The organism is Pseudomonas sp. B414 (assembly GCF_055408445.1).
This window is the reverse complement of record NZ_JBUZTQ010000003.1, coordinates 57,672-173,014: the sequence shown is the minus strand read 5'-3', so window position 1 is coordinate 173,014 and position 115,343 is coordinate 57,672. Positions and strand designations below refer to the sequence as shown.

Annotated in this window: 92 protein-coding genes, 2 tRNA genes, 1 pseudogene and 1 riboswitch (2 of these 96 cut by a window edge); of the genes and pseudogenes, 31 read left to right on the top strand and 64 right to left on the bottom strand. The window is 59.1% G+C overall.

What is annotated here, in order from left to right; translation table 11 throughout:
- The 8 genes from ACZRMH_RS04295 to amaB all read right to left on the bottom strand — a co-directional run.
- Positions 1-415: the 5' portion of an ABC transporter ATP-binding protein gene (locus tag ACZRMH_RS04295; RefSeq protein WP_464012315.1), read on the bottom strand. Its footprint begins 302 nt before the window's first position; only the first 415 of its 717 coding nucleotides appear in the window; the start codon lies at positions 413-415; its stop codon lies beyond the left edge, outside the window.
- The gene (locus ACZRMH_RS04290) at positions 412-1,302 is read right to left on the bottom strand and encodes an ABC transporter ATP-binding protein (protein WP_464012314.1); all 891 of its coding nucleotides are present in this window, start codon (positions 1,300-1,302) and stop codon (positions 412-414) included. The genes ACZRMH_RS04295 and ACZRMH_RS04290 overlap by 4 nt, the downstream gene beginning before the upstream one ends.
- Complete coding sequence (livM, locus tag ACZRMH_RS04285; RefSeq protein ID WP_464012313.1) at positions 1,299-2,582, bottom strand: high-affinity branched-chain amino acid ABC transporter permease LivM; 1,284 nt, start codon at positions 2,580-2,582, stop codon at positions 1,299-1,301. Before livM ends, ACZRMH_RS04290 begins: the two co-directional genes overlap by 4 nt.
- Positions 2,583-2,584: 2 nt before the next feature.
- Positions 2,585-3,499, bottom strand: coding sequence for an ABC transporter permease subunit (locus tag ACZRMH_RS04280; protein ID WP_300725304.1), 915 nt, complete (start codon positions 3,497-3,499; stop codon positions 2,585-2,587).
- Positions 3,500-3,508: 9 nt separating this feature from the next.
- Positions 3,509-3,664, bottom strand: a complete 156-nt coding sequence (locus tag ACZRMH_RS04275; RefSeq protein WP_464012312.1) for a hypothetical protein — start codon at positions 3,662-3,664, stop codon at positions 3,509-3,511.
- A gap of 1 nt (position 3,665) precedes the next feature.
- On the bottom strand, positions 3,666-4,802 hold the full coding sequence (locus tag ACZRMH_RS04270; protein ID WP_464012311.1) for a branched-chain amino acid ABC transporter substrate-binding protein: 1,137 nt from the start codon (positions 4,800-4,802) through the stop codon (positions 3,666-3,668).
- Between the two features lie 363 nt (positions 4,803-5,165).
- Positions 5,166-6,455 carry an L-pipecolate oxidase gene (amaA, locus tag ACZRMH_RS04265; protein WP_464012310.1) on the bottom strand — a complete coding sequence of 430 codons (1,290 nt, stop codon included), beginning with the start codon at positions 6,453-6,455 and terminating at the stop codon, positions 5,166-5,168.
- A 169-nt stretch (positions 6,456-6,624) separates the two neighbouring features.
- Positions 6,625-8,115, bottom strand: coding sequence for an L-piperidine-6-carboxylate dehydrogenase (gene amaB / locus ACZRMH_RS04260; protein ID WP_464012309.1), 1,491 nt, complete (start codon positions 8,113-8,115; stop codon positions 6,625-6,627).
- A gap of 153 nt (positions 8,116-8,268) precedes the next feature.
- Between amaB and ACZRMH_RS04255 the strand changes: the two genes are divergently transcribed.
- The 4 genes from ACZRMH_RS04255 to ACZRMH_RS04240 all read left to right on the top strand — a co-directional run bounded on the left by ACZRMH_RS04255 (position 8,269) and on the right by ACZRMH_RS04240 (position 12,595).
- The gene (locus ACZRMH_RS04255; RefSeq protein WP_464012308.1) at positions 8,269-9,165 is read left to right on the top strand and encodes a LysR family transcriptional regulator; all 897 of its coding nucleotides are present in this window, start codon (positions 8,269-8,271) and stop codon (positions 9,163-9,165) included.
- Positions 9,166-9,300: 135 nt separating this feature from the next.
- Positions 9,301-10,515, top strand: coding sequence for a nicotinate phosphoribosyltransferase (gene pncB / locus ACZRMH_RS04250; RefSeq protein WP_464012307.1), 1,215 nt, complete (start codon positions 9,301-9,303; stop codon positions 10,513-10,515).
- 3 nt (positions 10,516-10,518) lie between these two features.
- Positions 10,519-11,346, top strand: coding sequence for an ammonia-dependent NAD(+) synthetase (gene nadE / locus ACZRMH_RS04245; protein WP_464012306.1), 828 nt, complete (start codon positions 10,519-10,521; stop codon positions 11,344-11,346).
- A gap of 226 nt (positions 11,347-11,572) precedes the next feature.
- Entirely contained in the window at positions 11,573-12,595 is a 1,023-nt protein-coding gene (locus tag ACZRMH_RS04240; RefSeq protein ID WP_464012305.1) for a 2-oxoadipate dioxygenase/decarboxylase family protein, read from the top strand.
- 57 nt (positions 12,596-12,652) lie between these two features.
- On the opposite strand, the gene azu is transcribed toward ACZRMH_RS04240, so the two are convergent.
- Positions 12,653-13,099, bottom strand: coding sequence for an azurin (gene azu, locus ACZRMH_RS04235; RefSeq protein WP_464012304.1), 447 nt, complete (start codon positions 13,097-13,099; stop codon positions 12,653-12,655).
- 332 nt (positions 13,100-13,431) lie between these two features.
- Between azu and ACZRMH_RS04230 the strand changes: the two genes are divergently transcribed.
- Positions 13,432-13,638 carry a hypothetical protein gene (locus ACZRMH_RS04230; RefSeq protein ID WP_464012303.1) on the top strand — a complete coding sequence of 69 codons (207 nt, stop codon included), beginning with the start codon at positions 13,432-13,434 and terminating at the stop codon, positions 13,636-13,638.
- A 310-nt stretch (positions 13,639-13,948) separates the two neighbouring features.
- Here the strand turns inward: ACZRMH_RS04230 and ACZRMH_RS04225 are convergent, their stop codons facing one another.
- The 8 genes from ACZRMH_RS04225 to rnr form a co-directional block, all read right to left on the bottom strand.
- Entirely contained in the window at positions 13,949-16,255 is a 2,307-nt protein-coding gene (locus ACZRMH_RS04225; RefSeq protein ID WP_464012385.1) for a YgiQ family radical SAM protein, read from the bottom strand.
- Between the two features lie 247 nt (positions 16,256-16,502).
- Positions 16,503-17,897, bottom strand: a complete 1,395-nt coding sequence (gene dnaB, locus ACZRMH_RS04220) for a replicative DNA helicase (RefSeq protein WP_016783319.1) — start codon at positions 17,895-17,897, stop codon at positions 16,503-16,505.
- A gap of 134 nt (positions 17,898-18,031) precedes the next feature.
- Complete coding sequence (rplI, locus tag ACZRMH_RS04215) at positions 18,032-18,478, bottom strand: 50S ribosomal protein L9 (RefSeq protein WP_003439047.1); 447 nt, start codon at positions 18,476-18,478, stop codon at positions 18,032-18,034.
- A gap of 19 nt (positions 18,479-18,497) precedes the next feature.
- Positions 18,498-19,394, bottom strand: coding sequence for a hypothetical protein (locus ACZRMH_RS04210; RefSeq protein ID WP_464012302.1), 897 nt, complete (start codon positions 19,392-19,394; stop codon positions 18,498-18,500).
- A 36-nt stretch (positions 19,395-19,430) separates the two neighbouring features.
- Entirely contained in the window at positions 19,431-19,661 is a 231-nt protein-coding gene (rpsR, locus tag ACZRMH_RS04205; protein ID WP_003171373.1) for a 30S ribosomal protein S18, read from the bottom strand.
- Positions 19,662-19,689: 28 nt separating this feature from the next.
- Complete coding sequence (gene rpsF / locus ACZRMH_RS04200) at positions 19,690-20,115, bottom strand: 30S ribosomal protein S6 (RefSeq protein ID WP_003439045.1); 426 nt, start codon at positions 20,113-20,115, stop codon at positions 19,690-19,692.
- A 306-nt stretch (positions 20,116-20,421) separates the two neighbouring features.
- On the bottom strand, positions 20,422-21,189 hold the full coding sequence (gene rlmB, locus ACZRMH_RS04195) for a 23S rRNA (guanosine(2251)-2'-O)-methyltransferase RlmB (RefSeq protein WP_464012301.1): 768 nt from the start codon (positions 21,187-21,189) through the stop codon (positions 20,422-20,424).
- Entirely contained in the window at positions 21,186-23,849 is a 2,664-nt protein-coding gene (gene rnr, locus ACZRMH_RS04190; protein ID WP_464012300.1) for a ribonuclease R, read from the bottom strand. The genes rlmB and rnr overlap by 4 nt, the downstream gene beginning before the upstream one ends.
- Before the next feature lie 227 nt (positions 23,850-24,076).
- On the opposite strand from rnr, the gene ACZRMH_RS04185 reads away from it, so the two are divergent.
- From ACZRMH_RS04185 to ACZRMH_RS04150, 8 genes are all read left to right on the top strand, one after another.
- A tRNA-Leu gene (locus ACZRMH_RS04185) sits at positions 24,077-24,163 on the top strand.
- Positions 24,164-24,337: 174 nt separating this feature from the next.
- A tRNA-Leu gene (locus ACZRMH_RS04180) sits at positions 24,338-24,424 on the top strand.
- A gap of 191 nt (positions 24,425-24,615) precedes the next feature.
- Positions 24,616-25,122, top strand: a complete 507-nt coding sequence (locus tag ACZRMH_RS04175; RefSeq protein WP_464012299.1) for a sigma-70 family RNA polymerase sigma factor — start codon at positions 24,616-24,618, stop codon at positions 25,120-25,122.
- Complete coding sequence (locus tag ACZRMH_RS04170; RefSeq protein WP_464012298.1) at positions 25,115-26,077, top strand: FecR family protein; 963 nt, start codon at positions 25,115-25,117, stop codon at positions 26,075-26,077. The genes ACZRMH_RS04175 and ACZRMH_RS04170 overlap by 8 nt, the downstream gene beginning before the upstream one ends.
- Before the next feature lie 169 nt (positions 26,078-26,246).
- A complete protein-coding gene (locus ACZRMH_RS04165; RefSeq protein ID WP_464012297.1) occupies positions 26,247-29,018 on the top strand; it encodes a TonB-dependent receptor plug domain-containing protein in 2,772 nt (923 codons plus the stop codon).
- Positions 29,015-30,112, top strand: coding sequence for a cytochrome-c peroxidase (locus ACZRMH_RS04160; RefSeq protein WP_464012296.1), 1,098 nt, complete (start codon positions 29,015-29,017; stop codon positions 30,110-30,112). The genes ACZRMH_RS04165 and ACZRMH_RS04160 overlap by 4 nt, the downstream gene beginning before the upstream one ends.
- A 231-nt stretch (positions 30,113-30,343) precedes the next feature.
- Positions 30,344-31,366: an iron ABC transporter substrate-binding protein gene (locus ACZRMH_RS04155; protein ID WP_464012295.1), complete on the top strand. Its 1,023-nt coding sequence runs from the start codon at positions 30,344-30,346 to the stop codon at positions 31,364-31,366.
- On the top strand, positions 31,366-32,919 hold the full coding sequence (locus tag ACZRMH_RS04150; protein ID WP_464012294.1) for an ABC transporter permease: 1,554 nt from the start codon (positions 31,366-31,368) through the stop codon (positions 32,917-32,919). Before ACZRMH_RS04155 ends, ACZRMH_RS04150 begins: the two co-directional genes overlap by 1 nt.
- Before the next feature lie 365 nt (positions 32,920-33,284).
- Here ACZRMH_RS04150 and ACZRMH_RS04145 read toward each other — a convergent pair whose 3' ends face one another.
- The 3 genes and pseudogenes from ACZRMH_RS04145 to ACZRMH_RS04135 all read right to left on the bottom strand — a co-directional run.
- Positions 33,285-33,632 (bottom strand): DUF6124 family protein, encoded by a 348-nt coding sequence (locus ACZRMH_RS04145; RefSeq protein WP_464012293.1) that lies wholly within the window; start codon positions 33,630-33,632, stop codon positions 33,285-33,287.
- 962 nt (positions 33,633-34,594) lie between these two features.
- On the bottom strand, positions 34,595-35,299 hold the full coding sequence (locus tag ACZRMH_RS04140) for a methyl-accepting chemotaxis protein (protein ID WP_432653375.1): 705 nt from the start codon (positions 35,297-35,299) through the stop codon (positions 34,595-34,597).
- Between the two features lie 201 nt (positions 35,300-35,500).
- Positions 35,501-35,650, bottom strand: a pseudogene (locus tag ACZRMH_RS04135) (hypothetical protein); the annotation flags it as partial.
- Positions 35,651-36,780: 1,130 nt separating this feature from the next.
- On the opposite strand from ACZRMH_RS04135, the gene ACZRMH_RS04130 reads away from it, so the two are divergent.
- Together ACZRMH_RS04130 and ACZRMH_RS04125 are read left to right on the top strand one after the other, a co-directional pair.
- The gene (locus tag ACZRMH_RS04130; RefSeq protein WP_464012384.1) at positions 36,781-38,196 is read left to right on the top strand and encodes an S-type pyocin domain-containing protein; all 1,416 of its coding nucleotides are present in this window, start codon (positions 36,781-36,783) and stop codon (positions 38,194-38,196) included.
- Positions 38,193-38,450, top strand: a complete 258-nt coding sequence (locus ACZRMH_RS04125; protein WP_464012292.1) for a bacteriocin immunity protein — start codon at positions 38,193-38,195, stop codon at positions 38,448-38,450. Before ACZRMH_RS04130 ends, ACZRMH_RS04125 begins: the two co-directional genes overlap by 4 nt.
- 90 nt (positions 38,451-38,540) lie before the next feature.
- Here the strand turns inward: ACZRMH_RS04125 and ACZRMH_RS04120 are convergent, their stop codons facing one another.
- The 11 genes from ACZRMH_RS04120 to ACZRMH_RS04070 all read right to left on the bottom strand — a co-directional run bounded on the left by ACZRMH_RS04120 (position 38,541) and on the right by ACZRMH_RS04070 (position 50,926).
- Positions 38,541-39,830, bottom strand: a complete 1,290-nt coding sequence (locus ACZRMH_RS04120; protein ID WP_464012291.1) for an adenylosuccinate synthase — start codon at positions 39,828-39,830, stop codon at positions 38,541-38,543.
- A gap of 54 nt (positions 39,831-39,884) precedes the next feature.
- A complete protein-coding gene (locus ACZRMH_RS04115; protein WP_464012290.1) occupies positions 39,885-41,072 on the bottom strand; it encodes an ATP phosphoribosyltransferase regulatory subunit in 1,188 nt (395 codons plus the stop codon).
- Positions 41,073-41,470: 398 nt separating this feature from the next.
- Positions 41,471-42,349 (bottom strand): protease modulator HflC, encoded by an 879-nt coding sequence (hflC, locus tag ACZRMH_RS04110; RefSeq protein WP_095000955.1) that lies wholly within the window; start codon positions 42,347-42,349, stop codon positions 41,471-41,473.
- On the bottom strand, positions 42,349-43,527 hold the full coding sequence (hflK, locus tag ACZRMH_RS04105) for an FtsH protease activity modulator HflK (protein ID WP_464012289.1): 1,179 nt from the start codon (positions 43,525-43,527) through the stop codon (positions 42,349-42,351). Before hflK ends, hflC begins: the two co-directional genes overlap by 1 nt.
- Positions 43,528-43,623: 96 nt before the next feature.
- Complete coding sequence (gene hflX / locus ACZRMH_RS04100) at positions 43,624-44,925, bottom strand: ribosome rescue GTPase HflX (protein WP_095030444.1); 1,302 nt, start codon at positions 44,923-44,925, stop codon at positions 43,624-43,626.
- Positions 44,926-44,939: 14 nt separating this feature from the next.
- A complete protein-coding gene (hfq, locus tag ACZRMH_RS04095; protein WP_016783304.1) occupies positions 44,940-45,200 on the bottom strand; it encodes an RNA chaperone Hfq in 261 nt (86 codons plus the stop codon).
- Between the two features lie 90 nt (positions 45,201-45,290).
- Positions 45,291-46,271 (bottom strand): tRNA (adenosine(37)-N6)-dimethylallyltransferase MiaA, encoded by a 981-nt coding sequence (gene miaA / locus ACZRMH_RS04090; protein WP_464012288.1) that lies wholly within the window; start codon positions 46,269-46,271, stop codon positions 45,291-45,293.
- Positions 46,271-48,169, bottom strand: a complete 1,899-nt coding sequence (mutL, locus tag ACZRMH_RS04085; protein ID WP_464012383.1) for a DNA mismatch repair endonuclease MutL — start codon at positions 48,167-48,169, stop codon at positions 46,271-46,273. Before mutL ends, miaA begins: the two co-directional genes overlap by 1 nt.
- Positions 48,170-48,180: 11 nt before the next feature.
- Positions 48,181-49,605 carry an N-acetylmuramoyl-L-alanine amidase gene (locus ACZRMH_RS04080; protein WP_464012382.1) on the bottom strand — a complete coding sequence of 475 codons (1,425 nt, stop codon included), beginning with the start codon at positions 49,603-49,605 and terminating at the stop codon, positions 48,181-48,183.
- Between the two features lie 2 nt (positions 49,606-49,607).
- Entirely contained in the window at positions 49,608-50,078 is a 471-nt protein-coding gene (gene tsaE, locus ACZRMH_RS04075) for a tRNA (adenosine(37)-N6)-threonylcarbamoyltransferase complex ATPase subunit type 1 TsaE (protein ID WP_016783300.1), read from the bottom strand.
- Positions 50,066-50,926, bottom strand: coding sequence for an NAD(P)H-hydrate dehydratase (locus tag ACZRMH_RS04070; protein WP_464012287.1), 861 nt, complete (start codon positions 50,924-50,926; stop codon positions 50,066-50,068). Before ACZRMH_RS04070 ends, tsaE begins: the two co-directional genes overlap by 13 nt.
- A 62-nt stretch (positions 50,927-50,988) precedes the next feature.
- Here ACZRMH_RS04070 and queG point away from each other — a divergent pair, with 62 nt between their 5' ends.
- A complete protein-coding gene (gene queG / locus ACZRMH_RS04065) occupies positions 50,989-52,056 on the top strand; it encodes a tRNA epoxyqueuosine(34) reductase QueG (RefSeq protein WP_464012286.1) in 1,068 nt (355 codons plus the stop codon).
- 116 nt (positions 52,057-52,172) lie between these two features.
- Here the strand turns inward: queG and ACZRMH_RS04060 are convergent, their stop codons facing one another.
- Together ACZRMH_RS04060 and orn are read right to left on the bottom strand one after the other, a co-directional pair.
- The gene (locus tag ACZRMH_RS04060) at positions 52,173-52,784 is read right to left on the bottom strand and encodes a trimeric intracellular cation channel family protein (protein WP_016783297.1); all 612 of its coding nucleotides are present in this window, start codon (positions 52,782-52,784) and stop codon (positions 52,173-52,175) included.
- A gap of 91 nt (positions 52,785-52,875) precedes the next feature.
- On the bottom strand, positions 52,876-53,418 hold the full coding sequence (gene orn, locus ACZRMH_RS04055; protein ID WP_464012285.1) for an oligoribonuclease: 543 nt from the start codon (positions 53,416-53,418) through the stop codon (positions 52,876-52,878).
- Between the two features lie 106 nt (positions 53,419-53,524).
- Between orn and rsgA the strand changes: the two genes are divergently transcribed.
- Complete coding sequence (gene rsgA / locus ACZRMH_RS04050) at positions 53,525-54,556, top strand: small ribosomal subunit biogenesis GTPase RsgA (RefSeq protein ID WP_464012284.1); 1,032 nt, start codon at positions 53,525-53,527, stop codon at positions 54,554-54,556.
- Between the two features lie 143 nt (positions 54,557-54,699).
- On the opposite strand, the gene motB is transcribed toward rsgA, so the two are convergent.
- A complete protein-coding gene (gene motB / locus ACZRMH_RS04045) occupies positions 54,700-55,686 on the bottom strand; it encodes a flagellar motor protein MotB (RefSeq protein ID WP_464012283.1) in 987 nt (328 codons plus the stop codon).
- A gap of 3 nt (positions 55,687-55,689) precedes the next feature.
- Entirely contained in the window at positions 55,690-56,541 is an 852-nt protein-coding gene (gene motA, locus ACZRMH_RS04040) for a flagellar motor stator protein MotA (RefSeq protein ID WP_464012282.1), read from the bottom strand.
- 152 nt (positions 56,542-56,693) lie between these two features.
- On the opposite strand from motA, the gene ACZRMH_RS04035 reads away from it, so the two are divergent.
- From ACZRMH_RS04035 to asd, 3 genes are read left to right on the top strand one after another with little or no spacing between them, the layout of a single operon-like run.
- Positions 56,694-58,232, top strand: a complete 1,539-nt coding sequence (locus ACZRMH_RS04035; RefSeq protein WP_464012281.1) for an HDOD domain-containing protein — start codon at positions 56,694-56,696, stop codon at positions 58,230-58,232.
- A gap of 37 nt (positions 58,233-58,269) precedes the next feature.
- A complete protein-coding gene (locus ACZRMH_RS04030; RefSeq protein WP_464012280.1) occupies positions 58,270-59,097 on the top strand; it encodes a rhodanese-like domain-containing protein in 828 nt (275 codons plus the stop codon).
- 9 nt (positions 59,098-59,106) lie between these two features.
- A complete protein-coding gene (asd, locus tag ACZRMH_RS04025; RefSeq protein WP_464012279.1) occupies positions 59,107-59,973 on the top strand; it encodes an archaetidylserine decarboxylase in 867 nt (288 codons plus the stop codon).
- Between the two features lie 115 nt (positions 59,974-60,088).
- Here the strand turns inward: asd and serB are convergent, their stop codons facing one another.
- Positions 60,089-61,303, bottom strand: a complete 1,215-nt coding sequence (gene serB / locus ACZRMH_RS04020) for a phosphoserine phosphatase SerB (protein WP_464012278.1) — start codon at positions 61,301-61,303, stop codon at positions 60,089-60,091.
- Positions 61,304-61,435: 132 nt separating this feature from the next.
- Between serB and ACZRMH_RS04015 the strand changes: the two genes are divergently transcribed.
- Positions 61,436-62,989 (top strand): AhpA/YtjB family protein, encoded by a 1,554-nt coding sequence (locus tag ACZRMH_RS04015; protein WP_464012277.1) that lies wholly within the window; start codon positions 61,436-61,438, stop codon positions 62,987-62,989.
- Positions 62,990-63,054: 65 nt separating this feature from the next.
- Here the strand turns inward: ACZRMH_RS04015 and ACZRMH_RS04010 are convergent, their stop codons facing one another.
- The 9 genes from ACZRMH_RS04010 to ACZRMH_RS03970 form a co-directional block, all read right to left on the bottom strand.
- Positions 63,055-63,759: a PqiC family protein gene (locus tag ACZRMH_RS04010; protein ID WP_464012276.1), complete on the bottom strand. Its 705-nt coding sequence runs from the start codon at positions 63,757-63,759 to the stop codon at positions 63,055-63,057.
- 178 nt (positions 63,760-63,937) lie between these two features.
- Positions 63,938-66,202, bottom strand: coding sequence for a DNA topoisomerase IV subunit A (parC, locus tag ACZRMH_RS04005; protein WP_464012275.1), 2,265 nt, complete (start codon positions 66,200-66,202; stop codon positions 63,938-63,940).
- Positions 66,203-66,213: 11 nt separating this feature from the next.
- Positions 66,214-66,735, bottom strand: coding sequence for a retropepsin-like aspartic protease family protein (locus tag ACZRMH_RS04000; RefSeq protein ID WP_464012274.1), 522 nt, complete (start codon positions 66,733-66,735; stop codon positions 66,214-66,216).
- Positions 66,732-67,712 (bottom strand): esterase-like activity of phytase family protein, encoded by a 981-nt coding sequence (locus tag ACZRMH_RS03995; RefSeq protein WP_464012273.1) that lies wholly within the window; start codon positions 67,710-67,712, stop codon positions 66,732-66,734. Before ACZRMH_RS03995 ends, ACZRMH_RS04000 begins: the two co-directional genes overlap by 4 nt.
- Entirely contained in the window at positions 67,712-69,616 is a 1,905-nt protein-coding gene (gene parE / locus ACZRMH_RS03990; RefSeq protein ID WP_464012272.1) for a DNA topoisomerase IV subunit B, read from the bottom strand. Before parE ends, ACZRMH_RS03995 begins: the two co-directional genes overlap by 1 nt.
- 52 nt (positions 69,617-69,668) lie before the next feature.
- Positions 69,669-70,277 carry a YqiA/YcfP family alpha/beta fold hydrolase gene (locus ACZRMH_RS03985; RefSeq protein WP_464012271.1) on the bottom strand — a complete coding sequence of 203 codons (609 nt, stop codon included), beginning with the start codon at positions 70,275-70,277 and terminating at the stop codon, positions 69,669-69,671.
- A 95-nt stretch (positions 70,278-70,372) separates the two neighbouring features.
- Positions 70,373-71,188, bottom strand: coding sequence for a 3',5'-cyclic-AMP phosphodiesterase (gene cpdA / locus ACZRMH_RS03980; protein ID WP_464012270.1), 816 nt, complete (start codon positions 71,186-71,188; stop codon positions 70,373-70,375).
- 162 nt (positions 71,189-71,350) lie between these two features.
- The gene (locus ACZRMH_RS03975) at positions 71,351-71,803 is read right to left on the bottom strand and encodes a DUF1249 domain-containing protein (protein ID WP_095028073.1); all 453 of its coding nucleotides are present in this window, start codon (positions 71,801-71,803) and stop codon (positions 71,351-71,353) included.
- Positions 71,794-72,411 carry an NUDIX domain-containing protein gene (locus ACZRMH_RS03970; protein WP_464012269.1) on the bottom strand — a complete coding sequence of 206 codons (618 nt, stop codon included), beginning with the start codon at positions 72,409-72,411 and terminating at the stop codon, positions 71,794-71,796. The genes ACZRMH_RS03975 and ACZRMH_RS03970 overlap by 10 nt, the downstream gene beginning before the upstream one ends.
- Before the next feature lie 223 nt (positions 72,412-72,634).
- Here ACZRMH_RS03970 and ACZRMH_RS03965 point away from each other — a divergent pair, with 223 nt between their 5' ends.
- A complete protein-coding gene (locus tag ACZRMH_RS03965) occupies positions 72,635-73,381 on the top strand; it encodes an RsiV family protein (protein ID WP_464012268.1) in 747 nt (248 codons plus the stop codon).
- A gap of 103 nt (positions 73,382-73,484) precedes the next feature.
- On the opposite strand, the gene cytX is transcribed toward ACZRMH_RS03965, so the two are convergent.
- Complete coding sequence (gene cytX, locus ACZRMH_RS03960) at positions 73,485-74,756, bottom strand: putative hydroxymethylpyrimidine transporter CytX (protein WP_464012267.1); 1,272 nt, start codon at positions 74,754-74,756, stop codon at positions 73,485-73,487.
- Positions 74,757-74,914: 158 nt separating this feature from the next.
- Positions 74,915-76,804 carry a phosphomethylpyrimidine synthase ThiC gene (gene thiC / locus ACZRMH_RS03955; RefSeq protein WP_464012266.1) on the bottom strand — a complete coding sequence of 630 codons (1,890 nt, stop codon included), beginning with the start codon at positions 76,802-76,804 and terminating at the stop codon, positions 74,915-74,917.
- 154 nt (positions 76,805-76,958) lie between these two features.
- Positions 76,959-77,064, bottom strand: a riboswitch (TPP riboswitch).
- Between the two features lie 172 nt (positions 77,065-77,236).
- On the opposite strand from thiC, the gene ACZRMH_RS03950 reads away from it, so the two are divergent.
- Together ACZRMH_RS03950 and ACZRMH_RS03945 are read left to right on the top strand one after the other, a co-directional pair.
- Entirely contained in the window at positions 77,237-78,673 is a 1,437-nt protein-coding gene (locus ACZRMH_RS03950; protein WP_464012265.1) for a TolC family outer membrane protein, read from the top strand.
- Between the two features lie 98 nt (positions 78,674-78,771).
- A complete protein-coding gene (locus tag ACZRMH_RS03945; RefSeq protein ID WP_464012264.1) occupies positions 78,772-83,481 on the top strand; it encodes a dermonecrotic toxin domain-containing protein in 4,710 nt (1,569 codons plus the stop codon).
- Between the two features lie 17 nt (positions 83,482-83,498).
- Here ACZRMH_RS03945 and waaA read toward each other — a convergent pair whose 3' ends face one another.
- Positions 83,499-84,776 (bottom strand): lipid IV(A) 3-deoxy-D-manno-octulosonic acid transferase, encoded by a 1,278-nt coding sequence (gene waaA / locus ACZRMH_RS03940; protein ID WP_464012263.1) that lies wholly within the window; start codon positions 84,774-84,776, stop codon positions 83,499-83,501.
- Between the two features lie 145 nt (positions 84,777-84,921).
- Between waaA and ACZRMH_RS03935 the strand changes: the two genes are divergently transcribed.
- The 4 genes from ACZRMH_RS03935 (at position 84,922) to ACZRMH_RS03920 (ending at position 88,353) form a co-directional block, all read left to right on the top strand.
- On the top strand, positions 84,922-85,254 hold the full coding sequence (locus tag ACZRMH_RS03935) for a DMT family transporter (RefSeq protein ID WP_094991926.1): 333 nt from the start codon (positions 84,922-84,924) through the stop codon (positions 85,252-85,254).
- A 107-nt stretch (positions 85,255-85,361) separates the two neighbouring features.
- A complete protein-coding gene (locus ACZRMH_RS03930) occupies positions 85,362-86,537 on the top strand; it encodes an NAD(P)/FAD-dependent oxidoreductase (RefSeq protein WP_464012262.1) in 1,176 nt (391 codons plus the stop codon).
- Positions 86,534-87,346, top strand: a complete 813-nt coding sequence (locus ACZRMH_RS03925) for an aldo/keto reductase (RefSeq protein WP_464012261.1) — start codon at positions 86,534-86,536, stop codon at positions 87,344-87,346. The genes ACZRMH_RS03930 and ACZRMH_RS03925 overlap by 4 nt, the downstream gene beginning before the upstream one ends.
- Before the next feature lie 41 nt (positions 87,347-87,387).
- Positions 87,388-88,353, top strand: coding sequence for a metal ABC transporter ATPase (locus ACZRMH_RS03920; protein ID WP_464012260.1), 966 nt, complete (start codon positions 87,388-87,390; stop codon positions 88,351-88,353).
- Between the two features lie 79 nt (positions 88,354-88,432).
- Here ACZRMH_RS03920 and hldE read toward each other — a convergent pair whose 3' ends face one another.
- Together hldE and msbA are read right to left on the bottom strand one after the other, a co-directional pair.
- A complete protein-coding gene (gene hldE, locus ACZRMH_RS03915) occupies positions 88,433-89,854 on the bottom strand; it encodes a bifunctional D-glycero-beta-D-manno-heptose-7-phosphate kinase/D-glycero-beta-D-manno-heptose 1-phosphate adenylyltransferase HldE (RefSeq protein ID WP_464012259.1) in 1,422 nt (473 codons plus the stop codon).
- Between the two features lie 136 nt (positions 89,855-89,990).
- The gene (gene msbA / locus ACZRMH_RS03910; protein ID WP_464012258.1) at positions 89,991-91,799 is read right to left on the bottom strand and encodes a lipid A export permease/ATP-binding protein MsbA; all 1,809 of its coding nucleotides are present in this window, start codon (positions 91,797-91,799) and stop codon (positions 89,991-89,993) included.
- A 157-nt stretch (positions 91,800-91,956) separates the two neighbouring features.
- Here msbA and ACZRMH_RS03905 point away from each other — a divergent pair, with 157 nt between their 5' ends.
- Positions 91,957-93,819 (top strand): O-antigen ligase family protein, encoded by a 1,863-nt coding sequence (locus tag ACZRMH_RS03905; RefSeq protein WP_464012257.1) that lies wholly within the window; start codon positions 91,957-91,959, stop codon positions 93,817-93,819.
- A 46-nt stretch (positions 93,820-93,865) separates the two neighbouring features.
- On the opposite strand, the gene ACZRMH_RS03900 is transcribed toward ACZRMH_RS03905, so the two are convergent.
- The 8 genes from ACZRMH_RS03900 to ACZRMH_RS03865 form a co-directional block, all read right to left on the bottom strand.
- Positions 93,866-94,486 carry a CatB-related O-acetyltransferase gene (locus tag ACZRMH_RS03900; RefSeq protein WP_464012256.1) on the bottom strand — a complete coding sequence of 207 codons (621 nt, stop codon included), beginning with the start codon at positions 94,484-94,486 and terminating at the stop codon, positions 93,866-93,868.
- Positions 94,487-94,501: 15 nt separating this feature from the next.
- A complete protein-coding gene (locus ACZRMH_RS03895) occupies positions 94,502-95,386 on the bottom strand; it encodes a glycosyltransferase (protein ID WP_464012255.1) in 885 nt (294 codons plus the stop codon).
- The gene (locus ACZRMH_RS03890) at positions 95,383-96,534 is read right to left on the bottom strand and encodes a glycosyltransferase (protein WP_464012254.1); all 1,152 of its coding nucleotides are present in this window, start codon (positions 96,532-96,534) and stop codon (positions 95,383-95,385) included. The genes ACZRMH_RS03895 and ACZRMH_RS03890 overlap by 4 nt, the downstream gene beginning before the upstream one ends.
- Positions 96,531-97,415 (bottom strand): DUF6625 family protein, encoded by an 885-nt coding sequence (locus ACZRMH_RS03885; RefSeq protein ID WP_464012253.1) that lies wholly within the window; start codon positions 97,413-97,415, stop codon positions 96,531-96,533. The genes ACZRMH_RS03890 and ACZRMH_RS03885 overlap by 4 nt, the downstream gene beginning before the upstream one ends.
- A gap of 63 nt (positions 97,416-97,478) precedes the next feature.
- Positions 97,479-98,885 (bottom strand): PIG-L deacetylase family protein, encoded by a 1,407-nt coding sequence (locus ACZRMH_RS03880; protein ID WP_464012252.1) that lies wholly within the window; start codon positions 98,883-98,885, stop codon positions 97,479-97,481.
- A gap of 137 nt (positions 98,886-99,022) precedes the next feature.
- A complete protein-coding gene (locus ACZRMH_RS03875) occupies positions 99,023-99,919 on the bottom strand; it encodes an antimicrobial resistance protein Mig-14 (protein WP_464012251.1) in 897 nt (298 codons plus the stop codon).
- On the bottom strand, positions 99,919-101,049 hold the full coding sequence (locus ACZRMH_RS03870; protein ID WP_464012250.1) for a glycosyltransferase: 1,131 nt from the start codon (positions 101,047-101,049) through the stop codon (positions 99,919-99,921). Before ACZRMH_RS03870 ends, ACZRMH_RS03875 begins: the two co-directional genes overlap by 1 nt.
- Positions 101,033-102,790 carry a carbamoyltransferase family protein gene (locus ACZRMH_RS03865; protein WP_019825376.1) on the bottom strand — a complete coding sequence of 586 codons (1,758 nt, stop codon included), beginning with the start codon at positions 102,788-102,790 and terminating at the stop codon, positions 101,033-101,035. The genes ACZRMH_RS03870 and ACZRMH_RS03865 overlap by 17 nt, the downstream gene beginning before the upstream one ends.
- Positions 102,791-103,041: 251 nt before the next feature.
- On the opposite strand from ACZRMH_RS03865, the gene ACZRMH_RS03860 reads away from it, so the two are divergent.
- Both ACZRMH_RS03860 and ACZRMH_RS03855 read left to right on the top strand, forming a co-directional pair.
- On the top strand, positions 103,042-107,328 hold the full coding sequence (locus ACZRMH_RS03860) for a dermonecrotic toxin domain-containing protein (protein ID WP_464012249.1): 4,287 nt from the start codon (positions 103,042-103,044) through the stop codon (positions 107,326-107,328).
- Between the two features lie 160 nt (positions 107,329-107,488).
- On the top strand, positions 107,489-109,567 hold the full coding sequence (locus ACZRMH_RS03855) for a TonB-dependent receptor family protein (protein ID WP_464012248.1): 2,079 nt from the start codon (positions 107,489-107,491) through the stop codon (positions 109,565-109,567).
- A gap of 111 nt (positions 109,568-109,678) precedes the next feature.
- On the opposite strand, the gene ACZRMH_RS03850 is transcribed toward ACZRMH_RS03855, so the two are convergent.
- The 6 genes in view from ACZRMH_RS03850 to waaC are tightly spaced (each overlapping or abutting the next) and all read right to left on the bottom strand, a layout consistent with a single transcriptional unit that may run on beyond the window.
- Positions 109,679-111,127: a lipopolysaccharide kinase InaA family protein gene (locus ACZRMH_RS03850; protein ID WP_464012247.1), complete on the bottom strand. Its 1,449-nt coding sequence runs from the start codon at positions 111,125-111,127 to the stop codon at positions 109,679-109,681.
- Complete coding sequence (locus ACZRMH_RS03845) at positions 111,127-111,879, bottom strand: lipopolysaccharide kinase InaA family protein (RefSeq protein WP_464012246.1); 753 nt, start codon at positions 111,877-111,879, stop codon at positions 111,127-111,129. Before ACZRMH_RS03845 ends, ACZRMH_RS03850 begins: the two co-directional genes overlap by 1 nt.
- Complete coding sequence (locus ACZRMH_RS03840; RefSeq protein ID WP_464012245.1) at positions 111,876-112,610, bottom strand: lipopolysaccharide kinase InaA family protein; 735 nt, start codon at positions 112,608-112,610, stop codon at positions 111,876-111,878. The genes ACZRMH_RS03845 and ACZRMH_RS03840 overlap by 4 nt, the downstream gene beginning before the upstream one ends.
- Positions 112,610-113,416, bottom strand: a complete 807-nt coding sequence (gene rfaP, locus ACZRMH_RS03835; protein ID WP_464012244.1) for a lipopolysaccharide core heptose(I) kinase RfaP — start codon at positions 113,414-113,416, stop codon at positions 112,610-112,612. Before rfaP ends, ACZRMH_RS03840 begins: the two co-directional genes overlap by 1 nt.
- Entirely contained in the window at positions 113,416-114,537 is a 1,122-nt protein-coding gene (locus tag ACZRMH_RS03830; RefSeq protein ID WP_464012243.1) for a glycosyltransferase family 4 protein, read from the bottom strand. The genes rfaP and ACZRMH_RS03830 overlap by 1 nt, the downstream gene beginning before the upstream one ends.
- Positions 114,537-115,343, bottom strand: the 3' portion of a protein-coding gene (gene waaC, locus ACZRMH_RS03825; RefSeq protein WP_464012242.1) for a lipopolysaccharide heptosyltransferase I. It continues 255 nt past the right edge of the window; only the last 807 of its 1,062 coding nucleotides appear in the window; its start codon lies off the right edge, out of view; its stop codon occupies positions 114,537-114,539. Before waaC ends, ACZRMH_RS03830 begins: the two co-directional genes overlap by 1 nt.

The window sequence follows — 115,343 nt, the reverse complement described above, 5'->3', positions numbered from 1 at the left end:
ACATGGTCATGGCCCGCTGATTACGACGCTCCTTGAGCCTGGGGAAGAGCTCGAACATGCGCTGCATATCTTCGTCGGCATGCTTGTCGCCAATAGGGATGGTGCCCATCAGCAGGTTTTCTTCCACCGACATGTCCGGAAATACCCGACGACCTTCCGGCGACTGGGCAATGCCGTTGGAGGCAATGTAGTGCGAGGACTTGTGGGTAATATCCACGCCCTGATAAATGATTTGCCCGCCGCTGGCCCGGGGCTGGCCGAAGATCGACATCAGCAGCGTGGATTTGCCCGCGCCGTTGGAGCCGATCAGGCTCACGGTTTCGCCCTCTTCGATATGCATCGAGACTTTTTTCAGTGCCTGGATCGGCCCGTAGTGAACATCCAGTTCCTTGAGTTCGAGGATCGTGCCCGTCATATCAGCTCCTCTTCATCTGCGCCAAGGTAGGCAGCAATCACTTTCGGGTCGTTGCGGATAGCTTCAGGCCCACCCTCGGCAATCACGTTGCCGTGGTCGAGCACCACGATATGGTCGGAAATGCTCATGACCATGCCCATATCGTGCTCGATCAGCACTACGGTGAGGTCATGCTCGTCGCGCAACAGGCGGATCATCCCGCTCAGCGCTTCGGTTTCCTGTGGATTAAGGCCAGCGGCCGGTTCATCGAGGCAGATGATTTGCGGACGGGTACACATGGCCCGGGCGATTTCCAGACGCCGCTGCTGGCCGTAGGACAACTCACCAGCCAGGCGGTTGGCGCAATCCACCAGGTCCACCACCTCCAGCCAGTAGAACGCATGGTCCAGCGCATCGCTTTCGGCCTTGCGATAGCCCTTGGTATTGAGGATACCGGCGAGCATATTGCGGTTGACCCACATATGCTGAGCCACCAGCAAGTTCTCCAGCACCGACATTTCCTTGAACAGGCGAATGTTCTGGAAAGTTCGCGCCAGCCCCGAGCGGTTGACCAGGTGAGTACCACCAAACATTTTGTAGTACAGGCGACTGGCGAACGCCTTGGGCGAAACAAAGTCGCTTAGCCGGAACGGCTCGCCCAACAGCTTGATCACATTGGTGCGTGTGCCCCGGGCATTGAGTTCGATCCGGCCGCCGCTGGCCTTGTAGAACCCGGTCAGGCAGTTGAACACCGTGGTTTTACCGGCACCGTTGGGGCCGATCAGGGCAAAGATCGAGTTGCGTTTGACCTTGAGGCTGACATCGCTCAGGGCCTTGATCCCACCGAAGTGCATCATCAGCTTGTCGACCGAGAGCACTACATCGTCATTTATGATGGGCTCGTTCATGGCGCGACTCCCTTGCGTGGCGTAACACCGACACGGCTGATCCGGATCAGGCCTCGCGGTCGCCAGATCATCATCAACACCATTAAGACACCAAACAGCAGCACACGGTACTCGGCAAAGCTGCGCAGCAGTTCCGGGGCCACGGTCAGCACAAATGCGGCGATAACCACGCCCACCGTCGAGCCCATGCCGCCGAGCACCACAATGGCGAGGATCAGCGCCGACTCAAAGAAGGTAAACGACGACGGGTTTACAAAGCCCTGATAACTGGCAAAGAACACCCCGGCCAGACCTGCCGTGGAAGCACCGATAGTAAACGCCGAGAGCTTGACCAATACATGGTTAAGGCCCATGGAGCGGCAGGCAATTTCGTCTTCACGCAGCGCTTCCCAGGCGCGGCCGATCGGCATGCGGGTCAGGCGGTGCTTGATATACAGCACCAGCAACACCACCAGAAACAGCACGATATAAATAAACAGGAATTTGATATTGGGGTTGTAGTCCAGGCCAAAGAACTCATGGAACGGCACCCCGCCGTCTTTGGCCCTGCGGCCAAACTCCAGACCGAAGAAGGTCGGCGATGGCACCGGCATGCCGTTTGGCCCGCCGGTAAACGACAGCCAGTTGTTGAGGATCAGGCGGATGATTTCACCAAAGCCCAACGTCACGATGGCCAGGTAGTCACCGTGCATTCGCAACACCGGGAACCCGAGAATGCACCCCGCCATCGCCGCCGCAATGGCTGCCAGCGGCAGCACCGTCCAGAACCCCAGGCCCAGGTATTGATAGCCCAGCGCCAGGCCATAGGCACCGATGGCATAGAACGCCACATACCCCAGGTCGAGCAGCCCCGCCAGGCCGACCACGATATTCAGCCCCAGGCCCAGCAGCACGTAAATCAACCCAAGGATGACCACGGTCAGAATGTATTTGTTGGCAAAAAACGGAAACACGATGGCAATTACAATCAGCAGCGGCACGATCCAGCGCAACCGCGACTTGTAGTCCGGCGCCAGCACATGCACCCCGGAGCCGGTGGACTCAAAGCCCTGGAGGATCTTCACGCCCTTGGATGTTTGCAGAAACAGGCTCAGGGCAAAGCGCCCGATCATCACGATTGCCACCAGCCAGCCCACGCGGGCCGGTTGCAGGTTGAAGCTGTAACCGTCGAGCACCACCCCCACGATAGGCCCGAACACAATCAATGAAATCAACCCGGCCAGGATCGAATCGATGACGCTTTTTTTTATATCAATCGGTTTATTAATGGCTACAGACATACTTACACCTTCGCCACGAGAGGTCGACCCAGCAGGCCTTGAGGACGGAAAATCAGGATCAGCACCAACAGTGAGAAACTGAACACGTCCTTGTAATCCGAGTTAATCAACCCGGCAAAAAGCGACTCGGAAATACCCAGGATAATCCCGCCGAGCATGGCCCCGGGCAGTGATCCGATGCCGCCGAGTACCGCCGCGGTAAACGCCTTGATCCCGATGATAAAACCGGCATAAAAGTCGAACGTGCCGTAGTTCATGGTGATCAGCACACCGGCCAGCGCGGCCATGGCGGCGCCGATGACAAACACATAGGAAATCACCCGATCAGTATTGATCCCCAGGATCGACGCCATCTTGCGGTCCTGTTGGGTGGCTCGGCACATGCGGCCCAGCTTGGTGTACTTGATGATGTAGGTCAGCAGGCCCATGCCCACAAAGGCTGCCACCAGAATAAAGACTTTGGTGTAGGTCAGTTGCACAAAGCCGGTGCCAATATCGACGCGCCAAGCGCCGCTGAGCAAGGTAGGAACACCCTGCTGGCGCGAGCCCTGGGCGATCTGTACGTAGTTTTGCAGAATCAGGGATATACCGATGGCGCTGATCAGCGGCGCCAGCCGTGTGGAGTTGCGCAGAGGCTTGTAGGCCACGCGCTCGATCACCCAGCCATACACACCCGTGACCACCACCGTGAAAATCAGGGTGCCCAACATCAGCAGCGGGAAGGATTCAATACCGAAGTATGCCAACAGAGCCAGACTGATCGCCGCGAGGTAAGCAGAGATCATGTACACCTCGCCGTGGGCGAAGTTGATCATGCCGATGATGCCGTAGACCATTGTGTAGCCGATGGCGATCAGGCCGTAGACAGACCCGAGGGTCAGGCCGTTCAGCAGTTGCTGTAGGAAGATACCGTCCATAACGCATTCTCACGCACTTGAGCCATTGCGCAGACGCACGCCATCCACACCGTCAAAGGACAGTCTGGCTGGCAGGGTGCGCGCGACTCCTGGAAAAGAAGACAGGTGATGCTGATACATTCCCACCCGGCGCCAGCCAAAGCTGACGTCAGGCAGGTGATTCATCTCACTTCTGTTTTTCCAGCTGGTGATATTTGCCGTCTTTGTCCCACTGATAGACCACATAGTCAGAGACTTTGAGGTCACCCTTGCTGTCCCAGGCTTTCTCACCCATGACAGTTTTGACCGGGTTGGCCTTGAGCCATTTGGCAGCGTCTTCGCCTTTGTTGGATTTGGCGCCGTTAAAGGCGTCAGCCAGGGCCTGGACCGAGGCATAGGCGTACAGGGTGTAGCCTTCCGGCTCAGTGCCAGCCTTGCGGAACTCTTCAACCACGGACTTGCTGTCTGGCAGCAGGCGCGGGTCGGCACCGAAGGTCATATACACGCCGTCAACGTACTGTGGGCCGCCTGCGGTTGTAACCAGTTCGTCAGTGACCACACCATCATCGGACATAAATTTCACGTCTTTAAGGCCCTGCTCACGCAGTTGACGCACCAGAGGCCCGGCTTCCGGGTGCAGACCACCGAAATAGACAACATCGGCACCGTTCGAACGGATCTTGGTGACCACGGCGCTGAAATCTTTTTCGCCACGGGTCAGGCCTTCATACAGCACCGGTGTGACGCCGCGCTTGATCAGTTGTGCCTTGGTGGCATCCGCCAGGCCCTGGCCGTAGGTGTCCTTGTCGTGCAGCACAGCCACTTTTTTGCCTTTGAGCACGTCAACAATGTAGTCCGCCGCCACGATGCCCTGCTGGTCATCACGCCCGCACATACGGAACATTGCGCTCAGGCCGCGCTCGGTAACAGCCGGGTTGGTCGAACCCGGGGTGATCGCAATCACACCGGCGTCGGCGTACACCTCAGATGCCGGAATGGTCGATGAAGAACAGAAGTGCCCTACTACCCCGGCTACCTTGTCCTGATCGACCAGACGGTTGGCGACTGCAACGGCCTGTTTTGGTTCGCAAGCATCGTCCCCTGCAACCAGGACGATCTTCTCGCCGTTGACCCCGCCTGCGGCGTTGATCTTGTCCGCTGCCGCTTTTGCACCCTTCATGTACTGCTCGCCAAATGCCGCGTTGGCTCCGGTCATAGGGCCCGCTACACCAATTTTCAGATCAGCCTGAACAAACGACGAAACGCCCAACGCTGCTGCCACGGCGAGGGCCAGAAAACCTTTCTTGTAGAACGTCTGCGACATGAGGTGGTGCTCCTGAGGTTTTATTAGATGGCACTTCGACTTCACCTAAAAGGCTGAGCAAGCCGCGTGCCATTGGCTTTTTATTCTTAAAAAAGTCGCTCTGTTATTGTTTTATCGACTGTTTCGAGCCCATTTTTATTGGGCGTGCAACCGTCTAAACCGAAGCAGGTGAAACCGTTAAGTTTTCGCAAGCGCCACCCGGCATGTCAAAGGTAGCAACCGGGTTGCCCTGCATTGTGCAACCGGGCTGTAACCACCCACGTCACCGAACTGCACACTCTCGGTGCGTGACTGCTACAGGCCGCACCACTAAAGGCTAGCCGCTGCGCAGACAAACACTGCGCCGTCGGAGAAAAAACCTCGTCAGATCACAATTCTTAAACATTGACCGGCGTGATACAGGGAAAAACCGGCCTCGTATAAACAGCTGCGCAACCCCGCACCAGACAACGGGCGCATCGGCGCAAAAGGGATCGGCAGGGCCTTGGTATCGCCACTGCACAAGTAGTCGGCAAAGGCTTTGCCCACGACGCTGCCGGTGGTAACGCCGCGGCCGTTGTAACCGGTGACTGCCACCAAACCGGGCGCGGGCTCGAATAAACGCATCAGGTGATCGGGGGTAAACGCGATGCAGCCGGTCCAGGTGCATTCCCACTCCACCCCTTTCAAGTACGGGAAGTAGTGCTGCTGCACGCGGTCGGCCCAAGCCTTGAGAAACCACGCAGGCTTCTGATTGCCGTTACCCAGGCTACCGAGCAGTAAACGGCCATCGGCATCGCGACGAATACTGCTTAATACCTGGCGGGTGTCCCAAGAGCCCTGGCCGCCGGGCAAGATGCGCTCGGCAGTGGCATCAGTCAGCGGTTTGGAGGCGACCTGGTAGTAGTAACCGGGGAAAAAGTTACGCCGCAGGTCAGTCCATTCACCCTCGGTGTAGGCATTGGACGCCAGTACAACTTGCTCGGCATTCACTGCACCGTTGGCGGTTTGCACCGACCAGCGCTGGCCCTGGCGCTGGCGCTCAAGCCCGGTGACCGGGGAGTGATCAAACAAGTGCCCGCCCAGATCAGCAGCGGCCTTAGCCAGGCCTGAGGTGTAGGCCATCGGGTTGAGGGTGCCGGCGCGACGGTCGAGCAAGGCGGCGGCGATTTTTGAGGTGCCTGTCGCCGCTTCACAGGCCGCGCCGGTCAGCAACTCCACCGGTGCTCCACGGCGCTTCCATTGTTCTTCGCGGCTGCGCAGATCGGCTTCGCCCTTGGCGTTATGGGCCATATGCAGGGTGCCTTCACGGCGCAACTGGCAGTCGATGCGGTATTTGTCGATCAGGCTGAACACCAGCGCCGGTGCGGCGCCAAGCATGCGGTTGAGCTGGCTGCCCACGGCCTCGCCGAAACCGGCTTCGATCTCATCTGGCGGGATCCACATCCCGGCGTTGACCAGCCCCACGTTACGCCCCGAACCGCCGTGCCCGGTGCGATGGGCTTCGAGCACACACACGCTTTTACCCTGTTCGAGCAAATGAATGGCGGCCGACAGGCCGGTGATGCCGGCGCCGATCACACACACATCAACGCTCAGTTCGCCCTTGAAAGTGGGCGCTTGGGGACGTTGTGGCGTTAGGGTTTCCCATAGACATTGTTCTTGTAGAGGCATTGCCAAGCTCCAGAAATGAAACCCAACGGTGCAACATTTGGCTCACACCTGACCTGTGGGAGCGGGCTTGCTCGCGATGCAAGCGGCGCGGTGTGTCTGGCATACCGGGTTGATGCCATCGCGAGCAAGCCCGCTCCCACATTAGTCCCACAGTTGACTCAAGGCTGCCTCAATCGAAGGTAATGCCCTGTGCCAACGGCAATTCCAGCGAGTAGTTCACGGTGTTGGTCTGACGGCGCATATAACCGCGCCACGCATCAGAGCCCGACTCACGACCACCACCGGTTTCTTTCTCGCCACCAAAGGCGCCGCCGATTTCCGCGCCACTTGGCCCGATATTGACGTTGGCGATCCCGCAGTCACTGCCCGTAGCGGACATAAATTGCTCGGCCTCGCGCACATCAGTAGTAAAAATGCACGACGACAGCCCCTGAGGCACCGCATTGTTCAGGCGCAGCGCCTCGGCAAAATCGCTGTAACCAATCACATATAAAATCGGCGCAAAAGTTTCATCGCACACCACATCGCTCTGCTCAGGCATTTCCACAATCGCCGGGGCCACGTAATAGGCGCCGGGGAACTGGCCGGCCAACTGCCGCTCACCACCAAACACCCGCCCGCCTTCGCTCAGGGCTTGCTCCAACGCATCCTGCATATTCTCAAAGCTGTGCTTGTCGATCAGCGGCCCCACCAGATTGCCCTCCAGGGGGTGACCGATGCGCACTTTGGAATAGGCGGCCTTGAGCCGTGTGACGATTTCTTCCTTGACCGACTCATGGGCTATCAGGCGGCGCAGGCTGGTACAACGCTGCCCGGCAGTACCGACGGCGCTAAATAGAATGGCGCGCACGGCCATGTCCAGATCGGCACTCGGGGCCAGAATCATCGCGTTATTGCCACCCAGTTCCAGAATGCTGCGGGCAAAGCGCGCGGCGATCTTTGGCGCCACTTCACGGCCCATGCGGGTGCTGCCGGTGGCGCTGATCAGCGCGACACGCGGGTCTTCAACCAACGCTTCACCTGCGTCACGGCCACCGATAATCACTTGGGCCAGGTGCTTGGGTGCATCGGCAAACGAATTCAGTACCCGGTCAAACAACGCCTGGCAGGCCAGTGCGGTAAGCGGGGTTTTCTCGGACGGCTTCCAGATCACGGCATTGCCGCACACCAGCGCCAGGGTGGTGTTCCACGCCCACACCGCCACCGGAAAGTTGAAGGCACTGATCACGCCCACCACACCCAGCGGGTGCCAGGTTTCACGCATATGGTGGCCCGGGCGCTCAGAAGCGATGGTCAAGCCATAGAGCTGGCGCGACAGGCCGACGGCGAAGTCGCAAATGTCGATCATTTCCTGCACTTCGCCCAGACCTTCCTGAGTGATCTTGCCCGCTTCCCACGACACCAATTCGCCCAGATCAGCCTTGTACTCACGCAGCAGATCGCCGAACTGGCGCACCAGCTCGCCACGGCGCGGGGCCGGCACCTTGCGCCAGACTTCAAACGCATGCTCGGCGCGGGTCACATGCTGTTCGGTCTCGGCGGCACCTTCCCAATGCACAGCGCCGATCTGGCTGCCGTCAACCGGCGTATAGACAGGCTGATTGCCCTGCTGGTACAGCGCGGGGTTCACTCCAAGACGATCCAGTAATGCAGCAACCATTGAAGACACTCCTCAAGCTGAAATAATAAATCACAGGCCTTTAGTTGTAGCTCGCGCGCATTGCGGCAACAAACGACCTTTAAGCGAGATATCATTCCGAAAATTCATGCTGCGCTGGTAACGTTGCCTGACAACAAGAAACAGGGGCCTTTTATGCTCAACAAGCGCCATCTACCCTCGATCACGGCATTGCAGTGTTTCGAGGCAGTGACCCGTCACCTGAGCTTCACCCGCGCCGCGCAAGAGCTGAACCTGACCCAGAGTGCCGTCAGCAAGCAGGTCGCGCAGCTCGAAGAACTGCTGCAGCACTTGCTGTTTCGCCGGGTGCGCCGCCGCTTGCAGCTCACGCCCGCCGGCGACCTGTATCTGGTAGAAGTCCGAAAAATCCTGACCCAGGTCGAAATGTCGACCCACACCCTGCGCTCCTATGGCGGCGAAACAGAAGTGTTGCGGGTGTCGACCCCCTCCACCTTCGGTGCCCGCTGGCTGGTGCCGCGACTCAAGGGCTGGGGGATACGTCATCCGCATATCCATCTCGATCTATGTAACGAGCAACAAGGCGATGATCTGCTGCAAGGGCGCAGCGATCTGGCGTTTTACTTCGGCCAGGGCTCACGACCGGGCAGCGAATGCCTCAAGCTGTTTGGCGAAGAGCTGGTGGCCGTGTGCGCCCCATCGAGCCTGCCGCGCACGCCAATGACCGACCCGACCCAACTGACGGATCTGGTGCTGCTGCAAAACGCCTCGCGGCCGCAGGCCTGGCATGAGTGGTTTGAGCATCAGGGCTTTTGTACCGACCACAGCTATCACGGGCCGCGCTTCGACACCTTTTACATGTGCATACGCGCTGCGCAGGAAGGATGTGGCGTCGCCCTGCTGCCCAGGTTTCTGGTGGAAGAAGAATTGGCAGACGGCAAACTCGTCATTGCCTGGCAGCATCTGATGCCGAGTCACGATGCCTATTACCTGGCGTATCCTGAACATTCTGCAGGCGTACCCAAGGTAAAGGCCTTTGTCAGCTGGATGATGGAACAGTTGAGCGAGCAATAAACCTGTGGGAGCGGAAGTTGGCCTCACCACAAAAACCGCTGGCAAAACTGCCTGCAGATATGCGCCACTAGCGCCATTCATTGAAAAAGCTGAACGCCGTGGCAATCAGGCACGGGCAGCATGGAGATTGCCGCTATGAGCGAGAGTGTATTTGCCGATCGCATCGTGCAGAACCTGCTCGACACCGACTTCTACAAATTGACCATGATGCAGGCGGTGCTGCACAACTACCCCAACGTTGAAGTCGAGTGGGAGTTCCGCTGCCGCAACAGTGAGGATTTACGCCCGTACCTGAACGAAATCCGTCACCAGATCGAACGACTGGGCGAATTGAGCATGTCTCAGGATCAGTTGGGCTTTCTGGAACGGATCACGTTTATGAAGCCGGACTTCATACGCTTTCTGGGTCTGTTTCGCTTCAACATGCGCTATGTGCACACTGGCATCGAAAACGGCGAGCTGTTTATCCGCCTGCGCGGGCCGTGGCTGCATGTGATTTTGTTTGAAGTGCCAATGCTGGCAATCGTCAGCGAAGTGCGCAACCGCTCGCGCTATGCCGGCACAGTACTGTCCCAGGCCCGTGAGCAGTTGTATCGCAAGTTCGACTGGCTGCAGGCCAACGCCAGCGCCGATGAACTGTCCGAGCTGCAAGTGGCCGATTTCGGCACACGCCGACGCTTTTCGTACCGAGTGCAGGAAGAAGTGGTCAGCGTGCTCAAGCACGACTTCCCCGGGCGCTTTGTCGGCACCAGCAACGTCAACCTGTCCCGCGAGCTGGACATGAAGCCACTGGGCACCATGGCCCACGAATGGATCATGGCCCACCAGCAACTGGGCCCGAGGCTGATCGACAGCCAGAGTGCCGCACTCGACTGCTGGGTGCGCGAGTACCGCGGATTGCTGGGCATCGCGCTGACGGACTGCATTACCACCGATGCCTTCCTGAAAGATTTCGATCTGTACTTTGCCAAGCTGTTCGACGGTTTGCGCCACGACTCCGGCGACCCGGTGGTATGGGCCGAAAAATGCATAGCCCATTACCACAAGCTGGGCATTGACCCGATGAGCAAGACCCTGGTGTTCTCCGACAGCCTGACCCTGCCTCGGGCACTGGAGATCTTCAGGGCGCTGCGCGGCAGGATCAACGTCAGCTTCGGCATCGGCACCAACCTGACCTGCGACATTCCGGGGGTTGAGCCGATGAGCATCGTGCTTAAAATGACCGCCTGTAATGGCTCGCCGGTGGCCAAGATATCCGATGAGCCGGGCAAGACCCATTGCTCCGACCCGAACTTCGCCGCCTACTTGCGCCACGTTTTCCAAGTTCCTGAACAATCTTCCGAGGAGTGAATCATGCAGGCCGTACAGCGTCAGATTGCTGCAGACCTCAAGGTCCAGCCGCCATTCAAAGACCTCGCTGCCCTTGAGGCCGAAGTTGCCCGACGCATCACCTTTATCCAGTGCTGCCTGCACAACGCCAGGCTCAAGACCCTGGTGCTGGGCATCAGCGGCGGCGTCGACTCACTGACCGCAGGCCTGATGGCGCAACGCGCAGTGCAGCAATTGCGCGAGCAGACCGGCGACCAGGACTATCGTTTTATTGCCGTGCGCCTGCCTTACGGCGTGCAGCACGACGAAGCTGACGCCACGGCGGCGGTCGATTTTATCAACCCGGATGAACGCCAAACCGTCAATATCGGCCCAGCGGTCAAGGCCCTGGCAGCGGAAGTCAGCGCATTTGAAGGCAAGCCGCCAGCCACAGTTGATTTTGTACTGGGCAACACCAAGGCGCGGATGCGCATGGTGGCGCAGTACACCATCGCTGGCGCGACTGGCGGGCTGGTGATCGGTACTGACCACGCGGCCGAAGCGGTGATGGGCTTTTTCACCAAATTCGGTGATGGCTCCTGTGATCTGGCGCCGCTCAGCGGCCTGGTAAAGAATCAGGTACGGGCGATTGCGCGGCATTTTGGTGCGCCGGAATCGCTGGTGGAGAAAGTCCCGACAGCCGACCTCGAGGACCTGGAGCCGGGCAAGCCGGACGAAGCGTCCCACGGCGTGACCTATGCCGAGATCGATGCCTTCTTGCATGGCGAGCCAGTGAGCGAAGAAGCGTTCAATATCATCTGTCGCACGTACGAAAAGACCCACCACAAGCGTGAGATGCCGTTCGCGCCATAAAACCTGTGAGTGCGGGCTTGCTCGCGATGGCATCACTACGGTCTGTCAGGCAGACCGCGTCGCTCCCATCGCGAGCAAGCCCGCTCCCACAAGTACCGCACCTGTATCAAGGCAGTTATCAGAGCCAGCCAGAAAAAACGGAATGACCCCCGCATTTTTTTTCGCTTGTGGCCCCCGCATTCAAAGGCTTTGATAGGCATCTATTTCGTCGCCAGAGCCCTGCCCCATGTCTTCTTTCGATGGTTTGTTCTCCCTTGTCGATTCTTTGCTCGGCCAACCAGCCAGCACCTGGTTGCGTGAACATGTCGAGGTACCTGAAGGGCTGCTGCGTTTCAGCTGGCATGAGCAAGCGCTGCACCGGGTGTGGCTCGCCGAAGCCCTGAACCTGTGCCTGCTGCACAAGCTGGTGGAAGCCGTACCGGATGGCCGACGCTATGTCGAAGAGCAGGCACGCCAGGGCCGCAAGGTGGTGTTTGACCACGGCGCCATTCGCACGGTGGACTGGCCTACCAACGGAGAGCTGCCCCGCGGCCGTCAGGCATTCGCTCGACTGCTGGAGCCTCTGGGCTTTACCGATGTCCGAACCTATCCACTGACCAAGCTAAGCATGACTGGCTGGGGTTACAGGCAAATGGACCTGCCCGAGGATATCGCGCAGTTTTTTGTCTCGGAGCTGCATCCGGGCCGGTTTAGCGAGGCTTTTCAACAAGCCGTGACCCGCGTGGTCAGTTCCAGCCTCGACCCACTACAGGCCGAACACCACAGCATCCTCCAGCGCCTGAGCCTCACCCGCCATTGCAGCCTGGCCGAAGCACACACCCTGTTACCGGCGCTGTATCAGGCATTTGGCCGCCAGCATGGCGTGGTGCAGGAAGCGGACTACCAATGCCTGCTCAGCGAAAGCGCCGAAATGGCCTGGATTGCCACCGAGGGCAACAGTTTCAACCACCTCACCGACCGGGTTGCCGACCTCGAAGCCTGTGTCGCGCAACAACGCGACCTGCAACGCTCCATGAAAGACAGCATCGAAGTCTCGGCTTCCGGGCGAGTGATGCAGACCGCGTATCGCGCTTGCACCGTTAAGCGCGGCCTGGTCGATAGCACGGGGGTTTACCGCGAGCACGCAGTGCCCGGGTCGTTTGTCGAGTTTATCCAGCGTAAGGTCGACCCCGACACGGGCCGCATCGATCTGAACTTCGACAGCAGTAACGCCCAGGGCATTTTCAAGATGACCGACTCAAAAGCCTGACCCTGAACGCAAACAGCCCTGACACAAGGTCAGGGCTGTTGGTCGGCTTGCACGGTCTTATTTAAGAACCACAGCGCCTTTCATCATCGAGTTGTGGCCCGGGAAGGTGCAGAAGAATTCATACTCTTCGCCCGCTTTCAGCTTGGCCACGTCGAAGGTTACCGAGTCTTTCTCACCGGCGCCGATCACTTTGGTGTGAGCGATAACACGCTCGTCGCCGTCTTTCAGGTAGTTTTTATCCAGACCGGCAGCAATACCGTCGGTGGAAACTGCCTGCATGTCTGCCTTTTTGCTCAAGACCCAGTTATGACCCATGACATTTTTCGGCAAGCTGCCGGAGTGAGTCAGGTTAACGGTGAAGGTCTTGCAGGATTTGTCGATGACGATCTCTTTGGTGTTGTAAGACATCTGGTCGGTCGAATCGACGGTTACAGCGCACTCAGCCGCCAGCAAATGGCCGCTGGCCAGAGTCAAAAGGGATACCGCAACAACTTTGGCAAACATGGTGTATCTCCAAGGCAGGGTATGGGTAAGCAAAAATCTGTATACAGATTGCCTGAAAATTGTATCGATTCATATGATCTACGTCATGGTCTATCGCCGCGATCGACACAATCCATCCCAAAATGGATTTCAGGCTTATAACCATAGGTCATCATTTTGAATTTTGTAGGAATAAGTGAAGGGATTTAATCCACATCCAGCTTTTGGGTAGGTGTAGAGTCTTATTTTCAGCAGTAAGTGCTACCTTGCAAAAACCCAGCTAACGGCTAAGCACTAATACAGGGCAGAATACGCGCCGCTTAACCTCACCTTCGACCCCGAGAGGATCGCCCATGGCCAAACCAAACTATAACTTCGCTAAGCGTCAAAGAGACTTGGCTAAAGAGCAGAAGAAAGAGGAAAAGCTTGCCCGCAAGAAAGCGGCTGCTGAAAGCGGCATCCTAGATACCGAACTGGATCATGAAGTCGACGCTGAAGCGCAAGATGAAGTTGCCGCAGAAGATACCGGCACCCCGGAAGACAAAGCTCCAACTGCTTAAGCCCCCTCGGCCCGGTTATCCACAACCCGGCCCACAGGATCTGTGATCAGGATCAGCAGCCCGGCTGTTGATCCTCGCAGTTGCCTGAACGCCCTCAGACGCTTTAAACATCACACCCTTACTCTGCGACAGTAAACAGCCTACGTACGCCTGGCAGGCTTGTCGACGCCCAGAAAGCACAACGCCAGCCCTAAGGCTGGCGTTGGCTTTTGTGTGGGAGCGGGTTTGCTCGCGATGGGGTCACCGCGATTCGGCACAAACCGCGTCGTCTGCATCGCGAGCAAGCCCGCTCCCACAATCCGTCAGTTATTTAGCGCGGCACTACCGGCTTACGGGCCGGGCGCTGGCTTTTGCCGCCCTTGGCCGCTTCCTGACGCTCTTTGGCAGCCTGTTTGTTACGCGCAAACGCTGCGGCCTTGGCCTGTTCGCGCTTGTCCCACGGGTTGCCACCATCGCTGGCACGCGGCGGCAGGCCGGTGTGCTGGGTGAGGATCTTGGTGGTCTTCTCCCCGGCGACTTTGTGGCTGCCAGCAGGTGTCGAGTTTTTGCGACGCGCACTCTGGTAGCTGTCAGTTGCAGGCTGATGCAGCGGAATCAGTTGGTCCTTACCCGAACCGATCAGGTCGGCACGGCCCATGCGGGTCAGGGCTTCACGCAGCATCGGCCAGCCCTTCGGATCGTGGTAACGCAAGAACGCCTTGTGCAGACGGCGCTGCTCTTCGCTCTTGACGATAGTGACCGAATCGCTCTTGTACGTGACCTTGCGCAACGGATTCTTGCCCGAGTGGTACATCGCGGTAGCAGTCGCCATCGGCGACGGGTAGAACGCCTGCACCTGGTCGGCACGGAAACCGTTGGTCTTGAGCCAGATGGCCAGGTTCATCATGTCTTCGTCTTTGGTGCCCGGGTGGGCCGCAATGAAGTACGGGATCAGGTACTGCTCTTTACCTGCTTCCTTGGTGTACTTCTCGAACATGCGCTTGAACTTGTCATAGCTGCCAATACCCGGCTTCATCATCTGGTTGAGCGGACCTTCCTCGGTGTGTTCCGGGGCGATCTTCAGGTAACCACCGACGTGGTGGGTAACCAGTTCCTTCACGTATTCCGGCGACTCGACTGCAAGGTCGTAGCGCAAGCCAGAGGCGATCAGGATCTTTTTCACGCCCGGCAAGGCACGCGCACTGCGATACAACTGGATCAGCGACGAGTGGTCGGTGTTCAGGTTCGGGCAGATGCCAGGGAACACGCAGGACGGCTTGCGGCACGCGGATTCGATTTCCGGGGTTTTGCAGGCAATCCGGTACATATTCGCGGTCGGGCCGCCAAGGTCGGAAATAACGCCGGTAAAGCCTGGCACCTTGTCGCGGATCTCTTCGATCTCGCGAATGATCGACTCTTCGGAACGGTTCTGGATGATCCGGCCTTCGTGCTCAGTGATCGAGCAGAAGGTGCAGCCACCGAAGCAGCCACGCATGATATTTACCGAGAAGCGGATCATGTCGTAGGCAGGGATCTTTTCCTTGCCGTACGCAGGATGGGGAATACGTGCGTAAGGCATGCCAAACACGTAGTCCATCTCTTCGGTGGTCATCGGAATCGGTGGCGGGTTGAACCACACATCCACTTCGCCATGCTTTTGTACCAGCGCACGGGCGTTGCCCGGGTTGGTCTCAAGGTGCAGCACGCGGTTGGCGTGGGCGTACAGAACCGCATCGGCACGCACTTTCTCGACCGATGGCAAGCGGATTACCGTCTTGTCACGGGTCATGCGCGGGCTGGCCAAAATTTGTACAACCTTGGCTTCGTTCGGGTCTTCTACCGGGCCCTTTTCCTGCTCGATGGCGCAGGCCTGGGTGTCCTGGGTATTGACGTACGGGTTGATGATCTTGTCGACCTTGCCCGGACGGTCGATACGCGTGGAGTCCACTTCGTACCAGTCTTTTGGCGTATCACGGCGAATAAACGCGGTGCCGCGAACGTCAGTGATGTCTTCGATCTTGTGACCGTAGGACAGACGCTGGGCCACTTCAACAATGGCCCGCTCGGCGTTGCCGTACAGCAGAATATCGGCGCAGGCGTCGATCAGGATCGAGTTGCGTACACGGTCCTGCCAGTAGTCGTAGTGCGCGATGCGGCGCAGGGAGGCCTCGATGCCGCCGAGTACGATCGGCACATTCTTGTAGGCTTCCTTGCAGCGCTGGCTGTACACCAGGCTGGCGCGATCCGGACGTTTGCCAGCCATGCCACCAGGGGTGTAGGCGTCATCGGAGCGGATCTTTTTGTCAGCGGTGTAGCGGTTGATCATCGAGTCCATGTTGCCAGCCGCGACGCCGAAGAACAGGTTCGGCTCGCCCAGCTTCATGAAGTCGTCTTTGGACTGCCAGTTCGGCTGGGCAATGATGCCCACACGGAACCCCTGGGACTCCAGCAAGCGACCGATGATGGCCATGCCGAACGACGGGTGATCGACATAGGCATCACCGGTGACGATGATGATGTCGCATGAATCCCAGCCAAGCTGATCCATCTCCTCCCTGCTCATAGGCAGGAATGGCGCTGGACCGAAACATTCGGCCCAGTACTTCGGATAGTCAAATAGAGGCTTGGCTGCTTGCATGTCGATGACCGGTGTTGAGTACAGAAAATGGGGGCGCGTCATTTGCTAAGAAATTCGCGGGCGCGGAATATAGCACAAAAAGTGATCAATTCCGACGGCAATGGTCGGAATTGATTGGCACAGGCAGATTGTCTGTGGGAGCGGGCTTGCTCGCGATTCAGGCGGCGCGGCCCATCTGATTGACCGCGTCGATGCCATCGCGAGCAAGCCCGCTCCCACACTCCCCATTCAGAGGAGCTGTTGACGATTAATCGTCGTCGAAGTTGTAACTGCCCGGCGCCAGGTTTTCAAAGCGCGTGTATTTGCCGATAAACGCCAGGCGCGTAGTACCGATCGGGCCATTACGCTGCTTGCCGATAATGATCTCGGCAATGCCCTTGTGCTCGGTCTCGGGGTGATACACCTCGTCCCGGTACACAAACATGATGACGTCGGCATCCTGCTCGATGGCTCCGGATTCACGCAAGTCGGAGTTGATCGGGCGCTTGTTGGGCCGCTGCTCAAGGGAACGGTTGAGCTGTGACAGCGCCACTACCGGGCAGTTGAATTCCTTGGCCAGGGCCTTGAGGGATCGGGAAATCTCGGAGATTTCGTTGGTACGGTTGTCACCGCCCGAACCCGGAATCTGCATCAGTTGCAGGTAGTCGATCATGATCAGGCCGATATCGCCGTGCTCACGTACCAGGCGTCGGGTACGGGCGCGCATTTCCGACGGGCTGATACCGGCCGTGTCATCGATAAACAGCTTGCGGTCGTTGAGCAGGTTGACCGCCGAGGTCAGGCGCGGCCAATCGTCGTCTTCGAGGCGACCGGCACGAACCTTGGTCTGGTCGATACGACCCAGGGACGACAGCATACGCATGATCAGCGATTCACCTGGCATCTCGAGGGAGTAGACCAGTACCGCTTTTTCGCTGCGCAACACGGCGTTTTCAACCAGGTTCATCGCAAAGGTGGTTTTACCCATCGATGGACGACCCGCAACGATAATCAAGTCTGCAGGCTGCAGGCCGCTGGTCATGCCGTCCAGGTCGGTATAACCGGTGGACAGGCCAGTGATGGCGTTGTCGGTATTGAACAGTGTATCGATACGGTCGATGGCTTTGGTCAGCAGGTCATTGACGCTTACCGGGCCGCCGGTTTTTGGCCGGGCCTCGGCAATCGCGAAAATCTGCCGCTCGGCTTCATCGAGGATTTCTTCGGCGCTACGCCCTTCCGGGTTGAACGCGCTGTCGGCGATCTCGGTGCTGATACCGATCAGCTGACGCAAAGTCGCACGCTGGCGCACGATTTGGGCGTAAGCCTTGATGTTGGCGACAGACGGCGTGTTTTTGGCCAGCTCACCCAGGTAACCCAGGCCACCGACTTGCGAGGTCTGACCTTCCTTGTCCAATTGCTCGGCAAGGGTCACGACGTCGATCGGCGAGTTCTGGTCCGCCAGTTTGGCAATGGCGCGGAAGATCAGGCGGTGGTCATGTCGATAGAAATCACCGTCCGAGACCTGATCCAGCACGCGTTCCCAGGCGTTGTTATCCAGCATCAAACCACCGAGCACAGCCTGTTCGGCCTCGATGGAATGCGGAGGCACCTTCAGGGCTGCGGTTTGTAGATCATATTGCTCAGGAGCGGAGATATCGTTCATGGCCACTTGGTTGTTCAGAAAAGCAGGGGGTTTGAAAAACAGGAACTGCACAAATACAAAGGGCACGACCTGTAAACAGGATCGTGCCCGATGTTAACCGTCCGGCACGCAAGGTGCCAGTCAGTTAAGACTGCTTAAGCAGCTACCACAACAACGCGTACGGTTGCTTCAACTTCGGCGTGCAGGTGCACAGCCACGTCGAATTCGCCAACGTTGCGGATAGTGCCGTTCGGCAGACGAACTTCGCTTTTAGCAACTTCAACGCCGGAGGCGGTCAGTGCATCAGCGATGTCGTGAGTACCGATCGAACCGAACAGCTTGCCTTCGTCGCCAGCGGTGGCAGTGATAGTCACTTCCAGCTCAGCCAGTTGGGCAGCGCGTGTTTCAGCCGAAGCTTTCTTGTCTGCAGCAGCTTGTTCCAGCTCAGCACGACGCTCTTCAAACGCAGCCAGGTTGGCAGCGGTTGCAGCGGTAGCTTTGCCGTACGGCAGCAGGTAGTTACGACCGTAACCGGCCTTAACATTTACTTTGTCGCCCAGGTTGCCCAGGTTCGCGACTTTTTCCAGAAGGATCAGTTGCATGTGAAAATCCTCTTAACTTTTAACCTTCACCGTCCGCAGAGTCTTTATCGGTGCCTTTCGGCGCCAGACGTCCGCGAAAATAAATCAGGCTGTCGACAATGGCCAAAACCACGAGCAACGGATAGATCAGCTGCATAAACAGCAACAGCGTGACGTACAACCCCACCAGCCAAAACTTGGCCAGTCGCTTTTGCGCCACCAGCCCATGAATCAGGGCCAGCCCGGCGAAGAACAACGCTACGCTGCACAACGGCGTAAGCATGGCCATTTCGGGACCGAAGTTCGGCCCTACAAGCATGCACGCCAGCAATACGAGCGCTGGTCCCAGCGGTAGGCGGATGCTGCGAAATTCGCTGGCAAAACCGCCCGGGTTATACAACAACGCCTGCCAATAACGCCCAAGCATCAGGCTAAGCACGCTGACGACCTGCATCAAAGCTGCAATCAAACCGGTGAGGACGGGTGCAATCAATGCTCCAAGGCGCGCTCGCTCTACGTCAGATAACTTGTCGTAGAGACCATTGAGGACCTGCGGCAGAAGTTTTTCCAACTCCTGCGCCATCGCACCAATGGGTTCGCGGAAAACCGTACCCAGGATCACGCCATACACCACACCCAACGCTACGCTGACCAGCAGCACGCGATTCCAGGACTGGCCGGCGCGTAACATCAACGCCAACCCCAGAGTTCCCAGCAACACCATAAGGGTGCGAGGCTCTCCGATAAACCACCAGACCAAGGCCGGCAGTAAAGCCCATGAGAGGATGCTCAAGGCATCTCTCGGACCGCGCCGCAGAAGCACAAGGCAACCTGCAGCAGCACTCAACCAGAACAAGAACGGCAATGCCGCACATCCGGCCACGATTAACGTGGCCTGCACACGGCCTCGCATGATGAACTCAGCTAAGGCGCGCATGCTTTCAATCCTTTACTACTTGTCGACTGCCCGGTCTCAGCGGCCGTGGCTGTCGGTGTAGGCCAGCAGGGCCAGGAAGCGGGCGCGCTTGATAGCGGTGGCCAGCTGACGCTGATAACGAGCTTTAGTACCGGTGATACGGCTTGGAACAATTTTGCCGGTCTCGGATACGTAAGCTTTCAGAGTGTTGAGATCTTTGTAATCGATCTCTTTCACTTCTTCTGCGGTGAAGCGGCAGAATTTACGACGACGGAAGAAACGTGCCATGTAATTGGCTCCTCAAAAGGTCCGTGGATTACTCGTCAGCGTTATCGCTGGCGTCGCTGTTATCGCTGTCATCGCCATCGGCGCTGTCAGAATGCTCAGGACGGTCACGACGCTCACGGCGCTCACTGCGGTTCTCTTCAGCCTTGAGCATCTCGGACTGGCCAGTTACGGCTTCGTCGCGACGGATGACCAGGTTACGGATCACAGCATCGTTGTAACGGAAGTTGTCTTCCAGCTCAGCCAGGGCTTTGCCAGTGCATTCAACGTTCAGCATCACGTAGTGAGCCTTGTGAACATTGTTGATTGCGTAGGCCAGTTGACGACGGCCCCAATCTTCCAGACGGTGGATTTTGCCGCCGTCTTCTTCGATCAGCTTGGTGTAACGCTCTACCATGCCGCCGACTTGTTCGCTTTGATCCGGGTGGACCAAAAAGATGATTTCGTAATGACGCATGAATGCTCCTTACGGGTTGTAGCCTGCCGCTAACTAAAAAGCGGTCAGACAAGGAGTGAATGACACTTGTGTGTCTTGCCTAGAGAGGCACATATGCGCCCGCCATGACGGCAAGGGGCGCAATTGTAGAGAAGGGACAACAGAGGCGCAAGGCAATTGGTGATTATTTGAACAATCTTTGCCTATAGACACCACAAACCAATGTGGGAGCAGGCTTGCTCGCGATGGCATCAGCACGGTCATCCAGAGACCGCGCGTGACACCCATCGCGAGCAAGCCCGCTCCCACATTTCAAAGCTGCTTTGCTTACTTCTTTTTCGCAGGCGACTTGGCTTTGACGCTGCGCTGACGCAGGGCTTCGAACAGGCAAACGCCCGTTGCCACCGACACGTTCAGGCTGCTGACGCTACCAGCCATCGGCAGGCGCACCAGGTAATCGCAATGCTCACGCGTCAGACGACGCATGCCTTTGCCTTCGGCACCCATGATCAGGATGGTCGGGCCAGTCAGGTCTTGCTCGTACAGCTCCTGCTCGGCTTCGCCGGCAGTACCGACGATCCACAGGCCGCGCTGCTGGAGCTTTTTCAGGGTGGCTGCCAGGTTGGTAACTGCAACCAACGGAATCACTTCCGCTGCGCCGCAGGCTACTTTTCGTACAGTCGGAGTCAAGGTTGCAGACTTGTCCTTCGGCACGATAACCGCCAACGCACCGGCCGCATCGGCCGTACGCAGGCAAGCACCGAGGTTGTGCGGATCGGTCACGCCGTCCAGCACCAGAATCAGCGGAGCACCTTCGGTGCGATCCAGCAATTCGTTGAGCATGGCCTCGCCCCACACCTGGCTCGGGCTTACATCCGCCACAACACCCTGGTGCACGCCTTCGACCCAAACGTCCATTTCGCGACGTTCAGCGTTGCCCACCGGCACCCGGCTTTCATCCGCCAGAGTGATCAGGGTTTGCACGCGAGGGTCGCTACGACCCTCGGCCAACCACACTTGCTTGACGCGCTTGGGGTGATGACGAAGCAACGCTTCTACGGCGTGAATGCCGTAGATTTTTTCCAACTGACTCATGACTTGGCCTTAGGTTTGCGCGACCCGCCGCTTTTGGCAGCAGGAGCGGCGCCCGATTTTGGCGGGCCTTTACGATGTTTGCTCGGTTTTGAAGGTTTGCCTGCATCTTTTGCAGGCGCCCCTCTACCCGACTTTCCCGGCTCCGATGTCCGACCGCCGCTTTTCGATTCGGCCAACAGCGCCTGTTTCAATTCACGACTTTTGCGCAGCTCGGCGTTTTTTGCCGCCGCATCGCTTGGGCGATAGGCATCGTCGGTGGATTTTTTAGCCGGTTTGGCCGGCGCACTGCGACGTGCCGCCGGGGCTGGCTCAACCGGCTTTTCAGTCGGTTTGGTGCCTGCCTTGCCAGCATTCTTGGCTTTAGGCGCATCAGCAGTGCGATTTTTACGACCAATCGGCGCACTGAGGGTTTTTTCTGCCATTTCGAAGTCGATCTTGCGCTCATCGAGATCGACACGCATGACCCGCACTTCAACGGTATCGCCCAAGCGGAAGCTGCGACCGGTGCGCTCGCCCGCCAGGCGGTGATGCACAGGGTCGAAGTGGTAGTAGTCACCCGGCAAGGCGGTCACGTGGACCAGACCTTCGACATAAATGTCGGTCAACTCCACGAACAGGCCAAAACCGGTCACTGCCGTTACCACACCCGGGAACGACTCGCCGACACGATCCTTCATGAACTCGCACTTGAGCCAGTTGGTCACGTCACGGGTCGCTTCGTCGGCACGGCGCTCGCTCATCGAGCACTGCTCACCGAGCTGCTCCAGGATCGCTTCGTCGTACGGATAGATGCGCGCTTTCGGAATGGTCATCGCGCCAGCACGGCGAACGTGCGGGGTGTCCATTTTGGAATGGATCACGCTACGGATCGCACGGTGCGTCAACAGATCCGGGTAGCGGCGGATCGGCGAGGTGAAGTGGGTATAGGCTTCATAGTTCAGGCCGAAGTGGCCCTGATTATCAGCGCTGTACACCGCCTGGCTCAACGAGCGCAGCATCACGGTCTGGATCAGGTGGAAATCCGGACGATCCTTGATGCTGGCCAGCAATGCCTGGTAATCCTTCGGCGACGGGCCGTCCTTGCCTTTGTGCAGGCTCAGACCCAGCTCACCAAGGAACGCGCGGAGCTTTTCCAGACGCTCGGGCGGCGGACCATCGTGCACGCGATACAGCGCTGGAATTTCGTGCTTCTTGAGGAATTCCGCAGTGGCTACGTTGGCTGCCAGCATGCACTCTTCAATCAGCTTGTGCGCATCATTACGGGTGGTTGGGCGAATATCGGCGATTTTGCGATCGGAACCGAAGATGATCCGGGTTTCCTGGGTTTCAAAATCAATCGCGCCACGGGTATGACGAGCGGCCAGCAACACCTTGTACAGCGAGTACAGCTGCTTGAGGTGCGGCACTACATCAGCGTATTCGCTGCGCAGTTGCTTGGCTTCGCTGGTTTTCGGCTGCTCCAGGATGGTGCTGACCTTGTTGTAGGTCAGACGCGCCTGGGAGTGGATCACCGCTTCGTAGAACTGGTAGTCAGTCATTTCGCCGGTTTTGGAGATGGTCATCTCGCAAACCATGGCCAGACGGTCGACATGCGGGTTCAGGGAGCACAGACCGTTGGACAGCTGCTCAGGCAGCATCGGGATCACGCGCTCAGGGAAATACACCGAGTTGCCGCGAACCTGGGCTTCGGCATCCAGGGCCGAGCCGATTTTCACGTAGCTGGAAACGTCGGCAATCGCCACGTACAACTTCCAGCCGCCGGAGAACAGGCGCAGCTTGCCAGGCTTGGCTTCGCAGAATACGGCGTCATCGAAGTCACGAGCATCTTCGCCGTCAATGGTGACGAACGGCAGATGACGCAGGTCGATGCGCTTCTCTTTGTCTTTGTCTTCGACTTCCGGCTTCAACCGGCCCGCTTCCTTAAGGACAGCTTCAGGCCAGACGTGGGGAATGTCGTAAGTGCGCAGGGCAATATCGATTTCCATGCCCGGAGCCATGTAGTTGCCTACAACCTCGAGCACATCGCCTTGCGGCTGGAAACGCGGCGTCGGCCAGTGAGTGATCTTCACTTCGACGAACTGGCCGATTTTCGCGCCAGCATTGCGGCCCGGGGTCACCAGTACTTCCTGCTGGATCTTCGGGTTGTCGGCCACTACAAAGCCGATGCCGCCTTCTTCAAAGTAACGACCTACGATGGTTTCGTGAGCACGCGAGACCACTTCGACGATCACGCCTTCGCGGCGGCCACGGCGGTCCAGCCCCGAAACACGGGCCAGCGCACGGTCGCCATCGAACACCAGACGCATTTGCGCCGGGCTCATGAACAGGTCGTCGCTGCCATCATCCGGGATCAGGAAGCCGAAGCCATCGCGGTGACCACTGATGCGGCCGAGAATCAGGTCGAGCTTGTCCACCGGCGCATAAGTACCACGGCGGGTATAGATCAGCTGGGCATCGCGCTCCATCGCACGCAAGCGACGACGCAAGGCCTCGATTTGGTCTTCTGTAGTCAGACCGAACTCTTCCACCAACTGTTCACGAGCAGCAGGCGAGCCACGCTCGGCCAGGTGCTGAAGGATCAGTTCGCGGCTAGGGATAGGGTTTTCGTATTTTTCCGCTTCACGTGCGGCCTCGGGATCGAGGGTCTGCCAATCGGCCATTAGATAGTTTTCACCTTGTCTATATGCGGGTTAGTTTGGCATACGCGTATTGAAACGGGAAATTTCAGGCACTCACCGGGCCTTAATAGTCCTTTCTGACGCAGTTTGACGCTGCCGACCAACCGTTCGCGAAATATTTTCGATATTTTTAAACACAACGCTTTACAGGTCAAAGGTTCGTCCGTAAGATGCGCGCCATCAACAACGGCAACAGCGTTGAAGATACTGCCCAGATGGTGAAATTGGTAGACACGCCAGCTTCAGGTGCTGGTGATCGCAAGGTCGTGGAAGTTCGAGTCTTCTTCTGGGCACCAATTCGAGATTGCAGAGTAGTACACTCTTCAGCCTCACACAAAAACCCGCGAAAGCGGGTTTTTGCATTCTGGATCTTCTAAGCCACTGATTTAATAAAATTAAAACAGGGGTTTACAGATCCAAAAGCTCTCCGTATTATGCGCCACATCAACAGCGGCAACGTTGCTGATACTGCCCAGATGGTGAAATTGGTAGACACGCCAGCTTCAGGTGCTGGTGACCGCAAGGTCGTGGAAGTTCGAGTCTTCTTCTGGGCACCAATTCAGGTTTACAGGTTCACCCTGTAAAACCACTCAAAAAGCCCGCGAAAGCGGGCTTTTTAGTTTCCGGGATTCCTCTCCCCGCCTGCGATAACTTTTATCAGCGATCCCAAGGTCGTATTTGATAATCCATCTCATCCGCATTAATATCCAGCCAACTTCATACCTCTAGCGCGTCCTCCTGGATTCTCGTGCACGACACCAACGACCGGCTCCAGCTCTACCTCGCCCATCGACTTGCTCTGGTCGACTACGCCGCACCCATCGTGGGCTGCCGCGCCAAGGCAGAAGATGTAGTGCAAGATGCCTGGCTGCGTTTCAGCCAGGGCACGGACACCCTTATCCCGCTAACACAGCCGGTCGGCTATCTGTATCGCATCGTGCGCAACCTGGCCTTTGACCTCAACCGCCGGGCCAGCCTGGAAAACCGCCATACCACCCACGGTGAATCACTGGACGAGCATGTTTCCAGCAGCCCGTCGCCCGAACAGCAAGCCTTGCATCTGGACGAACTGCGCAAATTGCAACATGCTTTGGCCCGCTTGCCGGAACGCACGCGCCAGGCCTTTGTGCTGCATCGACTGCAAGGCCTGACATTTCAAAAAATCGGCACGCAACTGGGCATATCCGTGAGCCTGGCCCACCAATTGGTCCGCGACGCCCTGACCTACTGCGCGGAACAACTGAGTGATGAGTGACAACCCGAACCCGATCTGGGAAACCGCACTGGACTGGCTGCTGCTGATCCAGGAGAACCCCCACGACACCGAACTTGCCGAACGCCTGAACCAGTGGCGCGCCAGCGCGCCGGAACATGACGCGGCTTATCGCAAGGCGCTGAAGGTATGGAGCCTGAGCGGCGAGGCCTTGAGCCTGCCGGCAGCTGCTGCCCCCATCCCCTTGGCAGCCCGCCCGCCCCCGCGTCTTACCCGGCGCAAGCGCGCACTGGTCGGCGCTGCGGTAGCCGCCAGCGCCATGCTGATGTGGCTGCCCGACTGGCAAGCGATGCAGGCCGACCACAGCAGCCCTACTGCTGAACACCGCACCATCGCACTGAGCGATGGCAGCCAGATGCTGCTGGACAGCGACACCCTGGCCAACGTGCAGTTCGATCCAGAGCATCGGGAAGTCACCCTGCTGCGCGGCCAGGCATTTTTCTCGGTCAAGCCTGATGCCCTCCGGGCGTTCTATGTGAATGCCGGTGATGTAAGAGTTCGCGTGACTGGTACCGAGTTTGCCGTAAGCCTGGGTGATCAAGGCGTGGATGTGAGTGTCGAGAGCGGTTCGGTCGCGGTACAGACACCACAATCCTCAAGTTCTGCTACGCACCTGCTGGGCAATGGTGATCAGTTGCACTTCACCACCCGCGACCAGCACACCCGCATTGTGCAATTGCCCCAAGAGCAAATCGCCCCCTGGCGGCGCTGGCAGTTGGTGGCGATCGATCAGTCCATCGATGATGTGATCATGCAATTGCGACGGTATCAGCCCGGCCTGATTCTGTTGACCGACAAGGCACTGGGCCAGCGTCGCATTACTGCTGCGCTCAACCTGCGCGACCCCAAGCGCGCATTGCAAACCGCCATTGCCCCACTGGGCGGCCGCCTGCAAGACAGTGTGCCTTATACCCTGATTGTTTCGGCCAAGCCCTAACCCTCGGGCTGCAAATCCTGCCTGTGGGAGCCCCCACACAGCTGCCAGCCCCATAAAACTATTTTCATTTATTTCTGGAAATCCTCTTCGCCCAAGAGTCTTTACCTACGAACGTCACTGATAAAGATTCGCATTAGTGACTATGGCGTTTCATTTCGTAGGTCACCTCATGCCCTCTTCGCGTTTGCGTTGCGTCCGTCTCTACCGCCCTCTGGCCCTGGCCGTGCTGCTTGGCCTGCCAACACTGGCCAGTGCCGCCAGCCCTGTGCCCGATGTGCAACTCAACCGCCAGCAACTGCATTTCAAGATCCCGGCCCAGCCTCTGGCCAGCGCCCTGATTGCGTTTTCCCAGCAGTCGGGTTGGCAGGTCAGCGCGGAAAGCGCATTGCTCACCGGGCTCAGCAGCTCCTCAGTGGACGGCGACATGAGCCCCGAAAAAGCCCTCGCCCGCCTGCTGCGTGGCAGCGGCATGCAATGGGAGGTGACCTCCGCCGACAGCGCCTCGATCCTGCCGCCCGCGGAAAACAATGCGCTGCTGATCAAAAGCACACCGATCACCGCCATGGATTCGGTGTTTCAAGGCGAACAGGTGATAGACCGGCAAATGATCGAAAGCCTGCCCTCAGGCAACGGCGATATCACCAGCCTGCTGCGCACCAACCCCAATGTGCAGTTCGATAACAACCAGCTAAGCAGCAAGACACCGGGGGAAATCGCCCCCGCCGATATCAGCATCAACGGCGCAAGGCCCTGGCAGAACCTGTTTATCGTCGACGGCATGAGCATGAACAACGACCTCGACCCCGGCGGCACCAACGATGACTTTGATGAACTGCCAGGGCGCAGTCAGGGCCTGGCACTGGACACCGACCTGCTTGAGGACATCAAGGTCTACGACAGCAATGTGCCCGCCGAATATGGCGGCTTTAACGGCGGCGTGGTACAGGCCAATACCCGCGACCCCAAGGCAGGCTTTCACGGCAAGCTCTCGGCGCAAATGACCCGCTCCGAGTGGACCCGCTACCACCTGAATGAAGATGACCCGGACCTGGAAAGCTTTGAGGCCGGCTTTGGCAACAGCAACCAGCCCGAATTCAAAAAGCTCATCACCCGCCTCACCCTCGAAGGGCAACTGACCGACAACTTCGGCTTGCTGGGCAGCTTTTCACGCAAGGACTCGACCATCCCCACCCGGGTTTTCGCCGTGTCCAACCAGACCGATACGGCCAACGCGGCCGAAGTGCAAACCCGACGCATCGACAACTACTTTCTCAAGGCTGTCTGGCAGGTCAACGAGGACTGGAAGCTGGACCTGAGCCTGACTCATGCGCCGGAGACCGCCAAAACCTTTGGCCCCAATTCAATCCTCTCTGCCCGTGAGATGGAGGCTGGAGGCGATAGCCTCAGCGCACGCCTGGTATGGAATGCGCCATTGGCCCGGGTCGAGCAAAATCTGAGCTGGAGCGAGCTGAACACCTCGCGCTACTCCGACAGCGACTACATGATTTTCTGGCGCACCTCCACCAGCAAAAACTGGAGCAACTCAGGAGCCGCAACCGAGGGTGGCTTTGGTGATATTGAAGAAACCCAGAAAACCCTGGCCTACAAACTAAAAGCCGACTGGAACAGCTTCAGCTGGATGGGCGTCAACCATGCGCTGCAATCCGGCCTGGAGCTGTCGCAGAACTCGGCCAGCTATGAGCGCAACAAGCCTTACAACAGCTACACCGTCGCCAAGACCAGCACCTGCCTGAACAATGACCCCTACTGTTCAATGGGCCCCACCCTTGCCAATGGCTGGGACGGCCAGTACGCCAACAGAAAGACCGTGACCCAGGGCAATACCCGCTTCGACACCCGCACCTGGGCTTTGTACCTGCAGGACGAAATGCGCTACAAGCGCCTGACGGTAAGGCCCGGCGTGCGGATCGACGGTGATGACTACATGAGCCAGACCACCGTGGCACCGCGCCTGGCAATTGAGCTGGACGTGTTTGGTGACAGCAAGACCCGTATCACCGGCGGCGCCAACCGTTACTACGGCCGCAACCTGTATACCTACCGCCTGCGCGACGGCGTCGCGGCCATGAGCACCGAATACACCCGGGCCAGCCAGACCTCCGACTGGGTACTGAACAAGCAGGTGGCCAACGACAGCAAATTCAACCAACTCAAAGTGCCCTACGACGACGAACTGACTCTGGGTCTGAGCCATGTGCAATGGAACACCGAGTTCGCCGTAAAATATGTAAAACGCATGGGCCGCGATCAGGTCAGCCGCGCCTGGGGAGAACACATCGGCGAGCCCTCCGAGGACACCGGGACCCTGGCGGCCAACTACTACACCTACTACAACGGCGGCAAAAGCGACGCCGATATCTACACCCTGACCATTACCCCGCTGCAAGCCTTTACTCTGGGCAGCACCCGCACTTCGGGGCAGTTCGCCATGGACTGGAGCAAAATCAACAACACCGGCCTGTCCAGCTACACCGCGAATATCGGCGCCACTTATGTCGAAGACCCGATGGTCCAGTATGACGGCAAGTTCATGAAGTACTCGGACATGCCCGCGACCAACTACAACCGCCCCTGGACAGCGCGCCTCACCACCATCACCGAGATCGAACCGCTGCACGTCACCTGGAGCAACTTCCTGCGCTATCGCGACGGCTATCGCCGCATCGCTGCCACAAACAAGAAAGTCGAGCATGAAGGCAAGCAGGTTTATGTCTGGGAAGAAACCCCGTTTTCCGGGGCTTTGACCTGGGATACCCGGGTAGCCTGGGAAATGCCCACCGCCAAGGAGCAGGCCGTCTTCGTCAACCTCGACGTGACCAACCTGCTGGACAAAAAGATCGTCGGCGCTACCGAGACCAGCGGCCTGCCCACTTATGAAGTCGGCCGTCAGTTCATGCTGGAAGTGGGGTACAAGTTTTGAAGGCCGCCCTCCTCCTGCTCGGTCTGAGCCTGCCCGGCCTGGCCCTGAGCGCAACCGCCTGCGATGAAAAGGCTGGCGACTACACAGCCTGTATTGCCCAGCAATACCGTCAGCCAGTGGCCCAATGGCCTGCCCCCCAGGTGGATGCCGATGTGCAGTGGCAGGAAATGGCCGCCCTGCCCGCCCACGCCCCGGCGCCGCCCGACAACCCGTTCAGCGACGCCAAGGCCGCGCTGGGCAAAAAACTGTTCAATGACCCCAAACTGTCGCGCTCCGGGCAGATAGCCTGCGCCTCATGCCATGAAGCCGATATGGCCTTTGCCGATGGCCGCCGCGTGTCTTTTGGCCATGACCGCCAAAGCGGGCGACGCAATGCCCCCAGCCTGGTCATGAGCGGCTACAGCCCCGCACTGTTCTGGGATGGCCGTGGTGGTGGCCTTGAGCAGCAGGCCATGCACCCGATCATCGATCCGCTGGAAATGGCCTTCGATATCCCGCAGTTGCTGCAAAGGCTCAATGCCGATGCTGCCTACCGCGAGCAATTTGCGCAGATTTTCGGCGCAGGCCCGATTACCGCCGTGCAGACCGGGCAAGCGCTGGCCACCTTCCAGCGCACACTGGTGAGCGCCACGCGCAATACCGCCTTCGAGCAACTGCTGCGCGGGCGCCCGCAGCGCATGAGTGATGAACAGCTCTATGGCCTGCACCTGTTTCGCACCAAGGCACGCTGCATGAACTGCCACTTCGGTCCGGCGCTGAGCGACGAGCAGTTTCACAACGTCGGCCTGAGCTACTACGGGCGCAAATATGAGGACCTTGGGCGCTACGAAGTGACGCGCAAGCCTGAGGACGTGGGCGCATTCCGCACCCCGTCATTGCGCCTGGTGATGAAGACCGCACCGTGGATGCACAACGGCCTGTTCGTCAATATGGAAGGCACCCTGGCGTTCTACAACATGGGCATGCCGCGCCCGCAACCGAATGCGCAGCAGGTCAATGACCCGCTATTTCCGCGGACCAGCGACCGGCTCAAGGCGTTGAACATGGACAAGGACGAACTGCGGGCATTGCGCAGCTTTCTCGACACACTTTAGGCACCACCCGAGGTTTCTTTGTGGGAGCGGGCTTGCCCGCGACTGGATCACCGCGGTTTACCGTGACACCGCATTGCCTGCATCGCGAGCAAGCCCGCTCCCACAGAAAGCGGAACAGGGCACCACAGTTCGTCGCACTTGCACAATTGGACGCTGGGTCAAGCGCACTTGAGAAACAATATCGTTTATTATTGTTACAAGTTTTGTAGTACCCAGCGAGGAACCCAGCGAATGATGCTCCGAAATACCCGGCTTGCGACATCTCTACTGCGCGGTCTGACTCTTTCCATTCTCGGTCTTGCACTGACCGCTCCCGCCCACGCTGCCGACCCTGTGTCCCTGACCCTGTACAACGGCCAGCACAAAGAAGTCGGCGACAACCTCGCCAAAGCCTTCGAAGCCAAAACCGGCATTCACGTCAATGTGCGCAAGGGCAGCAGCAACCAGTTGGCCAGCCAGATTATGGAAGAAGGCGACCGCTCGCCTGCAGACGTGTTCTACGCCGAAGAATCACCGCCCCTGAACAACCTGGGTGAGCAGGGCTTCCTGGCCAAGGCCGATGACAGCACCCTTGACGCGCTGCCCAAAGAATACGTGGCCGCCAACGGCACCTGGATTGGCGTGACTGCGCGCACCCGCGTCGTAGCGTTCAACCCGAAGAAGATCAGTGAAGACCAGTTGCCCAAGTCGGTACTGGATTTCGCCAACCCGGAGTGGCAAGGCAAGATCGGCTTTGTGCCCACCAGCGGCGCCTTCCAGGAACAGGCCGTGGCCATTATCAAGCTGCACGGCCGTGAAGCTGCCGAGGAATGGCTGACTGGCCTGCGCGCCTTCGGCAAGACCTACACCAACAACATGGTGGCGCTCAAAGCGGTAGAAAACGGTGAAGTGGCCGCAGTACTGGTCAACAACTACTACTGGTTTGCCTTGCAGCGCGAGAAGGGCCAGTTGGACTCCAAGCTCTATTACTTCACCGATGGCGATGCGGGCGGCCTGGTGACTGTCTCCAGCGCTGGCGTGCTCAAAGCCAGCAAGCACCCTAAAGAAGCCCAGCAGTTGCTGGCTTATATGGCCAGTGAAGAAGGCCAACGGGTGATCACCAACACCACCGCTGAATACCCGATGCGCAAAGGCATGGTCTCGGAACGTGGCCTCAAGCCATTTGAAGAGTTGCAACCGCCGAAAGTGACGCCTGCCGATCTGGGCAACGCCGAAGAAGCCCTGGACCTTGAACGTGATGTAGGCCTGCTCTGATGTTGTCTGCCGCCCAACCTGCACGCTATACACCCACCCGCAAAAAGCCTTCGATCTGGCTGCTGTTGCCGGTTCTGATACTGGTGGGCCTGAGCCTGCTGCCGCTGCTGTATGTCGGCACCAAGGCCTGGCAAGCCGGGTGGTCTGAAGCGCTGCACCTGTTGTGGCGGCCTTATGTGTTTGGCCTGATGCGCAATACCCTGCTGCTGATGGTCGGCGTCACGCTCACCTGTGCACTGGTCGGCCTGTCCCTGGCCTGGCTGCTGGAGCGTAGCAACCTGCGGGGGCGGCGCCTGTGGGGGGTGATTTTGTGCCTGCCGTTTGCCGTACCGGCATTTGTCAGCAGCTTCACCTGGGTTTCGCTCAGTGCCAGCTTCGAGGGTTTGGGCGGCGCGATCCTGGTAATGAGTCTGTCCAAATACCCGCTGATTTTTCTGCCGGTGGCGGCCACCCTGCGCAACCTCGACCCGGCCCTTGAAGAGTCGGCCCGCACCCTGGGCCAGAACCGCTGGGGGGTGTTCTTCTCCATCACCCTGCCGCTGCTCTGGCCGTCGCTGCTGGCCGGCTCACTACTGATTGCCCTGCATATGCTGGTGGAGTTCGGCGCGCTGTCGATCATCGGCTTGCAGACATTCACCACAGCGATATACCAACAGTTCGAACTGGAATTCAGCAACGCCAATGCCGCGATGCTCTCGGCAGTGCTGCTGGTGATGTGCCTGAGCCTGTTGTGGCTGGAGCTGAAAGTACGCGGCAAGGGCCGCCATATTCGTATCGGCCAGGGCGCGGCACGACGTGCCGAGCAGGTACGACTGGGCAAATGGTCACTGGTGGGGCAGCTGTATTGCCTGGCACTGGCGGTGATTGGCAGTGGCATCCCGCTGGGCATGCTGGTGTACTGGCTGGTCAAGGGCAGTTCGGCAGCCTTCCCGCTGGCCGAGATTGGCGAGGCGCTGTTTTCTTCGCTGTCACTGGCGCTGGGCGGAGCCGCGTTGTGCCTGGTGCTGGCCGTGCCGGTGGGTCTGCTGGTGGTGCGCTATAAAGGCCCGCTGGCGATCTGGGCCGAACGCCTGCCTTACTTGCTGCATGCGCTGCCGGGGCTGGTGATTGCCCTGGCACTGGTGTACTTCGCCCTGCACTACGTACCGGCGCTGTACCAGACCTCGGCTTTGCTGCTGATTGCTTACGCGCTGCTGTTTTTACCGCTGGCACAGGCGCCGATCCGTACCGCGCTGAACAAGGCCGCACCGCAACTGGAAGAGGCCGCGCGGACCCTGGGCGCGACGTCGTTCTCGGCATTTTGCCGGGTGACCTTGCCGATCATCTTTCCGGCGCTGGGCGCAGCCTTTGCCCTGGTGTTTCTGGACGGGATGAAAGAACTGACGGCGACCTTGCTGCTCAGCCCCACCGGCCTTAACACCCTAGCGACACAGGTGTGGTCGCATACCTCGAATATCGAGTTTGCGGCAGCGGCGCCTTATGCGGCGTTGTTGATTCTGGTGTCGGGGCTACCGGTGTATCTATTGACCACGAAGATGTATTTGCGCCGCTAAGGCCTAAGCGACTAAACAATTTCGTAGCAGTTGCCGAGCCTGCGAGGCTACGTCCCTTGGCAGTTGCAGGAGATTATGCAGTACACACGCGCCAAACAGGCCGGCCGGTCGGCCGCCTCGGCGGGCAGTGTTGTTGATTTGCCCGCCCTCACGGCGGGCCCACGGAGCAGAACCGGAGCGAAGGCCGTACGATGGAGCGAGGACCTTTTGGTTCCTTTTGGGTCCGTACAGGTCCTTCTAAAAGGGACTCTCTGTAAGAGCGGAACCAATATTCCAGTTATAAGAAAATGCCGGATATGTACCCGGTGGATCAGTTATTTTGTAATACAAATGACGCGCCTGTCGCCAATCAGGCGCGTGCTGCCTTAGTGCGTTACCAGCGTATCCAGCGACTTGTCGACATAACCCTTGGCCAGCTCCACCAGGTGCATGACCGACAACACTAAATCGCGCGAAGGCCCGCTCAAGCCATTCCCCGCCTCATTCGCGCAGGCACCCGCACAGCGCAACAAGTCTGACGCCTGGGCCAAAGCCGCTTCTGAATTGACACTGTGCAGGATGGCATACATCGCCGCGCCCATTGGGCGAACGGGCTTATGGTCTTGCAGGTAGTAATTGAGGGCGCGTTCAGTGGCGGCACGATCAAGCAACGGGTCGTTACTGTCAGCAGCATCGAGGGGTAAAACAGGTGGATCGGGGGTGATCTTTTTCATGGTTAAAACTCCGTATTTACTAAAGGAGCAACCACTTATCGCGACTAAACGAATGGGTGGCAGCCGTGCGCAGGTTAGTCGACCGGAGTACACGGAAAACCCGGCGCACCACAAGGGCGCCCTGCGCACGGCCACCATAAACGCAGAGCGAAAAAAAGCGCCTCACGCAGGTGGTACCTTGCGCCGTGTACTAACCCGGGCGACTAAACCCGACCGCTGATTTTGCAGCGATGGGCCGAGACTATTCCCCGATTTTAAGCGGCGCAAGTGAACGGAATTTTCTAGGATGTTTCACGGGAATGAAAGCGAAACGTCGTACGAAATGCCTGAAATTAAAGGCCAAATGCCAGCTACGGTCCTGTAGCCGCTGCCGAGGAACGAAGGCTGCGTTCGAGCGCGAAGCGGTCGTAAAACCTGAGTCCGGGATGTACCTGATACACCGCAGCGTCAGGTTTTACGACTGCTGCGTCGCAGTGGCGCACCACACCGAACGCAGCCTTCGTTCCTCGGCAGCGGCTACAAAAACTGCGCAATACACGCGCACCAAACAGGCCGGCCGGTCGGCCGCCTCGGGGTGCAGTGCATTTGATCTGCCCGCCCTCCCGGAAGGCCGAGAGGAGGTTCTGTGGAGTGGGCCGACCGGCATGGATGCCGGGAGAGCCGTGATGGGCCATGGATGGCCCGTGACGGCGGGCCCACGGAACAGGACCGGAGCGAGGGAACCTGAGCGCAGCGAAGGCCGTACGAAGGGGCGAGGACCTTTTGGTTCCTTTTGGGTCCTTCCAAAAGGGACTCGCTGTAAGAGCGAAACCAATATTTCAGTTATATAAAAATGCCGGATATGTACTCATTGAGCCAGTTAAAAACAGAACCCCACGCAAAAAGGTTATAGCGAATTGCCCCTGGCGTAGCGCTTAAGCGATGAGGGTCAAGACGGTATCTACGGATTCGTGCGCACTACATTACGCCCGAAACTGCCCCAAACTCGCCTTCAACTGCGCCGCCAGACCATCCAGCACCTTGCCGCTGGCCGTAGTCTGGGTCACCGCCTCGGCGGCACGCTCGGCCTGGGCATGAATCACTTCAACCCGCCCACGCACCGCATATGCCCCTTGCGCCTGATGCTCCGCCGCCTTGGTCGCATCACCAATGGCGCTATGCACCTGTTCGACCGAAGCCTGCACAGTCTTCTGCAATTGCACGCTGCCACGCAGTACCGCCAAGCCTTCATCAGCCTGACGTCCGGCCAGGCCGATCGCCGCCACCGCTTCCTTCGCTCCCTGCTGCAGGGCAACGATATGCGCCTGTATATCGCCAGTGGAGCTTTGCGTCTTGCTCGCCAGTGCCCGCACCTCATCGGCCACCACGGCAAAACCGCGGCCCGTTTCCCCGGCCCGTGCCGCTTCAATCGCAGCATTGAGGGCCAGTAGATTGGTCTGCTCGGCAATCCCGTGAATCACCGTCAGCACCACTTCGATCTGCTCGCTTTGCTGCGCCAGGCGCTCGATCACCTTGGCACCCTCGCCCACTTGCCCCGCCAGCGCCTCGATCAGGCCGCCGACCTTGGCCGAGGTGCGGGTATTTTCATCAGTGGCCTGACGGATATCCACAACCTGCCTGAGCGCCGCCTGCATCGCCTGGCTTTCAGACTGCGCCGCATCCGCCATGGTCGACAGCGCGTGCAGGCTTTGAGCGACTTCATCACGCTGCAACTGCGCGGCGGCGTCCGCCCCGGCATTACGCAGGGTCATCACGCCGATCTCGACACCGGTACGCTGTGCCACATCCCCCGCCTCACGCACGATAGGCTGTAGCTTGTCGACAAAGCGGTTGACCGCCGCTGCCATATCGCCGATTTCATCCTTGCTGTTCAGACCCACACGCTTGGTCAAATCACCCTCGCCTGCCGCCAGATCATCCAGCGCAGCAATCAGCAGCAGTAGCTTGTTGACCACACGCCGCCCCAGTACCACCGCCAGCAACAGCAATACGCCCAGGCCAACAATCGCCAGCCCCATGCCTATGCGCCAGCGCAAAGTATCGGCCGCCTCGCGTACGGTCTGCGCGGTATTAGCCTGCATCTGCGCGGCCGCCGCCTGCGCCGACTCCAGACGCGCGCCCAATGCCGCCGAGCTGTCACTCGCAGCACCTTGCAGGCTTTCGCCTACCAGTTGCCCGCTATCAAGGATCAGCGTGGCAAAACGCTTGTCGAGGGCAGCCACATCCTGCTCCACCGAGGCAGTGGAAACCCCCATCAACACTTTACCGATCTCGACCCCATTGGGGTTGATGGACGCTTCGAGGTAATACACCGCCGGGTCACTGCGCGCCGCATCGAGCACCTTGTCCAGCGCCCGCTCGCCCTTGCCCTTGGCCAAAAGCGCCTGGTTGACCGGATTATCGCGGTTGAGATAGCGGGTCAGATGCTGCCCCGTTGCATCGTCATACACCACAAACAACACATTGGGATTGCGCTGAGCACGACGTGCGAAATCAGACAGCGTCGGCACATCGCTGTCCCAAATAGCACGCGGCGCCACGGCGGCCAGCAATTGCGCCATATCGTTGGCCGAATCCATCAAGTTCTTTTCAAGTGCTTCGCGCAACTGTACCTGTTCTTCCTTCAGGCGCGGCTCCAGACCTGCAGTCAGACGCTGGCGGGTGCTGGCAGACAGTGAGTCAAGGCTGCTTTTGACCTCGCGCCCTGCTTGCTCCAGCTCCGCGGTGAGCTTTTGGCTGTCAGCCCCCAGTCGCGCATCCAAGTCGGACTCAAGAGCCGTCACGGTGCTCCGTGTCAGTGCAACCGCCACCAGCACCTGCACCAAAAGAGCGATACCGAGGGTAACGAATACAGGCCGCAGCAGACGGCTTTGTAACAGTGAGAGAACGGCAGACACAGAAAACCCTCCACTTAGGTGCCATTATTTTGATAGCACACTTATTGACGGTTTTCACAGCAAGGGTCGTGCCGCTCAGCAGTCAACCGGCCCAAGGCACGAACATTAACGATCTGGCCGAGGCCATGATGACTCCAGGCCCGACTGACATAGTGTTCATTATGCGGAGTGCTTTTTTGAGTGGCTATCAGCCAGCATTTGATTGCGTTTTCACAGCCGTTATCTTTGTAGGCCGCAGCAAGGACAATCATATGGCCAGAAACAAGGACATCCCACAGGTTTGGCAACGTTATGGTGGAAGCGGTGGTAGCGGCATAGGTGGCCGTTATTTACGTGACATGACAGACGCTGAAATTGCCGCACGCGAAGAAATGCAAAAGCCTTATCAGGCCATGTTGGCCAGACAGCAGGCTTATGAAGACAGCTTGATCAAACAGCCAAAAAAGCAAGAACAACCAGCAGTCGGCTGCACGTTTACCAAGTCCTGCAAGCTGCCTGATGGCACGATTGATTACCTTAGTCCATACGGCGCGATCCCCACCGATGCGCTCAAAGAGTATGGCGAACTCGCCTTGCTGGGCGGTCGCGAAACGGACGCTAACGGTAACATTCCACTTAAAAAAATCAGCGGCAGTACCTTGCCTCCGGCACTCGGAACCCTCCTGCTCGGCGCAACGGCCATGGCTTCTGCCGGTGCTTCATGTGGCGGTCTTTGCACTGCTGGAACTGCAGTTGCTGCGGGCACGGCTGCAACTGGCACGGCGACAGGAGCAGGCGTTGTTACGACCGGTATTGGCGCAGGTGCTTTGGTCGGTGTGGTTGCACTGCTTTGGCCGTCGAGCCTTGGTGACAGCAGTCAGTACACTGACGACCAGCTTAAGTCGCTCAAGGTAGGTCGCACACGGTTACGGTTGCATGTAGAGCAACAAGCCGACGGCACGCTCAAAGGTTACGGTTACAACACTCAGAAGCGCCGCGACTGGGAAATGATTCCCGTCGTGCAGTTCGTTGCCCAGGGCGAACAGCAAGTGGCAGATTTTGGCGATGGCATTACATTAATCTGGACACCTGCTGCCAACCCTTCTGACACGCTGGGCATTCCAGCACTGGAAGCCGCTCCGCAAGCCCCACATATCTGGATTTATCCGCCGACAGCGCAAGCGGATAACATGATCGTCAACCCGATTCACCCGCCTGATTACAAGGATTTTATCCTCGTATTCCCGGCTAATTCGGGCATAAAACCGCTTTACATCGTAATAAGCCTGCGCCTCGACCCAGGCACAGTGACAGGACAGGGGCAGGACGTTTCAGGACTGTGGTTAGCCGATGCGGGTATTGGGCTGGGTGCGCCAATTCCGACCCGGATAGCAGATCAGCTGCGGGGTAAAAGCTTCAGTAGTTTTGATGCTTTTCGAAAGGCGTTTTGGACAGCGATAGGCAATGACCCTGAGCTGTTCAGCCAGTTTAAGCCTACCAACCATGGCAAGCTTTTAAACGGCAGAGCACCATTTGCCCGAAGACCTGAACACAACGGAGAAAACACACGCTACGAGATCCATCACATCGAAAATATTCAGCACGGCGGTGCAGTGTATGACCTGGACAACCTCGCTGTAGTTACGCCGAAACGGCACGTCGAGATTCACAGAGAAGATAGACAATGACTTTGAAAAATAGCGTTTCAGACTACACAGAAGACGAGTTCATCAGGCTGGTTCAACGAATCATTGGAAATGAGGCAAGTGAGGAGGAGGAGAACAAGCTTGTTCATTATTTCAACACTCTATGTGAGCATCCCGCAGGGTCTGATTTGATTTTTTACCCAGAAGACGGTGCTGATGATTCTGCAGTAGGCATAACCCAAACCGTCAAGTCATGGCGTGCGGCTCAGGGGCTGCCGGGGTTTAAAGACGCTTGAAGGGCAGTAGATACACAAGATTGCGCTGATGCTGGGCGCACGGAACGACAAAAGGCCCCGAAGGGCCTTTTGCTTTACAGCAGATGCGACTTAAGCGAACGGGTGACGCAGAACGATGGTCTCGTTGCGGTCCGGGCCAGTCGAAATGATGTCGATCGGCGCGCCGATCAGCTCTTCTACACGCTTGATGTAAGCGCGAGCGTTGGCTGGCAGCTCTTCCAGGGTTTTGGCGCCCACGGTCGATTCAGTCCAGCCCGGCACTTCTTCGTACACAGGCTGCAGGCCTACGTAGCTGTCAGCATCGGTCGGTGCGATTTCAACGCCATTTGCGTCGGTATAGCCTACGCAGATATTGATGGTTTCCAGACCGTCGAGTACGTCCAGCTTGGTCAGGCAGATGCCCGAGATGCTGTTCACATCGATAGCGCGACGCAGGATAACGGCGTCGAACCAGCCGCAACGACGGGCACGGCCAGTAGTTGCGCCGAACTCGTGACCTTGCTTGGCCAGGTGAGCACCGACGTCGTCGAACAGCTCAGTCGGGAACGGGCCCGAACCTACGCGAGTGGTGTAAGCCTTGGTGATGCCCAGGATGTAGTCCAGGAACATCGGGCCAACGCCCGATCCGGTAGCAACGCCACCAGCAGTGGTGTTGGAGCTGGTCACGTACGGGTAGGTACCGTGGTCGATGTCCAGCAGCGAACCCTGGGCGCCTTCGAACATGATGTCCTTGCCAGCGCGACGCAGGTCGTGCAGCTCGGCAGTCACGTCCAGCATCAACGGCTCAAGCAGTTCAGCGTATTCCTTGCACTCGGCCAGGGTCTTGTCGAAGTCGATGGCTGGCTCTTTGTAGTAACCGACCAGCATGAAGTTGTGGTAATCCACCAGTTCACGCAGCTTGGCTTCAAAGCGCGGCATGTTCAGCAGATCGCCAACACGCAGGCCACGACGGGCAACCTTGTCTTCGTAAGCCGGGCCGATGCCGCGACCGGTAGTACCGATCTTCAGCTCGCCACGGGCCTTTTCACGGGCCTGGTCCAGCGCCACGTGGAACGACAGGATCAGCGGGCAGGACGGGCTGATACGCAGGCGCTCGCGCACCGGTACGCCTTTCTCTTCCAGCTTGATGATTTCACGCAGCAGGGCGTCGGGAGCAACCACGACACCGTTGCCGATCAGGCATTGCACGCCTTCGCGCAACACGCCCGACGGAATCAGGTGCAATACGGTTTTTTCGCCGTCGATTACCAGCGTGTGGCCAGCGTTGTGGCCACCTTGGTAACGCACTACAGCGGCAGCATGTTCGGTCAGCAGATCAACGATCTTGCCTTTGCCCTCATCACCCCATTGGGTGCCCAGGACTACGACATTCTTACCCATAACACTTGTCCTCATTCGCGCAAACTTGGTGCCGGCAGCCGCCGGCAGGAAAACTCAAGAAACCAGTGGCACTACTTGCCACAAGCCGTTCTGCTGAATCAATTGGCGGTCGCAGTCTGCCTCAAGGGCACCAGCCTGCTGTTGCCCAGGCAACGCCTGAACCACACGCTGACCTTCACTGCGAAGCTGGCAAACCTGCTGCCAGAGTGCCGCATCGGTGCTGTCTGGCATCCAGATACCACCAGACGGCAACTCGACTTGCGCACGCCCCAGGGTCACCAGGGTTTTCAAATCGGTCGAAAAGCCGGTTGCCGGCCGGGCACGCCCGAAAACAGCACCAATGTCGTCATAACGACCGCCTTGGGCGATGGAGTCCCCAACGCCCGGTACAAATACCGCAAACACTACACCTGTGTGGTAGTGATACCCACGCAACTCGCCCAGGTCAAAGTACAACGGCAACTGCGGGAAACGCACAGACAACCCTTCGGCAATCGCCACCAGATCATCCAGAGCCGCCAGCACTTGAGCCGGAGCCTTGGCCAGACGCTCGCGCGCAGCAGCCAGAACTTCGTGACCGCCACACAAACCAACCAATGCCTGCAGCATGCCCGCCAAATCGGCCGGCAAGCCTTGGGTCAAGGCCGTTACTTCGTCGATCGCCTTGCGTTGCAGGGCGTCGAACAATTGTTGTTCCACTTCAACCGACAGGTTGGCCGCACGGGCCAGACCACGGTAAATACCAACATGCCCAAGGTCCATGTGCACATCCGCCACATCGGCCAGTTGCAACATGGCCAGCATCAGACTGATCACTTCAACGTCGCTGCTCGGGCTGGCATCGCCATACAACTCGGCGCCCAACTGGATCGGGCTGCGCGAGGATGACAAGGCGCGCGGCTGCGCATGCAGCACGCTACCGGCGTAACACAGACGGCTCGGGCCTTCGCGACGCAAGGTATGCGCATCGATGCGCGCCACTTGCGGCGTGATGTCGGCGCGAAAACCCATCTGGCGACCCGTCTGCGGGTCAATAACCTTGAAGGTACGCAAGTCGAGATCCTGGCCAGCCCCTGTCAGCAGGGACTCCAGGTATTCGATATGCGGGGTGACGACGAACTCATAGCCCCAGCTCTGGAACAGATCCAACACCTGACGGCGCGCCACTTCAATGCGGGCAGCTTCAGGTGGAAGTACTTCTTCGATGCCATCTGGCAAAAGCCAGCGGTCTACCGTTGCCATTACGCCATTCCCCTGTGATCCGGGCGGCCAGCCAGCAGGCGAGCCTTGAGTAAAGCAGAACGTGGCTGCGTCTTGAACGCGCACAGCAAAAAAGCCTGAACGACAGGCTCGCACATTCCTCGAAAATTCTGCCGATGCTGTAACAGCCATGCGGTCAATCAAACATGCAGACGCAAAAAAGCCGGGAATTTCCCGGCTGCCGCATCATACACCCGTTTTCTAAAAGGATCACCCCGCGAGGCAATTTGCCCGCCCGGCGGAGTGAATAAAGCCCCACACAGTGAGGCCCTTTCATGTGGGAGCGAGCCTGCTCGCGATGGCATCAACCCGGTCTGTCTGACAAATCGAGTTGGCTGTATCTCGAGCAGGCTTGCCCCACCCACAGGTGTTAAGCGCTTTTACTGCTGCGAAGGCTTGGATTTTTCCAGGTAACGGAAGAAATCGCTGCTTGGGTCCAGCACCAGTACATCGTTCTTGCTCGCAAAGCTTTCGCGGTAAGCGCGCAGGCTGCGATAGAACTTGTAGAATTCCTGGTCCTGGCCATAAGCCTTGGAGTAGATCGAAGCGGCCTGGGCATCGCCATCACCGCGTGCTTCTTCGGACTGACGATACGCTTCAGCCAGCAGAACACGACGTTGACGGTCGGCGTCAGCACGAATGCCTTCTGCCAGTTCGTTACCCTTGGCCCGATGCTCGCGTGCCTCACGCTCACGCTCGGTGCTCATACGTTCGAAAACGCTGCGGTTCACTTCTTTTGGCAGGTCGATGGCCTTGACGCGAACGTCGACCACTTCGATGCCCAGCTCTTTTTCAGCCATTTTGTTCAGCGATGCAGTGATGTCAGCCATCAACGCATCACGCTCGCCCGACACGACTTCGTGCAGGGTGCGCTTGCCGAACTGGTCACGCAGGCCAGATTCCAGACGACGTGACAGGCGTTCGTCAGCAATCTGCTTCATACCCGAAGTAGCGGTGTAGAAGCGCTCGGCATCTTTCACGCGCCACTTGGCGAAGGCATCAACCATTACCGCTTTCTTTTCCAGCGTCAGGAAACGCTGGGTCGGCGCATCCAGGGTCATCAGGCGGGCGTCGAACTTGCGCACCTGGTTGACGTAAGGAATCTTCACATGCAGGCCCGGCTGAACATCAGCCTGAACCACACGGCCGAAGCGCAGCAGTACTGCACGCTCGGTTTGCGAGACGATGTAGAAGCTGTTCCAGGCCACGATCCCCACGACAACAGCCACAATGAGGGCAACCAGCGATTTATTGCTCATCAGCGGCTCTCCCTGGTGCGCGGTTGTGGCGGCAGATCAGTGCTGACATGTGAGGCAGCATCGTTATTGCTCGCGGCGGCGGAACCCGTTGCCGGGGTGCTGCCATTACGGCCTTCGATCATTTTGTCCAACGGCAAGTAAAGCAGGTTGCTCTGGCCGTTCTTGTTACCGGTCACGAGTACTTTGCTGGTGTTGCTGAAGACTTCCTGCATGGTGTCCAGGTACAGACGGTCGCGGGTGACTTCAGGATTCTTGCGGTACTCGGCAACCAGTTTGGTAAAGCGGTCTGCCTCACCCTTGGCGCGAGAAACCACTTCATCGCGGTAGCCGTTGGCATCTTCGATGATGCGCTGGGCCTGACCACGTGCTTCCGGTACAACGCCGTTGGCATAGCTTTCGGCCTGGTTGCGGGCACGCTGCTCGTCTTCACGGGCACGGATCACGTCATCGAAGGCTTCCTGTACTTCACGCGGTGCCGCTGCGTTCTGTACGTTGACCTGGGTCACGGTGATACCGGTCTTGTAGGTATCGAGGAACCGCTGCAGGCGCTCCTTGATTTCCACGGCCATCTGCTCACGGCCTTCGGTCAGTACCTGGTCCATCGACGTGGAACCCACGACGTGGCGCAGGGCGCTGTCGGTAGCCTGCTGCAAGCTGACTTCAGGTTGATCAACGTTCAACACGAAGTCGCGCAGGTTGCTGATCTTGTACTGCACGGTCAGCGGCACTTCGACGATGTTTTCGTCTTCAGTCAGCATCTGGCCCTGCTTGGTGTACGCACGCTCACGCGTCACGTTCTCCATGTACTTTTTGTCGAACGGCGGGAAGTACATATTCAGACCCGGCCCAACGGTGTCGTAGTACTTGCCCAGGCGCAGCACCACGGCTTGCTCCTGCTCATCGACTACATACACGGCGCTGTATAGCCAGGCAGCCGCCAGCACGACCAGGCCGATGCCGAGCAAGCCGTAACCGGCGCCCTTGCCATTCGAACCGCCGTCACTGCCGCTACCGCCAGTACGTTTTTTTCCACCACCGAACAACCCATTCAGGCTTTCCTGCAGCTTTCGGAAGGCCTCGTCGAGATCTGGTGGCCCCTTGCGGTCGCCATTTTTAGGGCGTTTGCCACCCCAAGGATCTTGATTGTTCGAGTTGCCACCCGGCTCATTCCAAGCCATAGCGCTCTCCATCTGATAAAGCAAAGACGCGCCCACGGCGCGCCGACCAATGCTACAGAATGCCTATCACAGCGGCACGACCGCTTTGCGAGGCTTTTATTGCAAAGTGTGTTCTTCGATGAATTCCAGCGGCTGCATCCCTTCGCGGCTGACCAAGCGGTTGAGCTCGGCTCGCGGCAGGCGTACGTCCAGCAAACTGGAGCCCTCATCGTCATGCTCTTCCTTCTGCACCACTCCCAGTTCAAAGAACTGTGCACGCAGTCGAGCAAAACGTTGCGGCAAGCGCAAGGTGCCAACGAACAAATCATTGCCCAGCAACTCGGCGATGGCCTGCTCAAGCAACTCCAACCCTTGACCATCACGGGCCGACAACCAGACCCGCTGCGGCTTGCCATCGGCATCACGCTGGATCTGCGGCTCGACACCTTCAAGCAAATCGATTTTGTTGTAGACCTCGAGGATCGGCAAGTCCTGGGCACCAATTTCGCCCAGTACCACCATCACCTGCTCAATCTGCGCCATGCGCTCGGGTTCGTGCGCATCGATGACATGCAGCAGCAAATCGGAATTGCTCGACTCTTCGAGCGTAGACCGGAATGCTTCAACTAGCTTGTGCGGAAGATGACGAATAAAGCCCACGGTATCGGCCAGTACGATCGGCCCCAGGTCGCCCAGATCGAGGCGGCGCAAGGTCGGGTCGAGCGTGGCGAACAACTGGTCAGCGGCGAATACGTCAGACCCGGTGACTTTGTTGAACAGCGTGGATTTACCGGCGTTGGTATAGCCCACCAGCGACACTGTAGGAATATCGGCGCGTTGGCGCCCTCTACGGGACTGCTCGCGTTGACTGCGGACTTTTTTCAGGCGCGATTTGATCTGGCTGATGCGCACGCGCAACAGACGGCGGTCGGTTTCGAGCTGGGTTTCACCCGGCCCGCGCATACCAATGCCGCCACCCTGACGCTCAAGGTGAGTCCAGCCACGCACAAGACGCGTGCTCATGTGATCAAGCTGGGCCAGTTCGACCTGCAGCTTGCCCTCATGGGTACGGGCGCGTTGAGCGAAGATATCGAGAATCAGCCCGGTGCGGTCCAGCACGCGACACTCGAATACACGTTCGAGGTTACGTTCCTGACTGGGCGTGAGTACGTGATTGAAAATCACGATGTCGACCTTCTCGGCCTTGACCAGGTCGCGCAACTCCTCGACCTTGCCACTGCCAATCAGGTATTTGGCCGATGGCCGATGACGCGGCACGTTAAAAAACGCGACGGTATCGGCGCCAGCCGACACAGCTAACTCCTGGAACTCCTGCGGATCTTCGCGCGCCTCAGGGTCCTGTCCTTCCAAATGAACGAGGATCGCTCGCTCACCACCACCGTGGCGCTCAAAGAACAAAGGATGCTCCTATTTTAGGCGTTACCTGGTTCAGCGTCTGCCAGATCCGATTCAGTTGCGCTAGGCAGACGAATTGGACGTACTGGTACGACTGTCGAAATTGCGTGCTTGTAAACCATTTGGCTGACGGTGTTTTTCAGCAGGATTACGAACTGGTCGAAAGACTCGATGGTCCCCTGCAGCTTGATCCCGTTGACCAGGTAGATGGAAACGCCAACCTTCTCTTTACGCAAAGTATTCAAGTAAGGGTCTTGTAGCGAATGCCCTTTTGACATATGCCGCACTCCTGTAAGGATAAAAAATAGAATCAAAAATTAGATGACCGCTGTCGCCACATCCATAGGATAGACGGCATTTGCCAAGACTCAGCTCAATATGGAGACGGATTCCAGGCATTTCAAGGCTCGTGGCAGATTGTCGCAGTCCAGACTGTCCAGCCAATGCAAATCATTCCAGCTGCGTAACCAGGTGAACTGACGCTTGGCCAACTGGCGCGTGGCAATGATGCCGCGCTCCTGCATTTCGGCCGCTGTCAGCTTGCCGTCGAGGTAGTCCCAGACCTGGCGATAGCCTACAGCACGTATAGACGGCAAACCTGAATGCAGGTCACTTCTATTGCGCAGGCTTATGACCTCGTCAATGAACCCCTGTTCCAGCATCTGCCCGAATCTTAGTGCAATTCGTTCATGCAGCACCTGACGGTTCGCCGGAGCGATGGCCAGATGCGCGACAGTATAGGGCAATTGGCTGTGCCCAGAAGCCGCTGCTTTAGTCGTTTGTTCAGATTGTTTTTGCCGATGTGTCGTTACGCTCATGCCGCTGACCCGATAAACCTCCAGCGCCCGCGTCAGACGCTGCGGATCATTGGGGTGAATGCGCGCCGCAGACTCCGGGTCGATGGCCGCCAACTGGTCGTGCAAGGCTTGCCAGCCAAGGCGTTGAGCCTCTTCTTCAAGCTGTGCGCGCACCGCAGGATCTGCCGGGGGCATGTCGGCCAGGCCGTCAATCAAAGCCTTGTAATAGAGCATGGTGCCACCCACCAGCAGCGGGATATTGCCCCGCGCGGTGATTTCAGCCATGGCCTTGAGCGCATCGCGCCGAAAATCGGCCGCCGAATAGCTCTCGGCCGGATCGAGAATATCGATCAGCTTGTGCGGGTGTGCGGCCAGAATCTCTTTCGAGGGTTTGGCCGTACCGATGTCCATGCCGCGATAGACCAGTGCCGAATCGACGCTGATCAGCTCGCACGGCAACACCTTGCTCAGCTCGATGGCCAGGTCGGTTTTGCCTGCGGCAGTCGGCCCCATCAAAAAAATGGCCGGGGGTAAAGCGTTGGAACCTGTCATCAGCGACCGCGCAAAAAGAGTTTGTCCAAGTCGTCCAGGCCCATTTGGGTCCAGGTGGGACGACCATGATTGCACTGACCACTGCGCTCGGTGTTTTCCATGTCACGCAACAAGCCGTTCATTTCCGGGATCGCCAAACGGCGATTGGCGCGGATTGCACCGTGGCAGGCCATGGTGCCGAGCAGTTCGTTGAGATGGGCCTGAATCCGGTCACTGGTGCCATATTCCATCAGGTCGGCCAGTACATCGTGAACCAGACGTTGAGCCTCGGCCTGCTTGAGCAGGGCCGGGATCTGGCGGATAGCCAGGGTTTCCGGGCCAAGGCGCTGCAATTCAAAGCCCAGGCGCTGGAACCACTCGGCGTGTTCTTCGGCGCAATCGGCTTCACGCTGGCTGACCGCAATCGATTCCGGCACCAGCAGCGGCTGGCCGCTCAGGCCTTCACTGGCCATGGCGATTTTCAGGCGTTCATACATGATCCGCTCATGGGCCGCGTGCATATCTACCAGCACCAGCCCTTGAGCGTTTTCAGCAAGGATATAAATGCCCTTGAGTTGCGCCAGGGCAAAGCCCAACGGCGGAATATCACCCTGCCCATCCGGCAGCGGCGCGGCGTTGGCCTCGGGCAATGGCGCAAAGAATTCGCGATAGGCATTGCGCACCTCTTCGACCGGCACCGATGGCCCGGAAGATTGCGGGCGGTATTGATACTGATAGCCGGCGCCTGCGCCCGAGCCGGCTACATGCGGGGTGGGTGCCGATTGCGGCCGCTCCAGCACATTGGCCGCCAGACGCATTTCACCCTGCGGGCCGAATTCACCGGCATCCAGCCCCGTCGGGCGTTCGGCCCCGGGCACCGGCGCAGGTGCGGCCAGTTGATCTTCCGGGCGCACATCACCCAGGGCACGGTGCAAAGTGCCATAGAGGAAGTCATGCACCATGCGCCCGTCACGGAAGCGCACTTCGTGCTTGGTCGGGTGCACGTTGACGTCGACCACCGAAGGGTCGACTTCAAAGAACAGCACAAAGGTCGGATGCCGACCGTTGAACAGCACATCGCGATAGGCCTGGCGCACTGCGTGGGCGACCAGTTTGTCGCGCACCGCACGGCCATTCACATAGAAATACTGCAAGTCGGCCTGGCTGCGCGAAAAAGTCGGCAACCCAACCCAACCCCACAAATGCAGGCCATTGCGCTCGATCTCGATCGGCAGCGCCTGCTCCAGAAACGCCGAGCCGCACACCGCCGCCACACGCCGGGCACGGGCAGTATCGTCGTGGGCTTCGTGCAGATTGAGGATGGTTTTGCCGTTGTGACGCAGATTGAACGCCACATCAAACCGCGCCAGCGCCAGGCGCTTGATCACTTCTTGCAGGTGATCGAACTCGGTTTTTTCGGTCTTGAGAAACTTGCGCCGCGCCGGGGTATTGAAGAACAGGTCGCGCACTTCAACCGAGGTACCGACCGGATGCGCTGCGGGCTGAACCCGTGGCGCCATATCACGGCCTTCGGTCTCGACCTGCCAGGCCTGATCGGCACCACGGGTGCGCGACGTCAGGGTCAGGCGGGCCACGGAGCTGATGGAGGCCAGGGCCTCACCACGAAAGCCCAGGCTCATCACCCGCTCAAGGTCTTCGAGGTCGCGGATTTTGCTGGTGGCGTGACGCGCCAGCGCCAGCGGCAAGTCGTCGCTGGAAATGCCGCTGCCATCGTCACGCACCCGCAACAGCTTGATACCAGCCTGTTCAACATCGACGTCGATACGCTTGGCGCCAGAGTCGAGGCTGTTTTCCAGCAATTCCTTGATCACCGACGCCGGGCGTTCAACCACTTCGCCCGCAGCAATCTGGTTGGCCAGGCGCGGGCTGAGCAGTTCAATTCGTGCGCTGCTGCTCAATACTTCCTCACTCATTGCTGGGCCGCCAGGGCAGTAGCCGGAATATTCAGGTTCTGGCCGACTTTCAATTCATCGGTTTTCAGGCTGTTGCTCGAGCGTAGTGTCGCCACGCCCACCTGATAACGCACAGCGATCATCGCCAGGGTTTCGCCGGGGCGAACCGTGTGTTCGCGAGCGCCCTGGGCGATTTTGCCGGTGTCACGCAGCCAGGCAATGTAAGTGCCCGGTGGCGGGTTTTGCTGGAAGAACTGGCGCACGCCGCTGCTGATCGAACGGGCCAGCGCTTGCTGGTGACTGCTCGAGGCCAGCTTGGAGGCTTCGTTGGAGTTCGAGATAAACCCGGTCTCGACGAGAATCGACGGAATGTCCGGCGATTTGAGCACCATAAATCCAGCCTGCTCCACGCGCTGCTTGTGCAACGGCGTCACCCGACCGATGTTGCTCAGCACTTTCTGCCCGACGTTCAGGCTGGAGGTCAGCGAAGCGGTCATCGACAGGTCGAGCAACACACCCGCGAGCATGCGGTCCTTGTCATCCAGGCTTACGTTGCCAGCGCCGCCGATCAAGTCGGAACGGTTTTCGCTGTCAGCCAGCCAGCGGGCGGTCTCGGAAGTGGCACCGCGCTCGGACAGGGCAAACACCGAAGCACCAAAGGCAGCCTTGGACGGTGCGGCGTCAGCATGGATCGACACAAACAGGTCGGCGCCCTTCTTGCGGGCGATTTCGGTACGACCACGCAGCGGGATAAAGTAGTCGCCGGTACGGGTCAGTTCAGCGCGGAAGCCTTTCATGCCGTTGATCTGGCGCTGCAACTCTTTGGCAATTGCCAGCACCACGTCTTTTTCACGCTGGCCTGCAGAGCCTGAGGCACCCGGGTCTTCACCGCCGTGGCCGGCGTCAATCACCACCACCACACTGCGTTTGCCACTCGGGATCGGCGGTAGCTTCACATCAGGCTGGGCCGGGGTGACCGGCGCCACAGGCACCGTCGCCACATTGGTGGCAGGCAAGCTCGGCGTGAGGTCGGCACCCTGGTCATACAGGTCGACCACAAGGCGGTTGCCGTACTGGGCATTGGGCGCCAGCACGAAGCTTTTCGGGGTGACGGCCTTTTTCAGGTCGATCACCACGCGCAAGTCTGTGGGGGTGCGCTGCGCCGAGCGCATGCTGCTGATCGGCGTATTCGCCGTTTGCACGTTCAGTGGCCCGGCCAGGGTCGCGCCATTGATATCGATCACCAGGCGGTCAGGCGCGGTCAGGGTAAATACGCTGTGTTGCACCGGGCCGGTCAGGTCAAAAACCAGTCGTGTGTTGTCCGGTGCCCGCCACAAACGCACGCTTTTGACCTGCGATGCCGCCAGGGCATTCACCGCCATGACACTGAGCAACACACCCACCACACTTACTAACGCGCGAAAGCGCATACCAAACCCCATCATTATTTGTATTCCGGCGCCAGTGCGGCACACCAAGACTCGCCACGGGAACCTTGGGGCGTCAGCGTCAGCAAACGCCCGGTGTTATGCGGCCTAATGGTAATGGTCAGGTCAGGCTTTGGCAAAAAGCCCGCACCTTTATCTGGCCATTCAATCAAGCATAGGGCGTCTTCGTCGAAATAATCGCGAATCCCCATATATTCCAGCTCTTCAGGGTCGACCAGGCGGTACAGGTCAAAGTGAAAGGCGCGGATATCGCCAATTTCGTAAGGCTCAACCAGGGTAAAGGTCGGGCTTTTGACCGAGCCGGTGTGGCCAAGGCCGCGAATCAGGCCGCGTGACAGGGTGGTCTTGCCCATACCCAGGTCACCGTCCAGAAAGATCAAACCGTGACCTTGAGTGACAGTGGCCAGACGCGCGCCAAATGCGGTCATGGCCTCTTCATCGGCCAATTGCAGTGTTATTTCATGCACGGTGCGTGTTCCTCCAACAACTGACGAATGGCTGGAATCAAATCACTGGCCGCCAGCCCACGGCCCAATTGTCCTTGTTGTTCTCCGGCGCGGGCATGCAGCCACACCGCCAGGCATGCCGCCTCATAGGCGCCCATGCCCTGGGCCAGCAGTGCGCCGATCACGCCTGCCAGCACATCACCCAGACCGGCCGTGGCCATTGCCGGATGTCCCTGATTACAAATGGCCAACTCATCATCCAGTCCTGCGATCAAAGTGCCGGCTCCTTTAAGGACGCACACCACTGAGTATTTTTTAACCAGCGCCCGGACTGCTGCCGGCCGATCGGCCTGGACTTGCCCGGTGGTGATGCCCAATAACCGCGCAGCCTCCCCCGGATGCGGGGTGATCACCGAACCTTTCGCCAGCTCCATGGCTGAGTTGGACAACAGATTAAGCGCATCGGCATCCCACACCTGCGGCATTTTTGCCTGGGCCGCTGCCGACAACAGACTACGCCCCCAGGGCGCCTGCCCCAAACCCGGGCCGACCACAACCACCGAAGCCTGGGCCAAAACGCCCATCAGTTGATTGGCCGATGACACACCCAGGGCCATCACCTCGGGCACCCGCACCAGAGCGGCAGGTACGTGCTCAGGGCGTGTAGCCAGTGACACCAGCCCCGCGCCACAGCGCAATGCAGCCTGTGCACTGAGGGTAATGGAGCCGCCAAAGCCGCGGTCGCCGCCCACCAGCAGCACATGGCCGAACTGGCCTTTATGGGCGCTCGGGGCACGCCCGGGCAGTTGCGCCAGGTTATCTGCGCAAAGGGCTTTGGGGTCGACTAACAGGTGTTTGGTCTGCGGCATGCGTGTTTGGCTCCGATGTCTGGCAGAATTATACGCATCTCAGCCCCGGTTTCTCTTGTCCCATGCCTGCTATTACTGCCGACCTCCCCGCCCTCGCCCAATCCATCAAGGAATGGGGCCGCGAGCTGGGCTTTCAACAAGTCGCCATTACCGGCCTCGACCTGGGAGAACACGAACACCATCTGCAACGCTGGCTCGATGCCGGCTATCACGGCGACATGGACTACATGGCCGCCCACGGCAGTAAACGCTCGCACCCTGACGAACTGGTGCCCGGCACATTGCGCGTGGTGTCGCTGCGCATGGACTACCTGCCCGGCGACACCCATATGGCGCAATTGCTGGCCCAACCGGAAAAAGCCTACGTATCGCGCTACGCCCTGGGCCGCGATTACCACAAGCTGATCCGCAAGCGCGTGCAGCAACTGGCCGACCGCATTCAGGCAGATATTGGCCCGTTTGGCTTTCGCGCCTTTGTCGACAGCGCCCCGGTGCTGGAAAAAGCCATCGCGCAACAGGCCGGTCTGGGCTGGATTGGCAAAAACACTCTGGTGCTCAATCGCAAGGCGGGCAGCTATTTCTTCCTGAGCGAGCTGTTTGTCGACTTGCCGCTACCGGTGGACCCGCCCCACGAGAGTGAACACTGCGGGCGCTGCACCGCCTGCCTGGACATCTGCCCCACCAATGCCTTTGTCGGGCCCTATGTACTGGATGCACGCAAATGCATTTCGTACCTGACGATCGAACTGAAAACCGCGATACCTGTTGAGCTGCGCTCGATGATCGGCAATCGGGTGTTCGGCTGCGATGACTGCCAGATCGTCTGCCCGTGGAACCGTTTTGCCCGCACCACGGCCGAGGGCGACTTCAAGCCACGGCATAACCTGGACAACGCTGGCTTGGCCGAGTTGTTTATGTGGGATGAAGACAAGTTCTTGAGCAGCACCGAAGGCTCGCCGCTGCGCCGGGCCGGGTATGAGCGCTGGTTGCGCAATCTGGCGGTGGGGCTGGGTAATGCGCCATCAACGATTCCGGTACTGGAAGCGCTGAACGCACGGCGTGAATACCCGTCGGAGCTGGTGCAGGAGCATGTGCAGTGGGCGCTGGCACAACACGCAAATCGCGCCTGACACAAAGACCTCTGTGGGAGCTGGCTTGCCAGCGATACAAACAACTCGGCTTACCTGACAGACCGAGGTGATGCCATCGCGGGCAAGCCCGACTCCCACAAGTCTATGACTGCAGCTCAATGCTCGTCGTTATAAACGAACTTGGGCATTTCCCAGTTAAAGCGGATTGCCAGCAAGCGCAGCAATAGCCCGCCGAACAAGGTGACGAAAATCGCCTGTTCGTTGGGCATTTCCATATAAGTACACAACAAGAAACACCAGGCCGCAGCAAACGACACGCTGGCATACAGCTCGCGACGGAAGATCAGCGGGATGTCGTTGCAGAAGATATCCCGCAGGATGCCGCCAAATACCCCGGTAATCACTCCGCTCACCGAAGCCACCAGCATGCCCTGGCCCATTTCCAGCGCGGTCATGCAGCCGATCAGGGTAAACGCCACCAGCCCCAGGGCATCGAGCACCAGAAACAGTGAGCGCAAATGGCGCATCAAGGGCGCGATAAAGATCGTCACCAGCGCGGCAAAGGTGGTCAATACCAGGTATTCCGGGTGTTTGACCCATGTCAGTGGGTAATGCCCCAGCAGTACGTCACGCACCGAACCGCCGCCCAACGCGGTGACGCAGGCAATCAGCACCACGCCGAACCAGTCCATGCCCCGACGCCCGGCAGACAGCGCGCCGGTCATGGCTTCGGCAGTAATGGCAACTAAATAGAGCATCAGCAACATGGCGGCGATCCTTGCAAGAAGGCGCGCAGTCTACTCAGTTGGCGCGGGCACCAAAAGGGGGCAAGGAACACAGCTCTTTGTAGGAGCGCGCTTAAAACTTGATGAAATGCTTGCGGTAGTGCTGCAGCTCGGCGATCGACTCGCGGATATCGTCCAGCGCCAGGTGCGTGCCCTTTTTCACCAGGCTGTCGCGTACTTCCGGCGCCCAGCGCGCTACCAGCTCTTTAAGCGTCGAGACGTCCAGGTTGCGGTAGTGAAAGTAGCTTTCCAAGGCTTTCATATGGGTGTACAGGAAGCGGCGGTCCTGGCAGATGCTGTTGCCGCAGATCGGCGACTTGCCTTTAGGCACCCACTGTTCCAGAAACGCGATGGTCTGCGCTTCGGCTTCGGCCATGCTGGTGGTGCTGTCCTTGACCCGCTGGGTCAGGCCGCTGCCGCCGTGGGTGCGGGTGTTCCATTCGTCCATGCGCGCCAGCACTTCATCGCTATGGTGGATGGCGATGACCGGGCCTTCAGCCAGGGTGTTGAGGTTGCTGTCGGTGACGATGGTGGCCATTTCGATAATGACGTCGTTGTCAGGGTCCAGACCGGTCATTTCCAGGTCGATCCAGATCAGGTTCTGCGCGTTTTGCATAATGGCCTCCAGTGCTTAGTCGCGCAGTTTAGCTTAGCCGTGCTGCCCTCGTGCTAAACTCGCCAGCGTTTTACCCTCCTTATCGTTTTATCAACACGGAACACCCATGGCCAAACGCCAGCTCAACCGTCGTCAGAATTGGCGCATCGAAAAGATCCAGGGCGAGCGCGCTGCCCGCGCCGCCAAACGTGAATCCAGTGCCGTCGAAGCGCTTGAAGGCGGTGATTTAGGCGCTGAACAGCTCGGTCTGGTGATCGCGCACTTTGGTGTGCAGGTCGAAGTCGAAGCCCAGGAAGGTGAGCTTAAAGGCCAGATGTTCCGTTGCCACCTGCGCGCCAACCTGCCCGCTCTGGTAACTGGTGACACGGTGGTATGGCGCGCCGGCAACCAGGGTATCGGCGTTATCGTCGCCCAGCTGCCGCGTAAAACCGAGCTGTGCCGCCCTGACAGCCGTGGCCAGCTCAAGCCGGTTGCAGCCAACGTCGACATGATCGTGATTGTGTTCGCACCCATGCCCGAGCCGCACGCCAACCTGATCGACCGCTATCTGGTGGCCGCCGAGCACGCCGGGATTCGTCCGTTGTTGCTGCTCAACAAGGCTGACCTGATCGACGATCAAAACGCGCCAGCGCTCAATGCGTTGCTGGGGGTTTATCGTCAGTTGGGCTACCCGGTGCTGGAAGTGTCGGCCCATCACGGTGATGGCATGCAGCAGTTGCAAGCGCAACTGGACGGTCATATCAGCGTGTTTGTGGGTCAGTCGGGCGTGGGCAAATCGTCCCTGGTCAACAGCCTGCTGCCTGAGGTCAACCTGCGGGTCGGGCCTTTGTCGGAGATTTCCGGCCAGGGTACGCATACCACGACCACGGCGCGGTTGTTCCACTTCCCGGGCGGCGGCGAACTGATCGACTCCCCGGGTATTCGTGAATTCGGCTTGGGCCATGTAAGCCGCGCCGATGTTGAAGCGGGCTTTATCGAGTTCAACGACCTGATCGGCACCTGCCGCTTCCGCGACTGCAAGCACGACCGCGAGCCGGGCTGTGCATTGCTGATGGCTCTGGAAGATGGTCGTGTACAGCAGCAGCGCATGAACAGCTATCGCTCGATCATTGCCAGCTTGCCTGAGTCGAGTTACTGACTTAGGGTCAAAAGCCCCTAACCCTAACCCTCTCCCAAAGGGAGAGGGGACTGATTGGGGGATATTTGAGAATTTTGCCAATCTGATGGCCTGAGTTGAATCCGGCATCAACACGGTCAGTCCCCTCTCCCTCCGGGAGAGGGTTAGGGTGAGGGCGGCGGGTCGTCAAACAAATTCAGCTTCTGGCGCTCTTCATGCATCGGCAGTGGCTGTTTATCCGCTGGCAGTTTGATCGGATCGACCGGCTCCTTCGGCAGCTCCTGAGGCTTGACCGCTTCCGCACCCTGCTCCCCTTCAATCGCCTGCTGGGCCTTTTTGGTCAGTACCACGATATCGATCCGGCGATTGACCGGGTTATTAGGCTTGGCCTTGTCGAACAGTACTGACGAGGCATAACCCACCACCCGCGCCACCTGCGCATCCGGGTAGCTGCCCGCCACCAGGGCACGCCGCGCGGCATTGGCACGGTTGGCCGACAACTCCCAGTTGCCGTAATCGCCACCACCCGCGTAAGGCATGGCATCAGTATGGCCGCTTATACTGACCTTGTTCGGCACCGCTTTGATGGTGTCGGCCATGGCCAGCAGAATATCCTCGAAGTACGGCTTGAGCCGCGCACTGCCGACATCGAACATCGGCCGGTTTTCAGCATCCATGATCTGAATGCGCAGACCGTCCGGGGTAATTTCAAACAGCAACTGATCCTTGAATTTGCGCAGTTGCGGGTTTTCTTCGACCTTGTTCTGCAACTCTTGCAGCAGCAATTCAAGGCGCTCTTTCTCCACCTGCTCGGCCATGCTTTCAACCTGCTCGGCATCGACCTTGATCTTGTCGGGCTGAGGTTGCAGCTTTTCTTCGGGATTGAGGGTGTTTTCCGGCGCCAATGCCGGGGTGCCGCCCAGGTCTATGACGTAGGGCGTACCGCTTTCGCTGAAACCGATCGGATCTTTGAAATAACCGCCAATGGCGATCTTTTGCTCTGGCGTGGCAGCCGTCATCAGCCACATCACCAGAAAGAACGCCATCATCGCCGTGGCGAAGTCGGCAAAGGCAATTTTCCACGCGCCACCGTGATGGCCTGCGGCGTAGCGCTTGACGCGCTTGATGATGATGGGCTGGTTGTTTTCCATAAATCAGCGACCGCGAACCACTTGTTCCAGCTCGGAAAAACTCGGCCGATGCTTGGGGTACAGCACCTTGCGACCAAACTCGACCGCCAGCGATGGCGGCATGCCCGAGGCCGAAGCTACCAGCGAGGCCTTGATCGATTCGTACACGTTGAGCTCTTCCTTGGCATCGTGGGCCAAAGACGTCGCCAAAGGCCCGAAGAATCCATAGGCAGCCAAAATACCGAAGAAGGTACCCACCAGCGCGGCGCCGACGTGCATGCCGATGGCGGCCTGATCGCCTTCACCCAGCGAGGCCATGGTCACCACGATACCCAGTACCGCAGCCACGATACCGAAGCCCGGCATGCCGTCGGCGATACCGGTCACGGCGTGGGAAGGATGCTCCAGCTCTTCCTTGAGGTTGTACAACTCCATGTCGAACAACCCCTCTAGCTCGTGGGGAGCCATATTGCCCGAGGACATGATGCGCAGGTAATCGCAGATAAACGCGGTCATGCGCTCATCTTTAAGGACGGTGGGGTATTTGGCGAAGATCGGGCTGGCGGCCGCGTCTTCAATATCGCCCTCGATGGCCATCATGCCTTCGCGGCGACTCTTGTTAAGAATCTCGTAAACCAGGCCCAGCACTTCCAGATAAAAAGCGTGGGAGAAACGCGAGCCGAACATGCCCAGTGATTTTTTGATCACGTGCATGGTCATGTAGCCGGGGTTGGCTTGCAGGAACGCGCCAAAGGCCGCACCGCCGATGATCAACACCTCGAACGGCTGAATCAGCGCCCCGATCTTGCCATGGGAAAGCACGTATCCGCCGAGCACGCTCGCGAATACAACAATGATGCCGATAATTTTAGCCATAGATATAAAAGTACTTCTTGGGTCGGTTCAAGGTCATATTCCAGCGTAGCTAAAACTCTTCTTCTCCTTATCGGCGAATCTGCGCCAGACTATAGCCGGTAGAGCCGAAAAGCCATTCGACCCCCACATTGGATGATCATCGCGTCCCCATTATGGCCAACGAAACCAGCGCACCAACATCAACACCCACCACCCTGGATGCCTGGGTTGCCCACCTGGACGCTGTTGATCTGCCGATCCCGCAAACCAGCCATGCGCGGGTATTCAAGACAATCAACGACAGTCGCCGCTCCTTGCGCGAAATTGCCGAGGTCATGCAGGACAGCCCGGCACTCGCACTCAGACTGATTCGCGAAGCCAACCAACAGGCCCAGAGCAGCCTGAGCGAGCCTGCCGAAAGCCTTGAAGTGGCGATCAATCGCCTGGGCCTCAAGCGCACCCAGATGCTGCTCGAACATGTGCCCGCGCTGGCAATCGAAGATATCCCGCTGGCCTACCGGCAAATCCAGCTGATCAGCCAGCACGCCGCACAACAGGCCATTGGCCTGTTCGGCAACCGCCTGGCGCGGCTCTGGCAGGAAATCTACTGGAGCAGCTTGCTGTTTCTGTCACCGTTATGGGCCCTGGCACTCACTCACCCACTGCTGCTTGAAACCTGGGAGCGGCGCGTGGTCGAGCACAGCGAGTGCGCGAAAAAAGTCGAGCTGGAACTGTTTGGCGTGCCGCTGTTTGATATCTGCCGCGCCATGGCCGAACTGTGGCGCCTGCCGGGGTGGGTGATGCAGGGTTATACGGTGATCACCGAAGAGCGCCGCACCCTGGTCAGGGTGCTGCATATCGCCCGCGACACTCATCATCCGCTGCGCCAGCAACAATTGCTCGACGCCGACCCGGCGCTGCGGCGCTGGCTCAATCAGCCCGCCAACAGTGTATTGCTGGCCAACTGCCTGGCACTGTCGGCCCAACAGGCCTGGGACACACCGCACAACCTGCGCTGGCAGTACGTCACCAGCCTGTACCTGCAAATGCCGCTGGACGAAGTCCAGCAGCAGGCGCATCAACAGGCCGCGAGCAGCGCGCGCTATCACTCCAGCCCCGACCTTTGGCATCCGGCCCAGGCCTTGCTCTGGCCGTGGGATTCACGCCGCACGGGGCATAGTTCGCTGGCGGCGCCGCCGCCCTCGGCCGAATCACTGGCTGCCTGGCGCAAACATTGCGGGCAACTGCTGGAGCAACCCAGCGCATTCACCAATCCCATGCACCTGAGCACCTGCGCCCGTGAAGCCTTGCAGGCGTGCGGCATGCGCCGGGTGATGCTGCTCACTCCCGATAAAACCTCGACCATCCTCAGCGTCAACCAGATTGCCGGGCTGGGCAGGACCGCCTTCGACCTGAACATCAACATCAGCGACAGCACCGCGCTGCAACGCTTGATGACGCAACCGGCGCAAGTGCGCCTGACCCCCGAAAACAACGCCGTGATATCCGCGGTATTACCCTACAGCCTGCGCAGCCTGTTCCCCGGCGAGCATCTGCTGCTACGCTCGCTGAGCAATAACGGCCGCGTGGTCATGCTGATCCTGGCAGACCAGGGCGGCGGGCCATTTTCGGAAACCAGCGTGCAGGCATTTGGCAAAACCGCCCAATGCATCGAGAAAGCCCTGAATAGCTTTAGTACTCGCGGGCGCTAGCGCTACAATCCCCCCCTTTTTGCTCTGGAGGCTTCCTATGCCTGGCTTCTCTGGCTTGCCGTTAGTGATTGAACCCAGCGACCTGCTCGCCCGGCTCAACGCCCCCGAACTGATCCTGGTTGATTTGACCAGCGTTGCGCGCTACGAAGCCGGGCATATTCCGGGCGCCCGCTTTGTCGATCCTAAACGCACGCAACTGGGCCTGCCACCGGCACCCGGCCTGCTGCCTTCGCAAGCGTCGCTGGAAACGCTGTTTGGTGAACTGGGGCACAACCCGAATGCGGTCTACGTGGTCTATGACGACGAAGGCGGCGGCTGGGCCGGACGCTTTATCTGGCTGCTGGATGTGATCGGGCACAAGGCATATCACTATCTGGACGGCGGCATTCACGCCTGGATTGCTGAAGGCTATGGCGTCAGCCAGGACGTGCCTCCCGCTGCCAATGGCACCGTGACGCTAACCCTGCACGACGAGCCCACCGCCACCCGCGAGTACCTGCAAAGCCGCCTGGGCGCCGCCGACCTGGCGATCTGGGATGCGCGCAGTGCAGCCGAATACAGTGGTGAAAAAGTGCTGGCGGCCAAGGGCGGACATATTCCCGGGGCAAAGAATTTTGAATGGACCGCCGGCATGGATAAAACCCGCAGCCTGCGCATTCGCACTGACATGGCGCAGATCCTCAAGGATCTGGGCATCACGCCAGACAAAGAAGTGATTACCCACTGCCAGACCCACCACCGTTCTGGCTTTACTTATCTCGTCGCCAAAGCGCTCGGTTACCCGCGCGTCAAAGGCTACGCCGGCTCTTGGGGCGAATGGGGCAACCACCCCGACACCCCTGTCGAGCTGCCTGCAAAAAATTAAGGACCTTGAATGAAAAAGCGTTTGTTCCTCCTCAGTCAGTACCTGTTGCCGCATCACCTGCTGTCACGCCTGGCCGGCTGCATTGCCGAATGCCGCGTGCGCTGGTTCAAGAATGCGTTCACCACCTGGTTCGCCAAGCGCTATCAAGTGGACATGTCCCAGGCCCTGGTTGAGGACGTTACCGCCTACGAGCACTTCAACGCCTTCTTCACCCGCGCATTGAAAGACGGTGCGCGCCCGCTGGATCAAACCCCGGGCGCGGTGCTGAGCCCTGCCGATGGTGCCGTCAGCCAGCTAGGCCCGATCGAACACGGTCGCGTGTTCCAGGCCAAAGGCCACAGCTACAGCGTGCTGGAGCTGGTGGGGGGTGATGCTGAAGTGGCTGCACAGTTTATGGGCGGCCAATTTGCCACCATCTACCTGTCGCCCAAGGACTACCACCGCGTGCATATGCCACTGGCAGGTACTCTGCGCGAGATGATCTACGTGCCGGGCCGTCTGTTCTCGGTCAACCAGACCACCGCCGAAAACGTACCGGAGCTGTTTGCCCGCAACGAACGTGCGGTGTGCATTTTTGATACCGAGCGCGGCCCGATGGCCGTGGTATTAGTCGGTGCGATGATCGTGGCGTCGATTGAAACCGTGTTTGCCGGCCTGGTTACGCCGCCTAAACGCGAGCTGAAAACCTTCCGCTACGACGAAGCTGCGCGTGCACCGATCCATCTGGAGAAAGGTGCCGAACTGGGTCGCTTCAAGCTGGGCTCGACTGCAATCGTGCTGTTTGGCGCGGATCAGGTGAAATGGGCCGAAGGCCTGGCGGCGGGAACGCCGGTTATGATGGGTCAGAAAATGGGTACACCAGCGCACGCCGAATAACCCAAAACCCTGTGGGAGCGGGCTTGCTCGCGATGCTGGCAACCCGGTGCATCTGATTCACCGAGGTGATGCAATCGCGGGCAAGCCCGCTCCCACAGGTCATTTACAGGGATGTTTAGCCCTGGCTGTTACGGTCACGCTGGCCTAGCAGGTACAGCACACCATCCAACCCTAGTGTCGAAATGGCATGCTTGGCCGACTTCTTCACCAGCGGCTTGGCTCGGAATGCCACTCCCAGCCCGGCAATTGCCAGCATCGGCAAGTCATTGGCACCGTCACCGACCGCAATGGTCTGCTCCAGGCTCAAGCCTTCCTTTTGTGCCAGCTCACGCAACAAGTCCGCCTTGCGCTGGGCATCAACAATCGGCTCGACTGCAACGCCGGTCACCTTGCCGTCCACCACTTCCAGCTCGTTGGCAAACACATAGTCGATGCCCAGTTTCGCCTGCACTTGCTTGGCAAAATAGGTAAAGCCACCTGACAGGATGGCGGTCTTGTAGCCCAGGCGCTTGAGCTCGGCGAACAGCACTTCGGCGCCTTCGGTCAGGCGCAGCGACGCGCCAATGGCATCCAGTACACCGACATCCAGACCCTTGAGCAGCGCCATGCGCTCCTTGAAACTGGCCTTGAAGTCCAGCTCGCCGGCCATGGCGCGCTCGGTGATGGCTGCCACCTGATCACCCACACCCGCAGCCTTGGCCAACTCGTCGATCACTTCGGCTTCGATCAGCGTGGAGTCCATGTCGAACACCGCCAGACGACGATTGCGACGGAACAGGGTGTCTTCCTGCAGCGCGATATCCACGCCCAGTTCCTGGGCCAGGTTGAAGAAATCGGCACGCAGCGCATCAACATCCACGGGTTCGCCACACACACGCAGCTCGATGCAGCTCTTGCTCACTTCGGTCGGCGCATCCAGCGGTACACGGCCGGACAGGCGATCCGTCTGCTCGATGTTCAAGCCATGCTGGCTGATGATCGACGTCACGCGCTGCAATTCGTGAGCCGTCACTTGCCGGCTCATCAGCGTGACCACATGACGGGTCTGGCTTTGCTCGTGGACCCAGCGCTGGTAATGCTCTTCACTGATCGGATCAAAACGCAGTTGCAAGCCTTCCTGGGCGATCAAGGGCTGCAGGTCCTTGAGCACCGCCGAAACCAGCTCGGCCTGTGGAATTTCCACCAGAAAACCCAACGACAAAACGCCATGGATGGCGGCCTGACCGATGTCGAGAATATTCACACCATTGCTGGCCAGTACACCGGTAATGGCCGCAGTGAGACCTGGACGGTCCTCACCGGTGATGTTTATCAGGACGATTTCGCGCAAGGCACACCCCCATTCGCTAAAAAAAACGCATTCTACCCACTTTCAGTGACCATCGGGCACCGCCAAGGCTTTGCCGTCTCAGGGCTGCTCGCTATACTGCGCACCAACTTAACGGACTAAGAGCCGCGCTCAGTGAACCGGCCATTGCCTGTCAAAACCGATAATTTCTTCCTGCTGATCTTCCGGGCCCTGCGTGATCGCCGCGTTCCGCTTGCTCTGCGTATTGCCAGCCATAACGTGATCCTGGTCGCGTTGGCGCTGGTTATCTATGCCGTGGTGATGGGTCTGCAATTCAAGCAGGCCATGCACGAACAGGCCGATGCCCTGGGCCAGAGCCTGACCACGCAAACCGCCACCTCGGCGACCGAGCTGCTGGTGTCCAACGACATCCTCAGCCTCAACGTGCTGCTCAATAACCTGACGAAAAACCCGTTGGTGGCCCACGCGGCCATCTATAGCGTCGATAACCGCATCCTCGCCGAAGCCGGGCAACGTCCTAAAAACGGTCTGCTGGGCGAAACCCAAGGCCTGTACCAGACCAAGATCACCTTTCAGGATGTGACCGCCGGGCATTTGCGCATCAGCCTGGACATGAACCAGTTCGAGCAGCCGATGACCATCAGCCTGCAGAGCATGGGCATTCTGGCCGCCATCTTGCTGGCCTTGGCATTGGCCCTGAGCTTGCGTCTGGGCCGCCACATTACTACGCCGTTGCTGCAACTGCGCGTCTGGCTGCGCGAGCCGGACCCTTACACCCCGGCCATCCAGCGCCAGGATGAAATCGGTGATTTGGCCCGCCAGCTGCACAGCCGCCTTGCTCCGCCTGCACCGGAGCCGGAACCCGAGCCAGAACCGGAAGAAGACGACTACGACGACAGCGACTACGAAGAGGCCGAGGACAACGAGCCGACCTTTGAAGTACGCAACCTGAGTGACCCGACGTTCGATGAAACTCCGGCGGCACCTGCACCAAAAGCCGCACCTCGCCAGTTGGTGAGCACCGAAGAAGACGAGAACGACGAAGAAGACCCGTTTGCCGACCTGCGCGACACCAGCACGGCCAATGCCGCGCCGGTTGCCCTGGCCAAGCCAAAACCGGTGGCAACTGCGGCGCCGCAGCCAAGTGCCGTACTCGCGGTGCAATTGGGGGCACAGGAACAACTGCGCCGCCTGCCTCGCGCCCGCTTGATGGAGCTGCTGGAACGCTATCGCGACTGCCTGAATCAGGCGGCCTCGCTGTATCAAAGCGAGCTGCATACGCTGAACGATGGCAGCACGCTGATGCTGTTCCATAGCGAAGACAGCGGTGATGACTACCTGACCAACGCCATTTGCTGCGGCGAACTGCTGCGGGCCCTGGGCCACGCCCTGCAGATCGAAGTGGCGGACAGCGGCATCACCCTGCAATTGCAACTGGGTCTGGTGCTGGGCGAAGGTTTGAGCGGTATCAGCCAGATTGATCTGCTGCTGACTGAAACCGCACAGGATGCCCTGGCCCTGTCGCAACACAGCCGCAACCTGCTGCTGGTGGAGCGCAAGATCAGCGACGACCCGCTGATCCGTCAGCGCGCACGCATTCGCCCGATTGCCAGCCCTGAAGGCGCCTGCTGTGTAGAGCGCCTGATGGAGCCTTATCCGTCCATGCTTGAGCGCCAGCTGGCGCGGATGCATGAGAGTCGCGGGTAAGGGGCTTTTGACCTCCCATAAAAAATCCCGCACAAGTGCGGGATTTTTTGTTTCTGCCATTCAGCCTAGAAGCGAAACACTTCCATATCCGTACGAATCGGTGAAGCCATCGGGATCCGCGGCTTTTCCGCACCCTGCTTGGGTGCTGCCTTGGTCGGTGGCTTGGGTGCTTCCACCAGTGGCGGCTGGTTGGCCAGCGGCTTGAGCGCTACCGCCAATTGCTCACTCAACTGTTGCAACAACTGCCCCTGAGCCTTGACCTGATCCGCAGTGCTGCCTGCATGCGGCTGCTCAAGGTGGACAATGCGGTTATCGCGCACTTGCCCGCGACGGTCAATCAAACGCCATTGCGCGTCCAGCACCGCTGGCAGGTTCTTGCCCGAGTCCAGGCGGGTGATCGACAACAGCACCTGCACATCAGGACTGAAGCCCGCGGTGGCCGGGGCCAGTACAACGCGCTGACTGTCCAGGCGCCATGCCAGCTGGCGTACCAGCAACTGATTGATATCAGACGTCAGGCTGCCCGCCCAACGGCCATCAGTAGCGGCACTCAGGCTGCCATCGGACTGTCGTTGCAGCAGGGTTTCACGTTGCAGGTAGTCGGCCACGCTGATCGGGCCAAGTACCACGGCCATGCCGGCGCTTTGCGCGGGCTGGCCGGGTGCGCCGCTGTCCAGTTGGTACAGGGCCGCCGGCTGGTGCGTGCTGCACCCCGCCAGACCCAGCACACCGGTCAGCAACGCAATCAAAGGAAGGCGTAGAACGTTCATCATTCCATCCAGGGGCCGCCACAGGGCGAGCCGCAGTGTGATTCTCGAAAGGTTCGCAACGCACATTGCCATAAGCCGTGGCGCAAACGCGGCATATCATCCGCGAATATTGGGCCTGACTCCAGCGCTGTCGCGCCGATCTGCGCGTAAAAACGTAGATCGGGAACGCTAAACAGGCTTAATTGGGCGTTTCTACCAACAAAGCGTCCACACGCTGGAAGCCACGAGGCAGTTTGTTGCCGCGGCGGCCACGCTCACCTTTGTAGTGCTCGAGGTCGTCAGCCTTGAGCGACAGTGTGCGCTTGCCTGCCTGCAATACCAACGTGGCATTGTCTGGAAGTACAGCGATATCAGTCACATATTCTTCGCGACTGGCCACCCGATCACCAGGAATGCCGATGATTTTGTTGCCCTTGCCTTTACCCAATTGCGGCAAGTCGCTGACCTTGAAGATCAGCAGGCGGCCTTCGGTGGTCACCGCTGCCAGCCAGTTATGCTCGCGATCGGACACCGGCCGCGGCTGCATCACTTGCGCGCCTTTAGGCAAGCTGAGCAATGCTTTACCGGCCTTGTTCTTGGCCTGCAGGTCTTCACCCTTGACCACAAAACCATAACCGGCGTCGGAAGCGATCACGTACAGCGCATCGTCATCGGGCAACAGCACGCACTCAAAGGTCGCGCCCGGCGGTGGGGTCAGGCGACCGGTCAACGGTTCACCCTGGCCACGGGCCGAAGGCAAGGTATGCGCGGCCACCGAATAGCTGCGCCCCGTAGAATCAATAAACACCGCAAACTGGTTGGAGCGCCCGGCAGCGGCAGTTTTATAGCCATCCCCCGCTTTATAGGACAAACCGGTGGCGTCCAGGTCGTGACCTTTACCGCAACGTACCCAGCCTTTTTCAGACAGAACAACCGTGACTGCTTCAGTCGGCACCAGCTCGTTTTCCGACAGGGCTTTGGCCTCTGCACGGGCCACGATTGGTGAGCGACGGTCGTCGCCGTAGGTTTGGGCATCGGCCAGCAACTCGGTGCGCACCAGCTTTTTCAGCTTGGCTTCGCTGCCCAACAAGGTTTGCAGCTTGGCTTGTTCTTTACGCAGCGCATCCTGTTCGTCGCGCAGCTTCATCTCTTCCAGGCGGGCCAGCTGGCGCAACCGCGTATCGAGGATATAGTCGGCCTGGGTTTCCGTCAGCGCGAAACGTGCAATCAGCTCGGCCTTGGGGTGTTCCTCGGTACGAATGATGTGGATAACTTCATCGAGGTTCAGGTAAGCGGTGAGCAAACCGTCCAACAGGTGCAGGCGACGCTCGACTTTATCGAGGCGGAACTGCAAACGGCGGCGCACGGTGTTGACCCGGAACTCCAGCCATTCCACCAGCAGGGCGCGCAGGTTTTTCAGCTGCGGCTTGCCGTCCAGGCCAATGATATTGATATTGACCCGGAACGTGGACTCAAGCTCGGTCACGGCGAACAGATGCTGCATCAGCTCGTCGAGATCGACCTTGTTGTTGCGCGGGATGATCACGATACGGCACGGGTTTTCGTGGTCGGATTCGTCGCGCAGGTCGGTGACCATGGCCAGCTTGGTCGGTTTGGCCTGCATCAGCGCAGCGATCTGCTCCAGTACTTTGGCGCCCGAAACCTGATGGGGCAGCGCGGTGACCACGATGTCACCATCTTCGATGTGATAAACCGCACGCATGCGCACCGAGCCACGACCGGTCTGATAGATCTTCAGCAGATCGGCACGCGGGGTGATGATTTCGGCTTCAGTCGGGTAGTCCGGACCTTGAATATGCTCACACAGTTGCTCGACCGTGGCCTTGGGCTCGTCGAGCAGTCGTACGCAGGCCGCAGCCACTTCACGCAGGTTGTGCGGCGGTACGTCAGTGGCCATGCCCACGGCGATGCCGGTGGTGCCATTGAGCAGGATATTCGGCAAACGTGCCGGCAATACCGCAGGTTCGTCGAGGGTACCGTCAAAGTTCGGTACCCAGTCCGCCGTGCCCTGGCCCAGTTCGCTGAGCAGCACTTCGGAATAACGTGACAAGCGCGCTTCGGTGTAACGCATGGCCGCGAATGACTTGGGATCATCCGGTGCACCCCAGTTGCCCTGACCGTCGACCAGGGTGTAGCGGTAGCTGAACGGCTGGGCCATCAGCACCATGGCTTCGTAGCACGCCGAGTCGCCGTGGGGGTGGAACTTGCCGAGTACGTCACCGACGGTACGCGCCGATTTCTTGTGCTTGGAGTCAGCGTCCAGCCCCAACTCGCTCATGGCGTAGACAATACGCCGCTGTACGGGCTTGAGGCCGTCGCCGATATGCGGCAAAGCCCGGTCCATGATTACGTACATGGAGTAGTTGAGGTAGGCCTGTTCTGTGAAGTCGGCCAGTGACCGGCGTTCTACGCCGTCCAGGCTGAGATCAAGGGAGTCGCTCATGCGGACCTCATTCAGTTCGTTGTCTGGCGCAGCAGCATGGTGCCGCCGCGCTGGGTAAATTCAAGTTTGTTCAGCGCACTCATGCCCAGCAGCACCTGCTCGCCTTCAAGCCCCGGAGCCGCCACTGCACGCACGTCGCGCAGCACAATGGCGCCCAGTTGCAGGCGGTCGATACGGGTCTGATAGCCCTGGGTGCGACCGTTGGCGGTGTTCAGGGTCACGGGCATGCCCTTGGGCAATGCCAGTTGCCGGGCCAGATCCATCGGCACCGCCACATCAGTGGCGCCGGTATCCAGCAAAAACTCCACCGGCACGTTGTTGATCCGGCCGCTGGCAACGAAATGGCCCTGCGCGTTACCGAGCAGTTTGACTTCGATAAAACCCTCGCCTTGCTGCGAGGTGACTTCAGTATTAGGGTTGGCCTGACGCTCTTCCCAACGCCCGAAAAATTGCGCAGCCAGATACAGCCCGGCGCACCAGGCCACGATCATAAAGATACGCCCCATGCCTTTTCCCGGTGCTTGCTGGCTCATGATTTGGCACTCCAGCCACCTTGCGGGGCAACAAAGCGCCAGACGATGGGGCGTTTCTCGTGATCAGCGCGTACATGGTTGCCGTTGTCGACACCGATCCAGGCGCCCTTGGCATCCAGGCTCAAGGCTTCAGCATTGCCATAACCGCTGTTATAACGCCGACCTTCGGTCAAGGCATCATTGGCAAACGACCAGCAGCGCTCGACTTCACCGGTGCTCGGGGTACGACGGCAAATGCGGTAGGCCATGCGCTCAAGGGTAAACAGCTTGCCCTCGAACAACGCCAGATCGGCGAAATCCTTTTGCTGAGCCTTGGCCTTGAGTTGCGGCGGCGGTTGTTCAAGGCCGCCTTCGCTCATCAATACACAACCGTTCTCGCAGTCCCACACGCTTTGTTTTTTGCGGATGGTCAGCAAACCGCGACGTTCACGCTCTGCCGCCAGCCAGATCTGGTTACCCTGCGGGTTGACGGCAATGCCTTCAAACAACGCATTGAAATGCAGCAACATGCCACTGGCCCGGGCCTGACGCACCAGCGCCGGGCCGATCTTGAGCCAGGCAGGGGCGCCTGTCAGCGGAACCTGCAGCACCGCGGCATGGGCTTCGCTGACCACATAACGGTTACCCGCGTCGTCGCAGCTAATGCCCTCGAAATCCAGATCACCGCCACGCAACGGGCTGATGGCTTTACCCATCATGCGTACGCCCCAAGGCAAACCACTTTTTGGCGCAGGCGGCACCTCGATGCTCAGGGCCTCGGCATGCCAAGGGATAGAGCTCTGATCGAGGCGGTAAATCTGATCATCATCACGATCGGACACCGCCCACAGTTCACCCGAACACAACGCCAGGCCCGACAGATTGCCACCACGCATGCCTTCTACGGAATGCTCTGACTGCAACGCCAGTTCTGGCCAGGTATTGGCCATAACCGGCGCAGCACCCAGACAGAGCACGCCCAACAAGGCACTGCGCATCAGGCCAGCACCTGCGCCAGGTTGCCTTTGGATTCGAGCCATGCCTTGCGATCACCGGCACGTTTTTTCGCCAGCAGCATATCCATCATTTCCGAGGTGGCCGCGAAGTCTTCAAGCGTAAGCTGGACCAGACGACGGGTGTTTGGGTCCATCGTGGTTTCGCGCAACTGCGGCGGGTTCATCTCACCCAGACCTTTAAATCGCGTGACCTGTGGCTTGCCGCGTTTTTTCTCGGCCACCAGGCGATCGAGGATGCCGTCACGCTCGGCTTCGTCCAGGGCGTAGAAGATCTCCTTGCCCAGGTCGATACGGTACAGCGGAGGCATGGCGACATACACATGACCGGCATCCACCAGCGGGCGGAAGTGCTGCACAAACAAGGCACACAGCAAGGTAGCAATGTGCAGACCGTCGGAGTCGGCGTCGGCAAGGATGCAGATCTTGCCGTAACGCAACTGACTCATGTCCGCTGCCCCGGGGTCGACACCGATGGCCACGGCAATGTTGTGCACTTCCTGGCTGGCCAGGACTTCGCTGCCGTCCACTTCCCAGGTGTTGAGGATCTTGCCGCGCAGCGGCAGGATCGCCTGGAACTCCTTGTCCCGCGCCTGCTTGGCCGAACCACCGGCGGAATCACCTTCCACCAGAAACAGCTCGGAGCGCATCGGGTCCTGCCCGGCACAGTCCGCCAGTTTGCCCGGTAGTGCCGGGCCTTGGGTAATGCGCTTGCGCTCGACCTTTTTACTGGCCTTGAGCCTGCGCCCGGCGTTGTTGATCGCCAGTTCAGCCAGTTGCATGCCCAACTCTGGGTTGGCATTGAGCCACAGGCTGAAGGAGTCCTTGATCACACCCGATACAAAGGCTGCTGCTTCACGGGAAGACAGACGCTCTTTGGTCTGGCCGGAGAACTGCGGCTCCTGCATTTTCATCGACAGCACGAAGGCAATGCGTTCCCACACGTCTTCGGGGGCCAACTTCACGCCACGGGGCAGCAGGCTGCGGAACTCGCAGAACTCGCGCATGGCATCGAGCAGGCCCTGACGCAGACCGTTGACGTGAGTACCGCCCTGGGCCGTGGGGATCAGGTTGACGTAGCTTTCCTGAACGCTGTCACCGCCTTCTGGCAGCCACAGCAAAGCCCAGTCGATGGCTTCTTTGTTACCGGCCAGGCTGCCGCAGAACGGCTCATCCGGCAGGCGCTCGAATTCGCTGACCGCATCCACCAGATACGAGCGCAGGCCGTCTTCGTAATGCCACTCGACCTTTTCGCCGCTGTTCTTGTCTTCAAAGGTGACCAACAAGCCCGGGCACAGTACGGCCTTGGCCTTGAGCACGTGCTTGAGGCGGCTGACGGAAAACTTGGGCGAATCGAAATATTTGGGGTCCGGCGCGAAGTACACGCTGGTGCCGGTATTGCGCTTGCCCACGGTGCCGATGATTTCCAGGTCGGTGGCTTTATAGCCATCGGCAAAGGTCATCTGGTATTCGTTGCCGTCACGCTTGACCTTGACCCGTACCAGCGTCGACAGCGCGTTGACCACCGAAATCCCCACGCCGTGCAGGCCGCCGGAGAACTGGTAGTTCTTGTTGGAGAACTTGCCGCCCGCGTGGAGCTTGGTGAGGATCAGCTCGACGCCGGGCACGCCCTCTTCCGGGTGGATATCCACCGGCATGCCGCGCCCGTCATCGCTGACTTCCAGCGAGTGATCGGCGTGCAGGATGACATTGACCGACTTGGCGTGACCGGCCAGGGCTTCATCGACACTGTTGTCGATGACCTCCTGGGCCAGGTGGTTGGGCCGGCTGGTGTCGGTGTACATGCCGGGGCGTTTGCGCACCGGGTCGAGGCCCGAGAGGACTTCGATGGCGTCGGCGTTATAAGAGCTAGCGCTGGGAGTGGCCATAGGGTCTCGTCGTTAGTCGTAAGTGAAAAATAAGGGCCATTCGACGGGCGCCTTAAAGGGCCGCAAAGTCGATGGTTTGAAACTGTTCGGCGCCAATCCCTGCAAAACTCAACAGTTCGGGCAATTGTTGGGCGAAACCTTGATAACTGTGATCTCCGCCTGCCTGAACCCGCACGTCACACGCCGCGTAATACTGTTCAGCGTAGCGGTAGTCCAGGGTTTCATCGCCTGTCTGCAACCACACCTGATACCGCTGCGGGTCTTCGGGTGCTGGTACTTCCAGATCGGCCAGGGCATGAACATGATCGAGGGTCAGTTCCCAGGTCTGGCCGCTGTAGTGATTGGTTTGCGTACCCAGGTAGCCGTCGAACTTGCGATGCGGGCTGACGGCCGGGTTGACCAGCAAGGCCTTGAGGCCATGTTGCTCGGCCAACCAGGTCGCATAGTAGCCGCCGAGCGAGCTGCCGACCAGCAATGGGCGGCCCAGCTCGCTGATTGCGGCCTGCAACTGGGCGATGGCTTGACGCGGATGATGGTGCAAGGCCGGCACCCGCAGTTGCCCGCCAAGGCCGATGCGCTGCATCACCGAGGTCAACTGTGTGGCCTTCTTGGACTCTGGGGCACTGTTGAACCCGTGGATATACAAGATGGAACCCGACATGCGATGACCCCCGATGGCACATTAAGCTGAACACAGCATCAATAAAGACGCGCAGTTTAGCCTGACTCAGGGGTAATGACTCGCATCAAGATATTTCAGTAATTGTTGGCGCTGTAATCCGGCTCAAACACAAAATCCGCCAGGCGCGATACACCGGTTTGCAAGGTGCCATCGGGCTGCAGGCGCAACCAGCGATAGCCAGGCGCCTCATTGCTGACCTTGAAGTCGGGGCTGGCGACCGCGAACTGAATGCAGGTCGAGGGTGATGCCAGCAGCCGTACGCCATTGCGCTGCTGATCGAACGGCTGATGTATATGCCCCCACAGCACCGCCCGGGCCTGTGGATAACGATCCATCACCGACCAGAACTCCTTGGCATTGCGCAGACCAATCGGCTCCAGCCATTCACAGCCCACTGACACCGGATGGTGATGCAGGCAGATCAGGTGATGGCGATCAGGAGCCTCACTCAAGGATTGTGCCAGCAGCTGCAATTGGTCGTCTTGCAGATAACCGGGGGTGGAATGGGGAACCGCCGAGTTGAGCAGGGTGATGCGCCAATTGCCGATATCCATCACCGGCTCCAGCAGACGGCTCTGCACGGCGGCTTCACCCATCTGCGCAAGCTGATCGTGATTGCCGGGGATCCAGCGGGCGCAAGCTGCCAACGGCGCGGTCAGGCTGCGAAAACGCTGATAAGCCTCGACGCTGGCGTCCTGGGTCAAATCCCCAGTGGCCAGCAGGCCGTCTATATGCGGCTGCTCGGCGCGCACCAGATCGATCACCTGTTGCAGGCTTTGTGCAGTATTGAGCCCCAGTAGCGAGCCATCTGCATCAGCAAACAGATGGCTGTCAGAGAGCTGCACCAGCAGCACCGGATCTTCGCTGGTCAGCGTGGGCACATTCGGCAAGGGAGCTCTCCCGGCGAGGGTCAATGAATGGCGCAATTATGACAAGGAATGCACACCTGTGGGAGCTGGCTTGCCGGCGATTGCATCCGCGCGGCATCACAACTGACAAACCGCGCTGCCCGCATCGCTGGCAAGCCAGCTCTCACAGATATTATTTAAAGGCTAGCGTACTTCTGCGTATTCATGGCCACAGGCCAGACAATGGCTCAGCCATTCACCCAGAAATACATTGAGCTGGGCTTTTTCGTCAGGCTGGTGCATGGCGATATTGGGGTAAGGATAGATGCTGCGAAAACGCCGGGCATGCTCGGCTGCGACTACTTCTGCCATGCGCGCGTCGTGATACACCTGAACCTGCAACTGCGGCACCGGCAACCACGGCAAGCTGTGTTGCTGGCTGACCCGCAGGGTGCTGGTGTACGGGCAATCGAGGATCACCTCCAGCGTCAGCACGCCCAGCATCTGATCACCCTGGGTCACGGCGATCTGACGCGGGCCGGGTTGCTCGCGCATTTCGGGCAGCAAGCGCATCAGCCGGGCATAGTTGGCCTCGCAAGCGGCCTGCAGCCCGATCAGATCGACCCGATAACGATCGCGAACCCCATTTACGACCATAACCCCCTCACTTCAGCGCGATTAAGCGCCAGCCATTGCAGGGCAATAATGCTCGCTGCATTGGAAATACGCCCATCACGTACTGCTTGCAGCGCATCTTCGTACGCCCATACCGTTACACGAATATCTTCTGCCTCTTCCTCCAGACCATGCAAGCCCCCAATACCCACGGTGCTGCAACGCCCCAGGAACAAATGGACAAACTCGGTGCTGCCACCCGGCGACGGGAAATAGCGGGTGATGGGCCACAAGGACGAGAACGTCACTCCAGCCTCTTCTTCGCCTTCACGGTGGGCGACTTCTTCGGGCACTTCGGCCTTGTCGATCAGCCCGGCGACCAGTTCGATCAGCCAGGGGGTTTCGCTCTTGCCCAGGGCACCGACGCGAAACTGCTCGATCAGTACCACTTCATCGCGCTGCGGATCATAGGGCAGTACGCAGACTGCATCATGGCGCACAAATACTTCACGACTGATCTCACGGCTCATGCCACCGGCAAACAGCTCATGGCGCAGGTGCACGCGATCAAGTTTGTAAAAACCCTGATAACCGTTCTCGCGCTTTACGATCTCAACGGCGCTTGGCGTGGCCTTGGTGATGTCAGTCATTGCAAACCCCTAGCTGGCGAATTTCACCGTGGGCGGACCCTCGGCATCGCGCATCCTAACGCGCCTGCGACTGCGGATGCAGCCTCTTTTATAACGTGGGGATAGACGGATCGCCTGCAAAACAACTCTAATTGCTCCTATGTAAGCTTAGTGGCGAACCGATGCCCATGCTGGCAGTCGAACCACCATCCATTTCCCATTCTTTCGACGATGAAGGACGACCATGTCGCTTTTAAAGTTTGCCTCCATGACTTGCATCGCCCTGACCCTGGGCGCTTGCCAAAGCGTGTTCCAGCCTGCGGTGCAAAAGCCGCTGGTGTTTACCAATGACGCTTCCGAGCAGGTCAAGGCCGGTTGCACCGGGCAGGATTGCCCGCTGGTGAATATCGACACCCTGCACTTTGCCGACGCGCCCAAGCTCGACGCACTGATCGAAAACCGCCTGCTGAAAATGACCCTCAACTCTCCTGAGGACAAATTGGCGCCATCGCTCAACGCGTACCGCGAACAGTTCCTGCGTACCGCCGACAGCCGCAACAGTACTTATTTGCAAGCCAAGGTACGCGAGCAGCATGACGGCCTGGTGATTATCGAGCTGTCCAGCTACCTGGATACCGGTGGTGCCCATGGCATGCCGGGGCGTGGTTTTATCAACTACTCACGCAAGGACCAGAAAGAAGTGACCTTGCAGGACATGCTGTTGCCGGGTCAGGAGCAGGCCTTTTGGGGCGCTGCCAAAGTGGCGCACAACAACTGGTTGATCAGCAGCCATTACGCCAGCGATCCGGAGTTCGTCAAAAACTGGCCGTTCGAGAAGACCCCGAACGTAGCGCTGCTCAAGGACAACGTAGTCCTCAAGTACGACGTGTACAGCATTGCGCCGTACTCTGAAGGGCATGTTGAACTGAAGATTCCGTACTCGCGCTTGAACGGGATTCTGAAGCCTGAGTGGTTCCCGGGCCGCGGGTAATCACCCCATCTTCCGTGGGAGCGGGCTTGCTCGCGATGCAGGCAGCTCGGTGCATCTGGACAACCGAGTTGCAGCTATCGCGGGCAAGCCCGCTCCCACAAGATCATGCAACCGCTTTTGAGCGCCCTGCCACCCACTGCAATAACCCCGCCAGCAGCAACGCCGGCAACGTCGCGCCCATATCCGGCAGCAAGTTCGCCAGCAGGTGATAGGTCATCACTCCACCCAACCAGGCCAGCAAGGTCGGCCAGCGGAACAAACCCGGCGCCACCCGTGCACTGCGTTTGCGCAGGATAAAGTGATCCACCAGCACTACACCAAACAAGGGCGCAAACACCGAGCCGATCAGCAACAGAAAGTTCTGGTACTGCGCCAGCGGCGCAAAGCAGGCGATCAGGGTGCAGATCACACCAATGGCCAAAGCCAGATGTTCGACCTTCAAACGCAGCAAAATCCCGCCCGACACCGCCGCCGAGTGAATATCCGCGAATGCGTTCTCCGACTCGTCGAGCAAGATCAGCAGCAGCGGAATCCCCAGCCCTGCACCTGCCAGCGCCAACAGCAGCGCATTGACCTCACCGCTTGGCGCAAACGCCAGGGTGTAGGCTACGCCCAGACTCATCAGCCAGAAATTGCCAATAAAGAAGCCCAGCGCCGTACCGCCAAACACGCTTTTGGCGCGCTTGCCGAAGCGTGAGTAATCGGCGATCAGCGGCAACCACGACAACGGCATCGCAATGGCAATATCAAAACCCACCGCAAACGGCAGAGAACCATCGCCCTTTTGTGCCCACAGAGCAGGCAGGTCGGCCTTGGCGAACAGGTTCCAGGTCAGCCAGAGACAGGCCGCCAGCAGCAACCAGATGCCCCATTTGCGCAACACCTTGCGCACAAAGGTCAAGGGCCCGCTGACCGCCAGCAAAGTGGCCAGGGCACCGAAAAACAGGGTCCATAGCAAGGGATTGCTCAACGGGCTGCCTTCGCTGAAAGCACGGGCGCCGAGCAGGCTGGCGGCGTCACGCATCACGATGATTTCAAACGAACCCCAGCCGATCAGTTGTAACACGTTGAGCATGGCCGGGAGCATTGCACCGCGACTGCCAAGGCTGAGCTTGAGTGCGGCCATCGATGACAGGCCAGTATCGCTGCCTATCACGCCGACCGAAGCCAGCAGCGACACGCCCACCAGCGTGCCGAGAAAAATTGCCAGCAGAGAACCAGAAAGCCCCAGCCCCGGCGCAAGCAATGCGCCGGTCTGCAACACCATCAGGCCAATGCCGAGGGAGAACCACAAGGAAAACAGATCGCGACCGCCGAACGCACGCCGGTCCAGAGGGACAGCAAGGTCGGGGGAGTAAGTGCCGGGTGTGTTCAATTGGAGTGAGTCTCAAGGAAGATAAAGGCGCCCAAAAACCCTGTGGGAGCGGCGGTGCGACGATTCGACTTGCTCGCGATTGGGTCGATACGGCTTTATTGAAGGACCGCATCGTCTGCATCGCGAGCAAGCCCGCTCCCACAAGGGAACTGCTTACATCACACTTTCTTGTACAGCTGACTGCCTTCCTGCTTGAAGCGCTCGGCCTGCTCGGCAAGGCCCTTGGCTACATCCACGTCGATGGCATCGATGCGCTGGTTGGCGGCGTAGATGCGCACTTCCTGGGTGATTTTCATCGAGCAGAATTTCGGCCCGCACATGGAACAGAAATGCGCGACCTTGGCCGAGTCCTTGGGCAGGGTTTCGTCGTGGTACGAACGCGCAGTGTCAGGGTCCAGGCCGAGGTTGAACTGGTCTTCCCAACGGAACTCGAACCGCGCCTTGCTCAAGGCGTTATCGCGAATCTGTGCACCAGGATGGCCCTTGGCCAGGTCGGCAGCATGGGCCGCGATCTTATAGGTGATGATCCCGGTCTTGACGTCATCCTTGTTCGGCAAGCCCAGGTGCTCCTTGGGCGTTACATAGCAAAGCATGGCGCAACCGAACCAGCCGATCATCGCCGCGCCGATACCCGAAGTGATGTGGTCGTAACCCGGGGCAATGTCGGTAGTCAGCGGGCCGAGGGTATAGAACGGTGCTTCGTCGCAGCATTCCAGCTGCTTGTCCATGTTCTCTTTGATCAATTGCATCGGCACATGGCCGGGGCCTTCGATCATGCATTGCACGTCATGCTTCCAGGCGATCTTGGTCAGTTCGCCCAAGGTTTCCAGCTCACCGAACTGTGCGGCGTCGTTGGCGTCGGCAATCGAGCCCGGACGCAGGCCATCACCCAGCGAGAAGCTGACGTCGTAGGCCTTCATGATTTCGCAGATTTCGTCGAAATGGGTGTAGAGGAAGTTCTCTTTATGGTGCGCCAGGCACCACTTGGCCATGATCGAACCGCCACGGGAGACAATACCGGTCACGCGCTTGGCGGTCAGCGGTACATAGCGCAGCAACACACCGGCGTGGATGGTGAAGTAGTCGACGCCCTGCTCGGCCTGTTCGATCAGGGTGTCGCGGAACAGCTCCCAGGTCAGGTCTTCGGCCGCGCCGTTGACCTTCTCCAGCGCCTGATAAATCGGCACGGTACCGATCGGCACCGGCGAGTTGCGGATGATCCACTCGCGGGTTTCGTGGATATGCTTGCCGGTGGACAGGTCCATGACCGTGTCCGAACCCCAGCGGATACCCCAGGTCAGCTTGGCCACTTCTTCTTCAATCGAAGAACCCAGCGCACTGTTGCCGATATTGCCGTTGATCTTCACCAGGAAGTTGCGGCCGATGATCATCGGTTCCAGCTCAACGTGGTTGATGTTGGCCGGGATAATGGCGCGACCGCGGGCGATTTCTTCGCGCACGAATTCGGCGGTGATTTCTTTCGGGATACTGGCGCCGAAGCTATGGCCCGGGTGCTGCTGATCAAGCAGACCGGCAGCGCGGGCTTCCTGCAGCTTCATGTTTTCGCGGATGGCGACGTATTCCATCTCGGCGGTAATGATGCCCTGACGCGCATAGTGCATCTGGGTGACGTTGGCCCCGGCCTTGGCCCGGCGCGGGTTTTTCACATGGGCAAAACGCAGCTTGGTCAGCTCTGCATCGTCCAGGCGCATTTGCCCGAAGTTCGAACTCAGGCCCGGCAGGCGCTCGGTGTCAGCACGGTCGTCGATCCACGCCGAGCGCACATCGCCCAGACCTTTGCGCACGTCAATCTGGACAGACGGGTCGGTATACGGGCCCGAAGTGTCGTAGATCAATACCGGAGCGTTCACTTCGCCGCCAAAATCGGTCGGTGTGACATCCAGGCTGACTTCACGCATCGGCACCAGAATGTCCGGGCGCGAACCCTGTACGTAGACTTTTTGCGAGCGGGTAAACGGCTTGACCGACTGCTCATCGACCTTGGCCGAATCACTGAGATTGATCGCGTTTTTTGGTTTTGTACTCATCACGGCTCTCCAGACTGCATCCAGGCGGATTGTCGGAGGGAGAACCTGAAAAATGTACGGATGCACCCAAGGACTGGGTGCTGAGTGACGACCTCGAACGACTGATCATTTTTTGACCAATCGATCCCGGACGGCACTCAAGAGGACTCGCCGGGAGACGAGAAATCTTGTTCCCTACGCAGGCGTTAACCTGATCAGGTTCAACGGGATCCGAAATTATTCGATCTCAGCCTCATAGCAAGGCACCCCGACAAGAACGCGCCCAGTCTAGAGAAGAGTGAGGCAGAACGCCAACCCCACAATCGATGACGTGATAAAAGGCGCAAAAACGGCATTGTTGCAAGGTGCCACCACTACTACACTCGCTACTTCTTGAAACCGCGAGTCGGACTCGGGCTTTCATTTTTCGCATTCTTGAACTAGGGATCGCTCATGTTGCGCAAACTATCACTGGCAATAGCCGTGTCTTGGGCGACCAGCGCAATGGCTCTGGATACCACCGCTCCGCTGTCCAACCAGAACGGCCTGGTCAGCGTTTATCACGAAGCCGTCGACAACAACGCCGACCTGGCTGCTGCCCGCGCCGGTTACGAGGCGCAAAAGGAAGTGGTACCTCAGGCCCGTGCCGGTTTGCTGCCCAACCTGTCCGGCGGTGCCGAGTCGAGTAATGTGCGCACCGCCATCGACCAGCCGTCGCTGACCACCACCCGCAGCGCGATGGTGTATCAGGCCACCCTGGCGCAGCCGATTTTCCGGATTGATCGCTGGTTCCAGTTGAAAGCCGCCGAATCGGTCAACGAACAGGCCGCGCTGCAACTCTCGGCCACCGAGCAGAATCTGATCCTGCAAAGCGCCAATGCCTATTTCTCGGTACTGCGCGCCCAGGACACCCTGGCTGCCACCAAGGCCGAAGAAGCCGCCTTCAAGCGCCAGCTGGACCAGTCCCGCGAACGCTTTGACGTGGGTCTGTCGGACAAGACCGACGTACTGCAATCCCAGGCCAGCTATGACACCGCCCGGGCCAACCGGATGCTGGCCCAGCGTCAGGTCGAAGATGCCTTCGAGTCCCTGGTCACCCTGACCAACCGCCAGTACAACTCGATCGAAGGCATGCGCCATACCCTGCCGATCCTGCCGCCAATGCCCAATGACGCCAAGTCATGGGTCGACACCGCCGCGCAGCAGAACCTCAACCTGCTAGCCAGCAACTACGCGGTGAGCGCCGCCGAAGAAACCCTCAAGCAGCGCAAGGCTGGCCACGCTCCAACCCTTGATGCCGTGGCGCAGTACAAGACCGGGGACAACGATGCCTTTGGCCTGAGCAACCCCAACGCCCTCAACCAGCGTTATGGCGGCGACGTCTCGCAGCGCAGCATTGGCGTGCAGTTGAATATCCCGATCTACAGCGGCGGCCTGACCAGTTCGCAAGTGCGCGAATCCTACTCGCGCCTGGACCAGACCGAGCAGCAACGTGAAGCCCTGCGCCGCCAGGTGGTCGAGAACACCCGCAACCTGCACCGCGCAGTAAACACCGACGTAGAGCAGGTATCGGCACGCAAACAGTCGATCATCTCCAACCAGAGCGCATTGGAAGCCACGGAAATCGGCTATCAGGTCGGCACACGCAATATCGTTGACGTGCTCGACGCCCAGCGCCAGCTGTACAACTCGGTGCGCGACTACAACAACAGCCGCTACGACTACATCCTCGACAACCTGCGCCTCAAGCAGGCGGCAGGCACCCTGAACCCGGGCGACCTGGAAGCACTGTCGCGCTACCTCAAGGCCGACTACAACCCGGACAAGGACTTCCTGCCACCGGACCTGGCCAAAGCGGCCGAAGCCAATATGCGCTCGCCAGGCAATTGAAGCGTTAAGCAATATCCCGCTACCACCGTTCCTTGAGAGCACCAGAGGTTAATACGACATCGGTCGTTTGACCTCTGGTACTCACTACAGGAACGCCCATGCCTACAGTCACCTCAACAGCTTCACCGGCAATGCCCCTGATCCCTGCCGAAAATGCCGTCAGGGCGCAGTTCGCCAACCCTCCTTCCCTCGAATCCGTTGCCCGGCAAATGCTCGTCGAGGCCATCGCCCAGCAATATCCCTCGCTGACAATCGACCTCAACCGCACTCGGCTGGCCGTGCCTTACCCACAAGGCGGCTGGGCACTGCAGCCATTGATGACGCGTGTGACCGATTACCTGGGCACCGGTGCCGAACTGAACCTCAGCCCGGTCAACGGCCAGGCCTATTACCTCACCGAAAACGCACCTGACTGGCTCACCGTCCCTGAGGGTGAGCTGGATATGAAAATCATCGAGAAACTGGTCAAGGAGTTGACCTGGCGCTTGCCCATTGGCCTGGAGAATGCGCTGACCGCCTTTTGGGGCCAGGACTCGGGCAGCGGCGGCAATCGCTGGCAGTGGCTCAGTGATGTGCTCAAGGACACCCTGAGCATCAGCGCCCTTCAACAGCCCGACCTGACAGATGCCGCTCGCGCAGCGCTTTACCAGGTCATCAACTTCCCTGAACGCGAAGAGCGCATCCGCGAATACGGTGAGGGTGCCGTGCGCGCCTACTGGCTAAAATTCACCCTGATGAGCGCAGGCCAGCCTCATTCCAGGCTCAACTCAAGCATCGTATTTGCCAACGCCGAGCAACTGCTGGAGTACAAACCGGGCGGCGCCACGCGTCTGTTCAAGGACATGGATGCACTCAGCCAGAGCTTGACCGCTCAAGTGCACCAGCAATATAGCGTTGAGGAAATTCACCTTGAACGCTTCGAGCTGGAGGGCAATGCGTTTGACGCCTGTGCCGCGACCATCCTGAACCAGCAGTTGGCGGATCTGCGCTTGCTGAAACTGCCCGCCAGCATTGGCTGGCGAGCGCTGCAAGCGGTGTATCTGAAGATAACCGACCCGGCTGATTTTTTCGTCGAAGCGCCCAACGCCAACGTCGACACCCTGCAAGCCCTGAAAAATCACCTGCCCGACTGGCTGACAAACGCAAGCCCGACAGACCAGGCACTCTATCGCCAATACAGTCTTGCCTTGTCTGGGGTCAAAACCCTCAACAAGGGGAGAACCTGGCTTTGGGGCCTGTCCGATATCCATTCCTATGCTGGCGATGTATTGCAGCAAATCCTGCTGTTCGACCAGCAACGCTTCGCGCAGGACACCCTCGCTCACTCTGGCGATGAAATACTGCACCCCGATGATATTGAGCTGACATTTCTTGTCGTGACCGGCCTGCCGGATACCGTCGGTATTGTGGAGCCACTTACCATGAGCCTGACCGAGCTGGCCGTGAAAAACCTGCTCGGCATGCCCAAAGGCCCATTAACCCTGCGCCACCGCCTTGACCTGAACCTGCCCACCTGGCTGACCCCCGAATACATTACCCGGCGCGGCGGCTTGATCGAGCAGGCCAATATCGGCAAGGCTTACCCTGAGCGGGTCGAGAGCGTATTGCTGGGCAATACCGCTGACGCCCGAGCGAGGGAAAAACTGTTCGCCCAGCACACCCGCGTACAACTGCCTCTGCAAGCACTGGAGTCAGCGCTCAAGCAGGAGAACGGCGTGACAGCACTCGGTGCACGCTATGTAGCGGCGCTGGTGCAACCCGGCGAGACTGGCCGCCGGGTCAACGACACCGCCGTGATCATCAGGCACCTGGCGCTGGTGCGTCAGCCAGGGGCCGCGCCCGACATCGTCAGCAATATGTACCTCATTGAAGCCGACGATACAGAGGTCGGCCCGCACCTGTTGTACCGACCGCTCTACAGCCCGTCACTGCTTCAGTTCCCTACTCGCGCAGCACTGCTGGAGGCCATCGCCGAGCCCGGCGAGCTGCAAGACAGTCTGTTGATCTGGCTCGACGACATTGACCGCCCCATCTACGCCAACGGTGGCATCAAGGAGCCGCATTACCTGCGCTTTGGCCTGGGCAGTGAGTCCGCCCCCATTGAAACTCCACCGCCCGCGCAGCTTGCAACCGACGGCGCCAGCAGCGAGTTGCAGCAATACCTGAGCAACGGCCAGTTGATGCAGTTTCTCTACGGCAACCATGCCAGAGCCCTGGTGGCGCTGGCCGATGCTGAGTCTGTGTCGAACAGCGAAAGTCGCTGGGCGGTATTTCTTGAAGGGGCAAATCTGCTTTTCAACACCTTGCTGTTACTGCCCGGACTGCCCCGCCCGCTGATGCTGACAGGCGGGCTGCTGAGCCTGGTCCATGCCGCCAGCCAGGATATTGCAGCATTGGCCAGTGATGACTCGGCGACCCGGGAACTGGCTGCAGCCGATGTACTGCTCAACATTGGCATGCTGCTTTTTCATCAATCCATCAGCGCCTTGCCCCGCCCTCATCCATTGCCCGAGCACGTTCTGCCCCTGGCCCTCAAGCCGTTGGCGCCAGCGCGTATTGAGCAGCAATGGCCAGAACCGCCCGCCCCAAAAATACTCTCGGGTACCGTTGCTCTGGCCGGTGAATTCCCCAATGGCCAAAGTACCGCGCTGGACTTCAGCTTTTTCGGCGCCCGCAATCACCTGACTCCCAGCCAGAAACAGCGCCTGGCCACATTCAAAGTGGCACGACCGGAACCCCTGCCCCCCGCACAGCCCACCGGCCTGCACAAAGGGCAGTTGCGTTTTGAACAGCGCTGGCATGTCCTGATTGATCAGGACCTGTACCCCGTCGATATGGACCCCAGCGGCGCGGCCATGATCGTTTCAGCGTCCGACACCACCCGTCAGGGCCCTGCCTTGAAGTCGGACAGCGCAGGCAACTGGTCGCTGGACCTTCGCCTGCGCCTGCTGGGCGGCATGCCTCCCAGGCGTATTGCCGAATACCAGCAAAGGAGAACAGACCGGATAAACCAGCTGGAAGAGGAGCTTCAGGCTTTTTTCAAACAAGAGGAGCCACTGCACAAAGCCGTCGACATTACCCAGTCGGCCTTGATCCACGCCAAAAACGACCCGCGCTTTACCCCTGAGCAGGTCGCAGCACTGGGAGAGAAATTTGAAGGTGCCCTGCAAAAACAGTTAAGCGCTTACCAAAAACTGCTTGAGAGCAACAAAGAGCGGATTGAACTACAGGTTCCCTTCCATGAGCGGATTGTGATTTCGTTGCTGCAAAAGCTGTTCGACAACCTGATCCAGTTTTTGGCGCGCTCGGCAAACGAACAGGTTGCCCTGCTCCAAAAATGGCCACTGTTTTCCAGGCCCGGGCTAGAACTGGAAAGAGCGAGCGACGCAAACCCTGAAGGGTTTATGCAATTTATCAAAGAGCAGATAGCCCTCAACGAACGCACCATCCAGCGACTCGAACTCAGGAACACCTATATCGATCAGCTGTACAACCTCAGCCCCGCAGGTGCTACCGCCGCCGAGCGCATGACCTCGGTCCTGTCCAGAAATGAGCACACCAGCCTGACCCTGAAAGCCTTCCAGCTCGATTGCCTGAAGCTGGCCAGCTCCAAGACCTCAGCCGGAGTGCTGATCGAGAACAGCCTGGATCATGCGATTGACCCACTCAAAGAACATATCCATACCCACAACGAACTCAATACCCTGGAGTTCGACACCAGCAAACGCCTTGAGGTACTGGACAGCCTGGTCCAGCATTACGGCCAGGCCCTGGATGCCGTGCAAGGGCTTGCCATCATCAACGCTGCCGAACTGGACCCTGAATACTTCAACAAACTCCGCCAACTGCTTGAAGAGTTCTATCAGGACGCGACGATGCAATTGGCAGCAGAGATCAAGCCCCCGTCAAAACCGGGCAGACGTTCGCGCAAGCGAACCCCTTCAGGCGCAGGCAAGGCACCACGCAAAGTGATCAATGTACAGGGCAAGGGCAAATTGATCGGCGAGGTAAAAGCCCCTGGCACGGAATGGCCAATTGAGCTCATCGAGGTACGTTCCGATTACAACAACCAATTGCTCTCGACCTACTCGCAACACGGCGAGGAGTGGGTTGTGGTTCAGACAACGGCCCCGCAATCGCCCATCGAACGCCGAGCGTTGAATGTCATTAAAGGCGATGCACGCAGGCTGTTCGACCAGGTTGAAGAGCACTTGAACCGTGCCAGACAGTACAAGGCGCTGTGCCGGCACCCCGAGGAAATTGAAGAGATTTTGACAGTGCAGGCCACCAAGCTCGACAAACTGGCCACCGAGCTGCACTTCGCCCTGCTGGCTCAACCCCCAGCCGCCCGCCTGGCCAATGATCAAATCCTGATCGACAACTTGCGCAGCGCTTATCGACGCATGCGCACAGAAGGCCATGAACTGCGGACACAACTGAGCCTGGAATTGCCACCGACCCACGGCAACTTGCAGTTCCTGCTTGATCAGCGCCGTGTGCAAATTGCCAGGCTGGGGCCGCGAATCCAGCTACAGGGCGAGCGTCGTGACTTTATCCAGGAATACGCAGTCAACGATCGCCAGGGCGCTCCCCTGTGGTACGCCCATTTCCACTACCCTGCGGCTGACACCCCCGCCCGGGAGTACGTCGTCGCCCACCTGAAAACCCGGGCACAGCGCAGGCTCAGCTACTACTCGCAACTGGCCGATGCGCAAAACGGGCAAGCCATTGTCAATGTGCACCGCGGGCAGATCGGCAAAAAACTGGCGCAGCTGTGGTTTCTATCCTTGGGCGATGAGGCGAAGTAATCAGCCTGCGCAATGGCTCAGCGCGAGATCAAACGCGCCAGGCCATCGAGCAATCGCTGCAGGGCGCCCTGATTGGCCTGCATCACCTGCAGGCCAGCGTCGCTCATGCGCTGCGCGTCTTGCGGCAACTCGAACAGGCGCTGCACTGCTACCGCCAGGCCTTGCGCATCATCAACCTCTTCCAGCGCCCCGGCTTCGCGCAGCTTGGCGGCGATTTCGAGGAAGTTGAACAGATGCGGTCCGCTCAGCACCGGCTTGGCCAGCGCAGCGGGCTCCAGCAGGTTGTGCCCGCCGTTGGGCACCAGGCTGCCGCCAACAAAGGCGCTGTCTGCCAGGGCATACAAAAACAGCAGTTCGCCCATGGTGTCGCCCAGCAGCACTTGAGTCTGCGTGATGACCGGTTCGCCGCTGGAACGGCGCACAGTGGCAAAGCCTTCGCGCTGGCACAGCTCGAAGACCGAATTGAAACGCTCAGGGTGGCGCGGCACCAGAATCAGCAACGCATCGGGGTAATTGGCAAGGAATTGACGGTGGGCTGCCAGTACGATTTCGTCTTCGCCCTCATGGGTACTGGCAGCAATCCACACCGGCCGCGCCTGCGCCCGCCATTGATCGCGCAACTCCCGGGCATTGATCAGCAATTGCGGGTCAATGCTCAAGTCAAACTTGATCGAACCCGTGACCTCAACGCACTCCGGGCGTGCACCCAATTGACGAAAGCGCTCAGCTTCGGCCTCGGTCTGCACCGCGATCAGGCTCATTTCTTCCAGCATCGGCCGGGTCAGGCCGGCAAAACGGGCATAGCCTCTGGCCGAGCGGGCCGACAGCCGCGCATTGGCCAGTGCCACCGGGATACCGCGTTTGGCGCACTGGTGAATATGGTTGGGCCACAACTCGGTTTCCATGATCACGCCGAGTTTAGGCTTGACCCGCTCCAGAAACCGCGCCGCCGCCCACGGCAAATCGTAGGGCAAATAGCAATGCTGAACCCGCGGTTCATCGGCGAACAGGGCCTTGATCCGCTCTGAGCCGGTGGGCGTCATGCAGGTCACGGTAATCGGCAACTGTGGATAACGTTTGAGCAGCGCCCGAATCATCGGCGCCGCCGCAATACTCTCGCCCACCGACACGGCATGTACCCAGATCCCGCCCGGTTGCAGGGCGGGCAGATTTATGGCGAAACGCTCACCAATGCGCTTGGCATAGGCTGGCGCCTTGCGCGCCCGCAGCCACAAGCGAATCGCCACCAGCGGCAGCCCCAGATGAAACAGCAAGGTGTAGAGAGTTCTATTCATAGGTGCGGAGTTTACTTGAAAAAGTATTCACGATGATGGCACCGAATTCCCCCTGCCCTGTCGCAATCAGAACGCACTACACACTTTCACAACTACTAGAATACCTAGCTGTTAAATTGCCACGCTCCAAACTCAGGACTCCACCATGAACGCCTACTACTACTTGGCCATTGCCATTTGCGCCGAAGTGATTGCAACCGTCTCCATGAAAGCGATCAAGGGCTTCAGCACACCATTGCCCCTGATCCTGGTCATTGCCGGTTACGCCACCGCGTTCTGGATGCTGACCCTGGTGGTACGCACCATCCCGGTCGGTGTGGCCTACGCCGTTTGGGCGGGCATGGGGATTGTGATGGTGAGCATCGCGGCGCTGTTTATCTACGGGCAAAAGCTCGACGTACCGGCGATGCTCGGCATGGGCCTGATTGTATTGGGGGTAGTGGTGATCCAGCTGTTCTCGAAAACAGCAGGGCACTGAAATCCCTCACCCTCTGTGGGAGCGGGCCAAGACAGTGGCCGTGACAAGGCCAGTTTGATGATCAGCCTGTATACTCCCAGCCTTGTCTTTAAACGCTGAGGTCGCCCATGCCATCTGTTATTTCCACCGACGTGCTGATTGTCGGCGCTGGTGTTGCCGGCCTCTGGCTCAATGCCCGCCTGCGTCGCCAGGGTTTTTCCACGATCGTGGTCGAGCGCGAAAGCCTGGGTGGCGGTCAAAGTGTGAAATCTCAGGGGATCATTCACGGCGGCGCCAAATACGCACTGCACGGTGCGCTGACCGGTGCCTCGGAAGCCATTGCCGATATGCCCCGGCGCTGGCGCGAAGCCCTGGCCGGTGACGGCGAGCTGGATCTGAGCGGCGTACGCCTGCTCTCCGAAGCCCATTACCTGTGGTCGCCCGGCACACTGGCGGGCAACCTCACCAGCTTTTTTGCCAGCAAGGCCGTGCGCGGCCGGGTTGATCAGGTCAAGGGCGACCAGCTACCTCCTGCCCTGCAAGACCCGCGCTTCAAGGGCAAGGTCTATCGCCTGGCCGAACTGGTGGTCGATGTGCCGAGCCTGATCGAACGCCTGGCCGAGTTGGCGGGCGATGGCCTGCTGGCCGGGCAAACCATCGAACCCCTGCTGGAAAACAACGAATTGATCGGCCTGCGGGTCGACGGACGCGATATTCACGCCCAGCGCATCGTGTTCAGCGCCGGTGCCGGCAATGCCGAACTGCTGGCCAGCGCCGGTATCAGCGTCCCGGCCCAGCAACTGCGGCCGCTGCATATGGTGCTGGTCAAGGGCCCAAGCCTCAAGCCGCTGTACGCCCACTGCCTGGGCGGTGGCCCCAAGCCGCGCATTACCGTGACCACCCACCCGGCCGCCAATGGTGAGTGGGTATGGTACCTGGGCGGTGATATCGCCGAAGCCGATGGCGTTGCCCGCGAACCTGCCGAGCAAATCGCCGTCGCCAAAAAAGAATTGAGCAACTTGCTCCCGTGGGTCGATCTGAGCCAGGCGCAATGGGCCACCTTGCGGGTCAACCGTGCCGAGCCTGCGCAGTCGGGGCTGGTGCGCCCGGACAACGCCTTCCTTGCCGATCAGGGCCGCCTGCTGGTGGGCTGGCCAACCAAGCTGGCACTGGCGCCGGACTTCTCGGACCGCGTGCTGCAAGCGCTGGAGCACGACGGTATCAAGCCGGGCAATGTTCCGGCCCTGCCCGCGCTGCCGCGTCCGCCGCTGGGTAAAACCGCCTGGGAGCAACTGTTGCCATGAGCCAGCCAACCCTGCACGACCTGCATCGCCCGCTGGGCAGTACCGGCCTGCTGGTTTCACCACTGGGGCTGGGCACCGTCAAATTGGGCCGCGACCAGGGGGTCAAGTACCCCAGCGGCTTTCAGATCCCGGATGACGATGAAACGCGGATGCTGCTCAAGCTCAGCCGCGACTTGGGTATCAACCTGATCGATACCGCCCCCGCTTACGGACGCAGTGAAGAACGCCTTGGCCCGCTGCTACGCGGCCAGCGTCAGGACTGGGTAATCGTCAGCAAAGTGGGCGAAGAGTTCGTCAATGGCCAGTCAAGCCATGACTTCAGTGCCGCCCATACCCGGCTCTCGGTGGAACGCAGCCTGAAACGTCTGGAAACGGATTTTATCGATCTGGTGCTGGTGCATTCTGACGGCAATGACCTGGCGATTCTCAACGAGTGCGAGGTCTACGAGACGCTGGCCGAGCTGAAACGCGAAGGCAAGATCCGCGGTTTTGGCCTGTCGGGCAAAACCGTTGAGGGCGGGCTCAAAGCCCTGGAAACCGGCGATTGCGCCATGGTCACCTACAACCTCAATGAGCAGGCCGAGCGGCCGGTCATCGATTATGCCGCGGCACACGGCAAGGCCATTCTGGTTAAAAAGGCCCTGGCCAGCGGCCATGTTTGCCTGAGCCCGGGGGTTGATCCGGTGCGCGCCAGCTTCGAGCTGGTGTTTGGCCATCACGGGGTAGCCAGTGCTATTGTCGGTACCATCAATCCGCTGCACTTGGCCCATAACGTGGCGACTGTTGCGCAGGTTCTGCGTAAAACCTGAAGCCGCCGATGCGGCCGACCCCGACGCAAGGAGGAGCCGACATGCCGCGCATGCTGATCCGCAAGAACCCCAGCGACTTCAAGACCCTGCCGTTGTTTGTCGAGGCCACGCCTGAAGGCTTGAGCTATCAAAGCATCGGCATGCCGCTGAATTTCACCCAGACCCTGCAAAAACGCCGACCGGTCAAGGTTGCCGATAATGAGCGTTTTTCGCTGGAACTGGCCAACCTTGGCGTATCGGTGCGCCTGACCCTGCACTGGCAAGGTCGTGATTACTGGGTGCTGGTGCGCCAGCGCAGGCAGGACCGGGGCGATGTGGTGCTCAAGCTGATTTCCGGCTATGTACCGGCCCATGAGGTCAACCTGCCACTGCATACCGCCGTCCAGGAGATAGCCGAGGAGTGCTTGCTGGAAACCCCGGAAGGCTGGCTCAGCGGGCGGTTCAATGAAACGTGGTTACCAGCACCCTACGCTGGCGCGCTGCATTACCGCGAAGCCATGCCTTTTCGCCTGACGCCCCTGTCCGGTGCGACCAGGCCCGTAAGCTGCGGCAGCCAGCCCTTGCTGGAAAGGCCACGAACCTACGTGCACTTGCCCACGGCATCGCTGCAACTTATTTACGACCTGCGCCTGGAAGTGCCCAAGGAAGCCAGGTCCCTGAGCCTGTTTCACGTCGACGAACGGCTGGAGGGCGATCAACTGGTGGCCCGCCTTGATCGCAAGCGCCCGGACTTGTACCTGATTCCGCTGACCGACGGCCAGCCCTGTGCCGAGCTGTACACCCTGAACAAGGACCGTCTGCAGCCTGCCAGCACTCGTGGCGTGCGCCTGGCCGAGAGTTTTGCCCCGCAGGACGGCTGGGTGGTGCATGACGAGCGAATTCGCTGGAAGGATTGGCTCAGGCAGCAAGGTCTGGAGCCACACAAGCCAGAGTCAAGGCTCAAGCGCCTGACCGGCAAGGCGCGGCAGATCTTCAGGAAAGTGGTGACAGAACGGGCCACTAAATAACCTTGTGGGAGCTGGCTTGCCTGCGATGCAAGTAACATCATCGCAGGCAAGCCAGCTCCCACAGGTTTTGTACGATCTGTTACTGACCGCGGATTTTCTCGACAATTGCCGTGGTCGAGCTGTTTTCAACCAGCCCCAGCACTTTCACCGTACCACCATAGGCAGCGACGATATCGGCACCGACCACCTGATCGATCCCGTAATCGCCACCCTTGACCAGCACATCCGGCTTGACCTGAGCCAACAGGTTTTCCGGAGTGCCCTCAGGAAAGCTGATCACCCAGTCCACAGCGCCCAGGCCGGCCAATACTGCCATGCGCCGGTCAACACTGTTGATCGGGCGCCCAGGGCCTTTGAGACGGCTTACCGAAGCATCATCGTTGACCGCAACGATCAAACGATCACCCTGGGCCCGCGCCTGCTCCAGATAGGTCACATGCCCGGCATGCAGGATATCGAAGCAGCCATTGGTGAAGACGATTTTCTCGTTGTGTGCCCGCGCATCCTCGATAGCCAGCAACAGCTGATCGAGGCTCAGCACGCCACGCTCCGAACCTTCCGAACGCTGGATCGCCCGGCGCAGTTCCGGCGCACTGATGGCCGCAGTACCCAGCTTGCCGACCACAATACCGGCCGCCAGATTGGCCAGCGCCACGGCGTGAGGCAGCTCTTCACCGGCCGCAATGGCTGCGGCCAGGGTCGAAATAACGGTATCGCCAGCGCCGGTCACGTCAAACACTTCACGGGCACGGGCCGGCAGGTGCATGGCAGCGAAACCAGGGCGCAACAGGGTCATGCCATGCTCGCCACGGGTCACCAGCAAGGCACCCAGGTCCAGATCGGCCATCAGCTTGGCGCCTTTGGCCACTAGATCAGCCTCGTCCGTACACCCACCGACGATGGTTTCGAACTCGCTCAGATTAGGCGTGATCAAACTGGCGCCACGGTAGATCGAGAAATCCTTGCCCTTGGGATCAGCCAGCACCGGAATGCCTTTGGCACGGGCGGCCTGGATCAGCACCTGATGGTTTTTCAGGGCACCTTTACCGTAGTCGGACAGCACCAGCACCTTGATGCCTTCCAGCAGGTTTTCAACTTCAGCACCCAACGCCAGGGCGTCGGTGGCGAACGGTTCTTCAAAGTCGATACGCAGCAGTTGCTGGTGGCGGCTCATGACCCGCAGTTTGACGATAGTCGGCTGATGCGCAATGCGCTGGAACAAAGCACGAACACCCGCGCCTTCAAGCCGGTTGGCCAGGCTGTCGGCAGCTTCGTCGTCGCCGGTCACGCCCACCAATGAAGCAGGCGCGCCAAGCGCAGCAATGTTGAGCGCAACGTTGGCTGCGCCGCCCGGGCGGTCTTCGATTTGCTCGACCTTGACCACCGGCACCGGCGCCTCAGGGGAAATCCGTGAGGTCCCGCCATGCCAGTAACGGTCGAGCATGACATCGCCTACCACCAAGACAGGGGCTTGATCGAATCGCGGCATGGACAACTTCATGGAGAACCCACATACAAAATGAACAGGGGCGCGATATTAACACAGGGTGAACGCACGTCAGTTCACGGCATCAAACATCGCAAGGAAGGCCTGAGGGGACCGGATCAACAGCCCCCTGCAGGTTCAATCATAGTCCTCAGGCAATATCGCCGGAGGTCTCTGGAGCATCGAGCCCCATCGAGTGCAGACGTGCGTAGTAGCCGTTATGCGCCATCAGCTCGGCATGGGTGCCACGCTCGACAATCTGGCCCTGATCCATCACCAGGATCAGATCAGCCTTCTCGATGGTGGTCAGACGGTGCGCGATCACCAGCGTGGTGCGACCTTTCATGACGTGGTCGAGGGCTGCCTGAATATGGCGCTCGGACTCGGTATCCAGCGCCGAGGTGGCCTCATCGAGAATCAGCAACGGCGCGTTCTTGAGCAACGCCCGGGCAATTGCCAGACGCTGGCGCTGACCGCCGGAAAGCAACACGCCGTTCTCGCCAACCTGAGTGTCCAGGCCTTGGGGCAATTGCTCGATAAAGTCCATCGCGTAGGCATCACGTGCGGCTTTTTCGATATCGGCACGGGGAGCACCGGCCAGGTCGCCGTAGGCAATGTTATTGGCCACGGTGTCACTGAACAGAGTCACATGCTGGGTCACCTGAGCGATATGCCGACGCAGGTTAAGCAGGCGGTAATCCTCGATATCCACGCCATCGAGCAGGATCTCGCCCGAGCTATGGTGATAGAAGCGCGGAATCAGGTTCGCCAGTGTCGACTTGCCGCTACCGGAGCGCCCCACCAGTGCCACCATTTGCCCGGGCTCTGCCGTGAAGGTCACGTCCTTGAGCACCTGACGGTCTGTGTCCGGGTAAGTGAAGTTGAGATTGCGCACCTCAAGGCGACCGCTGACGTGGTCGCGCTCAACGGTACCTGTATCGACTTCAGGCTTCTCGTCCAGCTGTTCGAAGATGCTTTCAGCACCCGCCACACCTTTCTGGATCGTCGAGCTGACCTCCGACAGTTGGCGGATCGGTTTGGGCAGCAAGCCGGCCAGAGTAATGTAAGCAATCATGTCACCCGGCGACGCATCACCGCGCAGGTAGAGCACCAGGAACATCAGGACGCCCATGGCCACGTAGATGACCAGTTGCAGCATCGGGGTGTAGATCGCCCCGGTGCGGGTCATGCGCAGTTGTTTGTCGGTGTTGCTCTGGCTGGCCTGCAGGAAGCGCTTGCGCTCGTAAGCCTCACCGCCAAAACTGCGCACAACGCGATAGCCCTGGATGGTTTCCGAGGCTACGTGGGTCACGTCGCCCATTGCCACCTGGATTTTCTTGCTTTGCTTGCGGAATTTTTTGCTGGCCGTGCTCACCATTACCGCGATCAGCGGCAGGATCGCGACCATCACCAGGGTCAGGCGCCAGTTCATCCACAGCAACGAGCCAAACAGGAACACCACCGTCATGCCTTCACGGATCACCACCTTGATTGCATCGGTGGCAGCACCGGTGACCATGGTCACGTTGAAGGTGATACGGGAGATCAGATGGCCCGAGTTGTGCTTGTCAAAGTAGCGATTGGGCAACACCAGCAGGTTGTTGAACAACTGCACCCGCAGGTCGTGAACCAGGCCCAGGGACACCTTGGCCAGGAAGTAGTTGCCCAGGAAAGAGCCCAGGCCCTGCCAGGCCGCAATCAGGACAATCAGGATCGGTACAACCTGCAACAGGCGCAGATCACGCAAATAAGGTACAGAAGGAAACAGCACTGCGTCCGGATTGGACAGGCCATCGACGAAATACTTGAGGATGTAACCAAGCATTGGCTGGGTCGAAGCGAAAATAAGAAACCCGACGATGCTCAGCAGGAAAAGGCCGACATAAGGCCGGACATAGCTGAGCAGGCGCAGATATATCTTCAAGCTCGATTCGCTTGTGCTGGGGCTGGATTCGGTCATATCACGCGGCGGTTAGTAAAAAAGGAAGCTGACTTTATCACAGCTTCTCTGGTGTACTGACTGCCGCTTGTAGCACGGCCTCCCGGGGCAGTAAAAACGACACTACAGGGCCAGTACGCTAGTATGGCCGTCCAAAATCTGGAACGAACCTTTCAGCATGCAATTGAGCTACTTAAATTATTCAAAACAACGGGTATTTGATTTCATTTGCCTATGGCTGCTGCCTGTCGGCCTTTTATTACTTTTATCCGACCTTTATTTTCTGCCTGGACGAAGTCTGCATCACAAACTGTATTACGGGCTATTCAGCATTCCGACCCTGATCGCGATCATCTTGCGGCCCAAAGAGCTGAAGGACATGTTGCGCGAACCGCTCATCCTGGGCTTTATGTTGTTTGCCGCGTGGGCGATGGTCACCTTGATCTGGACCAACGGCGAAGAAGACGTCATGGGCTCGCTCAAACCGGCCCTGCACTTGCTGATGCTGTTTTGGGGCTGCACGCTGCTGACCAAATATCGCAGTGAAAGCCTGCAGCCGGTGTTCTTTGCTGCTGCAATCATTGCCCTGATCGCTACCCTTTATAACCTGTACATGTTCATCAGCCATTACGCCCCGGAAGACCGAATGATCGGCGCTGGTGCATTCGACAACCCACTGCTCAGCTCCCACGCGTTTGGCTTCTTTTGCATTTATTGGCTCACGCTGAGCATGACCTGCAAACGCCCGTACACCCTGCTTATCGCAGTACCTGCCTTTACCATCATGTTCGCTGCGCTACTGGCAACCGGCTCCAGAACCCCGCTAGTGGCCGTAGTCATGGCCATGATCTGGCTGAGCCTAGTCTGCTGGAACCGACGCTCACTCGCACTGATGAGCATGCTGGTCGCAGGCGGCATCCTGGTGATGGCACTGTTCTCCGAAATGATCATGAGCCGTGGCAGCTCGTTCCGTTTTGAGCTGTGGCAGTTGATGCTGGAGCAAATCAAGCTGATGCCCTGGATCGGGCATGGCTACGAATCGACCCTGAGCCTGGACCCAGGAGCGGGCTTCTTGCTGAGCGAGCCTCACAACTTCGCCCTGGGCGTGTTGTATTACACCGGCATTCTGGGCTTCACGCCTTGGCTGTTCATGCAGGTCTGGGCCTTGTACAGCAGCTGGCGCCATCGCGTGCAGCCGCTGTTCATCCTGGCTTCCGCCTGGCTGGTGTACGGCATTGGCGCCGGTTTGACCGAAGGTGGCGGCATACTGCCAAGGCCCAAGGAACACTGGTACCTGCTGTGGATTCCTCTGGCCCTGATTGCTGCACTGAGCATCAACCAGCGCCTCAAGAGACTGCGCAACAGACCTGTGCGCAATCTCTCCAAGGCGGCTTACGGCACCCTGTTGGCGAATGCGCAGATCATTGAAGAAGATGGTCTGGGGCCAAAAGTCCTGCGCCTGGATAACGGCAACTTCCTCAAGCTGTTTCGCGCGCGCCGCTGTTATACCTCCGGCAGTTTCAACCCTTACTCGGAACGCTTTGCGGTCAACAGTGAGCGTTTGCAGGCAATGGGTATTCCCGCACCCAAGATCCTCGACCTGTATCAACTGACTGACGGCAGCACCGCCGTGCTGTATCAGCCGCTGCCGGGCCAGACCCTGCGTCAGGTCATGCAGTCGATGGGTTCGCCCGCCATGCGCCAGGCATTGGTGGAGCGTTTCGGCAAGTTCTTGGCAGTGCTACATGACAAGGGCGTTTACTTCCGCTCCCTGCATCTGGGCAATGTTTTGCTGATGGACGACGGCGAATTCGCCCTGATCGATATCGCCGACATGCACCTTTACCCTTCATCGCTCAGGGTCGCCTTGCGTCAGCGCAATCTGCGCCATATGCAGCGTTACCCCGAAGATCGTCGCTGGCTGTTCGATGAGCAGCTACAAGCGTTGCTCGACGGCTACGCCACCTTGGCTGACCCACAGGCCGTCAGCAGCCTGAGCCAGCAGATCAGACAGTTGGGCACGGCACACGCTGCGACCTGACATGATTGCAGGGAGCACCAGTCGGTGCTCCCTGCAATACGCCGGATCAGGCTTTGCGCCTGGCGGCGTATGCCAGAAATCCTTCGATATTGTCACTGCACAACTGGGTGACCGCCTGTTCGATTTCAGCCTCCGGCCACTCCCACCAGGCCGCTTGCAACAGGGCCTGACGCTGCTCCTCAGGGAATCTCCAGCGCAGGAACTTCGCCGGATTGCCTCCCACCACCGCATAAGGTTCAACATCACGGGTCACCAGCGCACCCGCCGCGACAATTGCGCCGTGGCCGATGGTGACACCCGAAAGCACCGTGCTGTTGGAGCACAACCACACATCGCTGCCCACCACCACATCGCCACGAGTGCCGTTGTAATCGGTGATGTGCTGCGCAGCTTTGAGCATGGCCGGGAATGGATAAGTCGTCACCCAGTCAGCCCGATGGTGCCCGCCCAAAAAGATATTCACACCCTCGGCAATCGAGCAAAAAGCACCGATGCGAAGGGTTGAGCCTTCTTTCCAGTCATGCACCTTGGGCAGGCCATAACTGCCCCGCCCTATTTCATATTCGGGATAGCACTGTTTGAAACGGGCCACTCCCCGCTCGATTTTCGGCAACTTGCGGATCGCGCGCTTGGCGCGCTTCTCCCGAAAACGTTCAATCCAGCCCATGAGCAGCCCCTCGCCTCAGTCTTTTTCCAGCGGCGAAAAGTACAGACGCCCCAGGCCACGCCAGGTTTTGCCCGTCCACTGTTTGAAAGGAATCTGCGCCAACAGCTCACGGGCCAGGGCGCGATTGCGGTTGGAGGTTTTCAGAAACATGGAGTTGAGGAACTTGTAGCGCACCTCGTCATACAAGGGGTGATCGCTGAACTGCGCATAGATACGCAGAATGCTGTCGATCATGAAGCGATGATTCTTGTAGGAGTTGGTGGCGTGCTTGCGATAGCGCGCCATCACCACGTTCAGGCCGTCGATAAAGTACCCGGCGTGAGTAATCTTCAGCTCGATATACAAGTCTTCCAGGCGAATGCTCGGGTCAAAGCCGCCCACCTTGTCCAGCGCTTCGCGGCGGATCATCAGGGTTGGCGCAGGCGGATACGGCTTGCGCTCAAGGAACATGTCGTCGAAATCCAGACGCCGGAACGGCACGTCACGGCGCTGGCGCTTCTCCGGGAACAGATTGCCGTCAGCATCGATCAGCTCGATATTGCCCGCGCAAATGCCCACTTCCGGCTTGCCATCCATGTAAGCGACCTGAACCGCAATGCGGTCCGGCATCATGATGTCATCGGAGCCGAACGGCACAATCAGGCTGCCCTTGGCTCGGGCGATGGCGCCGTTCAGGGTGTTGGTCAGCCCCTGATTCTGCTGCACCCGAAAGTCGAAACCATGTACGGCCTGCAAACGCTGGATGCGCTCAACACTGTCATCGGGCGAGCCATCATCGATCACCAGCAATTCAATGTTGGGATAGGTCTGATCCAGAACACTCTGGATGCTCTGCTCGATGTAAGGGCCGTGGTTATACGAGGCAATGATCACCGTTACCAGGGGTTGTACGTCTGTCATGGGTGTTCCTTGCGTGCCTGGCTGAGGCCAGAGTCAATCAAATCCAGATACTGCTGACGGAACACCTCAATATCGTGGTGCTCCTGCAAATAGCGATAGGCCTGTTCGCCCTTGGCCTGCAGGGCTTCATCCGACAGGGCCAGGTATTCATCCAGCGCAGCGGTCAGGGTTGCCACATCGCTGGGTTTGACGGCCAGACCACCAGCCCCCTCGATCAGCGGCAGCATGGCCGGTACATTGGTGGCGATTACCGGCAAATGCCCGCTCATGCCTTCAAGCAATGCCAGCCCAAGGCCTTCGGCCAGTGAAGGCATGGTCCAGATATCGAATGCACGCACGTATTGCAGGGCGTTCTCCTGGAAACCCAGCAGGTGCGCACGGCCATTGAGGCCCAACTGTTCGATCTGCTCGCGCAAGCGCGACTCTTCACGCCCGGCACCAATGATTGCCAATTGTGCTGTCGGGTATTTGTCTTTCAGAGCCGCGAAGGCTTGCAGCAAAAAGCGATGGCCCTTGATTGGTACCAGACGCCCCAGGGCACCGATCATCCGCGCATCCTGATCCAGCCCGAGCTTTTGCCGCGCTTGCTGGCGCGGCAGCTGCAGGGCTTCGGCCTGCTCGATGTCGATGGCATTGGTGATCGCGTAGGTGTTTTGCTCGGTGAAACCGCACTTGCAGTCCAGCAGGTACTGCTTGACCGCAGGTGACACGCCGACAAAACGCCAGGCCTTGTCGATCAGACGCTTGGCCTGGCTGCGCCGATAAAAACGGTCGTACTCGCCAAAGCCATGGGAAATCCCCACACACAGAGGGATTTTCAACCAGCGGTTGAGTTGCAGCATCATGTTTACCGGCTTGAAGCGGTTGCAGATCACTACATCGAACTGCTCTTTACGGCAGAACTTGTACAGCGCCCACATGGCCCGCAGGCGCATGCCCTTGAGCGACTTGTCGCTGAACTCGAAATACACCGAATGATCGGCCTTGCTCACCGGCTCACCCGGGCCCGGGCGACCGCGCAGAAAAGCCGCGGTCACTTCGTAACGCTCACTGGGCAGCGCCCGCACGATCTGCTCGGCGAGATCGGCAAAGTCATGGGATTTAACGTTGTAATCGGGCTGTAATTGCAAAACCTTGGAACGCTTCATAACTCTCCCCGGTGAAACCCGGTGGCATCAATAACCCAGGCAGGCTCTGCGGCCAAACGCTGGATTGCAACTGGATCAGGAGTGGGTAATTTCGCCCACTCATTACGCTTCCAGCACACGAAATGAAAGTAAGGAAAGGTTTGCTCGCCGTCACGATCATTCTTCAATATGCCATTATTCCAGAACCACTTGCCGGGGAAGTTATCAGTGCCGTCATGCCACTTTATACAGCCGCCCGGCGTGCTGAATGCCTCAGTGAACTCGCTGGTACGGCGTAGCGGGTTGAGTTTGCCTACCAAATCGAACAGCGGTTTGGGCAAGTTCTTGCGCCAGAGGAAGATCCGGCTGAAAGCGCCTTCGTCCAGCGCATGATGCTGATCGTCGGTAAAACGCTGTTGCCAGTTCTCTATCTTCATAAACAGTTCGCGCTTGCAGCGCGTGTTGCGCATCAGACACAGATGCCCCGCAACTCGTCGCTCATGGGTCGAAAACAGGTCAAACCTGGCAAGACGTTCAGCTGTGAAATAACTACGCAAATCGCCGTATATCAGGTCGATATCGCCAAAGGCCCAGAAGTCATAACCTTGCAGACAGTCTTCATGGATATAACCCAGCGCCGGTTTGATATCGCACAGCTTGTAGGCATTTTTTGGAGCGAAATTGATCTGCAGGCGCTGCGAGACCTTGCTGCAATAATCAGCAAAGCTGATGGTCTGGACTGTCACGTTGGCGGGCAGGTTTTCAGGCACCCCACAGTCACTGAAAAACTGCCAGTCAATATCAGGGTTGTGCCGACAGCTTTCCAAAAAAAACGGCATCCAGAACGGCCATTGGCCGAAGTACGGGATAATAAATAAAATACTGGGTGATGGATTTATCACAGGGAACTCAATGTAAAGGTCGAGATTAGGGCCAATGCTATGGCCCTGCTTGCTGTCTTTTTATTATTTGAGTTGCCAGAGCAACTCATGACGCCTGACCGCTTTGCGGAAAAACTCGTTCTCACCATAAGGTGATGGCTTTCTGCCTGCAAGGAGCTGCTGTATCGAACGGCGCACCCGCCGCTTGAGTGCAGCCCGGGGTTGCAGGTCATGCATCATGCCCAGCGCCATGGCCTTGTCCCGCTGCTGCTCAAGGGTCAACGGCAGGCTGCAGGGGCGCAGGCTGAGCGAAGCATCGAACACTGGCGGCAAGGCAATGCCATCGCCGCTGTTGCCCATTGGCCAGCGGTCGTTGTCATGCAGGTGGTTGGCGTAGCCAAGCACTGTGGTCGGTTGCCACTCCAGACCTTCGAGGGCTTCAATCACGGCCGCATGGGCACAGATATGATCCGGGTGCGGGTCTATCGAAGGGTGCGGAAGTACGATCACTTCAGGGCGCGCGCGCAGAATCAGTGCACGCAGATCGGCCAGCAGATTATGCCAGGTCGGTGCGCCATCCAGATCACCGGGCAGCGTAAACGGATTGAATTGGCGAAACAGGCGGATATCGCTCAACTCGGCCTCGCGCGAAGCCATCGGTTGATCGGGCGCGGCTCGCATGGCAGGCAATTGCAGGCAGAAGTAGCCCAACTGTGCACAGTGGGTTTCAGGCACACCGGCCCAGCGCGGCACGGCCATGCTGTCCCAGGCGCGCAAACGGCCCTTGAGCCGGGCCGCTTCGGCGCGGTCAAGGCCCATCTGCCGATAATGCTCAGCTTCGATCTCGCCTGCGGTCAGGGTCACGATCCAGGCCTCTTTGGCCTGGCTGTAGAGCCCGAAAGCAGCCAGTTCGGCATCATCCGCGTGAGGGGCAATGACCATCACACGCTGCTGGCGATAGTCGGGCTGCTGGAAAACCCACAGCTGCGGCTGCCCCATGACACGGCAAAAACGCCCGCGCACACGCAGTGCACCCGCCACCAGAGCCGGGCCGCAGCCGCTCAGGTTCAGATAGCGCAGGCCGTTGACACCGCGCTCGAAGTTTTGCCGGTCGCTCGATTCGCCGCCCGTCAGTTGCACATAGGGGTCAACAAAACGCCCCAGCCAGCCACTTTTCACCTTGATCGCCAGAATCAGGGTTTCATCGCCAGCCAGGCTTGGCGGCTGATCCACAATCAGTTTTTCGCCCTCGAGGCGTGCCGCCGGACGCAGGCTGTCCGCCGGGAAGTTGTACTGATAATCGTCTTTGGGTGAATAGAACAGATGGTCGGCAAACCAGGCTTCATGGGCCACCCAGCCCAGTACCGCCAACACCGGTGGCAACCACCAGGCCAGCAGTACGCCACTGGCGATCAACACCAGCAGGCCGATCAGCAGGCTGATGCGTTTGTTGCGCCGATGACGCTTGAGGAGCTGTTGTTTGCGACTCATGGGCTGGCTCATGATTTGGCTCTTGTGCTTGATCACCCCTGTGGGAGCGGGCTTGCTCGCAATAACATCAACACGGTCCAAAAGGTAAACCGCGTCGCCTGCATCGCGAGCAAGCCCGCTCCCACAAGATTTGTGTTTCAGACCCGGAACACCGGCACCGGGTTGCACCAGCGCTCCTTGTACTCGCGGTCGGCGCGGCCGAACGAGAAGCGCAGAGGTTTGTTGACGCTGCGGGCCTGCTCCCACGCCGATTGCGTATTGAGAAAGCTCAACACACTGCCGGGGCTGAATTCACGGGTTTCAGGGTCGACGCCACCATTGACGTATTCGACGCTGATCCAACCAGGCGATTCAACTCGATACACCAGCTGAATGGCAATCGGTGCATTGTTAAGGAAGATTACCGAGCCAATCAGCAGCTCGCGCAACAGCTCGATCACTTCGGACATCCGTTCAGCACCGGTGGCGACAAAGCCCCAGCGGCGTAAAAACAGATCGCAATAGATGCTCGCAAGCTCGACGCTGCTGAACTCCGACACCGGGCGCACCACACCGCCCGCCTCTTCCAGCAAACGCAGCTCGCGGCGCTGGTTGTAGCGGAATTTTTTCGACAGCTCTTCCGGCGTACGAGCCATGGCCAACTGCTCGGCCTGGGGCTTGAGGGTGCTGAAGCGGCCTTCGTTGAGTTGCGACAGATAACGCCCGCGATGACGCAAAGGCACCGCCGCATCCGCCGCCGCAGGCAGGATCAGCTCGGCATTGCCCAGATCGAACAGGCCTTTTTTGCCATGACGCTTGAGCACGTCCTTGGACAGGGCCAAATCGCGCCCCCAGGTCGGAATCGCCGCTTTCAGCTCCCCGCCCTGCTCCCAGGCCAGATAACGCACCGGGATGCCCGCCAGCTGTGCCAGACGCTCGACCACCAGTGGATGGGTGGCAACACTGCCACCAAAACGCTGCCAGGCATCGGCATAAGTGTCGCAATCCACAACGCTCCAGCCGCGCTCGCGCCAGCCTTGAAATCGATTGAGCATCAGGACCCCGCAGTCAGGTCGGTGACTTGCGCCAGGTGCCAGAATGTATTGCGCACGGCCTGATCGCTGAATCGCTCATGCAAGCGCTCAAGCATCAGTTCGGCGCAAGCCATGCGCTGTTCATCATCGAGTTGCGCCAAGTGTTGCAGGCCCTGGGCCAGATGCTCGGCATCGCCCAGCGGAAACAGAATCCCCACGCCTTCAACCACTTCCTTGGCACCGCCACAGGCGGTGGCCAGCAACGGTACACCTGCGGCCATGGCCTCCAGCAGCACCATGCCGAACGGTTCGTGGTCGGAACTCAGGGCAAATACGTCAAAGGCCCGGAAGTAGCGGCGTGCATCGGGCACCTGGCCCAAAAACAGCACCTGCTCGCCAATCCCCAGCTCATTGGCCAGCTCTTTCAGGTCCTGCTCCAGACGGCCCTTGCCCATGATCACCAACTGACTGTCAGCCGGCAGATCGGGCAACGCCCTGGCAAAACCACGGATCAGTGTGGCCTGGTCCTTGTCCGGATGCAGACGCCCGACGTTGCCGACAATAAAGCCATCGACCGACAGCCCCAACGCCTCACGAGCCGGAGTGCCGGACAATTGCCCCGCTTGTACGGCATCGATATCGATACGGTTATAGAGCGTGCTGATACGACCTGTGGGCCACTTGGGCAGGCAATGGCGCATGTCATCACGCACGGCATCGGAAACCCCGAGCAGGCTCAAGCGCTTGCGAAACAGGTTGGCAAACAGCTTGCGGCTGCCCCGCTTGTAATCACCAAACGCGTGATGCACGCCGATCACCGGTAAACCGGTGGCCAACAAGGCGATATAAATCGGCTTGAAGCGATGGGCGATGCAAAAACTGAAATTGCGCGACGCGGCGATCTTGCGCAGTTTCGCGATGGCACCCAGCTTCAGGCCACGGATGGCCTTTGAGCTGAACTCCATAAACAGCACTTCATCAGACGCACAGCCTGCGGCGACTTCAGGGTCGGCCGCCCCGGTCAGAAAGACCGTGGTGACCTTGTACCCGGTACCGGCAAACAGGCTGGCGTACTGGCGCGCGCAGTCCAGAAACGGCCCGTCATAGCCGTGGCAGAACTGCAGCACATGACGCTCAGTCGAGCGATTCATAAGTCTCGGCGCCGTCTTTAACTACCAGAATATCTTCCATGATCAGGTACTGCAGATCGGAACCGAAGAACATGTTCAGCGCGTCAGTCGGCGAGCAAACCATCGGTTCGCCACGGCGGTTGAGCGAGGTGTTCAGCGACACGCCGTTACCGGTCAGCACTTCGAGCGCCTTCATCATGTCGTAGTAGCGCGGGTTGTATTCGCGCTTGAGCACCTGGGCACGGGAGGTGCCATCTTCATGCACAACCTCCGGCACGCGGGTTTTCCACTCGTCCGACACTTCAAAGGTGAAGGTCATGAAAGGGGCCGGGTGATCAACCTTGATCATCTGCGGGCCAACGGTGTCGAGCATCGACGGGCAGAAAGGCCTCCAGCGCTCGCGGAACTTGATCTGTTCGTTGATACGGTCAGCCACGCCTTCGCTGCTCGGGCAACCGATGATCGAACGACCGCCCAAAGCACGCGGACCGAACTCCATGCGACCCTGGAACCAGGCCACCGGGTTGCCATCGACCATGATTTTGGCGATTTTCTCCGGGGTGCCTTCGATCTTGCGATACGCAGGCTTGCCCGGGTGACGGGCACAGGCCGCGATCACGTCTTCGTTGCTGTACGCAGGGCCGAGGTAGACGTGCTCCATCTTCTCGACCGGCACGCCGCGGGCGTGGGACACATACGCTGCGGCACCCACCGCAGTACCGGCATCGCCGGACGCAGGCTGTACGAACAATTCTTTGACTTCAGGGCGGGCAATGATCTTCTGGTTCAGCTTCACGTTCAACGCGCAGCCACCGGCAAAGGCCATCTTGCCGGTTTCCTTGAGAATGTCGCCCAGGTAGTAGTCGATCATCTGCAGCGACAGTTTTTCAAACAGCGCCTGCATGCTGGCCGCGTAGTGGATATACGGCTCGTCGGCGATATCGCCTTCGCGCTTTGGCCCCAGCCACTCGATCAGTTTTGGCGAGAAGTAGAACCCCTTGCCCTTTTCCTTGTAGCGACGCAGGCCGATCACGTTGGCGTATTCGGTGTTGATCACCAGTTCGCCGTTTTCAAACGAGGCCAGACGCGAGAAATCGTATTTGCTGGCATCGCCGTACGGCGCCATGCCCATCACCTTGAATTCGCCGTCGAGCATCTCGAAACCGAGGAACTCGGTGATCGCGCCGTACAGGCCGCCCAGGGAGTCGGGGTCGAAGAATTCCTTGATCTTGGTGATCTTGCCGTTTTCGCCATAACCGAAGAAGGTCGTGGCGTACTCACCCTTGCCGTCGATCCCCAGGATCGCGGTTTTCTCTTTGAAACCCGAGCAGTGGTAAGCGCTGGAAGCGTGAGCCAAGTGGTGCTCGACCGGTTCGATCTTGATTTTTTTCGGGTCGAAGCCCAGTTGCTCAAGGCAGAACACGATCTTGTTGCGATAGCGCTTGTAGCGACGGTTGCCCATCAGGATCGCGTCAAGGGCGCGGTCCGGGGCGTACCAGTAGCGCTTGGCGTAGTGCCAGCGGGCCTTGCCGAACAAGCTGATCGGTGCGAAAGGGATCGCCACTACGTCAACGTCGGAAGGCTTGATACCCGCTTGCTCAAGGCAGAATTTTGCGGATTCGTAGGGCATGCGGTTCTTTGCATGCTTATCGCGTACGAAGCGCTCTTCTTCAGCCGCCGCTACCAGCTTGCCGTCGATATAGAGGGCTGCTGAGGGATCATGGCTAAGGGCGCCGGACAGGCCAAGAATCGTCAATGCCACAGGTTGGGCCTCTTTTTGAATGCAGGCAGGCGGCGGGCGCCTGAAAAAATGGTGTGCCCCTCGCAACGCAAGGAACAACTAAAGGGCGGGATTATAGCGTAAAGCACGCGGGAATGACCCAGCGCTATTTGCCACGCCTTACCCGGGTGCCAGACAAAGGCACCAGGCCGAGAAGCTACATATATATAAGCCCAATGCAGCGCAGCTTTGCGATTTCCTATGGACATGCGACCTACCACAGGAAATATGCAATGTCTGAACATCTCGAACACTTCAAGAGCTTGCCCCAGGAACTGTTGCCACTGACTCGGGCCTTCCCCCGCCTTGCCCAGTCACTCAACCACCGGCTACACCTGTTATTTCCCCGGCTTGCCATGGACGCGAGCATTGACCGGCTCTACCTGAACCAGGAAGAGCCGGCGCAACCTGGCCAGTTGCCAGTTATCAGCAGCCGCTCCCTTGGCGCGCTGGTCGAGCAGTGCTACCTCACCCGAGCAATACCGACCTTCTTTCAGAACACCATTCAAATCTACAACCTGCCTTACACCCTGGACGAACAGCATCTGACCTCAGGGATCACGGCACCTGAGTTTGAAGCGTTCCTCGAATTCACCACTCACAGCCTTGAGCGCTGCACAAGAGACGCCCTTGGCGACTTCTGGAAAACACCCAATCACGACCTCGAAGGGCTCACACCCAAGGCCTGGCTCACTCGATACGCCCTCAACCTGATCTTGTCCGAAGCCGCTGTACGCCATGGCGAAGGCACCCTCTCCCCCAGCGCACTGGTCGCCATTGATGAGGTTTTCCCGACTGTCGATCCAACCTCTGCGCGCCCGCCGCTGAGCGCGTTCACGTTTTACCGGGTGGCGCTCGATGGTCACCCCCTGCAGAACGCCGTGCAGCTTTATGGCGTATTCGTCATCACTCATAAAAACCTTCCCCGCGCGTCCAGCGATGCCCATGACGATCGGGTCGTGCAGGACGAAATACCGCGCACCGTCGTGCTCTACACCCCGAGCAATGGCCTGGAAGCCTTCGCCTCACTCAAGGCCCTCAGCGAAGAGATGAGCGCGCGCCTCAAGGACCCGGCCCAGCGTGACACGATCCTCGACTATGCACTGGCGACAGACCGCGAGCGCGCGCTGGCCCATCAGCACATGGACTACAGCCCGATACCGGAAGAAAGCATTCCGACCTTCTACAGCGAGCAACTGATCGACAAACAAAAGCACGACTTGCAATACGCATGGGCACAAGCTCGCGCCCAGCAGCAAGACACCACACTTGAACAGCTGGCCGAATTGATCGAGCAGTCATTCGATTCAAGCCTGCCCCTCAACCCCCAGCGCATTGTACATGCACGCTATGTCCGGCTATTGGAAAGCCGGCTCCCGCAATGGCTTAAATCAGCGTCCGACGCTGATAAAAGCCAATGGCGACTGGCTGTCGAGCGTTTGAATCTTGAGCGCCAGGCGTCACAGGCTCTCGACACTCAACCCCTTGCAGAAATCGGGCAAAAAAGCACCCTGTTGGGGTATGCCAGGGCTCAACTCAAGCAACGAATCAAAGCTGATCACGCCATTGAAGTCGATCCCGATGCCATTTTTATCTCGACCACCGAAGTCCTGCAGACCGGCCCGCTGATTTACACCGGCAGTGGCGCCGGGTTGCCCTCCGGCTTTGCCGCCGGAGTCAGCCTCGACAAAACCGGGCCCACGCTCACTTACAGAACAACCCGGCGTAGCCTGAGTGAGCTGGCCTTGGCCAACGTGGGCATCTGGGACATCACCTTTAGCCTGACCGCACTGGTCAAGGATGCCAAAGGCAATCGCCACCCGACGCTTACCCCGGACTACCTCAAAGCACTGGTGCGCCAGCTGGACATCGGCGAGCAATACAAAACCCGACTCAACCAGATGCTGGTCAGCTCGGCACAAGCCCGTTGGCGCAAGGAGCGCTACGTCAGTTTCAGCAAGGCCCGGCTGCAACTGGACCTGCTGGAAGCCAGAATGTCGGGTAACTTGAGTGCCGAACAGGCAACCTGGGTGCAACACGCCCTGGATCACCCGATCGACAACACACGCCCCAGGCTCAAGGGCGAGCAGATCAAGGTGCATTTGTTGATGCTGCGCTACAAGCCACTGCCCGGCGTGCTGGTCTTGAGTTCAACCGGCTCGACCCGCCTGCTGTGCTATTTGCCCGGCGCGCCCGACCATCGCTGGTTCTTGGGCGCAGATTCGCGCAATGACCTGGCCAGACGGCTGTCTCAGGCCTTTTTGCGAAGCTATTTAATGCAACGTGTGACGGTTGCTCAAAAGCCCTATATCCAGCCGTTGCTGGAAACCGGGCTGACAGACGCCAGCGTCCAGCTCCAGCCCATCCCCCATCATCTGCTTGAAGCCTCTTACGACACCGAAGCCTTGCATGCCATCCGCGAAGCGGACGAACAATCGACCTCAACCTGGGAAAGCAACCTCGATACCGCAAAAGAGACGGCACTGACCGTTCTCGATATCGTTTCTTTTGTATTGCCAACCAAAGTGTTATTGCCGGTGGTGCTGGCGCGCTTTGCTTACCAGCTGTTGCAAGGCTTTGATGCCCTGGAGCGTGATGAACAGCACGAAGCGTTACTGAACTTTATGGGCGCCATCGCTCACCTGACCGATGGTGCCTCGGACTTTGCCGGTTCGGCTGTGTTTGGCCGCGTCATTCGCCAGCGTGCAATGCTGCCTGCTCCTACCCTGAACCCCGCAGCAGCAAGCACCCAGCCGGCGGCCACACTCAAAGTTCGCACCGGCGATGAATACGGTTCCGGAGTACTTGAATCCACCTTGACGGGTAATGGCAATCCCGCCTGGTACGTCAAAGACAGCAACGGCAACCTGTATCGCAGCCACTATGACGCGCTGGATCAGACCTGGCGGGTGATTGACCCACGCAAGCCCAAGGCTCAATACCAGTTGGCGCTTCGCGAACTCTCGGCAGGCATTTGGGACGCAGAACCTGTTCGTTCCTTGAGCAATCAACGGCCCGGCATCGATCGGGTGATAGACAGCGCCAAAGTCACAGGGATTGATCTTGGCGGTAAAAGCCCTGATGCCCAGGGTATTTATCGTGTCGAAAATCGGCGCTTGATCGAACAGGACGGTGTGATGTTTGAGGTCACCAGTGGCTGGATGGGTCGTCACTGGTACTTGCAAGTGCCTGCAAGCTCCAGCAATGCGGGGGTCAGTTACAAGGTGCGGCGCACATTGGGCTACTGGGAAATCAAACACCGGGCCGGCACCACAAAACGCTGGGAGCCTCTGGTACGCACCAGCAGTGACCTGCCGCAGGAGCTCACTGCAAGCAGGCACAGCGCCTACGATTTGCCCGCCGAGTACAAAGCCAGGGTTCAGGACCTGATAGACAACCACCCAAAGCTGCTGGATAGCGTGTTTATCACGCGCGATTCGGGACTCAATACCACCCGTGAGTTTTTCACCCAATTACGCCTCAAACTGCGCAGCGATGCCCGCACCTTCTTCAAAGCCAACCCTGGCAAGCCACGCCCTGCGCGGCCAGAACTGCCCGGCAACACGTCAGCCAAAGACCTGTTTGAACGCCTGTACGAAAACACCCGAGGAATCGTGCTGGGCGAAACCCATGCGCAGCAGTCAGGCAAGCAAGTCCTGATCACTCAGATGAGTGAGCTTGCCAAAAACGATGTGAAAGTGCTGTTTCTCGAACATCTGCACACTGACTTGCACCAGGCACATCTGGATGCATTGTTTGAAACCGGAAAAATGCCCGTGGTACTGGACGACTTTCTCAGGAATCAAGATGCAGGCCACAGACTCAACCCGGCCAGCCGCTACACCTATAGCCAACTGGTCCGCGAAGCCCAGCACCACGGCATCCGCATCAAGGCACTGGATTGCACTGCCAGCTATAACATCAAGGGGCTGCCCAACGAAGGACCGAATGTGGACCGATACCAAGTATTCAGTTACTTCGCCGCCCAGATGATCAATCAGTATCAGGGCCAGAACCCCACCCACAAGTGGATCGCCCTGACCGGTAACTCCCACACCAATACCTTTCAAGGAGTTCCCGGGCTGGCAGAGCTTGAGGGTGCAATCGGTGTGCGCATTTCCGATGTAGCCCCTGGCAGTGGTCACGGGTTACAGAAGAATCTGGGGGCGATCGTGCCGCCAGGCTTTCAGCAGCGTGACTACCTGTTTCTGAAAAACGACTACTGGCTGACGATGGACGTTGCCGGCACCCCTCCCGCGCCCCCCTCGTTATCCCGGACACAAATCGAAGCCAGGCTGACTCAGACCGGCCAATTTATGTTTGAAAACACGCCATTGGTCGGCCCGCAGCTGGTCCATCGTGCGCGCAACCAGCAGATCGTACGCACTCGCCTGCAAAGCGAGGATGGCCAGTTTTTTATCGACCGCCCCGATTGGGCATCGGTGCACCTCAAGCGTTATGACCACTTGCGCGACTTTCTCCATGACGTGACAGAACTCGGCCTGCAACTAGTGAAGTGATCGCTGCCACAACCGCAGCATCCCAGTCAGGCCACCGCAATTTGGCCTGACTGGTTACTTTTGCTGGCTATCGCCCCCTCAGCCGCTAAAATGCGCGCCCTCTGCTAGCCTGACACCCGTCGCCCGGACGGGTCGCGTCATACGGAACCCCATACCCCACATGAATTTTTTTGTACCTGCTCGCTTTGCCTTGTTGCTGCCGGGCCTTTTTATTGCGCACACAAGCGTTGCCGAACCGCTGGAACTCGACCCCAGCGTGATCACCGGCTCACGTAGCGCCAGCCCCAGCTTTGACCTGCCGTACTCGGTAGACAGCATCAGCCAGCAGCAAATCAGCGATGGCCAATTGGGCATCAATGCGTCCGAAGTGCTGTCCCGCGTGCCGGGGCTGGTGGTGCAAAACCGCCAGAACTACGCCCAGGACCTGCAGATTTCGTCCCGTGGCTTTGGTGCGCGTTCGGCCTTTGGCGTGCGCGGTATCAAGTTGATTGCTGACGGCATCCCGGCCAGCACTCCGGACGGTCAGGGCCAGGCCGCCACATTCAACCTCGACACTGCCGAACGTATTGAAGTGTTGCGCGGCCCGGCTGCCACCCTGTACGGCAGCAACGCCGGTGGCGTGATCCAGATGTTCTCCCGCGATGGTGAAGGCCCGCCGCGCATCGGCGCCGAAACCCTGATCGGCAGCGACGGCATGAGCAAAAATCACCTGACTGCCGAGGGCGCCACCGATGATGTGGGCTTTGTGCTCGATGCTTCGCGCATGGACACCGACGGCTACCGCGACCACAGCGCCGCGCGCCGCGACCAGACCTTCGCCAAGCTCAACCTCAAGCCGGATGAGGACAGCAAACTGGCGCTGATCTACAGCAGCCTTGAGCAGAACGGCACACAAGACCCGCTGGGCCAAAGCTGGGAAGCCTACAAGGCCGACCCGCGCTCGGTGACGCCCAATGCCATTACCTACAACACCCGTAAAAGCATCGACCATCAGCAACTGGGCCTGAACTACGAGCGCTATATCGGTGACGCGACCTTGCAGGTCAATGCCTATACCGGAACACGTAGTGTGATTCAGTATCTGGCGATTCCTAAAGGCACACCCGGCAACAATCAGGGTGGCGGTGTTGTGCAGTTCGATCGCAAGTTTTACGGCGGCAGTATGCGCTGGCTGCAACCTGTATACGGCGTACCGGGTGATTTGACCTTGATCGGTGGACTGGACTTTGATCAGAGCCAGGACAGCCGCCATGGCTATCAAAACTTTATCGGCAACCAATTGGGCGTGAAAGGCGCACTGGTACGCGACGAAGTCGATACCGCCCGCAGCCTCGACCCCTATGTGCAAGCCAACTGGGCGCTGGACAACTGGACCGTGCAGGCAGGGTTGCGCTATAGCACCATGGAAATGGATGTCGATGATCAGTTTTTGAGCAACGGCGACGACAGCGGCACCAAACGCTATGAAAAAGCCACGCCGTCCATGAGCGTGATGTACGCCTTCACCCCTGAGCTGCATGGTTATGTCAGTGCGGGCAAAGGCTTTGAAACCCCAACCCAGGCTGAACTGGCCTACTCGCCAAGCGGCAAGGGTTTCAACTTCGGCCTCAAGCCTTCCGAAAGCACCCAGTATGAAATGGGCTTGAAGGCACAGATCAACAACACGCGAATCAACGCTGCAGTGTTCCAGATCACCACTGAAGATGAGTTGGTGGTTTTGAGCAATACCGGTGGCCGTACGACCTATCAAAACGCTGGACGAACCTTGCGTCGTGGCTTTGAACTGGGCGTTGAAAGCCAGCTTGCCGAACACTGGACCACCACCCTCGCCTACACCCGCCTGCAAGCCACCTACGACAGCGACTTCGCCAGCACCAAAGGCACCGTCGACAAAGGCAACTACCTGCCGGGCGTGCCGCAGACCACGTTGTTTGCTGAAGTGAACTGGAAACCTGCCGATTGGGTCAGCACTGCCGTCGAAGGCATGTACCGCAGCAAGGTATACGTAGAGGACACCAACTCCGCCAAGGCGGCACCGGCCTACAGCGTGTTCAACTGGCGGGCGAAGTTTGAACAGAAGGTCGAGCACTGGACCTTCCACCAGACCTTGCGTCTGGACAACCTGCTGGACCGTCAGTATGTAGGTTCGGTAATTGTGGCCGACGGCAACAGCCGCTTCTACGAAGCGGCTCCGGGCCGCTCGTGGTACGCGGGTGCCGGGGCGCAGTACAGCTTCTAGGTAATCGCCACAAACCTTGTGGGAGCGGGCTTGCTCGCGATTGCATCAACTCGGTAAAACTGACATGCCGAGGTATGCATCGCGAGCAAGCCCGCTCCCACAGAGGTTGGGTTATGCCGCACCAATCTCTTTGGGCAAGCGCCCATCAATTACCTGATATAACGCACTACCCACCGGCCAGTTGCGCATAAAGCGCGCCCGGTCACGGGCATAGGCCGAGGCGAAGCTCCCCGCTGAGCGGTGTTGGCACATTGAATCAAGATCGATCAGCGCCCAACGGCCATCATCCCAAAACACGTTATGACCCTTGAGGTCGCCGTGACTGATACGTTCACGAATCAGATCGGCAAACAATTGGTCCAGTGCCTTCAGCTCGGACTCCGGCGCGTCACCTTGTTCAACATAGGGCGCAAAGCGCTCGATGATGTCAGGACCCGGCAAGTACTCGGTAACCAGATAAGCTTTGCCGCGCAACCACAAAAAACGGGTTTCCAGCAGAGCCAGCGGCTTGGGTGTGGCAATGCCCAGAAACGCCAGGCGATTGCCTTCACGCCAGGAATGCCAGGCCCGGCTCGGGCGCCAGAAGCGCTTGAGCCAGTGGGCAAAGCCCTTGATATTGTAGCGCTTGACCACCAGGGCTCGGCCCGCCACGTCCACCTTACCGACACTGGCCGCGCCGCCGGTTTTGTACAAATGCCCCTGATCCAGCAAGGCATCGGCCTCGGCCAGTACAGGCAACATGGCAGATTCTTCATCACGCACTACGGCACGCAGGGCGAAAACCCCGCGCTGCACGCTAAACAGCGAGCAATCGCGACCCACCTTGTTCAAAAAGTCATTCAGGCGCCAGGCGCGCACCTTCTCGACCTGCTTAAGCAGCGCTTCCAGCGGCAAGGCGTGCTCGCCATTGCTCAGCAGATAATGCACCAGCAGCTCTTCGATAAACGGCTCCAGGCTCTTGGGCAACTGGGCAAAGAACACACCGAGGTTTTCCAGCACCTTTTGCCGCGACAGCGGTTTACCCGCCTCTTCGACGCAAATGCCCGCACCGTCGATCAGGTACAGTTTGGCGCCCTGACGCAGCAGGTTGTCCAGGTGCAGATCTTCCTGCCACAGGCCCTTGAGATGCATCTGGCCAATGGCTGCCAGCGCCTGGCCCAGTACCGCCACTTGCTCGTCCGCCAATACCGGCAACGACGCCACCGCAGCCCAGGCATCGCCCAGGCTGTGGGCACCTTCAAGAAACTCGAACAGCAGCCAGCCGCCCTCGCCTTCCTGCAAGCCATCGGCCAGCAGCTGCGGGGTGGTCAACCCTTGCTCTGCCAGCAGGCGCACACCATTCAACTCACGCTGAAAGTTACGCGCCGCCTTGCTGCCCACCATCAATTTGGCCAGTACGGTACGCCCGCGCCATACCCCGGCGCCGACATAACGCTGCCCCGGCAGTACTCGCAGCAAGGTCAGCAGTTGCAACTGCGCAGGACCGGCGGCGTCGGCCAGTTCGATACTCAACGGCAAGCCCGGCGCACGGCCGGCCTTTTGCAGTTCGGACAAACGCATCAGCGCGACCCCTTCTGATTGCGCCGCACATTCAGGCGCGCCAGCCAGGCATCAACCAGGCCACTGTCCACCGGCTGATCCAGATAAGCCGCGAGCAAGGTGCGCACGTCAGCTTCGCTCCAGGCATGCGCCCGACGCAGCAACGGCTCGATGTCCTTGACCCGGTCACGCTGGCCCAGCAACAAGGGCCGGGTTTTCTCCAGGTCGATCAGTTGGGCGCGATAACCCGCGCCATCAGCCTGCAAGAAGATATGCTTGGGGTAAAAACAGCCATGCACCTGACGCGCAGCGTGCACACGACGGGCCAGCAGGCCGCACTCGCGCAAAATCGCCTGCTGCTGGCCAGTGGTCAGTTGCGGCCATTGCTCCAGCAGCGAATCGAGGTCATTCCAGCCATCCAGTGCACGGGTCATCAATACTGCACGACGCTCGCCCGGCACTTTGCGCTCGCCAAAAAATACAGCTTCCAGCGCCGGGATACCCATCTGCCGGTAGCGCTGAATATTGCGAAACTCGCGGGCGAAACTCGGCTCGCCAAGCGGGCTGGTCAGCGTGCGGGTGAGGTAATTGCTCTGGCGCTTGAGGTAAAACCCCTGGCCATCGAGGTCCATGCGAAACACGCTGCTCCAGCCATCACCGCTGGTGTTGGGCTCGTCCACCGCGTCCAGTTGCGCTGCCCACAGGGCATCGAAGTCAGCCAGGCCGTTGCGTTCAAGCACAGCGCGGTCGGCATCCGCCAAAAAATCTGTCATTCCCGACCCTCAAAAAACCGCACGATATGACGGACACGTTCCTTGTCCGCCGCATTGAGCGTAGTGCGTCCGGTGTATTGAAAATAAAAGCGCAAACGCTGGGTGTAGGACAAATGGTACTTAGCCACTTTGTCGAGGCACGCCAGGTCTTTGGTGATGCGGTATTTGAGCCAGAAGCCGCGCCAGAAATCGCCGTTGGGGCAATCAATCAAGAACAGCTTGGGCTGGTCGTCAATCAGCAGATTGCGCCACTTCAGGTCGTTATGGGTGAAGCGATGGTCGTGCATGGTTTTGGTATAGCTGGCCAACTGGCGGCTGACGCAATCGACCCAGGCGCGATCCTTGAGCAGCGGATCATGGTTGTCGGCAAGCTCCGACAGGTCGCGAGTGTTGGGCAGTTCGCGGGTAATCATGGCGCCACGGGAATAGGCAAAGCCACTGCGCTCAAGACCCCAGGCCACCACTTCAGCGGTAGGGATGCCCCACTTGGCGAAACGCTTGAGGTTCTGCCACTCGGACTTGACCCGGGGGCGGCCCAGATAGCGACGCAACCCCTTGCCCGCACCGGTGTAGCGCTTGACGTAATAGTTGACGCCATCGCGCTGCACACGGATCACTTCCGACAGCGGATCGCGGGTCAAGTGCTCGCCCTGCAGGGCAAACACCGCCTCCAGGCTGCCAAAATCAGATGCCAATGCGCTGTAAGCCGGTTCCAGATTCCAACCCGCCATTACAGTGCATCTCCATAACGCTGTTTGCGTTCGTAGAGTTTGCTCGCCTTGCCTTCCAGCCACGCCAGCAGGCGGGCTTCTTCGCGCAGGATCTGGCGCAACGGCATCTGGAAGTAGCCACGCAGAAAGCGCAGCTTGTCCCGCGGGGTCAGGCCGATATCCAGCGCCGAGAAGTACAGTGCTGCCAGATCCTTGTTGCGCCAGCGCTTGCTGATCACCGGTCGGACCTGGGCACGGTGCAGGTCGATCAACGACAGACGCAAGTCCTCGGCCGTAACCGGTTTGTCGGTATGCAGCAGGAAGTGGCAGATATAGCAGTCGCGGTGGTTGACCCCGGCGCGGTGCATCATCCCGGTCATGCGCGCCACTTCGGCGATCAGCGCATGCTTGAGTTTCGGCTGCGGCGGCTGCTTGACCCAGTTGAGGCTGAAATCTTCGAGGCTGACCGTAGGCGCCAATTCTTCAGTGATGATGAACGAGTGCTGCCCTGCCGGGTTACTGCCCTTTTCACCATAGGCCACAGCGGTCATGGTCGGCACACCGACCTCATGCAGGCGTTTGATCGCCCGCCACTCCTGACCTGCGCCGAGTACCGGCAACTTGGCCGTCAGCAGGTTCTTGAACACTTCACCCCAGCCAATGCCACGGTGGATTTTCACAAAGAAACCGCGCCCGGCAACTTCGGTACGCAAGGTACGTCGGCCATCCAGTTCGCGGTAAACCTCGCCTTCCAGACGCTCGACTTCGGTGAACGCATCGCGTCCTGCCCACAAGCTTTTGAACGGTTCGGCAAGAATCAGTTTCATCAGTGTTGCTCCGCCAGAATCACATCCGCAGCGTGCTGCGGCATGCTGTAGAGGTCGGCCGTCTGCGCGTAGGCCAGGCCATTTTGGCTCCAGGCCGCGCGCGCAGCATCGTCGGACAACATGTGTGTCAGGTATTCGTTGAGTTGCGCCTGCTCGAACGGCTCGTCCAGTACCCGGCCACAATCGGCATCGGCAATGTAGTGGGCGTAGCCGCAAACGGCGCTGACCAGTACCGGCAAGCCTGCCACCAGCGCTTCAAGCAGTACGGTGCCGGTGTTTTCGTTGTAGGCCGGGTGGATCAGCAAGTCGGCGCCCAGCAGGAAGCGCGGGATATCACTGCGCCCCTTGAGGAACTGCACATGGTCGCCCAGCCCCAAGGTGGCACTCTGCAATTGAAAGACCTTGGGGTCGTCCTGGCCAATGACAAACAATTTGGTGCGCTTTTTCAGCTCTGCAGGCAACGCCGCCAGGGCTTTAAGGCTGCGATCCACACCTTTGGTCTTGAACCCTGAGCCGATCTGCACCAGCAGCAAATCATCGTCTGCCAGATTGAACTCACGACGGAACTCGGCACGAATTTCGGCCGCATTGGCCGGTGCCCGACGGTCCAGGGCGATGCCCGGCGGCAGCAGATGGAAGCGCTCCAGCGGGGTGTCGTAATGTTTGATAAACAGCGGCTGCTGGACTTCGGAAATCATCAGGATTTCAGTCTTGGCGTTCTTGTCGAACACCGCCCGCTCGTACTCGGCAAAGTGCTTGTAGCGCTTGAAGAAGCGGTAAAACGAATGGCGCAGGTTTTGCGCCTTGTCTTCAAAACAGCCATCGGCGGCGTAGTACACATCCAGACCGGGCATTTTGTTGAAACCGATCAAGCGGTCCACCGGGCGCTTGGCCAGGTCGGCCTGCATCCAGGCGAGCATTTTCTCGTTGCGGGTGTGGTTGTGGAACGCCTTCACCGGCGCCACCAGCACTTCAAAACCGGGCGGGATATCGCCTTCCCAGATCATTGTGTACACACGGATCTGGTGGCCGCGTTTCTGACATTCCAGCGCTATGCGCATGAAGTCGCGTTGCAGCCCGCCAAACGGGAAATATTTGTACAGCACAAAAGCCAGTTGCATCAGCGCAGTTCCTCAGCCAGTAACAACGTGCTTAATCGACTCGCGACACGCTCAGGGTTCAAACGGGTAAAGCATAAAGGCCACTCGTTTTTCAGATCAAACCGCTGCTGGTCCTGGGCAGTCGGAGTGTAGGTGCATTTTTTCTGCAGGCACGGCGCACACGGAAAATCGCTGGCCAAGTGGATCTGGCCCTTGCCATAGGCGCCGGTCAGCCCCGGATTGGTCGGGCCAAACAGGGAGATGGTCGGCACATCCAGTGCCGCCGCCAAATGCCCCAGCCCGGTATCCACAGCCACGCAGGCACTGGCGCTGGCCAGCACCTTGGCCACGCCGGCCAGATTCAATTTGGGCAGTACCACCGCATTGCTCAGACCACTGGCAATGCGCTCGGCACGGGCTTTTTCAGCCGGATTGCCCCAGGGCAGACGCACTTCGACACCCAGATGCCCCATGCGCAGGGCCAGGTCGCGCCAGTACACCTCGGGCCAGTGCTTGGTATCCCAAGTCGTGCCATGCAATAACAATACGTAGGGCTTGTTGCGCGGTAATTCAATCAGGCGCTCAACATCCAGGCCGTAATCGCCCAGCCCCTTGGGCAAGTCGTAGCCCAATGCCACGGCAAACAACTGGCGCAAACGTTCGACCGCATGCTGCCCACGGGCCACGGCCAGACGCCGCTGATAGAAGCGGCTGGCCAGCGGTTCACGGGCAGAATCCTTATCCAGCCCGGCCACCGGGGCTTTGACATAACGGGTCAGCCAGGCGCTTTTGACCAGGCCCTGAGCGTCGATCACCAGATCGTATTT

Excerpts from the sequence above, each read along its gene's own strand:
- rsgA (WP_464012284.1), top strand. The coding sequence starts at position 53,525 with ATGGCCAAACGCCAGCTCAACCGTCGTCAGAATTGGCGCATCGAAAAG.
- ACZRMH_RS04000 (WP_464012274.1), bottom strand. The coding sequence starts at position 66,735 with ATGAGCCAGCAAGCACCGGGAAAAGGCATGGGGCGTATCTTTATGATC.
- nadE (WP_464012306.1), top strand. The coding sequence starts at position 10,519 with ATGCAGGCCGTACAGCGTCAGATTGCTGCAGACCTCAAGGTCCAGCCG.
- ACZRMH_RS04130 (WP_464012384.1), top strand. The coding sequence starts at position 36,781 with ATGGCCAGAAACAAGGACATCCCACAGGTTTGGCAACGTTATGGTGGA.
- ACZRMH_RS04120 (WP_464012291.1), bottom strand. The coding sequence starts at position 39,830 with ATGGGTAAGAATGTCGTAGTCCTGGGCACCCAATGGGGTGATGAGGGC.
- ACZRMH_RS04060 (WP_016783297.1), bottom strand. The coding sequence starts at position 52,784 with ATGTTGCTGATGCTCTATTTAGTTGCCATTACTGCCGAAGCCATGACC.
- pncB (WP_464012307.1), top strand. The coding sequence starts at position 9,301 with ATGAGCGAGAGTGTATTTGCCGATCGCATCGTGCAGAACCTGCTCGAC.
- amaB (WP_464012309.1), bottom strand. The coding sequence starts at position 8,115 with ATGGTTGCTGCATTACTGGATCGTCTTGGAGTGAACCCCGCGCTGTAC.
- ACZRMH_RS04255 (WP_464012308.1), top strand. The coding sequence starts at position 8,269 with ATGCTCAACAAGCGCCATCTACCCTCGATCACGGCATTGCAGTGTTTC.
- ACZRMH_RS03930 (WP_464012262.1), top strand. The coding sequence starts at position 85,362 with ATGCCATCTGTTATTTCCACCGACGTGCTGATTGTCGGCGCTGGTGTT.
- hldE (WP_464012259.1), bottom strand. The coding sequence starts at position 89,854 with ATGAAGTTGTCCATGCCGCGATTCGATCAAGCCCCTGTCTTGGTGGTA.
- ACZRMH_RS04140 (WP_432653375.1), bottom strand. The coding sequence starts at position 35,299 with ATGGCGGATGCGGCGCAGTCTGAAAGCCAGGCGATGCAGGCGGCGCTC.
- hflK (WP_464012289.1), bottom strand. The coding sequence starts at position 43,527 with ATGGCTTGGAATGAGCCGGGTGGCAACTCGAACAATCAAGATCCTTGG.
- ACZRMH_RS03905 (WP_464012257.1), top strand. The coding sequence starts at position 91,957 with ATGCAATTGAGCTACTTAAATTATTCAAAACAACGGGTATTTGATTTC.
- ACZRMH_RS04010 (WP_464012276.1), bottom strand. The coding sequence starts at position 63,759 with ATGAACGTTCTACGCCTTCCTTTGATTGCGTTGCTGACCGGTGTGCTG.
- ACZRMH_RS03830 (WP_464012243.1), bottom strand. The coding sequence starts at position 114,537 with ATGCAACTGGCTTTTGTGCTGTACAAATATTTCCCGTTTGGCGGGCTG.
- ACZRMH_RS03890 (WP_464012254.1), bottom strand. The coding sequence starts at position 96,534 with ATGAAGCGTTCCAAGGTTTTGCAATTACAGCCCGATTACAACGTTAAA.
- orn (WP_464012285.1), bottom strand. The coding sequence starts at position 53,418 with ATGCAAAACGCGCAGAACCTGATCTGGATCGACCTGGAAATGACCGGT.
- ACZRMH_RS03870 (WP_464012250.1), bottom strand. The coding sequence starts at position 101,049 with ATGAATCGCTCGACTGAGCGTCATGTGCTGCAGTTCTGCCACGGCTAT.
- ACZRMH_RS03935 (WP_094991926.1), top strand. The coding sequence starts at position 84,922 with ATGAACGCCTACTACTACTTGGCCATTGCCATTTGCGCCGAAGTGATT.
- azu (WP_464012304.1), bottom strand. The coding sequence starts at position 13,099 with ATGTTTGCCAAAGTTGTTGCGGTATCCCTTTTGACTCTGGCCAGCGGC.
- rlmB (WP_464012301.1), bottom strand. The coding sequence starts at position 21,189 with ATGAGTCAGTTGGAAAAAATCTACGGCATTCACGCCGTAGAAGCGTTG.
- ACZRMH_RS03945 (WP_464012264.1), top strand. The coding sequence starts at position 78,772 with ATGCCTACAGTCACCTCAACAGCTTCACCGGCAATGCCCCTGATCCCT.
- livM (WP_464012313.1), bottom strand. The coding sequence starts at position 2,582 with ATGTCTGTAGCCATTAATAAACCGATTGATATAAAAAAAAGCGTCATC.
- ACZRMH_RS04080 (WP_464012382.1), bottom strand. The coding sequence starts at position 49,605 with ATGGGGTTTGGTATGCGCTTTCGCGCGTTAGTAAGTGTGGTGGGTGTG.
- ACZRMH_RS04240 (WP_464012305.1), top strand. The coding sequence starts at position 11,573 with ATGTCTTCTTTCGATGGTTTGTTCTCCCTTGTCGATTCTTTGCTCGGC.
- ACZRMH_RS04280 (WP_300725304.1), bottom strand. The coding sequence starts at position 3,499 with ATGGACGGTATCTTCCTACAGCAACTGCTGAACGGCCTGACCCTCGGG.
- ACZRMH_RS03965 (WP_464012268.1), top strand. The coding sequence starts at position 72,635 with ATGTCGCTTTTAAAGTTTGCCTCCATGACTTGCATCGCCCTGACCCTG.
- msbA (WP_464012258.1), bottom strand. The coding sequence starts at position 91,799 with ATGACCGAATCCAGCCCCAGCACAAGCGAATCGAGCTTGAAGATATAT.
- ACZRMH_RS03950 (WP_464012265.1), top strand. The coding sequence starts at position 77,237 with ATGTTGCGCAAACTATCACTGGCAATAGCCGTGTCTTGGGCGACCAGC.
- miaA (WP_464012288.1), bottom strand. The coding sequence starts at position 46,271 with ATGACAGGTTCCAACGCTTTACCCCCGGCCATTTTTTTGATGGGGCCG.
- ACZRMH_RS04150 (WP_464012294.1), top strand. The coding sequence starts at position 31,366 with ATGTTGTCTGCCGCCCAACCTGCACGCTATACACCCACCCGCAAAAAG.
- ACZRMH_RS03925 (WP_464012261.1), top strand. The coding sequence starts at position 86,534 with ATGAGCCAGCCAACCCTGCACGACCTGCATCGCCCGCTGGGCAGTACC.
- queG (WP_464012286.1), top strand. The coding sequence starts at position 50,989 with ATGCCTGCTATTACTGCCGACCTCCCCGCCCTCGCCCAATCCATCAAG.
- rnr (WP_464012300.1), bottom strand. The coding sequence starts at position 23,849 with ATGGCCGATTGGCAGACCCTCGATCCCGAGGCCGCACGTGAAGCGGAA.
- rpsF (WP_003439045.1), bottom strand. The coding sequence starts at position 20,115 with ATGCGTCATTACGAAATCATCTTTTTGGTCCACCCGGATCAAAGCGAA.
- ACZRMH_RS03860 (WP_464012249.1), top strand. The coding sequence starts at position 103,042 with ATGTCTGAACATCTCGAACACTTCAAGAGCTTGCCCCAGGAACTGTTG.
- ACZRMH_RS03975 (WP_095028073.1), bottom strand. The coding sequence starts at position 71,803 with ATGGTCGTAAATGGGGTTCGCGATCGTTATCGGGTCGATCTGATCGGG.
- ACZRMH_RS04275 (WP_464012312.1), bottom strand. The coding sequence starts at position 3,664 with ATGAATCACCTGCCTGACGTCAGCTTTGGCTGGCGCCGGGTGGGAATG.
- ACZRMH_RS03840 (WP_464012245.1), bottom strand. The coding sequence starts at position 112,610 with ATGGCGGGTTGGAATCTGGAACCGGCTTACAGCGCATTGGCATCTGAT.
- thiC (WP_464012266.1), bottom strand. The coding sequence starts at position 76,804 with ATGAGTACAAAACCAAAAAACGCGATCAATCTCAGTGATTCGGCCAAG.
- parC (WP_464012275.1), bottom strand. The coding sequence starts at position 66,202 with ATGAGCGACTCCCTTGATCTCAGCCTGGACGGCGTAGAACGCCGGTCA.
- dnaB (WP_016783319.1), bottom strand. The coding sequence starts at position 17,897 with ATGAACGATATCTCCGCTCCTGAGCAATATGATCTACAAACCGCAGCC.
- rpsR (WP_003171373.1), bottom strand. The coding sequence starts at position 19,661 with ATGGCACGTTTCTTCCGTCGTCGTAAATTCTGCCGCTTCACCGCAGAA.
- ACZRMH_RS04270 (WP_464012311.1), bottom strand. The coding sequence starts at position 4,802 with ATGTCGCAGACGTTCTACAAGAAAGGTTTTCTGGCCCTCGCCGTGGCA.
- ACZRMH_RS03985 (WP_464012271.1), bottom strand. The coding sequence starts at position 70,277 with ATGTCGGGTTCCATCTTGTATATCCACGGGTTCAACAGTGCCCCAGAG.
- ACZRMH_RS04230 (WP_464012303.1), top strand. The coding sequence starts at position 13,432 with ATGGCCAAACCAAACTATAACTTCGCTAAGCGTCAAAGAGACTTGGCT.
- ACZRMH_RS03845 (WP_464012246.1), bottom strand. The coding sequence starts at position 111,879 with ATGACAGATTTTTTGGCGGATGCCGACCGCGCTGTGCTTGAACGCAAC.
- ACZRMH_RS04125 (WP_464012292.1), top strand. The coding sequence starts at position 38,193 with ATGACTTTGAAAAATAGCGTTTCAGACTACACAGAAGACGAGTTCATC.
- ACZRMH_RS04170 (WP_464012298.1), top strand. The coding sequence starts at position 25,115 with ATGAGTGACAACCCGAACCCGATCTGGGAAACCGCACTGGACTGGCTG.
- ACZRMH_RS04225 (WP_464012385.1), bottom strand. The coding sequence starts at position 16,255 with ATGCAAGCAGCCAAGCCTCTATTTGACTATCCGAAGTACTGGGCCGAA.
- parE (WP_464012272.1), bottom strand. The coding sequence starts at position 69,616 with ATGGCCACTCCCAGCGCTAGCTCTTATAACGCCGACGCCATCGAAGTC.
- ACZRMH_RS03875 (WP_464012251.1), bottom strand. The coding sequence starts at position 99,919 with ATGCTCAATCGATTTCAAGGCTGGCGCGAGCGCGGCTGGAGCGTTGTG.
- ACZRMH_RS03850 (WP_464012247.1), bottom strand. The coding sequence starts at position 111,127 with ATGCGTTTGTCCGAACTGCAAAAGGCCGGCCGTGCGCCGGGCTTGCCG.
- hfq (WP_016783304.1), bottom strand. The coding sequence starts at position 45,200 with ATGTCAAAAGGGCATTCGCTACAAGACCCTTACTTGAATACTTTGCGT.
- rfaP (WP_464012244.1), bottom strand. The coding sequence starts at position 113,416 with ATGAAACTGATTCTTGCCGAACCGTTCAAAAGCTTGTGGGCAGGACGC.
- ACZRMH_RS04165 (WP_464012297.1), top strand. The coding sequence starts at position 26,247 with ATGCCCTCTTCGCGTTTGCGTTGCGTCCGTCTCTACCGCCCTCTGGCC.
- ACZRMH_RS04035 (WP_464012281.1), top strand. The coding sequence starts at position 56,694 with ATGGCCAACGAAACCAGCGCACCAACATCAACACCCACCACCCTGGAT.
- ACZRMH_RS04290 (WP_464012314.1), bottom strand. The coding sequence starts at position 1,302 with ATGAACGAGCCCATCATAAATGACGATGTAGTGCTCTCGGTCGACAAG.
- ACZRMH_RS03855 (WP_464012248.1), top strand. The coding sequence starts at position 107,489 with ATGAATTTTTTTGTACCTGCTCGCTTTGCCTTGTTGCTGCCGGGCCTT.
- ACZRMH_RS04210 (WP_464012302.1), bottom strand. The coding sequence starts at position 19,394 with ATGCGCGCCTTAGCTGAGTTCATCATGCGAGGCCGTGTGCAGGCCACG.
- hflC (WP_095000955.1), bottom strand. The coding sequence starts at position 42,349 with ATGAGCAATAAATCGCTGGTTGCCCTCATTGTGGCTGTTGTCGTGGGG.
- ACZRMH_RS04115 (WP_464012290.1), bottom strand. The coding sequence starts at position 41,072 with ATGGCAACGGTAGACCGCTGGCTTTTGCCAGATGGCATCGAAGAAGTA.
- asd (WP_464012279.1), top strand. The coding sequence starts at position 59,107 with ATGAAAAAGCGTTTGTTCCTCCTCAGTCAGTACCTGTTGCCGCATCAC.
- rplI (WP_003439047.1), bottom strand. The coding sequence starts at position 18,478 with ATGCAACTGATCCTTCTGGAAAAAGTCGCGAACCTGGGCAACCTGGGC.
- ACZRMH_RS03895 (WP_464012255.1), bottom strand. The coding sequence starts at position 95,386 with ATGACAGACGTACAACCCCTGGTAACGGTGATCATTGCCTCGTATAAC.
- ACZRMH_RS04030 (WP_464012280.1), top strand. The coding sequence starts at position 58,270 with ATGCCTGGCTTCTCTGGCTTGCCGTTAGTGATTGAACCCAGCGACCTG.
- ACZRMH_RS04070 (WP_464012287.1), bottom strand. The coding sequence starts at position 50,926 with ATGCCGCAGACCAAACACCTGTTAGTCGACCCCAAAGCCCTTTGCGCA.
- ACZRMH_RS04145 (WP_464012293.1), bottom strand. The coding sequence starts at position 33,632 with ATGAAAAAGATCACCCCCGATCCACCTGTTTTACCCCTCGATGCTGCT.
- ACZRMH_RS03970 (WP_464012269.1), bottom strand. The coding sequence starts at position 72,411 with ATGACTGACATCACCAAGGCCACGCCAAGCGCCGTTGAGATCGTAAAG.
- motA (WP_464012282.1), bottom strand. The coding sequence starts at position 56,541 with ATGGCTAAAATTATCGGCATCATTGTTGTATTCGCGAGCGTGCTCGGC.
- motB (WP_464012283.1), bottom strand. The coding sequence starts at position 55,686 with ATGGAAAACAACCAGCCCATCATCATCAAGCGCGTCAAGCGCTACGCC.
- ACZRMH_RS04155 (WP_464012295.1), top strand. The coding sequence starts at position 30,344 with ATGATGCTCCGAAATACCCGGCTTGCGACATCTCTACTGCGCGGTCTG.
- ACZRMH_RS03920 (WP_464012260.1), top strand. The coding sequence starts at position 87,388 with ATGCCGCGCATGCTGATCCGCAAGAACCCCAGCGACTTCAAGACCCTG.
- ACZRMH_RS03880 (WP_464012252.1), bottom strand. The coding sequence starts at position 98,885 with ATGAGTCGCAAACAACAGCTCCTCAAGCGTCATCGGCGCAACAAACGC.
- waaA (WP_464012263.1), bottom strand. The coding sequence starts at position 84,776 with ATGAATAGAACTCTCTACACCTTGCTGTTTCATCTGGGGCTGCCGCTG.
- ACZRMH_RS03900 (WP_464012256.1), bottom strand. The coding sequence starts at position 94,486 with ATGGGCTGGATTGAACGTTTTCGGGAGAAGCGCGCCAAGCGCGCGATC.
- ACZRMH_RS03995 (WP_464012273.1), bottom strand. The coding sequence starts at position 67,712 with ATGCGCAGTGCCTTGTTGGGCGTGCTCTGTCTGGGTGCTGCGCCGGTT.
- amaA (WP_464012310.1), bottom strand. The coding sequence starts at position 6,455 with ATGCCTCTACAAGAACAATGTCTATGGGAAACCCTAACGCCACAACGT.